Annotated in this window: 87 protein-coding genes and 1 pseudogene (2 of these 88 running past the window's edge); 72 read left to right on the top strand and 16 right to left on the bottom strand. The window is 55.7% G+C overall.

The window, feature by feature from the left end:
• From BCM02_RS10600 to BCM02_RS10555, 10 genes are all read left to right on the top strand, one after another.
• A protein-coding gene (locus BCM02_RS10600; RefSeq protein ID WP_148929241.1) for a carbohydrate ABC transporter permease crosses the window boundary here: on the top strand, positions 1-46 show its 3' portion. 836 nt of this gene lie to the left of the window's left edge; 46 of the gene's 882 nt are visible here — the last part of the coding sequence; its start codon lies beyond the left edge, outside the window; it ends in the stop codon at positions 44-46.
• Between the two features lie 4 nt (positions 47-50).
• The gene (locus tag BCM02_RS10595) at positions 51-917 is read left to right on the top strand and encodes a carbohydrate ABC transporter permease (protein WP_148929042.1); all 867 of its coding nucleotides are present in this window, start codon (positions 51-53) and stop codon (positions 915-917) included.
• 12 nt (positions 918-929) lie between these two features.
• Entirely contained in the window at positions 930-2,390 is a 1,461-nt protein-coding gene (locus tag BCM02_RS10590; RefSeq protein ID WP_148929041.1) for an NHL repeat-containing protein, read from the top strand.
• Complete coding sequence (locus tag BCM02_RS10585; RefSeq protein WP_148929040.1) at positions 2,380-3,000, top strand: Yip1 family protein; 621 nt, start codon at positions 2,380-2,382, stop codon at positions 2,998-3,000. The genes BCM02_RS10590 and BCM02_RS10585 overlap by 11 nt, the downstream gene beginning before the upstream one ends.
• Before the next feature lie 14 nt (positions 3,001-3,014).
• The gene (locus tag BCM02_RS10580; RefSeq protein WP_148929039.1) at positions 3,015-5,582 is read left to right on the top strand and encodes a DUF5696 domain-containing protein; all 2,568 of its coding nucleotides are present in this window, start codon (positions 3,015-3,017) and stop codon (positions 5,580-5,582) included.
• A complete protein-coding gene (locus BCM02_RS10575) occupies positions 5,582-6,481 on the top strand; it encodes a carbohydrate ABC transporter permease (RefSeq protein ID WP_148929240.1) in 900 nt (299 codons plus the stop codon). The genes BCM02_RS10580 and BCM02_RS10575 overlap by 1 nt, the downstream gene beginning before the upstream one ends.
• Before the next feature lie 23 nt (positions 6,482-6,504).
• On the top strand, positions 6,505-7,500 hold the full coding sequence (locus BCM02_RS10570) for a carbohydrate ABC transporter permease (RefSeq protein ID WP_148929038.1): 996 nt from the start codon (positions 6,505-6,507) through the stop codon (positions 7,498-7,500).
• Positions 7,501-7,562: 62 nt separating this feature from the next.
• The gene (locus tag BCM02_RS10565) at positions 7,563-8,630 is read left to right on the top strand and encodes a glycosyl hydrolase (protein ID WP_148929037.1); all 1,068 of its coding nucleotides are present in this window, start codon (positions 7,563-7,565) and stop codon (positions 8,628-8,630) included.
• A gap of 65 nt (positions 8,631-8,695) precedes the next feature.
• Positions 8,696-9,679, top strand: coding sequence for a phytanoyl-CoA dioxygenase family protein (locus BCM02_RS10560; RefSeq protein WP_148929036.1), 984 nt, complete (start codon positions 8,696-8,698; stop codon positions 9,677-9,679).
• 74 nt (positions 9,680-9,753) lie between these two features.
• Positions 9,754-10,725, top strand: a complete 972-nt coding sequence (locus tag BCM02_RS10555; protein WP_187434137.1) for a glycoside hydrolase family 113 — start codon at positions 9,754-9,756, stop codon at positions 10,723-10,725.
• 136 nt (positions 10,726-10,861) lie between these two features.
• On the opposite strand, the gene BCM02_RS10550 is transcribed toward BCM02_RS10555, so the two are convergent.
• Positions 10,862-12,742: a right-handed parallel beta-helix repeat-containing protein gene (locus BCM02_RS10550; RefSeq protein ID WP_148929035.1), complete on the bottom strand. Its 1,881-nt coding sequence runs from the start codon at positions 12,740-12,742 to the stop codon at positions 10,862-10,864.
• 141 nt (positions 12,743-12,883) lie between these two features.
• Positions 12,884-13,771, bottom strand: a complete 888-nt coding sequence (locus BCM02_RS10545; protein WP_148929034.1) for a LysR family transcriptional regulator — start codon at positions 13,769-13,771, stop codon at positions 12,884-12,886.
• A gap of 129 nt (positions 13,772-13,900) precedes the next feature.
• Between BCM02_RS10545 and BCM02_RS10540 the strand changes: the two genes are divergently transcribed.
• The 11 genes from BCM02_RS10540 to BCM02_RS10490 all read left to right on the top strand — a co-directional run bounded on the left by BCM02_RS10540 (position 13,901) and on the right by BCM02_RS10490 (position 30,515).
• The gene (locus BCM02_RS10540; protein WP_148929033.1) at positions 13,901-14,986 is read left to right on the top strand and encodes a polysaccharide deacetylase family protein; all 1,086 of its coding nucleotides are present in this window, start codon (positions 13,901-13,903) and stop codon (positions 14,984-14,986) included.
• Between the two features lie 25 nt (positions 14,987-15,011).
• Positions 15,012-16,232 (top strand): YbfB/YjiJ family MFS transporter, encoded by a 1,221-nt coding sequence (locus BCM02_RS10535; protein ID WP_148929032.1) that lies wholly within the window; start codon positions 15,012-15,014, stop codon positions 16,230-16,232.
• A gap of 204 nt (positions 16,233-16,436) precedes the next feature.
• The gene (locus tag BCM02_RS10530) at positions 16,437-17,354 is read left to right on the top strand and encodes an ABC transporter permease (RefSeq protein ID WP_148929031.1); all 918 of its coding nucleotides are present in this window, start codon (positions 16,437-16,439) and stop codon (positions 17,352-17,354) included.
• Between the two features lie 23 nt (positions 17,355-17,377).
• On the top strand, positions 17,378-18,274 hold the full coding sequence (locus tag BCM02_RS10525; protein ID WP_148929030.1) for a carbohydrate ABC transporter permease: 897 nt from the start codon (positions 17,378-17,380) through the stop codon (positions 18,272-18,274).
• A 158-nt stretch (positions 18,275-18,432) separates the two neighbouring features.
• Positions 18,433-20,028, top strand: a complete 1,596-nt coding sequence (locus BCM02_RS10520; protein ID WP_148929029.1) for an ABC transporter substrate-binding protein — start codon at positions 18,433-18,435, stop codon at positions 20,026-20,028.
• A 274-nt stretch (positions 20,029-20,302) separates the two neighbouring features.
• Complete coding sequence (locus BCM02_RS10515; RefSeq protein ID WP_187434136.1) at positions 20,303-21,889, top strand: ABC transporter substrate-binding protein; 1,587 nt, start codon at positions 20,303-20,305, stop codon at positions 21,887-21,889.
• A gap of 221 nt (positions 21,890-22,110) precedes the next feature.
• Positions 22,111-26,238, top strand: a complete 4,128-nt coding sequence (locus tag BCM02_RS10510; RefSeq protein WP_187434135.1) for a stalk domain-containing protein — start codon at positions 22,111-22,113, stop codon at positions 26,236-26,238.
• Between the two features lie 164 nt (positions 26,239-26,402).
• Complete coding sequence (gene menC / locus BCM02_RS10505; RefSeq protein WP_148929026.1) at positions 26,403-27,515, top strand: o-succinylbenzoate synthase; 1,113 nt, start codon at positions 26,403-26,405, stop codon at positions 27,513-27,515.
• A gap of 18 nt (positions 27,516-27,533) precedes the next feature.
• Entirely contained in the window at positions 27,534-28,490 is a 957-nt protein-coding gene (locus tag BCM02_RS10500) for a carbon-nitrogen hydrolase family protein (RefSeq protein WP_148929025.1), read from the top strand.
• A 28-nt stretch (positions 28,491-28,518) separates the two neighbouring features.
• Positions 28,519-29,349, top strand: coding sequence for a GNAT family N-acetyltransferase (locus BCM02_RS10495; RefSeq protein WP_187434134.1), 831 nt, complete (start codon positions 28,519-28,521; stop codon positions 29,347-29,349).
• Positions 29,346-30,515 carry an amidohydrolase gene (locus tag BCM02_RS10490; protein ID WP_148929023.1) on the top strand — a complete coding sequence of 390 codons (1,170 nt, stop codon included), beginning with the start codon at positions 29,346-29,348 and terminating at the stop codon, positions 30,513-30,515. The genes BCM02_RS10495 and BCM02_RS10490 overlap by 4 nt, the downstream gene beginning before the upstream one ends.
• A gap of 65 nt (positions 30,516-30,580) precedes the next feature.
• Here the strand turns inward: BCM02_RS10490 and BCM02_RS10485 are convergent, their stop codons facing one another.
• The 3 genes from BCM02_RS10485 to BCM02_RS10475 form a co-directional block, all read right to left on the bottom strand.
• A complete protein-coding gene (locus BCM02_RS10485; RefSeq protein WP_148929022.1) occupies positions 30,581-32,371 on the bottom strand; it encodes a sensor histidine kinase in 1,791 nt (596 codons plus the stop codon).
• Positions 32,364-33,920 (bottom strand): response regulator, encoded by a 1,557-nt coding sequence (locus BCM02_RS10480; RefSeq protein WP_148929021.1) that lies wholly within the window; start codon positions 33,918-33,920, stop codon positions 32,364-32,366. The genes BCM02_RS10485 and BCM02_RS10480 overlap by 8 nt, the downstream gene beginning before the upstream one ends.
• A gap of 163 nt (positions 33,921-34,083) precedes the next feature.
• On the bottom strand, positions 34,084-35,496 hold the full coding sequence (locus tag BCM02_RS10475) for an MFS transporter (protein ID WP_148929020.1): 1,413 nt from the start codon (positions 35,494-35,496) through the stop codon (positions 34,084-34,086).
• Between the two features lie 172 nt (positions 35,497-35,668).
• On the opposite strand from BCM02_RS10475, the gene BCM02_RS10470 reads away from it, so the two are divergent.
• Positions 35,669-36,604 carry an AraC family transcriptional regulator gene (locus tag BCM02_RS10470; protein WP_246183307.1) on the top strand — a complete coding sequence of 312 codons (936 nt, stop codon included), beginning with the start codon at positions 35,669-35,671 and terminating at the stop codon, positions 36,602-36,604.
• Between the two features lie 123 nt (positions 36,605-36,727).
• On the opposite strand, the gene BCM02_RS10465 is transcribed toward BCM02_RS10470, so the two are convergent.
• Positions 36,728-37,522 carry a YheC/YheD family protein gene (locus BCM02_RS10465; protein WP_148929018.1) on the bottom strand — a complete coding sequence of 265 codons (795 nt, stop codon included), beginning with the start codon at positions 37,520-37,522 and terminating at the stop codon, positions 36,728-36,730.
• 180 nt (positions 37,523-37,702) lie between these two features.
• Between BCM02_RS10465 and BCM02_RS10460 the strand changes: the two genes are divergently transcribed.
• The 5 genes from BCM02_RS10460 (at position 37,703) to BCM02_RS10440 (ending at position 41,974) form a co-directional block, all read left to right on the top strand.
• The gene (locus tag BCM02_RS10460) at positions 37,703-38,935 is read left to right on the top strand and encodes a phenylacetate--CoA ligase family protein (protein WP_246183306.1); all 1,233 of its coding nucleotides are present in this window, start codon (positions 37,703-37,705) and stop codon (positions 38,933-38,935) included.
• Between the two features lie 12 nt (positions 38,936-38,947).
• The gene (gene sbnA, locus BCM02_RS10455; RefSeq protein ID WP_148929017.1) at positions 38,948-39,943 is read left to right on the top strand and encodes a 2,3-diaminopropionate biosynthesis protein SbnA; all 996 of its coding nucleotides are present in this window, start codon (positions 38,948-38,950) and stop codon (positions 39,941-39,943) included.
• Positions 39,931-40,899, top strand: coding sequence for a 2,3-diaminopropionate biosynthesis protein SbnB (locus BCM02_RS10450; protein ID WP_148929016.1), 969 nt, complete (start codon positions 39,931-39,933; stop codon positions 40,897-40,899). The genes sbnA and BCM02_RS10450 overlap by 13 nt, the downstream gene beginning before the upstream one ends.
• Positions 40,900-41,163: 264 nt before the next feature.
• On the top strand, positions 41,164-41,529 hold the full coding sequence (locus tag BCM02_RS10445) for a DUF2089 domain-containing protein (protein ID WP_148929015.1): 366 nt from the start codon (positions 41,164-41,166) through the stop codon (positions 41,527-41,529).
• A 13-nt stretch (positions 41,530-41,542) separates the two neighbouring features.
• On the top strand, positions 41,543-41,974 hold the full coding sequence (locus BCM02_RS10440; protein WP_148929014.1) for an SHOCT-like domain-containing protein: 432 nt from the start codon (positions 41,543-41,545) through the stop codon (positions 41,972-41,974).
• Between the two features lie 400 nt (positions 41,975-42,374).
• Here the strand turns inward: BCM02_RS10440 and BCM02_RS10435 are convergent, their stop codons facing one another.
• Positions 42,375-43,424: a Gfo/Idh/MocA family protein gene (locus tag BCM02_RS10435; RefSeq protein ID WP_148929013.1), complete on the bottom strand. Its 1,050-nt coding sequence runs from the start codon at positions 43,422-43,424 to the stop codon at positions 42,375-42,377.
• Positions 43,425-43,450: 26 nt separating this feature from the next.
• Entirely contained in the window at positions 43,451-44,338 is an 888-nt protein-coding gene (locus BCM02_RS10430) for a sugar phosphate isomerase/epimerase family protein (protein ID WP_148929012.1), read from the bottom strand.
• A gap of 203 nt (positions 44,339-44,541) precedes the next feature.
• On the opposite strand from BCM02_RS10430, the gene BCM02_RS10425 reads away from it, so the two are divergent.
• The 4 genes from BCM02_RS10425 (at position 44,542) to sstT (ending at position 51,258) form a co-directional block, all read left to right on the top strand.
• Positions 44,542-45,720: a replication initiator protein A gene (locus tag BCM02_RS10425; RefSeq protein ID WP_148929011.1), complete on the top strand. Its 1,179-nt coding sequence runs from the start codon at positions 44,542-44,544 to the stop codon at positions 45,718-45,720.
• A gap of 958 nt (positions 45,721-46,678) precedes the next feature.
• A complete protein-coding gene (locus BCM02_RS10420; protein WP_148929010.1) occupies positions 46,679-47,977 on the top strand; it encodes a hypothetical protein in 1,299 nt (432 codons plus the stop codon).
• A gap of 623 nt (positions 47,978-48,600) precedes the next feature.
• On the top strand, positions 48,601-49,620 hold the full coding sequence (locus BCM02_RS10415; protein ID WP_148929009.1) for a zinc-binding alcohol dehydrogenase family protein: 1,020 nt from the start codon (positions 48,601-48,603) through the stop codon (positions 49,618-49,620).
• Positions 49,621-50,028: 408 nt separating this feature from the next.
• Positions 50,029-51,258 (top strand): serine/threonine transporter SstT, encoded by a 1,230-nt coding sequence (gene sstT / locus BCM02_RS10410; RefSeq protein ID WP_148929008.1) that lies wholly within the window; start codon positions 50,029-50,031, stop codon positions 51,256-51,258.
• 131 nt (positions 51,259-51,389) lie between these two features.
• Here sstT and BCM02_RS10405 read toward each other — a convergent pair whose 3' ends face one another.
• Entirely contained in the window at positions 51,390-51,938 is a 549-nt protein-coding gene (locus tag BCM02_RS10405; protein WP_148929007.1) for a TetR/AcrR family transcriptional regulator, read from the bottom strand.
• 187 nt (positions 51,939-52,125) lie between these two features.
• On the opposite strand from BCM02_RS10405, the gene BCM02_RS10400 reads away from it, so the two are divergent.
• From BCM02_RS10400 to BCM02_RS10340, 13 genes are all read left to right on the top strand, one after another.
• Positions 52,126-53,166: an NAD(P)-dependent alcohol dehydrogenase gene (locus BCM02_RS10400; protein WP_148929006.1), complete on the top strand. Its 1,041-nt coding sequence runs from the start codon at positions 52,126-52,128 to the stop codon at positions 53,164-53,166.
• A 6-nt stretch (positions 53,167-53,172) separates the two neighbouring features.
• Positions 53,173-54,423, top strand: a complete 1,251-nt coding sequence (locus BCM02_RS10395; RefSeq protein ID WP_148929005.1) for a multidrug effflux MFS transporter — start codon at positions 53,173-53,175, stop codon at positions 54,421-54,423.
• A gap of 2 nt (positions 54,424-54,425) precedes the next feature.
• Positions 54,426-54,836 carry a (R)-mandelonitrile lyase gene (locus BCM02_RS10390; RefSeq protein ID WP_148929004.1) on the top strand — a complete coding sequence of 137 codons (411 nt, stop codon included), beginning with the start codon at positions 54,426-54,428 and terminating at the stop codon, positions 54,834-54,836.
• Between the two features lie 112 nt (positions 54,837-54,948).
• Positions 54,949-55,743 carry a MerR family transcriptional regulator gene (locus BCM02_RS10385; RefSeq protein WP_148929003.1) on the top strand — a complete coding sequence of 265 codons (795 nt, stop codon included), beginning with the start codon at positions 54,949-54,951 and terminating at the stop codon, positions 55,741-55,743.
• Positions 55,715-56,650 carry an alpha/beta fold hydrolase gene (locus BCM02_RS10380; RefSeq protein WP_246183305.1) on the top strand — a complete coding sequence of 312 codons (936 nt, stop codon included), beginning with the start codon at positions 55,715-55,717 and terminating at the stop codon, positions 56,648-56,650. Before BCM02_RS10385 ends, BCM02_RS10380 begins: the two co-directional genes overlap by 29 nt.
• A 148-nt stretch (positions 56,651-56,798) precedes the next feature.
• Positions 56,799-57,554 carry an MBL fold metallo-hydrolase gene (locus tag BCM02_RS10375; RefSeq protein WP_148929002.1) on the top strand — a complete coding sequence of 252 codons (756 nt, stop codon included), beginning with the start codon at positions 56,799-56,801 and terminating at the stop codon, positions 57,552-57,554.
• Positions 57,535-58,107: a TetR/AcrR family transcriptional regulator gene (locus BCM02_RS10370; RefSeq protein ID WP_148929001.1), complete on the top strand. Its 573-nt coding sequence runs from the start codon at positions 57,535-57,537 to the stop codon at positions 58,105-58,107. Before BCM02_RS10375 ends, BCM02_RS10370 begins: the two co-directional genes overlap by 20 nt.
• Positions 58,108-58,253: 146 nt before the next feature.
• The gene (locus BCM02_RS10365) at positions 58,254-58,889 is read left to right on the top strand and encodes a TetR/AcrR family transcriptional regulator (RefSeq protein ID WP_187434133.1); all 636 of its coding nucleotides are present in this window, start codon (positions 58,254-58,256) and stop codon (positions 58,887-58,889) included.
• 96 nt (positions 58,890-58,985) lie between these two features.
• The gene (locus BCM02_RS10360; protein ID WP_148928999.1) at positions 58,986-60,194 is read left to right on the top strand and encodes a YhgE/Pip domain-containing protein; all 1,209 of its coding nucleotides are present in this window, start codon (positions 58,986-58,988) and stop codon (positions 60,192-60,194) included.
• A gap of 385 nt (positions 60,195-60,579) precedes the next feature.
• The gene (locus tag BCM02_RS10355; protein ID WP_148929236.1) at positions 60,580-61,809 is read left to right on the top strand and encodes a serine hydrolase domain-containing protein; all 1,230 of its coding nucleotides are present in this window, start codon (positions 60,580-60,582) and stop codon (positions 61,807-61,809) included.
• 154 nt (positions 61,810-61,963) lie between these two features.
• A complete protein-coding gene (lepB, locus tag BCM02_RS10350; RefSeq protein ID WP_148928998.1) occupies positions 61,964-62,605 on the top strand; it encodes a signal peptidase I in 642 nt (213 codons plus the stop codon).
• 26 nt (positions 62,606-62,631) lie between these two features.
• Positions 62,632-63,744 (top strand): DUF418 domain-containing protein, encoded by a 1,113-nt coding sequence (locus BCM02_RS10345; RefSeq protein WP_246183304.1) that lies wholly within the window; start codon positions 62,632-62,634, stop codon positions 63,742-63,744.
• 24 nt (positions 63,745-63,768) lie between these two features.
• Complete coding sequence (locus BCM02_RS10340; protein ID WP_148928996.1) at positions 63,769-64,635, top strand: RCC1 domain-containing protein; 867 nt, start codon at positions 63,769-63,771, stop codon at positions 64,633-64,635.
• Positions 64,636-64,698: 63 nt separating this feature from the next.
• On the opposite strand, the gene BCM02_RS10335 is transcribed toward BCM02_RS10340, so the two are convergent.
• The gene (locus BCM02_RS10335; RefSeq protein WP_148928995.1) at positions 64,699-66,096 is read right to left on the bottom strand and encodes an MFS transporter; all 1,398 of its coding nucleotides are present in this window, start codon (positions 66,094-66,096) and stop codon (positions 64,699-64,701) included.
• 143 nt (positions 66,097-66,239) lie between these two features.
• On the opposite strand from BCM02_RS10335, the gene BCM02_RS10330 reads away from it, so the two are divergent.
• A complete protein-coding gene (locus BCM02_RS10330) occupies positions 66,240-66,614 on the top strand; it encodes an ArsR/SmtB family transcription factor (protein WP_246183303.1) in 375 nt (124 codons plus the stop codon).
• Between the two features lie 137 nt (positions 66,615-66,751).
• Positions 66,752-67,183, top strand: a complete 432-nt coding sequence (locus tag BCM02_RS10325; RefSeq protein WP_148928994.1) for a ferritin-like domain-containing protein — start codon at positions 66,752-66,754, stop codon at positions 67,181-67,183.
• Positions 67,184-67,339: 156 nt separating this feature from the next.
• Here BCM02_RS10325 and BCM02_RS10320 read toward each other — a convergent pair whose 3' ends face one another.
• Positions 67,340-68,245: a helix-turn-helix transcriptional regulator gene (locus tag BCM02_RS10320; protein ID WP_148928993.1), complete on the bottom strand. Its 906-nt coding sequence runs from the start codon at positions 68,243-68,245 to the stop codon at positions 67,340-67,342.
• A 169-nt stretch (positions 68,246-68,414) separates the two neighbouring features.
• Between BCM02_RS10320 and BCM02_RS10315 the strand changes: the two genes are divergently transcribed.
• From BCM02_RS10315 to BCM02_RS10305, 3 genes are all read left to right on the top strand, one after another.
• Entirely contained in the window at positions 68,415-69,257 is an 843-nt protein-coding gene (locus BCM02_RS10315) for a sugar phosphate isomerase/epimerase family protein (RefSeq protein WP_187434131.1), read from the top strand.
• A 13-nt stretch (positions 69,258-69,270) separates the two neighbouring features.
• On the top strand, positions 69,271-70,272 hold the full coding sequence (locus BCM02_RS10310; protein ID WP_148928991.1) for a hydroxyacid dehydrogenase: 1,002 nt from the start codon (positions 69,271-69,273) through the stop codon (positions 70,270-70,272).
• 150 nt (positions 70,273-70,422) lie between these two features.
• Complete coding sequence (locus BCM02_RS10305) at positions 70,423-71,082, top strand: SGNH/GDSL hydrolase family protein (RefSeq protein WP_148928990.1); 660 nt, start codon at positions 70,423-70,425, stop codon at positions 71,080-71,082.
• Positions 71,083-71,173: 91 nt separating this feature from the next.
• On the opposite strand, the gene BCM02_RS10300 is transcribed toward BCM02_RS10305, so the two are convergent.
• Positions 71,174-72,100, bottom strand: coding sequence for an AraC family transcriptional regulator (locus BCM02_RS10300; protein ID WP_187434130.1), 927 nt, complete (start codon positions 72,098-72,100; stop codon positions 71,174-71,176).
• Positions 72,101-72,205: 105 nt separating this feature from the next.
• On the opposite strand from BCM02_RS10300, the gene BCM02_RS10295 reads away from it, so the two are divergent.
• Positions 72,206-74,014 carry a DUF4091 domain-containing protein gene (locus BCM02_RS10295; RefSeq protein ID WP_148928988.1) on the top strand — a complete coding sequence of 603 codons (1,809 nt, stop codon included), beginning with the start codon at positions 72,206-72,208 and terminating at the stop codon, positions 74,012-74,014.
• Positions 74,015-74,153: 139 nt separating this feature from the next.
• Here BCM02_RS10295 and BCM02_RS10290 read toward each other — a convergent pair whose 3' ends face one another.
• Both BCM02_RS10290 and BCM02_RS10285 read right to left on the bottom strand, forming a co-directional pair.
• Entirely contained in the window at positions 74,154-75,173 is a 1,020-nt protein-coding gene (locus BCM02_RS10290) for a Gfo/Idh/MocA family protein (RefSeq protein ID WP_148928987.1), read from the bottom strand.
• A 22-nt stretch (positions 75,174-75,195) separates the two neighbouring features.
• On the bottom strand, positions 75,196-75,969 hold the full coding sequence (locus BCM02_RS10285; protein ID WP_246183302.1) for a sugar phosphate isomerase/epimerase family protein: 774 nt from the start codon (positions 75,967-75,969) through the stop codon (positions 75,196-75,198).
• 115 nt (positions 75,970-76,084) lie between these two features.
• Here BCM02_RS10285 and BCM02_RS10280 point away from each other — a divergent pair, with 115 nt between their 5' ends.
• The 16 genes from BCM02_RS10280 (at position 76,085) to BCM02_RS10205 (ending at position 102,349) form a co-directional block, all read left to right on the top strand.
• The gene (locus tag BCM02_RS10280) at positions 76,085-76,885 is read left to right on the top strand and encodes an AraC family transcriptional regulator (RefSeq protein WP_187434129.1); all 801 of its coding nucleotides are present in this window, start codon (positions 76,085-76,087) and stop codon (positions 76,883-76,885) included.
• A gap of 77 nt (positions 76,886-76,962) precedes the next feature.
• The gene (locus BCM02_RS10275) at positions 76,963-77,910 is read left to right on the top strand and encodes an acetylxylan esterase (RefSeq protein ID WP_148928984.1); all 948 of its coding nucleotides are present in this window, start codon (positions 76,963-76,965) and stop codon (positions 77,908-77,910) included.
• A 223-nt stretch (positions 77,911-78,133) separates the two neighbouring features.
• Positions 78,134-79,387, top strand: a complete 1,254-nt coding sequence (locus tag BCM02_RS10270; RefSeq protein ID WP_148928983.1) for a carbon-nitrogen hydrolase family protein — start codon at positions 78,134-78,136, stop codon at positions 79,385-79,387.
• Between the two features lie 145 nt (positions 79,388-79,532).
• Positions 79,533-80,459 (top strand): ABC transporter permease, encoded by a 927-nt coding sequence (locus BCM02_RS10265; protein ID WP_148928982.1) that lies wholly within the window; start codon positions 79,533-79,535, stop codon positions 80,457-80,459.
• Positions 80,460-80,469: 10 nt separating this feature from the next.
• Positions 80,470-81,360 (top strand): carbohydrate ABC transporter permease, encoded by an 891-nt coding sequence (locus tag BCM02_RS10260; protein WP_342791302.1) that lies wholly within the window; start codon positions 80,470-80,472, stop codon positions 81,358-81,360.
• A gap of 255 nt (positions 81,361-81,615) precedes the next feature.
• Positions 81,616-82,986: a DUF3502 domain-containing protein gene (locus BCM02_RS10255; RefSeq protein ID WP_148928980.1), complete on the top strand. Its 1,371-nt coding sequence runs from the start codon at positions 81,616-81,618 to the stop codon at positions 82,984-82,986.
• Between the two features lie 147 nt (positions 82,987-83,133).
• Positions 83,134-84,699 carry a response regulator gene (locus tag BCM02_RS10250; RefSeq protein WP_148928979.1) on the top strand — a complete coding sequence of 522 codons (1,566 nt, stop codon included), beginning with the start codon at positions 83,134-83,136 and terminating at the stop codon, positions 84,697-84,699.
• Entirely contained in the window at positions 84,696-86,537 is a 1,842-nt protein-coding gene (locus BCM02_RS10245) for a cache domain-containing sensor histidine kinase (protein ID WP_148928978.1), read from the top strand. The genes BCM02_RS10250 and BCM02_RS10245 overlap by 4 nt, the downstream gene beginning before the upstream one ends.
• A gap of 194 nt (positions 86,538-86,731) precedes the next feature.
• Positions 86,732-89,848: an OmpL47-type beta-barrel domain-containing protein gene (locus tag BCM02_RS10240; protein WP_148928977.1), complete on the top strand. Its 3,117-nt coding sequence runs from the start codon at positions 86,732-86,734 to the stop codon at positions 89,846-89,848.
• Positions 89,849-90,127: 279 nt separating this feature from the next.
• The gene (hepB, locus tag BCM02_RS10235; protein ID WP_148928976.1) at positions 90,128-94,330 is read left to right on the top strand and encodes a heparin/heparin-sulfate lyase HepB; all 4,203 of its coding nucleotides are present in this window, start codon (positions 90,128-90,130) and stop codon (positions 94,328-94,330) included.
• 187 nt (positions 94,331-94,517) lie between these two features.
• Positions 94,518-96,155: a type 2 periplasmic-binding domain-containing protein gene (locus BCM02_RS10230; RefSeq protein ID WP_187434128.1), complete on the top strand. Its 1,638-nt coding sequence runs from the start codon at positions 94,518-94,520 to the stop codon at positions 96,153-96,155.
• A 76-nt stretch (positions 96,156-96,231) separates the two neighbouring features.
• Positions 96,232-97,206, top strand: coding sequence for an ABC transporter permease (locus BCM02_RS10225; RefSeq protein ID WP_148928974.1), 975 nt, complete (start codon positions 96,232-96,234; stop codon positions 97,204-97,206).
• On the top strand, positions 97,200-98,072 hold the full coding sequence (locus BCM02_RS10220) for a carbohydrate ABC transporter permease (protein ID WP_148928973.1): 873 nt from the start codon (positions 97,200-97,202) through the stop codon (positions 98,070-98,072). The genes BCM02_RS10225 and BCM02_RS10220 overlap by 7 nt, the downstream gene beginning before the upstream one ends.
• 127 nt (positions 98,073-98,199) lie before the next feature.
• The gene (locus BCM02_RS10215; protein WP_148928972.1) at positions 98,200-100,056 is read left to right on the top strand and encodes a cache domain-containing sensor histidine kinase; all 1,857 of its coding nucleotides are present in this window, start codon (positions 98,200-98,202) and stop codon (positions 100,054-100,056) included.
• A complete protein-coding gene (locus tag BCM02_RS10210; protein WP_148928971.1) occupies positions 100,013-101,641 on the top strand; it encodes a response regulator in 1,629 nt (542 codons plus the stop codon). Before BCM02_RS10215 ends, BCM02_RS10210 begins: the two co-directional genes overlap by 44 nt.
• 12 nt (positions 101,642-101,653) lie before the next feature.
• A complete protein-coding gene (locus BCM02_RS10205; RefSeq protein WP_246183301.1) occupies positions 101,654-102,349 on the top strand; it encodes a GDSL-type esterase/lipase family protein in 696 nt (231 codons plus the stop codon).
• A gap of 177 nt (positions 102,350-102,526) precedes the next feature.
• Here the strand turns inward: BCM02_RS10205 and BCM02_RS36585 are convergent.
• A pseudogene (locus tag BCM02_RS36585) lies at positions 102,527-102,580 on the bottom strand (zinc finger domain-containing protein); the annotation flags it as partial.
• Positions 102,581-102,622: 42 nt separating this feature from the next.
• Here BCM02_RS36585 and BCM02_RS10200 point away from each other — a divergent pair.
• Both BCM02_RS10200 and BCM02_RS10195 read left to right on the top strand, forming a co-directional pair.
• Positions 102,623-103,723: a Gfo/Idh/MocA family protein gene (locus BCM02_RS10200; protein ID WP_246183300.1), complete on the top strand. Its 1,101-nt coding sequence runs from the start codon at positions 102,623-102,625 to the stop codon at positions 103,721-103,723.
• A gap of 6 nt (positions 103,724-103,729) precedes the next feature.
• Positions 103,730-104,728 carry a hydroxyacid dehydrogenase gene (locus BCM02_RS10195; protein ID WP_148928970.1) on the top strand — a complete coding sequence of 333 codons (999 nt, stop codon included), beginning with the start codon at positions 103,730-103,732 and terminating at the stop codon, positions 104,726-104,728.
• On the opposite strand, the gene BCM02_RS10190 is transcribed toward BCM02_RS10195, so the two are convergent.
• Complete coding sequence (locus BCM02_RS10190; RefSeq protein ID WP_148928969.1) at positions 104,725-106,140, bottom strand: extracellular solute-binding protein; 1,416 nt, start codon at positions 106,138-106,140, stop codon at positions 104,725-104,727. The genes BCM02_RS10195 and BCM02_RS10190 overlap by 4 nt on opposite strands.
• A 165-nt stretch (positions 106,141-106,305) precedes the next feature.
• Here BCM02_RS10190 and BCM02_RS10185 point away from each other — a divergent pair, with 165 nt between their 5' ends.
• The 4 genes from BCM02_RS10185 to BCM02_RS10170 form a co-directional block, all read left to right on the top strand.
• Complete coding sequence (locus tag BCM02_RS10185; protein ID WP_148928968.1) at positions 106,306-107,466, top strand: Gfo/Idh/MocA family protein; 1,161 nt, start codon at positions 106,306-106,308, stop codon at positions 107,464-107,466.
• A 201-nt stretch (positions 107,467-107,667) separates the two neighbouring features.
• Positions 107,668-112,089, top strand: coding sequence for a DUF4962 domain-containing protein (locus BCM02_RS10180; RefSeq protein ID WP_148928967.1), 4,422 nt, complete (start codon positions 107,668-107,670; stop codon positions 112,087-112,089).
• Positions 112,090-112,480: 391 nt separating this feature from the next.
• Positions 112,481-114,055 carry an ABC-F family ATP-binding cassette domain-containing protein gene (locus BCM02_RS10175; protein WP_148928966.1) on the top strand — a complete coding sequence of 525 codons (1,575 nt, stop codon included), beginning with the start codon at positions 112,481-112,483 and terminating at the stop codon, positions 114,053-114,055.
• Between the two features lie 733 nt (positions 114,056-114,788).
• Positions 114,789-115,343: the 5' portion of a LytR/AlgR family response regulator transcription factor gene (locus tag BCM02_RS10170; protein ID WP_148928965.1), read on the top strand. Its footprint extends 201 nt past the window's final position; 555 of the gene's 756 nt are visible here — the first part of the coding sequence; its start codon is at positions 114,789-114,791; the stop codon falls past the right edge of the window.

Below are 115,343 nucleotides of genomic sequence, written 5' to 3'. Positions count from 1 at the left end.
CGCGAATCTGGTGATCCAACGACTGCTCAGGAAGGTAGGGGACTAATCGCATGAATTCCATCCTTAAGATGCGCAAGAAGCGGGTCAACCGGTCCTTCATGGGGAGTTTCTCTTTATTCGTGCTGCTGGCGATCGTCGGCGCTTTCATGGCGCTCCCGCTCGTCTATGCGATTAACTCGGCCTTCAAGCCGCTCGATGAAATCTTCCTGTTCCCGCCGACCTTGTTCGTGCGCAATCCGACGCTGACCAACTTCGTGGATCTCATGACGCTGCTCGGCCAATCATGGGTACCGTTCTCCCGCTATATTTTCAATACGTTCTTCATTACCGGGATGGGCGTCGTCGGTCACGTCATCTTGGCTTCGGCAGCCGCTTATCCCCTTGCGAAGCATGTGTTTCCCGGCAAAGCGCTCATGTTCCAGACGGTCGTGCTGTCGCTCATGTTCACCGGCGCCGTGACATCGATTCCGAACTACATGATCATGTCGTGGCTCGGCCTCATCGATACGTATTGGGCGGTGATCGTCCCGGCATTCGCTTATCCGCTCGGACTATATCTCATGAAGCAATTCATGGAACAGCTGCCCGACTCGCTGCTGGAAGCGGCCAAGATCGACGGGGCGAGCGAATACCGCATATTCTGGCAAGTCGTCATGCCCAATGTGAAGCCGGCATGGCTGACGCTCGTCATTCTATTGTTCCAGCTGCTGTGGGGGACGGACGGCAACGGCTTCATCTACAGCGAGCAATTGAAAACGCTTCATTACGCCTCGGGCCAAATCATTCAAGGCGGAATCGCCCGCGCCGGCGTCGGCGCAGCCGTCGCATTGATCTTGATGAGCGTGCCGATTACGCTGTTCGTCCTCTCGCAGAGCCGCATTATCGAGACGATGGCGACATCCGGCATGAAAGATTAGGGGGGACCGTCCGTGAGATTACAAAAAGCGATCGTGCTGGCGGCGATCCTCTCGATGTTCGCCGCCTTAGCGGCGCCGGCCGCCTCGGCCGCCACGCCGTATGAAGCCTATACCTACAACTTTTATGAAGAATCGGTGCCGCTGCCCGCGCCGTACGTGCCGGAGCAAGCCATTACGGGACAAAGTCTGGGCGTCGGCAATTTCAATCAACCAAACGACATTTTCGTCACGGAAGACGGATTCATCTACATTCTGGACAGCGGCAATGCGCGAATTATCGCCCTGGACCGGCAGTGGCGGGTCCTCCGGACGATCGATCATTTCGAGTTGGACGGAGCGGAGAACAAGTTCGCCAATCCATCGGGCATATTCGTATCGGAGGAGAAGGAGATCTACGTCGCCGATACGGATAAGGGGCGAGTCGTCATCCTGACGAACGAAGGCGAACTGATTCGCGTCGTCGACAATCCCCAATCGGAAATTTTGCCGCCCGATTTCAAGTTCGTCCCGGTCAAGGTGACGGCAGACAAGGCGGGCCGGATCTTCGTCGTCGCGCGCGGGATGTATGAAGGCATCATGCAGTTCGACGAGGCCGGCCGGTTCATCGGCTACGTCGGCACGATCAAAGTGACGGCGAATCCGGCCGACCGGCTGTGGCGGGCGCTCGCGACGGATGCCCAGCAAGCTCAGATGCAGCTGTTCATTCCGACGGAATTCGCCAGCGTCGATATCGACCGCAAAGGCTTCGTCTATGCGACGACGATCGATATGAATTCGACCGAAACGATCAAACGGCTGAACCCTTCCGGACAGGACGTGCTGAAACGATTCGGCGAATTCACGCCGCGCGGCGACATTCGTTACCGGATGCTGGGCAACAACTCGGGCCCGTCCAAACTTGTGGACATCAAGGTGCTCGGCGGCGGCATGTATGTCGCGCTCGATTCGCTGCGCGCCCGTCTGTTCGCGTACAACGACGAGGGAGAACTGCTGTATGCGTTCGGCGGACGCGGGACGCAGCTCGGAGTCTTCAATACGCCGGTCGCGGTCGAACGGGTGGCGGATCAACTGGTCGTGCTCGACCGGGGCAAGAACAATATCGTCGTCTTCAAGCCTACGCGATTCGGCGAACTGGTGGCCGCGGCGACAACCGAGCATTACAACGGCAACACCGACCAATCCGTCGGCATCTGGAGAGACGTGCTCCGATTGAATTCGAACTTCGATATCGCCTACCGGGGCATCGGACGTTCGCTGCTCATGCAGAAGAAGAACAAGGAAGCGATGACGTATTTCAAGCTCGGCATGGACCGCAAATATTATTCGACGGCCTTCAAGCGATACCGCCGCGAAGTGATGCAGGAGCAGTTCGGCAATGTGATGACGGCGCTCATGGTGCTTCTATTCGCCTTCATCGCCTATCGGATCGCAAGGAAAGTCAGGGTGAGAAGGAGTGAGAGACGTGAAGCATGATTTCGTGAAGTTTCCCCTCCATGTCATCGTCCACCCGTTCGACGGGTTCTGGGATATGAAGTATGAACGCAAGGGCAAGGTTCGGGTCGCGCTGTCGATCCTCGCGCTGTTCATCCTGACGCTTATCCTGCAGCGGCAATTCTCGGGCTTCCTCGTCAACTTCAACGATCCGCGGTACTTGAACAGCCTGAACGACATGATCTACACCTTGCTGCCCTTCTTCCTGTTCTGCATCGCGAACTGGTCGATCACGACCTTGATGGAAGGCGAGGGCAAATTCAAGGAAATCGTCATGGCGACCGGTTATGCGATGCTGCCGCTCATTCTGATCAATCTCCCGATGACGTTCGTCAGCCGCATCATGGTGCAAGAGGAGACGGCCTTCTATTATTTGATGAACGGCTTCGCCGGCATCTGGTTCCTCTATTTGCTGTTCGCCGGCATTATGACCGTCCACCAGTATACGGCCTCGAAGACCGTCATCACGATGATCCTGACCGTCATGGCCATGGGGATCGTCGTCTTTCTGGGCACGCTTGCGCTTAGCCTCGGCGCTCAGATTTGGTATTTCATCTATGATATCTACCGCGAACTCATTTTCCGAACGTAAGGGGGACAGCACCAGTGAACAAGAGAACGAAACTTTATGCGGTGCTGGCTTGTATCGCGGTAGTCGGAATCGGCGCCTTGCTCTACGTCACGCTGACGAGAGGAGCGCCGGCGGTTCAAGTATCCGCCTATGCGGGAGAGACGCTTGCGCCGGCTGCGGCCACCGAACCCAAGTTCCTGCCCGGCAGCGCCGTTCCCGGCATGAAGCTTGCGGCGGAGACGGATGCGCTGGCCATGTATATCCATGAAGAGACGACCGAGCTTGCCGTGGTGGACAAAAAGAGCGGCAAAGTATGGCGCACCAACCCGGAGACGCGCAGCGAAGACGCCAAAGCGTCCCCCGTCGAGAAAGAACGGCTATCCTCCCAAGTGACCGTCAACTACCGCGACCGTATCGGAACGCTGGGCGCGTTCACCAACTATGCGCATTCCATCCTGAATAAGCAGTTCAAGATCGAGAGTATCGAAGGCGGGCTTCGCCTGACGTACACGATCGGCGACATGTCGCTCGGCATCGACGCGCTTCCGAAGTACATCGGCAAGCAGCGGATGGAAGAGAAAGTGCTCAGCCAACTGGACGACCAGACCAAGGTGACCATCAATCGGGCGTATCTCCCGTCGGAGACGAACCCGGACGTCATGGAGCGGCTGGATACCGCGGTGGAACGACCGCTCGTGTTGCAGCGCGTGCTGGACGCGTTCGCCAAGGCTGGCTACACGGAGGAAGATCTCGCCTTCGACAACGAAGAGAACGGCATCGGCGCGGGCGGCGAGGAGAAGCCGAATTTCACGGTCGTCCTCGAATACCGCCTCGACGGCGACAGCCTCGTCGTGAACATGCCGGCAGATCGGATCGCGGAGAGCCAAGGGTTCAAGATCCGCAACCTCGAGCTGCTGAATTTCTTCGGCGCGGCCGGGTCGGATGAGCAAGGCTATATGCTGGTGCCGGACGGATCCGGCGGCCTGATTCATCTGAATAACGGCAAATCGAATGCCGAAGTCTATGCGCAGCGCGTCTACGGCGACGATTACAACGACAACAGCGGCCGGCGCGGCCAGGTCGCGGAGAGCGTCCGATTGCCGGTATTCGGCCTCAAATCGGGCGACGGCGCGTGGTTCGCGCAAATCGAGAAAGGCGATGCGATCGCGGCCATCACGGCCGATATCGGCGGTCGGCAAAATTCGTTCAACCACATTCATGCCAGCTTCGCGCTTCGCGGGGAAGACGAACTGGAACTGTACAAGGGCAACGAGGTCGACGAAATACAGCTCTTGTCCGAATCGCGTTATACCGGCGATATCCAGGTCCGGTACAGCTTCCTTGACGGTTCGGATGCCACCTATGCCGGCATGGCCAAGATCTATCGCGAGCGGCTTGCCGCGGAAGGCAAGCTGACGGCGCTCGATGGCGAAGGCGCCTTGCCGTTCTTCGTGGATGTGCTCGGCGCGGTCGACAAGCGCAAATCGTTCCTCGGCGTGCCGTACAAGGGGATCGTGCCGATGACGACTTTCCGGCAGGCCGGCGAAATCGCGGATACGCTAGCGGCGAAAGGCATCACCGACGTGCACATGCGATATCTCGGCTGGTTTAACGGCGGCATGAAGCATGCCGTTCCTTCCGAAGTCGACTTGGAAGGAAAGCTCGGAAGCAAGTCGGAGTTCCGTCTGCTGGCGGAGAAGCTTGCGGCGGCCGGAGGCAAGCTGTATCCGGATGCTGCCTTCCAACACGTGCTGCGTGACAGCTTCGCGTTCAAGCCCGCTTCCGACGCGGCCCGGTTCATTACCCGCGAGCAAGCGATGCGGACGCCGTATAACCGCGCGTTCAATACGATGGATTACGATCTGGGCCTCTACTGGCTGCTGTCGCCCGCCAAGCTCCCGTACTTCGTCGATCGCTTCATGGCCGATTACGGCGACTACGGCATCGATGCCATCGCGCTCCGCGATCTCGGCGATCTGCTCCATGCCGATTATCGCGCCAGCCGGGTCGTCTTCCGCGATACGGCGAAGAACATCGTAACGGAGCAGCTCGGCAAGCTGGAGCAGCGATTCCCGAATTTGCTGTTGACCGGCGGGAATGCGTATGCGCTTCCGTACGCCGATAAGCTGATCAACGCGCCGATGGAGGGCAGCAGCTTCAACATCGTCGATGAGACCGTGCCTTTCTACCAAATGGTCATTCACGGTTATATGGACTATTCGGGCTCGCCGATCAACTTAAGCGATGAGCAGGATCTCCAGACTCAACTGCTTCGTTCGGTCGAATACGGCGCGGCGCCGCACTTCCTGTGGACGCACGAGTCGTCTTCCGAGCTGAAATTCACGGCGTACGATTCGTTGTTCTCTACGGCGTACGCCGGCTGGATCGAGGAGGCCGCCAAGATGTACGCGAAGTCGAACGAGGCGCTCGGCGGTCTGCGGTCGCAGCCGATCGTGAACCGGATCGTCCACCAAGAAGGCGTCGTCGAGGTCCGCTACGGCAACGGGGACGCGGTGTACGTCAACTATACCGACCAGCCGGTGACGGTTAACGGCACGACGGTAGAAGCGACGAATTTTACGGTGGGGAGTGAGAGCAATTGATCAAGAGAAGTTTGACACTAACGCGGAAGCGGGCGCTTCTCGGGATCCTCTTCATCCTGCCGTGGCTGCTCGGATTCCTCTTCCTGTACGCATCGCCGTTCATTCAGTCCGTCCGATTTAGCTTCAGCGAGCTGAAGGTGGCGCCTAGCGGCTATGGCCTAAGCTTTATCGGCCTCGATAATTACCATAACGCGCTTCGCGTCGATCCTAACTTTAACCGGATCTTGACGGAGTCCGTGTCCGCAATGGCTTATAACGTACCGATGATTCTGTTCTTCAGTCTGTTCGCGGCAACGCTCCTGAACTCGAAGTTCAGGGGCCGGGCGCTCGCGCGGGCCGTGTTCTTCCTGCCCGTCATTCTCGCCTCGGGAGCGATCGCGGAGGCGCAGTCGGCCGGCCTGATCCAGCTGACCGGCAGCTCTCAGATCGCGCAGGAGCTGGGCGAACAGCAGAACGGCTTCGATCCGATGATTCTCGCGAATATGCTCGGCAACGGCGGTATTCCGGTCTGGTTCATCGAATACATCGTAACGGCCGTTAATCGAATTTACGAGATTATCCGCGGCTCCGGCGTCCAGATTCTCATTTTTCTCGCCGCGCTGCAATCGGTGCCTACCACGATGTACGAAGTCGCGAAGATGGAAGGGGCGACCGCGTACGAGTCGTTCTGGAAAATTACGTTTCCCATGGTCAGTCCGCTCATCTTGACGAACGTCATCTATACGATCATCGATTCGTTCGCCGACAGCCAAGTGACGCAGTATATCTATGAGACGGCGTTCACGTCCCAGAACTTCGGACTAAGCGCGGCGATGGCCTGGATGTATACGCTGGTCGTCAGTCTCATTCTGGTCGTGGTCGGGTTCTTCATTTCCAGAAGGGTGTTCTACTACAACTAATTTCTCGGAGAGGGGGGAAGACCATGTCCGCTAAAATACCGGCAAACGAAGCGGTTCTGCTGCGGTACCGGCGCGCGCGAAACAAAGGCGGCGAGATGCTGTGGTCGATTTTCCGCTACATCTTGATCCTCGGCATTTCGTTCGTCATTCTGCTGCCGATTCTGAAGCAAATCTCCGTCGCGTTCAAAGATCCGCTCGATATTTACGACCCGACGATTTATATGATTCCGGTTCACTATACGATGGCGAACATGAAGCTGGCGATGGACATTCTGGACTACTGGCCGCTTCTTCAGAACACGATGCTGTTCGTCGTGTCGACGACGCTGCTTGCCACCATATCTTGCGCCTTGGCGGGTTACGGCTTCGCGCGGTTTGCCTTTCCGGGCAGCAATATTTTGTTCGCGCTCGTCATTATGACGATTTTGATTCCGTCCAGCACGCTTATGGTCCCGATGTACTTGCATTTTCGAGAGTTTGACGTGCTGGAACTCGTCACGCTATTCACGGGCAAGGCAGGCGTCAATCTGCTGAATACGTATTGGCCTTCTCTCATCACCTCGGGATTGGCCATTGGTTTGAAAGCCGGCCTCTTCATCTATATCTTCCGGCAGTTCTTTAGAGGACTACCGAAGGAAATCGAGGAATCGGCGCTGATCGATGGCGCCGGAGGCATTCGCACCTTCTTCGCGATCATGCTGCCGAACGCGGTTCCGCCGATTATCACGGTGCTGTTGTTCTCGTTCGTCTGGCAGTACAACGACACGTTCTATACGTCGCTGTTCATGAGCGATAGCAATCTCATGGCGGTGAAGATCGCGTCGTTCCCCGCGGACGTCAATCAGTTCCTTCCTCGCCTGCTCGGCATCGAAGGAACGGAAGCTCGGGCGGATCCGAACCATGTCTCGATGATTGTCGACACCGGCATTCTGCTAGCCATTGCGCCGCTCATCGTCTTGTATCTGTTCGTCCAGCGTTACTTCGTCGAGAGCGTGGAGCGCACCGGCGTCGTCGGTTAATCGATCGACACATCGGTCGACACATCGGTCGACACACTTCAATAGGGAAGAGGGCATACGCAATGAAGGAGCATTTGCAAGCGAGATTAGCCGTCGAGCCGAAGCTGATTAATCCGAAGGCAAGCGCCAACGCCAAGCGGCTGATGGCCTATCTGTGCAGCATCTACGGCACGCGGACGCTGACCGGGCAGCAATTCGGCGTCGTCTCGACGCCCGAGATGGACGTCATCCGCCTTGCAACCGGCAAGTACCCGGCGGTCGGCGGCTTCGACTTCATGAACGATTCGCCGTCCCGCGTCGAACGCGGCTCGGTGCCGACCGATACGCCGCTTGCGATCGACTGGTGGAGAAACGGCGGCATCGTCACGTTCTGCTGGCATTGGAACGCGCCCAAAGATTTGATCGACGAGCCGCCGGATAACGGATGGCACCGGGGTTTCTATACGACGGCCACGACATTCGATATCGCGGGCGCCATGAACGACGAGACATCGGAAGACCACGCCCTATTGATGCGCGATATCGACGCGATCGCCAGCCAACTGAAGCGGCTGCGGGACGAAGGAATCCCCGTACTGTGGCGGCCGCTGCACGAGGCGTCCGGCGGGTGGTTCTGGTGGGGGGCGAAGGGGCCCGAGCCATGCGTCAAGCTGTGGAAGATCATGTACGATCGGCTGACGAATCGGCACGGACTGAACAACCTGATCTGGGTATGGAACGGCCAGCATCGCGATTGGTATCCCGGCGACGATTATGTCGACATCATCGGCGAGGACATCTACCCGCCGGAGCGGACGTATGTGTCCAACGTCGAAAGGTTCCGCCAAGCGCTGGGCTATACGGCCGCGAACAAATTGATCGCCTTGTCGGAGAACGGCCCGCTGCCGGATCCCGATAAAATGGTCGGCGAAGGGGCGCCCTGGCTGTGGAACTGTACCTGGTACGGTGGCTTCATATGCGCGCAGGACGCAAGCGGGGCATGGGACGTCGGCGAGCAATACACGGAGCGGGAGATGCTGCTCAAGTATTATGGGCATCCGATTACGTTGACGCGGGACGAATTGCCGGATCTCACCGTGTTTCCGATACCGGATGATACGGAACAGGAACATCGAGCAGCGAATTCTTGAGCGAACGGCTTGGTAGGGAAGCACAGATCACCGACAAATACTTAGCGTAACGGAGGAAACGGTCCATGACGTATAAAGTGTTGACGGAAGAGCAGGTCGAGCATTTCATCGAGAAAGGCTGGGTGAAGCTTGCGGGCGCTTATGCCCGCCAAGACGCGCTGGAGGCGCAAGCATTCCTGTGGACGGAAGTAGAGAAGCGCAGCGGCGTGCGCAAGGACGACCGCGCGACTTGGACGGAGCCTTTGGTGCAAATTAACGAGACGTTCTTGACGCCGGCATTCGCCCGCTGCAACACCGGGCGGCTCGGCGACGCCATCGAGGATCTGATCGGCCATGGACGCTGGGCGAACCGTACCGTATACGGCGAGACGGAGAAACTGAGCGGATTCGGCTGGTGGCCCGTCAACTTCGCCCTGGACGCGGATAAGCCATGGACCGTTCCGCAGCGAGGCTGGCATTGGGACGGCATCCACTTCAAGCATTTCGTCGACAGTCCGGAGCAAGGGTTGTTATGTCTGTGCCTGTTCTCCGACGTCGGGCATCAAGGCGGAGGCACGTTCATCGTGGAGGGCTCGCACAAGGTTGTCGCCCGGTTCCTGGAAGGCTACCCGGAGGGATTGGAGCTCGGCGACGCGATCGGCATGCTTAATCGCCAGCACCCGTATCTACGCGAACTGACCGGCGCGGACGCGAGGAAGGACGAGGCAGTCGACGCGACCCACGCCGACCCGATGCAGGACGAAGGGACGCCGGACGGGATAACCGCGGACAAGATCGCCCAGGCGCGCATTGCTACGTTCATGAACGAAGACTATATCGATGCGGACGGCTTTACGCTGCGCGTGCTGGAGACGATGGGCGAGGCCGGCGACGCGATTCTATGTCATCCCTTTCTCTACCATTCGTCCTCCCAGAATTTGATCGGCGTTCCCAGGTTCATGTGCAACCGTACGACGCCGGTAGTAGAGAGACTGAACCTGAAGCGGGAGAACGAGGCGGAGTATTCGCCGCTCGAGATCAGCATACGCAATGCGCTTGAGCATAAGTAGAACGCAGAACGAAGAACGGTAAACCATCATAAAGCCGATCGCGGCAGCAGCATCAAACCGAAACGAGGGACGGCATGGAACGATTGTTCATCAAAGGCATGACATGGGGCTGGAGCTCGAAGCGCGGCGACTACCGGACGGAAGCCGCGGCGGACTCCATGCGCAAGCTGCGAGAGACCGGAAGCGAATGGATCGCGCTGTCGTTCTGGACGTGGCAGGATGCGGTCCATTCGACGCAGATTCCGTTCGACTACGGCTATACGGTTACGGATCGCGACATCGAAGCCGCCGTGCGCGAGGCGAGGCGCAATGGGCTGAAGATTTGCCTGAAGCCGGTCGTCAATTCGCGGGACGGCCTCTGGCGGGCCCATATCGGGTTTCCGGAGGAGGAGAACGGAAGTCCTTCCTATTGGGATCGCTGGTTCGAATCCTATACGAATTTCCTGGTCCATTACGCGGAGTTGGCGGAGGAGCTGGGCTGCGAGATGTTCTGCGTCGGCTGCGAGATGGTTAAGACCGAGTCGCAGACGGCCAGATGGGCGCAGACGATTGCCCGCGTAAGAGAAGCGTACTCGGGACCGCTGATCTATAACGCCAATCATGGCAGCGAAGAAGGCGTCGCTTGGTTCGATCTGGTCGACGTCATCGGCACGAGCGCTTACTATCCGGTCGGCAGCATGCCGGGCGATACGGAAGCGAACATGATCGCCAACTGGCTCCCGGTTCGAGACAAGATGGAGCGGCTGCATCGTAGATTCAACAAGCCGGTCGTTTTTATGGAAATCGGCTGCCGCAGCGCGCATGGCTGCGCCACGATGCCCTGGGATTTCACGCGACGGGACCTGCCGTTCTCCGAAGAGGAGCAGGCCAACTTCTATAGTTCCGTCATCCAGGTATTCTGGGATCAGCCATGGTTCGGCGGGTTCTTCTGGTGGGATTGGAGCGTGAAGCTGTACCCGCTGTCGGAAGCGAAGTCGAACCGCGGCTTCGACGTGTACGGCAAGCGCGCGGGCGAGATTTTGACGGAATGGTATACAGGCCGGTAATCCGGCGGTGTCCCGGAGCGATATGCCATCTAACCCCGAAGTCCCTAATAGCACAAAAAAATGGCGTTACAGGGTTTTATTCCTGTAGCGCCATTTGCCGTTGTCGGTCTGTTCTTCCTAATGCGGGAGTCGCTGCTTAATACTGGATCGCGCCGATGCTCGGGCTCGTCGGATTCCATGGGTTGCCGTAGTAATCGACGAATCCGCTGCCGAACGCCGCAATATAGACATTCGAGCCGGCCGCTATAAATGGCGAATTGGCGCTCAAATGAAAGTCGCGATTGGCATAGTTGACGAATAGCGGGTCGCCTGCCACGTTATGATCACAAATATCTAACGGATACGTGGTTTCGCACGCATTCAGACCGGATACATTGACCGTAGCGTTCGTGCTGCTTTTGTAGCGAGCCACGGTGGCGCTCGAATCCCAGAACGCGTTATGATTCACGGTGTGCGTACCTGTCACCTCGGACGAAATATTCAAACCCACTGGCAAATACCCCGTATTGTTCACGTATTGCCCAATCAGGTTATTGGCGATCGTAATATTCTTTACATTACCTTTCGTATTATTGTAGTCCCTCACTTCAATCGCATACCCCGCGGTATCGACAATCGTATTGTTGACAATAAACAAGTTTTGAGATTCCAGATCGGTTTTGTTTGTACTGCCTTTTTCAGGCACCGGCCAAGGGGCGACGTCCATCGCATAAGGCTGCTTGGTCGGCCTAGGGGTTTCAGTAACCCCGGCAAAAATATTGCTGTAAAACAGGTTATCGCTTCCTCCGACGTGACTCGTGGCTTGGAAATCATGAAAATAGTTACGCCGAATAATATTATGGGTCGTCTTACCCGGTAATCCGATCACGCCAAAGGCATGCATGTAGTCGGAGTTGCCTGACGAAACGTCATTCAATTCGATAACCACGCGATGAACGCCATGCGTTCGGTTCGTACCCATCCATAAACTTGTATCCAACGAAATACCGCCATGTCCGAAATTACGGATTGTATTTCCGCTAATGAGTCCGCGTTCAACCGCATCCTGGAGAAAGATGCCTTCTCCGCCATAACTTTTATTCGGATTCGTATGGTTCTCTTCTTGCGACCACACCTTGTCGATCACATTGTTCGTTATGGTAATATCGGACACGTACTGATCCCATTGCTGCTGGGTAGGATTAGGATTCCTCACGGTTAGCGCATCCTCGTTTAATACCCGAATCCCGTGCTCATAGGCCTGCCGGATCGTATTATTATCGATCGTGATATGGGAGCTTGGCGCGTCGATATAGACAACGCCCCCTTTAAGATCCAAATTCTCAATCGTGACATAATGGGCGTTTTTCATATAAACAGGTCTTTCGTTACCGATCAGCTCGACGTCTTGCGGCGCGCCGGTCGTTGAGCCGACGTAGACCCAACCGTTGTTAGCGTACCATTCGTAAGACTGGTCGACGTCCGTTTCGTTCGCGCTTGCATTGTTCGTATTCACCTTGAATTTGGATAGGCCATTGACGAACAAGCGATCCGTGCCGATTCCGCTCGCGGGGATGGAATGCTTCCATCGGTTAGCGCCATCGGACACCCAGCCCGCATTACTAATTAAATACGTGACCGAAATAATGGGCTTCGCTTTAGCATTGCTGCCGTACGCCCCGATCGTGATCGGGTTGGCGCTGGTTCCTAGTTTATCTTTTAAATGGATGGTTCCTCCGATAATCGCCCCGGATGCGTTAACGCTGTTTCTATACCAAGCATCTCCACGGTTGAAAAGCACGGTATTGCCAGCTAATAGCAGCGCGTTCGCTGCCGAAATCGATTGTTTCGGCGTTAACGGAGACGTACCGTTATTCCCGTCGTTTCCCGATGTGGAGAAATAATAGGTCGTACCGGTGGCAGAAGCAACCTCCGGCTGCGGCACGACAATAGAGCCTAACGCAAATACCAACAGAAACAAGGCTAGACAGGTCGACTTAAAGCCCACGCTTTTCCGTCTACGGACGATGATCATCATTCATTCCTCCTTTTTTTGAATCGACTTCATTGTAATGGAAACGCTGTCAAAACCGTCCCCGTCAAACTTTCGATTTCATGGAGGAAATTAAGGCGGCATCCGCACCGTACTGTTCATCTTCTTCTCGGGCTTGCAGCGGTGTTATCCGGCAGTGCCGCGGATGCCCCGAACGGCTTCCATCAACAATAAGGCCGCCTTGCCCAGCACGTTTTTATTTTTATATGCGAGGCCTATAGCGACGACTGGATTCAGGTCGGCTAATGGTCGGATAACCAAGGCGCCTTCCTGTTCCAGACCGTTGTACATCGGTACAATCCCGACGCCGAAGGCGGCCTTCACCATTTGTTGAATGACGAAGAAACTGCCAACCTCCATATAGGAGAACTGTCGTGGCCCCGTCGGATCAATTGCCGTTTCCCAAAGCTCTCGATAGATACACGTCGGCTCTTTGACTAGAACGGTTAGCCCCGCAAGGTCGCTTGCCGTAATGCTATCCCGATTAGCTAAGGGGTGGTTAACGTTCAACATGATCCCTAATCGTTCCTCGATCAGCGGCTCGAACGCCAGCATGAACTTCGAAGGCGGAGCCGAGCAGACGCCGAATTCCAGTTCGCCGGCCCGCACCCTCTCCGCGATCGCTCTGCTGCCGCTTACTTCCATCGTTAACTCCACGTTCGGCCGGGCGTTGCAAAAGTCGGCAATCACGATTGCTAGCTGCTGGCTAGCGACGGGCTCGATAGCGGCAATACGCACCGAGCCGTTATCTCCCGCCGCAATATCCGAGACGGTCTGCCTTATCGCGCCGATCGACTTCAGTAATACCGAGGCCTGCTGATGGAGCCATCGACCGGCTTCGGTCACGATGACGCGTTTGCCGTCGCGCACGAATAAAGCAACCCCTAGATCCGTTTCGAGACGTTGAATCTGGAGCGTGACCGTAGAAGGCGCATATTGGAGTTCCTCGGCGGCTTTCAGAAAATGCCCATGACGCACGCACGCCTCGAAGGTTTTTAAAGCGCGAAGATCCATTGTCATCACCTTTGTTTGAGTTATTCGAACCATATGTTCATATTATTCAATTTTACAAAACATTCCCATGATTTTACAATAGGGTCAACGGGATCCGGACGCAAGGATACCCATGAAGGGGGAGTTATGATGACGAGAACGGTGATTGCTCGCGGCAATCCTGCGGTTTCTCACTGTGCCTTTACGTTCGATGACGGTCCGATGCGGATTCCGATTGACGCATGGCTGGACGCGTTGGAGCAAGGCGGCGCGCGAGGGACGTTTTTTCTGACGGGCGAGTGGTTCGATCGGCACCCGGCCAAAGCAAGAGAAATGCTAGCCAGAGGCCATGAACTCGCCACGCATACCTACTATCACCGCCGAATGGCCGATGTGACCAAAGCCGTATTTTTCGAGGAGCTGCAGTTGGCGGAGCTCGCATACCAAGAAGCGACGGGGAGACCTGTTCCGACCTTCCTGCGGTTCCCTTACGCTTCTTATCGGGAGGAGAACTTGGCGTGGCTCCGGGAGTGGAACTACTTGGTCGTCGAGGGGGAGGATACCGTCGACTGGTCGGGGCCGCCTAGCGCGCAGCTGATCGAGCGGGTCAATCCGAAGCTGGTCAACGGATCGATATTGATGTTTCATGCCAATGAAATCGCCAAAGAGACGCCGCAGGCCGTCAAATCGCTCGTACGCCAGGCCCACGCGAAAGGTCTTGCCATGGTTCCCGTCTCCGAGCTGCTTCATGCTGCGGGCGTCTCGCCCGGCGAACGCAGCTGGCAAGTCCGCTTCAAACCGACTCCCCAAGATACCTTCCATCTCGAGCAGTGGAAGGACGTAGACGGCGAAGAAGAACTGCGGAAGCTGGCCGCCGATTCGCTGGAATGGGGGAATCCGAACGCCCCGAGAGGGCCCGGCGCAAATAGCAAATGGCTGCAAGAACTCGCCAATCAGGGTCGGTCCGATGGCGAAACGCGGTTCGTCGCGCGCAGTTTTGCCGATCAGCATTGGGCATACGCGCGCGCTTCGGTCCGCGGCGGCGCGTTGGCGCTAGAAGACTTCGCCACGAAGGAATCCCATGCGGATGCGTTGGTCTATCTGCTGCAATGGGCGGCGCGCGAGGCGGCAGCCTTGGGCTGCGAGTGGGTGACGAGCACGCGGGACATGCGTCGCATTCACAAGCTGTGCGAACAGCTGGGCTTCGAAGCGGAGATTGTATGGCAAGAAGGATAGCGCGATGTTGGAGGAAGAGGGGGATATGGGCACAAAATCCGCATTCAATTGGATTACGCTATGGGCATCGTTATTATTTGTCGTCATACTCGGTTTCTCCCGGCTCTCCTACGGCATGTTCTTGCCCGGGATACAGAGGGTAATCGGGGGGAGCTACGGACAGTTGGGTTTATTGGGCACCGTCAACTTTATCGGTTATTTGGTCGGGACGTTGTGTCTGCCTCCTTTGATCGCGCGTTATCCGGCGCGCAAACCTATCCTGAATGGGATCACGTGCCTTTTGCTCGGATTGACGTTGATCGGCTCGGCGGCAAGCGATCATGTCATCCAACTTGGGCTGTGGCGATTCGCGATCGGATGGTTATCGGCCTTCGCGACCGTGTTGGTTCTGTCCATTGCATTGGATGCCGTTCGACCGGCGGAGCGAGGTGCGGCGTCGGGTCTTATCTGGCTGGGCGGATCCGCGGGCATTCTCGCGACGGGACTGTTCGCTCCCTTGACCATCGATCCTTCACACTTGCAGGGGTGGCGGTATGCTTGGGTGATCATGGGCGTATTCGGTGTATTGGCCGCGTTCGGGTTCGCGTTCGTCACCAGAACAAAGGGAGACGAAATCATACCCTCGCGGATTGAATCGAAGCCGAGCGACAATGAAAGCGAACCCGTGCATCGTCTCCTGTGGAGCCCGAAGAAGCTCTTGTTCCTTGTCTCTTCCTATTTCTTCTTCGGCTCGGGATACATCATCTATTTCACGTATTTGATTCCCTATCTGGTGAGCAAAGGCATTCCGTCCCTCTATGCCGGGTTGATCTGGTCCGGAATCGGATTTGCGGGGTTGTTTAACGGATGGATCGGAGGCAAAGCCATCGACCGATGGCCGAGCGGGTATACGCTTGCATCGGGTTTAACCTTAGGGACGATCGGCGTATGCGGGGTAACAACCAACAATATGTTCCTCACGGTGCTCGGAGCCGCCTTGATTGGACTAGTCTCCTTTATTACCCCGCCGCTGATGACGACCGCGCTGCTTCGGCGCCATGTCCCTCCTCGCGCGTATGCGGCATGTCTTAGTCTAGCCACCGCCGTGTTTGCCGCTGGACAAATGCTCGGTCCGCTCGTTGGCGGCTTGGTGGTCGAACGGTACGGCCTGCAATCAGGCGTGGCCTCCAGCGCGATCTTTATGGCGATTGCCGCCGCGTTGGCCGGTTTGTTCGGACATCGGCAGCGCAAGCTGGTTGAACGGTAGAAACATGAAGACAACGGAAGCCCGTCGCGACGACGTAAGATCGCGGCGGGCATATTTGCCGTTGTTTCCCGGGCACGATCCGCTTTCCCTCGCATCTTAATTCCGGACATGAAGTCGAAAGATTGGCGGGGACCCAATTGATAACGGTTCCATTATAATGACGGATATAGGGCGGCGAGATCGAGAAGGAGGAGGGAAAGTAGAATGAAAACACCGTTTTTACGCGATTTGCACCGATACAAAACTTTGCTGCTCATGCTCTTGCCGGCTTTGCTGTTCGTGCTGCTATTCCAATATACGCCGATGCTCGGGCTGGTTCTGGCCTTTAAGGAATACACGTACGCCAAAGGCATTCTGGGGAGCGATTGGGCAGGAATCGACAATTTCCGGTTTTTCTTCATCTCCGGCGATGTTTGGAGGGTTACGCGCAACACGGTTCTCTACAACGCCGCTTTTATCGTCATCAACCTGGTGCTGCAAGTCGGAATCGCCGTCATGCTGTCGGAGATCCGGAGCCGATGGTTTAAGAAGATCAGCCAATCGCTGATGTTCTTGCCGTTCTTCATCTCCTGGGTCGTGGTCGGTACGATCGCTTACAATCTGCTGAACTACGAGCACGGCACCGTGAATACGCTCTTCGGCGCGGCTGGCATAGACCCCGTCAATTTCTACAGCACGCCGGGCGTGTGGCCATTCCTGTTGGTCTTCTTCAACGCCTGGAAAGCGGTCGGTTACGGCGCCGTCTTCTATCTGGCGGCCATCATGAGCATCGACCAGGAGATGTTCGAAGCGGCAGAGACCGACGGGGCGAATGCGTTCCAGCGGATTTGGTATATCACGATTCCGTGTTTGAAACCAACGATGATGATCTTGACGCTTCTGGCCGTCGGCCAGATTTTCCGCGGCGATTTCGGCCTCTTCTTCAATATGGTCGGCGGCAACGGATTGCTGTTCTCCGCCACCGACGTCATCGATACGTTCGTCTATCGCTCGCTGGTGGAGAACAATGAAATCGGCATGTCGGCGGCGATCGATTTCTATCAATCGGTCCTGTGCTTCGTCACCATCCTGCTCGTGAACGGGATCGTCCGCAGAACGGACAAAGACTCGGCTTTATTCTAATCGGGAAAGGAGTTTGCAGCCTGATGAACGCGAACAACAAAAAGATCCGGATGGATCAGTTGGTTCTAGCCGTGGTGTCATACAGCTGGGTAACGCTTGTCGCCGTCATATGCGTCTTGCCGTTCCTGCTTATCCTCGGCGGTTCTTTCACGAAAGAAAGCGAGATCGTTCTGGAAGGCTTCAAGCTGATTCCGAAGCAGTTCTCGCTGGACGCGTATCGGTTCATATTCGAGTATCCGGAAGATATCATTCGCGCTTATGGCCTGACCGTTTCCTTAACGGCGATCGGCACGAGTTTATCCCTGTTTTTCATCTCGATGAGCGGTTACGTCATTCAACGAACGGATTTCAAGTGGCGGAATATCTTCTCGTTCATCTTCTACTTCACGACGTTGTTCAGCGGGGGGCTCGTGCCCTTGTACATTCTTGTCGTCAACTATTTGAAGCTGAACAATACGTTCTGGGTGCTGCTGCTGCTTCCGATGATCAACGTGTTCTACATTCTCGTTATGAAGAGCTTCATGCGAAGCATTCCCGCCGCGATCACGGAATCGGCCAAGATCGACGGCGCCGGCGATTTCACGATCTTCATTCGACTGATTTTGCCCTTGTGCAAGCCCGCGCTTGCGACGATCGGTTTGTTCGTGGCGCTGGCCTATTGGAACGACTGGTATTATTCGCTGCTGTTCATTAGCGACCAGAAGCTTTACCCGCTTCAATACTACCTGTATAAAATCATCGGCAACGTGGACGCGCTCAAGATCGTCGCGGAGAAAAGCGGGAACAAGGTTCCGGATTTGCCCGGCGAAGGGCTGAAGATGGCGCTGACCATGGTCGTCACGGGCCCGATCATCTTCTTGTATCCGTTCATTCAACGCTATTTCGTCAAAGGTCTTACGATCGGGGCCGTCAAAGGATAATGCCGGCAAACCCCGGTTTATCATCGAAATATAGGAATTTATAAGTTTCACGCTTATAAATTATCCTCTATTTCACCGGAATGTAACGCGCTACGCCATCAAAGACGGCGATAGCCGTTTCACCTTGCATCTCATTATGATTCGTAGGGGGAAAGAGGATGAAGGACAGAACGAGATTGAAGAAAAAGGCTTGGCTCGGCGTCATGCTGCTCCTCCTGATCAGCATGCTCGTCAGCGCGTGCAGCGGCAATAGCGGCAACGGCAATCAGGAAGAGAGCGCATCGCCGCCAGCCGCGGAAACGACGGAGCCTTCCGCCAACGCATCGCCGGAGGGCATCGATACGTCCGAGCCGGTCACGCTCAAGATGGTCCTGCTCGGCTCGAAACCGACGGACACGGACGACGTGTACGCGGAAGTGAACAAGATTCTGAAGGAGAAGATCAACGCCACGATCGAGCTCCGCTACCTCGACTGGAACGAATACAACCAGAAGTATCCGCTTCTGTTCGCGGCCAATGAAGATTTCGACCTGATTTTTGCCAGCAGCTGGGCGTTCTATCAGCCGACGGCGCGCAAGGACGGCTTTCTGGAATTGACGGAAGACATGCTCAAGACGTATGCGCCCGCAACTTGGGCGCAGCAGGATCCGCTTGGCTGGGAACAAGCGAAAGTAGACGGCAAGATCTATATGGTGCCGTCGGATTATTTCGAATCCGGCCATGGCATGGTGATCCTACGCGGCGACTTGAGGGAGAAATACAACCTGCCGGAAGTGAAATCGCAAGCCGACTTCGTGAAATTCCTGTCCACGGTCGCCAAGAACGAGAAAGGCATGACCGCTTTCGGAGGGCCGAGCACGAGTTTGAACGGCGTTGCCTTGCCGATCATGTTCAACGATCTGGAACGCGTCTTCGTCCATGGCAGCGCTCCGCTAGTCTATGATATGAAGAGCGAACACCCGAAGCTCTATAACTACTTGGACGATTCGAAATATATCGAGAAATTGAATACGCTCTATGATATGGCCCAGCAAGGCATATGGCCGAAGGATGCCATCGTGTCCAAAACGGACTGGGCGGCGGCGTTCAAAGAAGGCAAAACCGCGGCCCATCACGGCAACCTATTGACGTTGGCCGCCACGATGGAAGCCATTACGCTGGCCCATCCGGAGTGGAAGCCCGAAGTGATCGATCTCGTGCCGGACGCCAAACGCATTCGCGCGCCCTTTCACAGCAACGGAATCGGCATTCACGCCACCTCCAAGCATCCCGAGCGGGCATTGATGGCGCTTGATCTTCTTCGCCATGACAAGGAACTGTTCGATCTCACGACCTATGGGATCAAGGGCAAACATTGGGAGCCCGTCGGCGACGGCAAGTACCGAAGCCTGCCGGGTTCGACCGGATATCCGCCGGACGGCGCTTGTCCGTGGGGCTGGAGAACGCAAGGGATGTACCGTCAGCTTGAAGGAGCCGCGGGCGATCTCCTCGCCTCCACGTACGACAAATGGAAAAAGAATAATATCGTCGACCTGAAGCTGGCGACGTTCGTGCTCGATGACGCGAACATCAAGAACGAGCTAGCCGCGCTTGCCAACGTGCAGAAGACGTATTTGCTGCCGATTTATCATGGCCTCGTGAAGCCGGAAGACGGCATCCCCGAGGTACAAGAGAAGCTGAAGCAGGCGGGCATCGACAAGGTTCAGGCCGAGATGCAGAAGCAGATCGACGCGTTCGTCCAGAGCAATCCGTAAGACGCAAGGCGAATGAGCACGGTTAAACCACATGCGGGGTGCCTCGGCTCTTATCCAAGAAGTCGCGGCATCCCGTCTTTCGTTCAAATACAAGAATTTATATGTTGCACGGCTATAATCACCTTGTATTTCTCCGGAACGTAACGCGTCTCGCCCCAAAAGACGGAGATAGCCGTTTCGCCTTGGGTGATTAGCGCCCAAACGGACAACGTTTCTATTATAATAATGGTAGATGAATGCAGCCTTTTCACCATTATCCGCAGGAGGAAGGACGATGAAGGGTAGGATCAAGCTCAATAACGCAGCTTGGCTCAGCGTCATGCTGCTCCTCATGCTTAGCCTTCTGGCGAGCGCGTGCAGCGACAACGGCAACCGTTCAGCAATCGTTGCGCCCTCGGATTCGGGCATGTCGGAACCATACGCCGGCGGGCCGCCGGGGACGATCGATACGTCCGAGCCGGTGACGCTCAAGATGGTGCTGCTGGGCCCGAAACCGTCGGATACGGACGAAGTGTATGCGGAAGTGAACAAGATTCTGAAGGAGAAGATCAACGCCACGATTGAGCTCCGCTTCCTCGATTGGAACGAGTTTAACCAGAAATACCCGCTCCTGTTCGCGGCCAACGAAGACTTCGACTTGATCTTCACCGGCAGCTGGGCATTCTACCAGCCGACGGCCCGCAAGGACGGCTTCCTTGAATTGACGGAAGACCTGATCAAGACGTATGCGCCCACGACGTGGGCGAAGCAGGACCCGCTTGGTTGGGAGCAGGCGAGAGTGGACGGCAAACTGTACATGGTCCCGCACGATCATTTTGACTCGGGCTATAACATGGCGATCGTTCGCGGCGATTTGAGGGAGAAATACAACCTGCCGGAAGTGAAGTCGCAAGCCGATTTCGTGAACTACCTCTCGACGGTCGCCAAGAACGAGAAGGGCATGACCGCATTCGGCGGACCGAGCACCAATTTGAACGGCCTCGCGCTGCCGATCCTGTTCACGGATCTGGAACGTCTCTTCGTGCATGGCGGCGTGCCGCTCGTCTACGACATGCGGAGCGAGCATCCGAAGCTCTCCAACTACTTGGAAGATCCGCAGTACATCGAGAAATTGAATTTGCTCTATGACATGGCACGGCAAGGCATTTGGCCGAAGGATGCCATCGTGGCCAAGACGGATTGGCTCGCGGCGTTCAAAGAAGGTCAAACCGCGGCCCATTCCGGCAACCTCTTGACGATGACGGGCGCGATGGACGCGATCATGCTGGCCCATCCCGAGTGGAAGCCGGAGATCGTCGATCTCGCGCCGGATGCCAAGCGTTACCGGTTTCCTCTAATCGGCAACGGAATCGGCATCCACGCCACCTCCAAACATCCCGAGCTTGCCTTAATGGCGCTGGATCTTCTGCGGTACGACAAAGAGCTGTTCGATCTTACGACCTACGGCATCCAGGGCAAACATTGGGAGCCCGTCGGCGACGACAAGTACAGGAGTCTGCCGGGCTCGACCGGATATCCGCCGGACGGCGCTTGCCCGTGGGGCTGGAGAACGCCCGAACTGTACCGGCAGCTCGAAGGGCCGGCCGGCGAAATGATTCAGTCCTACTATGCCAAATGGAAGGCAGACACTATCGTGGATATCAAGCTGGCGACGTTCGTGCTCGACGATACGAACATCAAGAACGAACTGGCCGCGCTCGCGAATGTTCAGAATACCTATCTGCTGCCGATTTACCACGGTCTGGTGAAACCGGAGGAGGGGATTCCCGTGGCGCTAGAGAAGTTGAAGCAGGCGGGCATCGATAAAGTTCAGGCCGAAATGCAGAAACAAATCGACGCGTACGTGCAAAACAATCCATAATCCGATCGGGGTATCGCGGAAGCCGCGGTATCCCGATTTTTTGTTATTCATGGCGAAAATGAACGCTGGCGTAATTCCGGACATGAAATCGAAAGATTGCCAGGGTCCAAAATGAGAGCGTTTCCATTAGAATGATCCTTGAAGAGACGCACCAATATCTTGGCTAATGAGAAAGGGTGAACCAAATGACCGGTATAAGTACAGGGTTAAGCAGAAAATGGATGTCCATGCTGTTATGTTTTGCCATGATGGGAGGATTCGTTCTCGGTGTCGCGCCGCAACGAGCGTTGGCGGACAGCGACGTTCGCGTGCAATTGATCGACAGCAACGGAAATCCGCTCGCCGGCGCAACCGTCGATTATTACGACGCGGGCTGGAAGAACTTCGGCACGACCGATGCGGCGGGAATCGCCAGCAAGTCTCTGCCGGATAAGACGTACACGTTTCATGCCGCTTACGAGGGAACGAGAATGAGCAAGGAGCAGCACACCGGCAACAATCCGGCGGTCGTCTTTCAGACGGTGAACGTGAAGGCGCAGCTGAAGGATAGTCAGGGGAACCCGCTGGAAGGCGGAGAGGTCTCGTACTACGCTTCAGGCTGGAAGACTTTCGGGAACGTGACCGGAGGCGAGGTGAGCAAAGAGCTGCTGCCCGGCTCCTATACGTTCAACATGACTTATGAAGGAACGAGACTGAGTAAGGAGCAGCATATCGGCCATGATCCGGTCGTCGCGTTTCAGACGGCGAACGTGAAAATTCGGCTGAAGGATAGTCAGGAGAACCCTTTAGACGGCGGGGAGGTCTCCTATTATGCGACAGGCTGGAAGACTTTCGGCAGCCTAACCGGCGGCGAAGCGAGCAAGGAACTGCTGCCCGGCCCCTATACCTTCAACGTGACCTATGAAGGTACTCGGGCCAACAAGGAGCAGCATACCGGCAACGATCCGGTCGTGGAATTCCGGACGGTCAACGCCGTCGTGCAGCTGAAGAACAGCCAGAATCAGCCGCTGGACGGCGGCGCCGCGTCCTATTACGCGGATGGGTGGCGGACATTCGGCACCACCGCCGGCGGCCAGGCGAGCAAGGAGCTGCTGCCCGGCTCCTATACGTTCGCGATGACTTACGAAGGAAAGATAACCGAGAAGGTCAGCGATATCGCGGCTAATCCGACCGTTCTGTTCCAGGAACGAACGACAGGCGTCATCGCGCCCAAACAATCCGACCAGTACGATCCGATACCGCTGCCGCCGCTGGATCGTCCGCGCGTGCTGGTGAACAAAGATACGCTGCCGGCGCTGAGAGAACGATTGAACCATGAGGCTTTCGACGAAGTATGGGAGCGGATCAACACGAAGACGCAGCGCAGCGTCACAGGCAACTTCCCTCCCCGGTCAGGCGCCGCCTACACCAATATCGATCCGAGAACGGTCGATGTCATGAAAGCCCACGCGGTTCTTTATCTGATCAACGGAGATCGGGAAGCAGGACGGAAAGCGGTCGATCTTGCCGTCAATATGGCGAATTCGGCGCAATGGAACGAAGACCGGACGAATTCCACCACGGTATTCAACGTCGGCCGGGAGATCGGCAACCTGATCTTCTTGGAATCCCTTGTCTATGACTGGTGTTATGATCTCATGACCGACGCGCAGAGGGAGGCCATCCGGGGCAAGCTGGAAGTTTGGGTCAAGACCGCCCTGGAGTATCCATACCCGATAAGGGATCAAGACAAATTTATTCTTGCCGGGCATGTCAACGGCGACGTGCATCATCAGTTCAAGCTTGCCATGGGGATCGCGCTGTACGATACGAATCCCGAGTACTACAACGACATCGCGGACTTTATCTTGAATAAGGGCATGCCCGGATTCAATGTCATGCTCGACGCCGAGATGCCGTTCGAAGGCCCTGCTTACGGGGACAACCGGCTGAAATATATCATGATGGGCAACCAGCTGTGGAAGGCGATCGGCGTCGAGCCGCTCTCGGACAAAGTCGGATTGGCGCTCGACCGTCAGGTTTTCACCCGAAGACCGGACGGTTACATCATGACGGAGGGCGATGACTTCAACACGGATTATCAATCGCCATGGAAACGATTCGTACATGGCAACGTGACGAATATGATCGCCGGCAGCATTTACGGCAATCCGAGAGCGCAGAACGAGTTTTTGAAGCAGGATACGTTCCAAGACGAGTTGTATTATCTCCTGTTCTTTAATCCGGACGCGCCGACGCAGTCCGTATACGATACGCCGCTGTCCCGATACTTCCCCGCGCCGTACGGATCCATCGTGGCCAGGACGGGCTGGGATGAAGGACCGGATTCCCGGGCGGTCGTGGCGGTCATGAATATCGGCGAGCGACTCCAGACGAACCACCAGCACTTCGACGCCGGCGCATTCTCGATGTATTACAAAGGCTATCTGGCGATCGACTCCGGAATCTATCAGGGCAAAGATCCCGTAACCGGCAAAGCGATCGAATACGGTTCGACGCACGACTTGCACTATCATAAGCAATCCGTTGCGCATAACGTGGTGGAAATTAACGATCCGACTGCTTCCGAGAAGGGACATTACTCCCCGTCCAATCAGCTCTATGAGACGCAAATTCCAAGAACGGTCGAGCAGTGGAATACCGATCCTAATTACCAAAGAGGGACGATGATTTCCCATTCGATCGGCGACGACGAGATGCATCCCGACTATTCCTACATCAAAGGCGAACTCAGTCAAGCCTACGGGAAGTCCAGAACCGAACAGTATACGAGAAGCATGGCATTCCTGAATTTCAAGAATGAGGAGCACCCGGCCGCGATGATCGTGTACGACAATATCGACACGCCGAACGCAAGCGCCGAGAAAAGATGGCTGCTGCATTCCGTTAACGAGCCGGCGGTGGACGGCAGCCGGTACACCAGCGTCGTGACGGAGCGGGGCTATGACGGCAAGCTGGTCACCGATACGCTGCTGCCGAAGAGCGACGATCTGCTGGTCGAGAAAATCGGCGGCACGGGACGCGAGTTCGAGGTGGATGGCGTGAATAAGGGGATTCTGCCTACCAATTCAACGAACATCTCCAGTCTGGACGCGGGTAAATGGAGAATCGAGCTCTCCAATGAAGCGCCGGCCAAGCAAACCAGGTTCCTGAACGTCATGCAGGTCATGGACGCCGTGGACGGCCCCGCGCCGCAAGAGGTTGCGTATTCCGAGACGGACGATTATGCGGGGGCCAGGATTCATGACCGCGTCGTCCTTTTCGCCAAAGACTTCGGCCTGACTGACGATGAAGCGACGATTACGTTCTCGGGTGAGGCGAATCAAACGTACAAGGTGTTGGTCGCCGACCTTGCCGGCGGCTATTGGACGGCCGCGAAGGAAGGCGAGAGCGCATCCGTAAAGTATCAAGCCGTTCAAGAAGGCAACACGATTTACTTCGAAGGCACGCCGGGCACCTACGTGCTGCGGAAAGCAGATGCCAGCGCGCTTCCGCTCGCCGACAAGGTTCAATCCGAACCGGTCGAAAGAAAGATTCGCGTCCGGATCGACGCGAAAGGGCTGGATCTTGAAGTTCCCCCTCGGCTGATTAATGGCATTCCGATGGTGCCGATGCAAGAGACGCTGGAAGCAATGGGCATGGAAGTCGTCTGGGATGCCGAGGCCGGGACGGCGACGGCGACCAAAGGAAGCATGTCCGTCGCGTTCGCGGAAGGAAGCGAGGTGGCGAAGGTTAACGGCGAGAGCAGCGCCATGGACGCTCCGGCAACGGGCAGCCAGGAACAGATGTTGATTCCGCTAACTTTCCTGCGGGAAGGCATGAACATCGAGGTTGCCTGGGATGCCGATAATCTGATCGCCGAGATTTTCACCTTGCCTCCGGTCAAGCAACTGCAATTCGAGCGAACGCCGCTGACGCCCGTTACGCCGATTCCGATCACGGAATTGAAAGAAGTCGCTTACGACAGCTTTACGGCAACGTATGGCTCGGAGAACGTTCCGAAATTGTTCGATAACGACAAAGGCAGCGCGTCGCGCTGGGCAGGCGAGATCGGAGCCCAGATCATCTTCGATTTCGGGGAGACGATTCAACTTGAGCGATTGGACGCGGCGGTTTATAACGGTCATACGAGATCGAGCCGGCTCATGTTCTCCGTCTCGGACGACGGCGTCAATTGGACGCATATGTACGGAGGCGATACCTTAGGCGACACGAGCGACTTTATCCCCTATAACTTCCCGTCGCCGCAATTCCGATACTTTCGGGTGGCCGTGTTCGGATCGACCGATGCGATTGCCTTACCGGAATGGGTATCGCTATCCGAGTTGAAGTTCTTTGTGAAGCAGTAGGCGTTGCCGAATCGAAATTAGCCGTACCGGGGTTTGTTGCCTTGGTACGGCTTTTATCTTAATTCCGAACATGTAATCGAAAGATTGCCGGGGACCCAAACACGAGCCCTTCCGATACAATGATTACTAGAGAGCGGAGTAAGTTGGAAAGGAACGATTCGCAGATGAAAATCGATCGCATTACGTTAAGACAGGTTCGAGTGCCCTTGAAAGCTCCCTTCGAGACAAGCTTCGGGCGAATGTCGAGGAAGGATTGCGTGATCGTCAGCGTCTATAGCGACGGGATCGCAGGCTATGGCGAAAGCGTGGCGTTCTCGCATCCGTACTACAACGAGGAGACGACGGACACGATCTGGTATATGCTGGAGCATTTTCTCGTCCCCGCTTTAGTCGGCAAGGAAGTGACGAGTCCCGAGGAGGTTGCGGTATTATTCGCTCCCATTCGCCGCAACCATATGGCGATATCCGCGATCGAGACGGCCGTGTGGGATCTCTATGCGAAACGGAGCGGCCTTTCGTTGGCGCATGCGCTAGGCGGCGGCAAACAAGAGATCGAGGTTGGGGTAAGCATCGGGATCGAACCTACGGTCGATCTGGTCGTTCGGAACGTCGAACGATTCGCGGAACAAGGCTATAAACGAATGAAGGTGAAGATTAAACCGGGCTTCGATATCCAAGTGGTCGAGGCGATTCGCAAGCGATTCGGCGACGAGCTGCCATTGATGGTCGATGCGAATTCCGCCTACACGCTTCGGGATATCCCGATCCTGAAGGAGCTGGACCACTATAATTTATTGATGATCGAGCAGCCGCTTGCGCATGATGACATCATCGAACATGCCGCCTTGCAGCTAGAGATGCGCACGCCCGTTTGTCTGGATGAGAGTATCCATACTTTGGCCGATGCTCGCCATGCTATCGACCTTGGGAGCTGCCGGATCATGAATATCAAGATCGGCCGGGTTGGCGGCCTGGCGAACGCGAAGCAAATTCACGATCTTTGCCTGCAGCGGGGGATACCGGTCTGGTGCGGGGGCATGCTGGAACTCGGGATCGGCCGGCTCCATAACGTCGCTTTGTCCTCCTTGTCCAATTTCTCGATCCCCGGCGACGTATCCGCCTCCGACCGTTATTGGGAGCAGGACATCGTTATACCGGGCATTCAGATGGTGCGCCCGGGCGTATTGGCGGTTCCGACGCATGCCGGCATCGGTCATGAAGTATGCGAGCAGACGATAGAGCGATTGACCGTAAGGAAGCTGCAGGGGATCACCTAAGCGCGGAGGAGTGGTCGCATGTCCAAGTATGTGAAAATAAGCTGTCTGGCGCCACCGCTGAAAGAGGTAGATGGCGGACAGGGATTCGAAGCGGTCGTGGAACAAATGATACGCAAATGGGAAGAGCATCTGCTCCATGTGCTGCCGGATCGGCCCGATCTCGTCGTATTGCCGGAATGCTGCGATGATCCCGCCTTTCGGGGCATGAGCACGGAATGGCTGTACGCATACTATCGCCATCGGGGGAACCGGATCCGCGACTTCTTCGCCGGGGTTGCCAGAGACCACAGCTGTTATATCGCGTATTCCGCCAACGTCGAGATGCCGGACGGCAGCTTCCGCAATGCGACGCAGTTACTGGATCGCGCCGGTGACGTCTGCGGCGCGTATAACAAGAATTATATTACGATTCGCCAGAAATCGACGTCCGACACGTTATACGGGAATGGAGCGAACGTCGTTCAGACCGACTTCGGCCGAGTCGCGTTCATCATTTGCTTCGATATCAATTTCAATGAATTGTTGGAACACTATGCGAAGCAAAAACCGGATTTGATCGTATTCTCTTCCGCATACCACGGAGGGTTGATGCAAGCTTATTGGGCGTACGCGTGCCGGGCTCATTTCGCGAGCGCGATCTGGCGACCCGAATATTCCTCGATCGTGACCCCCGTCGGCGAAGTCGTAGGCGAGAGCACGCTTTTCTATCCCTACGTGACCCGAACGATCAATTTGGATAGCGTGGTCGTTCATTATGATTACAACTGGGAGAAGCTTGAGAAGGCGAAACGGAAATACGGCGCCGATGTTCTGATCAGCGATCCGACCCGGCTGAACGCGTTCCTGATCTCGAGCGAATCCGAGGCGTTCACGATCTGGGATATCGTCGACGAATTCGACTTGGAGCTGTTGGATGATTATTGGAGCCGATGCAGAGCCGATCGCGGCAAGCCCGGTCACCTTGAGCCTTCATGAGAGGAGCCGGGAAGAGGAGGGGAACAAGATGACTTCCGTAAAGGCGGACGAAAACATTCGGTATGATGTCGTGACAGACGTCGGCGAGCTTCGCGAGATCGTCGGTCTGCAACATATGGTGTGGGGACCTGATCCGGTCACCTCCATGCAGCAGATGCGCGCGGCGATTCTTCACGGAGGATCGGTCATCGGGGCATTTTGCGAAGAGGCGATCGTCGGTTTCTGTTACGGATTCGTTGGTTATGACGGCAAGGAGCCTTACGTAGGTTCGCATATGATGGGAATCCACCCCGATTATCGCGACCGGGGGGTCGGGATGCGGTTGAAGCTGGAGCAGCGACGATGGGCGATGCAGGCCGGGTACGGCAAAATCGTATGGACGTTCGATCCTTTCGAATCGCGAAACGGTTACCTGAACGTATGCAAGCTTGGCGGGACCGTGTCCGCCTATATCCCCGAGTTTTATGGACTCGATGCCGCAGGCAGTCCCACGGATCGCTTCCTTATGGAGTGGGTATTGTCTTCGGATCGCGTCGTTCGCGCAATTAGCGGACAGACGAAAAAAACGGACGACGCGGCCAACTATCCGAGTTTGTTGTCCGTAGCATACGCGGGAGAGTCGGTGACCGACATGCGGGATTCGGCGTTACCGACTCTAGTAAGCAAGCCTCATGGGCTCAGGCTTCCCGTGCCCCGGAATGCAGCCAAGCTCAAGCGGCTGCAGCCTGAGATATTCCGGGCATGGCAGCGGCGATTCCGCGAGCTCGCGACGGATTGTTTCGCCAATGGTTATCGCGTCGTATCTTGCCATCGATCGATTCCGGAGGTTCAAGACTACGTGCTTGAATGGGAAGGATGAAAGACGCGATCGTGGCATGGCTGCGCGCGCATCGGCATGAGCTGAAGAGGACCTATGCGGAATTGCACGCGTTAGCGGAAGTAAGCTGGCAGGAATACAAGACGACGGCGTATTTGCAGCAGGTATTGGACGAGATCGGGATCGAGTACGAGCGCTTTCCTACTCATACGGGGCTTGTCGCTCATTGGCATGGAAGTATGAAATCCGCCTATGATGCGCGAGAGAATGGCACGGTCATCGCCCTTCGTACGGATATCGATGCGCTATGGCAACAAGTGGACGGGGCGCTCAGAGCGAATCATTCCTGCGGTCATGATGCCCATATGACAATGGTATTGTATGCGCTTCAAGCATTGCGGGCAATCGGGTTCCAGCCTGCCGGAGAGCTGCGAATCCTGTTCCAGCCCGCGGAGGAAACGGGGGAAGGGGCGCTCAAGCTGCTCGAAGCGGGCTGCTTGAATGACGTGGACTATGTACTCGGCATCCATCTGCGTCCGGACCAGGAGCTTGTTTACGGCCAAGCCTCCGGCGCCATCTATCATGGGGCATGCGCCGTATTGGAAGGGATCGTGACGGGACGACAAGCTCATGCCGCCCGGCCGAAGGACGGGTTGAATGCCATCGAGATGTTGGCTGACATCGTACAGGCGGTGAAGGCCGTCTCTTCGGGCGAATCGACCGGCCAGGCTTCCTGCAAAGTGACGAAGCTGCATGTTCCCAACGAAAGCAGCAACATTATCCCTGATTACGGGGCGTTCACGATCGATGTACGGGCGCAGACGAATGAAGCGATGGATGCGCTGCTCCCTAAATTATCGGCTGCCGTTCATGCCGTCGGCAAGGCTTACGGCAGCGCGGTGGAGCTGCAATCGAAGAACCGCATGGTTGCCGCGCGTCCCAACCCCTATCTTGAAGCTTTAGTTGGCGGCGTCATTACCGAGCTCCTTGGCGATGCCGGACTGGCCCGGCCTCCCGTGACGCCCGGCGGGGAAGATTTTCACTTCTATCCGTTACGCTTGCCGGAGCTGCGCGCCACCATGATCGGACTTGGCTGCGGTTTGCACCCCGGTCTGCATCATCCCCAGATGCGTTTCCAATCGGATGCCTTGGAGACTGGAGCGGCGATTCTGGCCTTATCGGTCGTTCGTCTGCATGGTCCCGGTTAACAAAGCTCGCTCGCCGCGTTTGGCTTCATGCAAACGGAGGAGCGGGCTTTTAACATGGTTTCGCATCATAAGGCGTCCGAATCCTCTATATACGCAATATGCGCTTCCACGATCAATCCGTCTCCGGGCGAACTGTAGAATTTGAGTCCGAACGCTTCTCCGTAAAACAGTTTGATGCGCTCCTGAACGTTGCGGATTCCGTAGCCGCCGCCGCTAGGATTGATCGTCCTGCCACCGGATCGCAGTGCTTGTAGCTGCGACTCGTCCATTCCCACCCCGTCATCCGCGACGGACAGCACGAGACGGTCCTCCTGTCGTTCGCAGGCGATCGTAATGATTCCCTCCCGATTCTCCGTCTTCAATATGCCGTGCAGAATGGCATTCTCGACGATAGGCTGCAGGGATAGCTTTGGAATGAGTCCCTCGAGAACGTCGTCGTCGACTTGCACATTAAACTCGATTTTTTGTTGGAAGCGGATATTTTGAATGGAAACATAAAACTCGACCAGCTTCAGTTCTTGCCCGATCGTGATAATATCCTGTCCGTTGCTTAAGGCAAGCTTGTAATAGCCGGCCAGCGAATGGACGAGGGAAGGAATGTGGCCGTTCATCCCGAATTGAGCCATCCAATTGATCTGATCCAGGGTGTTGTACAAGAAGTGGGGATTGATTTGGGATTGCAGGGCTTTCAATTCCGATCGAACGGCTCTCACTTCGTAATCTTTGAGCAGCGCCAATTGCCGCGTCATATAGTTGTAACTCTGGATGAGCTCTCCGACTTCGTCATCCCCCGACGGCCTCGCGATCGGTTCAAGCGATCCGGCCTCCACGGCTTTCATTCTTCGGCTCAAATGCGTAATCCGCCTTGTCATATGGAGGGAGATCACGTGGGCCAACCCAAAGGCCAGCAAGCCGACGGCTAGCAAACCGACGAGGAGCTCTTGCTGAAGACGTTCGCTTCTGGACACGATCTCCTGATGGGGGATAACGGTAATCATCGTCAGGTCGGTTTGCGGGATCGGCAGTTGGAGGAATTCAAGTTTTCTCCCGTTGACGATTTGCGTATTGCTGCCGTTCGCCTGCCGGAACAAATTCGGCGCCGTCCTCCCGGCCGGCAGGTATTGCCGCATAAGGTCGTCGTCCGATGCAAGGAGAACGAGGCCGTCTCCGCTCTGCACGTACGTCAGACTATTTTTCACGGTATTCGCGCGCGATACGATTTCTTTCAGATTTCGTTCCTCGATGTCGATGCGAAGAAGGCCGATCGCGTCATTATAGCGGTCGGGATGACGGATGAGACGGACAAGCGATATGACCGGAACGCCGTCGACGGTTTCGGCCGGATAATCGCGCGAAGAGAACCACATGAGCTTCACCTTTGTCGCGTCGAGTTTCTCGTACCATGGCGTGCGCGAGATTTCTTCCAATCGGGACGTGTTCCGGCCTTCATCGGCGAACAGGTAACCTTGGGGCATATAAAGCCGCACCGTGCTTATATCCGTGCCGTCTTGATAAGAATCGAGGAACTGAATCAGCCTGTTCCCGTCCTCTAACTGTTCATACAGCGTGTATTCGTCCGTATTTCGAGTCAAGATACGGGTGATCTGAACCTCATCCAATGCGATAAGATCCGAAATGTCGGTCACCCGCGTCAGTTTGTAAGCGAGGAAGGAATGCGTCTGGTTAAAGCTTTGATTCAGCGAGAAGCTGACCATCTCCTGGATAATGCCGGCCACTTTGCCGGATGCGTAAAATTGAAGATAGAGAATTGGGAAGAGGATGAGCAGCAAGAACGACAACAGCAGCTTTTGCTTCAATCTCAGTTTAAGCAGAAGACGATTGACGGCCTTAAACATCGGCAACCCGCTTCCTGAACTCCGAAGGCTGCAACCCGGTTACTTTTTTGAATATTTTGCTGAAATATTCCCCATCGCCATATCCGACTTGCAAAGCGATATCGAACAGCTTGAGGTCTTTGTTGGCCAGCAGCTCTTTCGCCCGGTCAATCCGGTATTCCGAAAGGTAATGTTTGATCGTCATGCCGGTCCCTTCCTTGAACACGAAGCACAAATGGGGGATCGTCACGCCGACATACTCGCTGATCTCGGTAAGCGACAGCTGGCGATTCCGATAATTTCGCTCGATGTATTGCGTGACGTGCCGGATGATCGCGTTGCCCTTGCGCGCCTCCAGGTAATCGAATAGCGCGTCGAGTTCATCGCTTAGCATCCGATGCAAGTCGCCTAACGTCTGGCAGGCATACAAGCGAGACGCAAAGACGCCTACCGCCGTTTCCTGCTTGAATGCGGGAATGCCGTTTTCTTTGCCGACGAGTTGAACCGTTTGATAGAGCTGCAAATAAATGCCCTTCGTATAGGCAACCTGCGTGTCCGGATAGTTCCGAAGGGTGCGCGTCAGGTCCGCCAGCCAGAGCCTGGCTTGATCGGGGCTTTCTTGTTGAAGCAAGAGGGCGAATGCCCGGGAACGCTCGTCATCCAATACGAACGCATCGGTAGCGAAAGGACGTTGTTTTCGCCATACGACCGTATTTGGCGGCTCGTAAAAGCCGTGTTGAAGCTGGATCACCGCGGACAGATAGGAGGCATATAGTTGCTCCAAACCTTGTACGGTCTGACCGATGGCCAAGTGGAAGCCCGGGCCTTGGGGCAACCGAGGCGTTATCGCATCGATCCAGCGCGCCAGCCGGTCTTCCAAGCGAACATCCCCTTCCGAAAGGGAGATCAAATGGAGCACGATATGAACGTCGTCTTTCAACATGCCGAAAGCATGGAATTCCGCCGCTCGCGCAGCCGATTCGAGCATCTTCAGCAGGCCCGCGGGCTGTTCGATCGTCTGATGCCATTTGAGAATAGCGGACGCGCAGCCGTCGGAGCCGCCGGGCAGCGGAAGTCCGGTCAAGGGGAACAAACGCGCCAGCTTGCCCGCCTGAAATTCCGGAGCGCATAGCAGCGCCGCTATTTCCCGTTTAATTAGCGGGAGGCTCTCTGCTTCGCCCATGTCGAGCTGCCGTTCTTTCCGAATCATATCGGAAGCGATGCGGATCGCTTCGCTTAGTTCGATCGGATGGATCGGCTTCTCCACATAATGAACCGCTTGCAGCGTAATGGCGGCTTTCAAATATTCTTTGTCCGAATAACCGCTCATGAAGATGATGCGCACCTTGGGGCAGATCGTGCGAATGCGGCGCGCCGCTTCAATGCCGTCCATTCGCGGCATTCGAATATCGGTGAGCAGGATGTCCGGGCGGAACCGTTCGGCAATCCGAACGGCATCCAGACCATCCTCCGCCTGCATCACTTCATTGATGCCGTATGGCTGCCAGTCGGTCTTCATCACAATCCCTTGGCGAATCAATTGCTCGTCTTCCGCAAGCAACAGTTTCATGAAGCTCCCCCTTTTCGGAACGTGTCCTTCCTCATTTCATTATAATAGGTTTGCCGGGGAGGCATCGCGAAATCTTAATTCTAGACAGGAAATCGAAGGATCGACGGGGGAAGCGCCGGGCGTTGTCCTGCGTTATGCGAACTGGCGGGCATATCCGTCCTGTTCAACAATCCGTAAGCGCTCGTTCGCGAGCGCGAACGGTCCGGCGTGATGGCAGATAGCAGAGAAGCGTTACGGCAAGGGCGGCGATGATAAAGACGACGGAGCCCAAGACGGAGCTCGATAGGGCATGGGCGAGCTGCCTCGTTGAAGGCTGACCCGAACCGACGGCGGCATCGAATACGGTGATAAGGACGGCTAGACCAAACGAGGAGCCGCTTTGATGCGCGACATTGATCAGACCCGAAGCCGCTCCGGCGTCGCGAGCGTCCACGTCGGCGAGCCCCAGCGCGGTGAGAGGCTGGAACACCATGCCGGAACCAATGCCCATTAGCGCCAGCAGGATGAACATGGACGGGAAGAACGGCGCCTGGGCGAGAATGATGCCGCTCAGTCCGAGCGTACCGAGGGAAGCGAGCAGCAAACCGGCGGTCAATACTTTAAGCATGCCGAACCGGTGCACGAATCTCTGGATCAGGTACATCATCCCGAACTGCGCGCCCGTGAACGGGAGGAAAGCCAGGCCGGCTTCGAAGGAGCTGAACCCGAGAACGTTCTGCAAGTATTGCGGGACGAAGAAGAAGAGCGAGAAATTCCCGCATACGATAAGGAACCTCCCCAAGTAAGCACCGGTCCGACGGCGGCTCGCAAACAGACGAAGCGGGACGATGGGCTCTGCCGCCCGAGCTTCCAGAAGAACGAAGGCCGCTAACGATAGCATGCCGGCTGCAAGCGGAATCCATGTTGAAGGCGAGTCCCACCCAGCCTCCGCCGCTTGAACGAAGCCATAGACCAACGAAGTCATGCCCAATACGGATGTCATGGCACCCCAAAGATCAAACCGCCCCTTCCTCGTATCGGTCTCGTTGATAAAACGCCGAACCAAGTACAGCAGCGCAATCCCAATGGGAACATTGATAAACATCCCGAGCCGCCATGAAATAAAATCGGTGAAAAATCCGCCAAGCATGAGACCGATACTGCCGCCCGCGGCCGAAACCGCGCTGTACATCGCGATCGCTCTCGTACGCTCCTTGGTTTCTACAAAGTTCGCCGACAGCAAGGCCAGCGCGGCCGGCGTTGCCAATGCGGCGGCCAATCCTTGGCATGCGCGGGAGGCGAGCAGAAATTCGGCTGTCGGCGCCAAACCGGCCAGCAGCGAGGTAAGCGAGAACAGTCCGATGCCAGCGCTAAGCATACGTCTTCGTCCCCATAGATCCCCTGCCCGGGCGCCGAGCAGCAAGAAACCGCCAAAGGCCAAAATGTAGCTGTTATGGACCCAGGTCAAGCCGGTGGTCGTCATATGAAGGGCGCGGCCGATTTGAGGCACGGCCGTGACCATGATCGAAGCGTCAAGCACGACGATAAGCTGACAGACGATGATAATGGCTAGCAAGATCCGTTTGGAATGAAGCATATTCACGTTCCTTCCTTTGTATCAAGATGCTGTTTCTGAACTTTATTATGAATGGAATCCACGGAGGGAAGTAGACCGTTCCTGCCTGAAAATTGCCTAAAACTACAATTCCGTTCATAATAAGGTTCGGAGAAGGGAAAGAATGCCGGAACGAAGGAGAGATGGCTGCGCGATGATTGGAACGAGTGAATCTACTCATAAGCAAGCGCTGGATCAGCTTATAGCCATGACGGATCGGATTCCCCTGACGGATGGACGGACGCCGACTAAGGTGCCGTTTCTCTCCATTATTAAACATAGTCGGGATACGCCGCGAAGCCCGGGCGTGCTGACTCCGTCATTTTGTCTGATCCTACAAGGGATGAAGAGGCTCTACCTGGGCCAAGAAATCTATCGCTATGGCGCAGGCGATTATTTGGCAGCGTTGATCGATATGCCGGCTTCCGCCCAAGTCGTCGGAGCCGAGGAACAATCGCCGTATTTAGGGCTGCGCATCGATTTGACGACGGACGACATCGCGTCGGTAGTCATGGAGGCCGGCATCGCCACGGAATCAAGAGGGAAAGGGCCGAGGGCCGGAGCTTTCATCGGGAGATCGGATGCCGAGCTGCTGGACATCTTTTTCCGGTTATTGAAGATCATCGATAAGCCGCAAGACGCGCGGTTTTTGTCCGAGTTGCTTAAGAAGGAAATGATATACAACTTGCTGTCGGGCGAGTACGGACACTTGTTTGTCCAGAAGGCGCTCTTCGATCAACGAGCGGACGGAATCGGCAAGGCGATCCAATGGATCAAAGAAAACTATGCGCGATCGTTTGCCGTCGAGGAACTCGCCAAGTCCTGCAGCATGAGCACCTCCGGGCTGCATCATAAATTCAAGGCGATCACGACCATGGGGCCGCTGCAGTATCAGAAGCAGCTTCGTCTTCAGGAAGCGAGGCGCCTGATGTTGAGCGGTCCGATCGGCGTCACGACGGCCGCGCTGACCGTCGGATATGAAAGCCCCTCGCAATTCAATCGGGAATACCGAAGATTATTCGGCCTGCCGCCGCTGCAAGATAGGAAGGCGATGCGAAAGGCTTCCGGCGCCCTGGAATTCGAGGTTTGAAGGTCAGGTTGGTCCAGTCGAGGCTCTGTTCCTTGTTGACATACCCACAAAAACGAAAGCCCATCGCGATGATGAACGGTCGCGGTGGGCTTATTTGCAGTTGTTTCCCTACCCTTTCTCAATCTATGTCGCCGGAGCCTTACGGGCTTTGATGCAATGCAAGGTGTACGTCTGTCCGTGGGCTTTGGCATAACGCAAAATTTTCCGGAGCATGGAGGCGTCTTGTACCTTCGTGAACGGGCAAGGATCCGGATTGGTGTTGACCTCCAGCATCCACGGCCGAAGCTGCCGGTCTATCGCGATATCAAGTCCGAACACGTGCAGGGTAGGATCGGATTTGCTGAGCAGCCGCGCGGTCTGGAGAGAGATGGACTCCATCCTCCGGATGACCTGGGCTGCCTTCTTGGTGCCCGCCGCGTACCGAAGCAGCTGCGCGGACGGATAGATCGTTCCGCCTTGACTGCCGTTCGTGACAATCTTCTTGGGGTGGGCAAGCCTCGCGACGGTGCCGGTGCACTCCCATTGGCCCCGCGGATTCCGCTGTACCATTACGCGAAAATCAAACGGACGGTCGAGGTGCTTCAGCAAATAGATGCCTCTTTGCACCAGATACGGTTTGGCTCCGACCCGGCGGCGGATAGAGGCGTACATGGATGCGAAGGAAGAGAAGGCATACTTCGCCTTGCCGCTCTGATACCGGTAGCCCTCGTTACCGAACCGCTCGACCCGCATGACCCCAATGCCTAGCGCGCCAATGGTCGGCTTGATATAGACCATGCCGTATTGGGTGAGCATACTGGCGAGCCCTTTGCTCGACATCGGTACCGTCTTGGGGACGTATTGGGCCAGCTCGCGGTCTTTCAATATGATTGTGGTTTTTACGAGCTTGCTGATAAGCTTCGTTCGTCTAGGCTTCATCGCCACCGCTCCTCTTGTCGTTAATGACTTCTTCCGCCGACTCCAATAGTTTACGAGCGCGGAGCATCTACGGTGAGTCGTTGTCCGCCCAGTCCCGGTCACGTTGCGGATGCCCGTTTCTTGAACCGTCTACGCCAGATGCTCATAGAGTGAATGAACGACTGAAAGCGGGGTCTTGCTATGAACCCAGATCATGCATTGGTAGAAAAGCTTCGTCAAACCAAGCTTCTGTTTCCCTGGTACGAATCGCTGATCTCCTCGTCCGCGGGAACCGGCGTATTACCCCATTCGGCCAGGCTGGCGGAGCTGCCGCTGATGACGGCGGAGGTGCTGGAGAAGCATTATTACGCCGCGGATGAGCCGTTCGCCGGACGAACGGATATCTATTGCTATAAGACGAGCGGCACGAGCTCGGGACGAAGGAAGAGCATCTACTATTCCGCCGAGGATGAAGCGCGATACTTGGCGATCAAATTAAACGTCGTTAGCGCGATTCTCTCGGATGCGCGCCTGACCAGAGCGATGGCCGATATGGGTACGGGCCATGCGGCCGCAACGGCAGAGGCGGTGTTCAGACAGCTTGGCATGGAGACCGAGTCGATCCCGTTCCAACTGCCGATCGAGCGTCATGTGGAGCGGCTTGCCGCCTTCCGGCCCGAGGTGCTGTATACGATGCCTTCCATCCTGGACCGGATATTGATGGCTTCTCCGGACCCCATCCAATATGGGATTCGCAAAATCATTCTCGTTGGCGAAGCGGCGCCGCCAGCCTGGCAGCAGCGCGCGGCCGAGCGTCTAGGCATCCGTCCGGGCGACATCACGGATACGTACGGCTCTATCGAGATAGGCACCATTGCGAGCTATGATCATGCGCTTGGCAGATATGTGTTGACGGAAGGGCTGATCGCGGAAGGCTTGCGAGCGGAGGAAGCGGGAGTGGGGGAGGCTGAGCTCGGACCCGACGAGCGGATCCTTGTCCTCACCTCGACCGTGCGCGACTTGTTTCCGGCCATTCGTTTCGTCACCTATGACGTCGTCCGCGATTTCGAATCGATCGTCGTGAACGGGGAGACAAGGGCTAGCTTCAAGAGCCTCGTGAAGAGAGTCGGCAACGAGCTGAAGCACGGGGAGAAAATAAGCGTTTACGACATTGAAGATGCCGTGTACCGTCACATTCGCGATGCCGCCATCCGGGTCGTGGCGAAGGACAATGCGCTTACGGTGCATATCCTGGGCGAAACGGTTGCACCGGATGCGCTGGATGCGATAAAGCAAGAGATCGCGGGCCGTATTCCCGAGATCGGCGTCATGATTCAAGGCGGAATGCTGCAGGAAATCCGGGTAATCGCCGGCGCCTTCGATGATACGGTACACCGTCAGGCGATCAAAGGGAAGAAGATCCATAAGGCATAGGGGAGTGTCGGGATGAATACAGAGGAGGGCATCTTTCAATTCGTAGGCGAAACTCCATTAATACCGCTTCGCCGGTTGTACGGCGGACTGCCTTTTCAGGTTTACGCCAAGCTTGAGTTTATGAATCCGGGAGGGAGCGTGAAAGCCAGACCGGCTCTCTACATGATTCGAGAGGCCATCCGGAGGGGCGATATCCATGAGAAGTCGGTGGTGATTGAGTCGAGCTCCGGCAATCTGGGCATTAGCTTGGCGCAAATTTGCGGTTATCTCGGTTTGCGATTCATCTGCGTCGTCGATCCGCGAACGACCGATCAGCATAAGGCGATTATTCGCGGTTATAACGGCGAAATCGATCTCGTCGCGGAACCCGATCCGGATACGGGAGAGTTCCTGCCGGCACGCATTCGAAGAGTGAACGAGCTGCTCGCGCAAATTCCCGGCAGCTACTGGACGAATCAGTACGCGAACCCGGACAACTATTTGGCTCATGCCAACACGACGATGAAGGAAATCGCGGCATCGCTTGCGCAGCTTGATTATTTATTCTGCGGGGTCAGCTCATGCGGTACGGTTCGAGGCTGCATGGAATATGTGCGGGAGCAGGGGCTGAAGACGAAGATCGTCGCGGTGGATGCGGTTGGAAGCGTTATATTCGGCGGGGAGAAAGGGAAAAGACGGCTGCCGGGACTTGGAGCGGGCATCGTCCCGGGTCAATACAGGCCGGATATGGCCGATCATGTCGTGACGGTCACGGATATGGAATGCGTGCAGGGCTGCAGAGACCTCGTCCGCGCCGAAGCGATCCTGGCCGGCGGCTCCTCCGGCGGCATCGTGGCGGCCATTCGCAAGCTATCCGACTCGATTCCGGCCGGCTCGGTCTGCGCGGCGATTCTGCCGGATAGCGGCGAGCGCTATTTATCGACCGTCTTCGATGACGAATGGGTGGAGAAGGAATTATTAACGGGACAATCCGATCTAACTACAGGTGATCGCCCATGCGATATTTGAACGATGCGCATATTCGGGAGATGGGGATCGATTGGAACGAATTGATATCCGTTGTGGAGCAGGTCGTTCGAACGATCGACGAGGGGGATTATGCGCAGCCGATCAAGCCTTACTTGCGGTTTGGCGATCCGGCAAACCGGATCATCGCGATGCCGGCCTTCGTCGGCGGCGGGGTCGTCATGTCGGGCATCAAATGGATTGCGAGTTTCCCCGGAAACCATCGGCATGGGCTGCCCCGGGCGCACTGCGTCGTCATCTTGAACGATCCGGTTACGGGCAAGCCGGCAGCCTGCTTCGAAGGCGGCCTGATCAGCGGGTTGCGTACGGCTGCGGTCAGCGGGCTGATGATGCGGCATGGCCAGGCGGCACGCGGGTTAGCGGCTCGCAAGGTCGGCATTGTCGGCTGGGGTCCGATCGGAAGGCTGCATGCGGCCATGGCCAAGAACGTGCTTGGGGAGGGGCTCGATCGTATAACGGTGTTCGACTTGAACGGTGTCGACCCGGATTCGATCAAACCCGATTTGCTGCCGTTCATCGAAATCGCCGACGGCTGGCGAGCGCCATTCCGGGAGTCGAACGTATTCATCACCAGCACGGTGGCGAAGCAGCGCTATATCGATGAAGCTCCATCCGCAGGGAAGCTGCTGCTGAATATCTCGCTGCGGGATTATATGCCGGAGAGCGTACGTGATATTGGCGCCGTCGTCGTCGATGATTGGCAGGAGGTATGCCGGGAGAATACCGATATCGAACGGCTTCATCTCGAGCATGGCCTTAGGCAGTCGGATGCGATGACGATCGCCGACGTCGTATGCCGGGGCAAACTCGCGGACTACGGGCCGGGAGATGCCGTATTTTTTAATCCGATGGGGCTCGCGGCCTTCGATATCGGCATTGCCGCCTACTTCCTGCGCAAGGCGGAGATAAGCGGTATTGGCATTGATCTGCCATCGTAAGCGAGAGCGCAACAGGCGTCTCGGCCAATGGGTGCCCTTGCCGAACACTTCGGACAAAGTGTTTGGCAGAGGTGCCTTTTTGTATGCCGGCAACTTCTTCGACCCTTTCGTCGAGTTCCCCTTAATAAAGCGATAATTTCATATGATCAAATCACTCGATGTCAAAAATCAATTTATTTAAAGTGATAATTGAATTTATTAATTATATGCCATTTACATATTGAATGTATTGATTTATAATTCAGAAAAAGAAAGGAGTAGAGTATGAAATATCCTATCCTCACGCAGTGTCCGGTATGCGACCATCAGCTGCACGCGGTCAAGCTGGAATGCGGACATTGCCGGACGACGATCGAGAATACGTTCGAATTATCGAAGCTGGCTCTACTCTCGCCCGAACAGCTCCATTTTGTCATCACCTTTCTCGTGAACAGAGGCAACATCAAGGAAGTAGAGAAAGAGCTCGGCATCTCTTATCCGACGGTTCGCGGCAAGCTTAACGATATCATTACGGCCCTCGGATACGATACGCGGAAGAAGACGGAGGTTGACGAGAAGAAGGTCATCGCCATGTTGGAGAATGGCGAGATCACGCCGGATGAAGCGGTCAAAATGTTAAAAAACGAATAGGGAGGAAGGCACGATGAAAGAAGAAATCAGCAAAGTGCTGGCCATGATGCAGGAAGGTAAAATCGATTCCGACCAGGCTTCGAAGTTGATCGATGCCCTAAAGGAGAAGGAAACGGCACCAGCGTCGCAAGCCGTGCAGGTCATGGGGAAACCCGGCTATCCGAGTAAACCGTCATCTTCATCAGCCGGCGGTTATTTAAATAAAACGCTGAAAATACGGATTTCACAGGATAACGATAACGTGAACATCAATCTGCCCATTAAACTGGTGAAAGCCGTACTCGGAGCGGGACACAGCATTGCGTCCAATATTCCGCAGGCCGCGCAATATGTGAAGGACATCGATATCAACCTGCTGATCGATGCCATCGAGAACGAGCTTGACGGGCAAATCATTGACATCCGCTCCGGTGAACAAGATATCGTCACCGTAGTGATCGAGTAATGAGGCATGATGATTGTGAAGATGAAGAGCAGGGAGCACGCTTTTACGATTCCGGTCCCCTATCTTGTATTACGCATGGGGAGCGGCTTCCTGACATCCAATTTCGTCCAGCGCATAGTCGGCGGGCACTTGAGCCGACATGATAACTTGGATTCGGAGAGCGGCCGGTTCGGGATTGCGCTGGCGATGTCGATCCTCGAGAATCGCGACACGAAGCAAGCCATCAGGCAGTTCATTAGGGAGCTGCAACATTGTAGAGGGACCGTTCTGCTCGATGTTCGGACTCAGGACGGTACGGAACTATGGGTTAGATTGTAGGCCAAGCCAAGAAAACCGCGCAGGTGCGCGGTTTTCTTAATCCAAAGCCAAACTCCCGTTGATAAAGAAGGGGGGACTCGCGTCATCCTAGCTCCATAAATTGCGCAATGCTTACTTTCCTTCCCGTACTCGCGCTCTCGAGCGAAGCCAGCACCATCGCCATGCTGTACCGGTTATCCCGGCTGTCCGTCTCGGCCAGACGGCCTTCTTCCAACGAGGCGAACATCTCGTCCAGGCAGCCCGGATGACCGTAACGCAGCTGCTGCGAACCTTCGGCGCTTCCATCGACGCGGATCGATTCCTTGATGAATTTGCCGGATTGGTCGCTTGCCGCGACAACTTCGGCGTAAGGAGCGCCATGGCCGTCCCAGATCGCCGTTCCTTTCTCTCCGGTAATGCGCCACTGGGCTTCCCACGACGTCGGCGATCCTTCCGCGCACCATGAACCGCGATAATTGAAGATCGAACCGTCGGACATTTCGAAAATGCAGACGGCTGCCGCGTTGCCCGCATACCAAGAGCCGGGAGGGTTATATTCCTGGCAATAGACGGTTACCGGATCCGCATTCAGAATCAGCCGCGCCTGGTCGAACGTATGAATCGCCATGTCGAGCAGCAGGGGGCTTGCCATGGCGTCGCGGAAACCGCCGAAATGGGCCCCGATGAAGAAATCTGCCCCCGCGAATCCCGGCTTGCCGATCGTACCGGATGCGATCAGCTCGCGCAAGGAACGGATGCGCGGGTCGTATCGGCGATTCTGCATGACGACATGGGCTCTGCCCGTCTGCTCCGAGATCCGCACGATCTCGTTGCATTCCGCCATCGACTCCGCCAGCGGCTTCTCCCCGAATACATGGCAGCCCATTCGGAGCGCCGTGCTGCTAATCTGATAGTGGCTGGCCGGAATCGTCACGTCGAACACCAAGTTCGCGCCGGTCTGCTCGATCGCTTGCGCTAGATCGGTGAAGACGGGGCAGGAGAGACCTTTGCTCTCTCTCTTCGCGATCGCGAACTCTTCCTTGATATCCACCAGCGCGACGATCTCGGTATCCGGGCGCTCCTTCGCATAGTCGATCCAGATATTCGACATCCCGCCGCAGCCGGCTACCACTACGTTATATTTTGCGCTCATCGTTGTTCGTTCTCCTCTCACATCCGTTAGACCGGATTCGGTACGAAGCTCCCGCCTCGGCATTGCTTCAGATAGTTGAGCGCATGCACTTGGCCCGTCATCTCCAGTTCGCCGCGATACACGGGGTCATGCCAGCCTTCGATATCGATCGTCCCTTGGTAATTCGCCTGACGGAGAATCGTAATAATGTCGGCCCAGTTCGTGTCGCCGAAGCCGGGCGTCCGATGCCAGACGAAAGGTTTAGGCCCATGAATGCCGTACTCCTTCACGATATCCCAAGCGATCGTCGCGTCCTTGCCATGAACGTGGAATACTTTATGTACCCATTTGCGAAGCTGCGGGATCGGATCGATCAAGGACACCATCTGATGGCAAGGCTCCCATTGCAAGCCGATATTATCCGACGGGATGGCGCTGAACATCATCTCCCACGCGGTCGGGTTGTGGGCGATATTCCAATCGCCGGATTCCCACGTTCCGCCCATGTCGCAGTTCTCGAATGCGATGCGAACGCCTTTGTCCGCCGCTCTTCTCGATAGTTCGCCGAACACCTTCGCATATTGCGGGATCGAGGCCTCGATCGACTCGCCCGTCAGCCGTCCCGTGAACCCGGAGACGATATCGGTGCCGAACAGATGCGCATGGTCGATCAGACGTTCCCAGCTCGCAAGCGTATCCTTATTATCGCCTGCGCCCGTCAGGGGATTGCCGAAGATGCCTACCGTCGATATGATGAAACCGTATTCATCTTGGAGCTCGCGAACCCGCTTGGCGGTCTCGGCCAGATCGGTCGTGCCGGTCGTCTGCCAGAAGGTCAGGCTGAATGATTCGAAGCCGTGAGACGCGATCTGGGGAATGACGCGAACGGCGTCGCCGCCGCCTACCAGCGTACCGATGCGCAATTGATTTGTCATCTTAATTACCACTCCTATTTTGGTATATGGCATACCTAAGCAACTTCAGTATAGCGAGGTTCCTGCCTGTTTTTCTCGTATGATTTTGTGTAATACTAGCACGATTTTGCGGGAGATGGTTGCCGTGAGCTTAAAGCCTGCAAAAGAATGCCGTTCCAATTGTCATGTGCTAGAATAGCGACTACAATAAAGGAAGAACGACCATGAAAGCGGGTGGCAGCAAATTGAGCAAGTCCATTCTTAACAACCTCGAGAAGAATGCTCAAATTCTCGTTAAAAGCCGCAAGGATTTAGCGAAATACTCGAAAGACGAAGTCATGATTAAAGGGCAGATCGAACTAGAAGCGGAAGGGTTCACCAAGCCTCTATTATATAAAAGCATCTCGGAACTCAAACGCATCTCGGTTCCGCTCATTACGCGGTATACGGAAATCGCGCTGAAGGACAATCAGAACGAAGAAGTGACCGAAGAAATCCAGCTGCTGCAGCATCAAATCCTAATCCTCGAGAAGGCCATTCAAATCAAGCAAAAACAAAACCGGCAGCTCAGCCACAATATGGAACGGAACTTTATCGACCACCCGTTCATCTCGTCGAGCAGCCCGAACGAGGAGACTTTGCAGAAACAGCGGAAGAAAGACGGCAGCTTAGAAGTCAATAAGACGGGTTTTCGCAACATGCACTATAACAACAGCAACGGCAAGCTGCTGCTTCCGACGGACGCGCGCAACATGCTGGGCATTTTCAAGCTATGGGAGCAAAAGGGGAAAAGCCAAAGCTTTGAATTTACGTTCAACGAACTGCTGAAATGCGTCCAGGTGGAAGCGATCGGCGGCGAATATAATAACCTGTTCGACAGCTTGTCGAACCTGGGCCAGACATCCATCGTTATGGAAGAATTTTTCGATGCGGAAGCCAAAAAACGGATGAGAACGAAGATTCATAACCCGTTTCAGGACATGGAAATCGACCGTACCACGAATACGGTGTCCGTGATGCTTAGCAACAATCTCCATAAGAACTTATTAATCGGGAACGTCGTGCCGATCAGCATCTCGTTGTTTAATGATTTGGCTTCGCCGACGTCGCGCGCGCTGTACCTGATATTGGTCAACAAAGCGAAGGATGGCGATCTGATGCTCGACGTGGAGCAGCTGCTTCCGCACCTGGGTCTTCATTCGAGCGAGAAGTCGAAAGCCTACTCGCATATGCAGCGAGCGTTCGAAGAGCTGCAATCGTTCGACGTTATTCAAAGTTTCGACATTGTGCGGAAAGAACGACGCGTTCCGGTGCAAGTGAGATTTATCCCAAGCGATTGGTTATTGCAAGCGGATTCGATGGACAATCAGCTCCAATTCAACACGCCTACCTTACTCGGGTAGCGCGTGTTTTTTGTTTTCCTGCCAAACTCCCCTAAAGTACGTCGTAAACCTCCCCTGAAGTACGTCATTTAATCGGTTTTAAAAAATTTTCTTTTAAAACGAGACTCCCCTGTAGTACGTCGCAAAACTCCCCTGTAGTACGAAGCTCCTCTGTAGTACGTCGAAAACCTTCCCTGAAGTACGAAACTCCTCTGTAGTACGTCGCAAAACTCCTCTGAAGTACGTAAGTATACTCCCCTGAAGTACGAAAACCCTCTGTAGTACGTCCGAAAACTCCCCTGTAGTACGAAACTCCTCTGTAGTACGTCCGAAAACTCCCCTAAAATTACGTTCCAAAACTCCCCTGTAGTACGTTTGACCATATCCTAACCCCAGTGGTATTGTCGAAACTAGGAGATTTATGTAATAAGGCTGATTGGTTTGCGTTCACGGTCGGAAGACCGAGAATGCAGCATTCAGCCAAGAAGCTGATTGGTTTGCGTGCACAATCCAAAGATTGGGAATGCAGCATTCAGCGAACATATAGCTGATTGGTTTGCGTGCACAATCCAAAGATTGGGAATGCAGCATTCAGCCAAGAAGCTGAATGGTTTGCGTTCATTCTTGTATGTCAATAAAAGGATAGAAAAAAACCCCCGCTGGTAACGGGGGTTAGGGGAAGTAAGGTCTGGTAAACTTTACTTCTTGCGTTCGATGGTAGGTTCACGATGGAATTCCGTACGTCAACGAATCGATGGGGATCGAGTCGGTGACGAATGGTTGCTGATCACCTGCTGGTAACAGGGAATCGGCTGATAAATCCTGCAAAGTCCTTTTTCGCGAAAAAATTGCGCTGAAAAGGTCTGCTTTAGTTTTGCCTTTTTATCGGCTGTTCCCTTATTATAACGCTCTCGGGACCGGGAGTAAATACGCTGCGCATGACATTCCTATGAATAGACGAGGAAGGAGGCCGATCTGGATGACGAAGCCGTATAAAGGAGCACATGCATTCCAATATATGAAATTGAACAATCGAAACTTCGATGCGACGTATCCGGTATCGGTCGATTACTCCTTCCTCCATGATCTGCTCCAGATTGAACGTTCGTACGATCAGGACGAAGTCTTGCTGTTCCGCCGCAACAGCCACCCGATGCGAAAATACCATGTGACGGAGATGTCGATCCGCCTCATGATGACCATTTCCCGGCGCTTCAATACGGAAGGCTCGCTAAGCGGCGTGTCGACGCATCAGTTGTATCAACTCATGAACGAAGAATATGAGGATGCCGGCTCCAAAGAACAATTCTATGCCGAGATCCGAAAGTTCATCGATCTGGGTCTGCTTTCGACCAACCAGAACGGCATCATCTCCGAATGGCGATTGGAATCGTTCAAGCGCCGGTCAGGTCGTTTCGTGCTGTTCAACCCGGTCGTCTTTACGAAAGCATTCACGGATCTGCCCGTGTCCGCGCAAAAGCTGTATCTCTACATCATCAGCCGCAACGGCGACAAAATGAATGCCGAATTCAAGGAATTCCTCGGCGAAGCATCCTGGATCTATACGCTGACGCACAAGAACCGCCCAGCCCAGATTCGCGAGTCGCTTCAATCGCTGGCAACCTTAGAGCCGCAGCCGGGACATCCTCTATTTACGAAGGCAGCCGTATCCAAGGACGCGACGGGACGGTGGTCTTTGTGCTGCGTGCCGAATCCGGCGTATCAGGTTCGTCACGAGGCGAATCGGCAATATCGGGCCATCCCGAAGGCGAAAGTCCCTTATAGCAAAACGGTCGGCCGGCTTCGCATGCTGCTCCGACAATTCCGGATCGGCGACCTCGAGCAGCTCGACAATGGACAAACCTTCCTCAAGCTTGCGCAATTACTGCATAACCGAGGGTTGAAGGTGCTCCGGTTCGCGGCCAAACGCCTTCGCGACATGTTCGATAGCCGAGAACTGTTTAGCGTGGATCCCGTGCTGGTACTGGAGAAGGAATTGGAAGATCGCACGTACCAGCGCTTCATCGAGATTACGCAAAGCACGGGCATTTACGCCTTTATCGTCGGCGAAGAGACGGACTATGCGCTGGCGCGACCTTATCAGTTCTATAGGGCGGTCAAAGGATGCTTCTCGCTCCGACAATTTAAGACGGCATGCCAGCTCGCAGTCCAGCTGCTTCGGACCGAGAATGTTGTTCTCGGGGCGGGAGCGGAGTTTTATGTGGAAGAGTATCTGATCTCCCGCTTCGCTCGAGCCGACAAGCAGGTTCACGCTTAGCCCCCAATGAAAGGGGCTTTTTTGGCGTTGGGCCCTACTCGATGATTCATCTCGTTCACGGGACTTGCCTCTGTACGGAAAGGAGATAAGCAGTCTATTTTCACGACAGCAGCCAGATCTGCTGTTATTTTTATCGGTTCGATGTGATAAAAGCAGAAAGTTAGGACAGATTCTGGACGCGTTAATTTCGCTTTTGTAAATATTGTAGACATGACGCTGTGGATTGGGGATGAATGTTGGGGGTAAGCGCCGACGTAGAGGAGGGCTGGATGAGGTGGTTTCCGATCGGCTTTCTTTTTCTTTTTTTTGAACCGCTTTATCGCTTTGGTCTGGAAAAATGACGATAGTTTGCGATACAGTCTGAAAAAATAATGCAGCCCTGCTTGGACGCCTTGTACCATGCGGGGTTTAGCCATTATTCGGCACGCTAGAAGATAGTATTCTTTAATAGATACTTTAGTTTAGAAGATATATTTCATCTTCATAGGCGTAGTGATGGATTGGACTCCAATCCATCCGAAAGCGATATCGGAATCGGACATAAAATTGCGGGAATCCGCTATTACGTTTTCCTATTTCGGGTGCAACAATGGAATCAGCCCGAATAGAAAGGAAGAGCGTGTATGAAAGGAATTATTTGCGATGGCGTTGACGCGCTGCGTTACGCGGAAGATTTGCCTGAACCGGCGTGGACTGACGGGCATGCGATCGTGCGCATTCGAAGAATCGGCATATGCGGCACGGATTATCATGCGTTCAAAGGAAACCAGCCCTTCTTCCACTATCCGAGAATATTAGGTCACGAGTTATCCGGCGTCGTCGATCAGATCGGCGACAATGCGAAGGGGCTGGCAGTAGGCGATACGGTGGCGATCATTCCTTACATGCACTGCGGCCGCTGCCTCGCTTGCCGCCGGGGCACGACGAACTGCTGCACGGATATGCAGGTGCTCGGCGTGCATCGGGACGGAGGCATGCGGGAGCGAATCTCCGTGCCGGCGTCTCATCTGCTGAGAGCCGAAGGACTATCGTTCGACGAGGCGGCCATGCTCGAGCCGCTCGCGATCGGCGCGCACGCGGTGCGGCGATCGGCGGTTGAAGCGGGCGATACCGTGCTCGTGATCGGTTCAGGGCCGATCGGTCTCGGCGTCATGGCGTTCGCCAAATACGCGGGCGCCCATGTTATCGCGATGGACATGAACGAGGAACGGCTAGCCTTTTGCAAGACATGGGCTAAGGTGGATCAGACCATTAATACGCAAGAGGGCGATGCGCGCCATCGGCTATCCGAATTAACCGGAGGCGACTACCCGATCGCGGTGTTCGATGCCACCGGCAACGCTGCTTCGATGACGAGATCGTTCGAACTGGTCGCGCATGGCGGCAAGCTGATTTTCGTCGGTCTCGTGAAAGGAGACATCGCGTTCTCGGATCCGGAGTTTCATAAGCGGGAGCTGACGCTCATGGGCAGCCGGAACGCGACAGAGGCCGATTTCCGTCATGTGATGGACGTCCTGAGCAGCGGAGCGATCGATATAAGCGCCTATATTACGCATCGCGCCACGTTGGAGGAGATGATCGAGACGTTCGGATCTTGGCTGGACCCGGCGTCCAAAGTCATGAAAGCGATCGTGGAATTGTAGAGAGGATCGGGCGGGTGAACGGGGGCACCGCTGTTCATACATCTTGCAGAAGCTGCGCGGAATTGCGCAGCTTCTGCGTGTTAAGTTAGGATCGACCGTATTCCGGAAGCGCCGCTTTGTGGAGTATAACATCATACGATTATTCAAATTCAAGCAACAATTTTGAAGTCATATCTTCTGAAGTTCTATAGTAGGTCTTCCCTGGATCCCTTTTAATATCTACATCATTACCGCCGTGGTTTGCCGCAGACGGAGGCCGTCCCCGAGCTTATTACTGCAGACGAGCAATTGTTGTACCTGATACACAACTATCCGCATTCATGATAAACTAGCATTTATACAACACGGAAATATTCCATATATAGTATGGTCGTGTGTATAATTCCAAATATTTGCTGGAGGGACTTCATGAAAGCATTCGTACTCAAATGGAACCAAATCAGCCTCGTCAAGCGAATACTCGCTGGCATGCTCGCAGGTATTCTCTTGGCAATAGCGCTCCCTCAAGCAACCGGCATCAGCCTGCTCGGCTCCCTGTTCGTATCCGCCCTGAAGGCGGTTGCGCCGGTGCTCGTCCTGCTGATCGTCATGGCGGCCATCTCGCAGCACAAGAAGGGCCAACAGACGAATATGGGCTCCATCCTCGTTCTGTATGGGATCAGTACGTTTCTTGCAGGCTTGATCGCCGTCATCGCGAGCTTTATTTTCCCGGTTACCTTGTCGCTGGTTACAGGATCGAATGATCTCTCGCCGCCGGAAGGCATCGTCGACGTGCTCAAGGCACTGTTGCTGAACGTCGTCGACAATCCGGTTCATGCGCTTATGAACGGCAATTATATCGGCATTCTGGCATGGGCAATTCTGCTCGGCGTTGCGCTGAAGAACGCCCAAGATAGCACGAAGACGATGCTTGTCAACTTCTCGGATGCTGTGTCTCAAATCGTCAAATGGGTGATCAATCTGGCGCCGATCGGCATCATGGGCCTCGTGTACGATTCGATTACGGCGAACGGCTTGTCTTCCTTGCTGGATTACGGGAAGCTGCTTCTCGTCTTGATCGGCTGTATGCTGTTCATCGCCCTTGTCGTCAACCCGCTGATCGTGTACGCGAATATTCGCCGAAATCCGTATCCGCTCGTGTTCAGCTGTCTCAGGGAGAGTGGCATCACGGCGTTCTTCACGCGCAGCTCGGCAGCCAATATTCCGATCAATATGCGGTTGTGCGAGAAGCTCGGCTTGAACTCGGATACGTATTCGGTCTCCATCCCGCTCGGCGCGACGATCAACATGGCGGGTGCGGCGGTTACGATATCCGTCCTGACCTTGGCGACGGTGCATACACTCGGCATCGAGGTCGACTTCGGCATGGCGCTATTGCTCAGCGTCGTCTCCGCCGTTGCGGCGGCGGGCGCCTCCGGAGTAGCCGGCGGATCGCTGCTGCTCATTCCGCTGGCGTGCAGCTTGTTCGGCATCCCGAACGAAATCGCCGTCCAGGTGGTCGGCGTCGGGTTCATCATCGGCGTGCTGCAGGACTCGTTCGAGACCGCGTTGAACTCCTCCTCCGACGTACTGTTCACGGCAACCGCGGAGTATGCGAAGGAGCGCAAGGCAGGCAATGAAATGTTGAGTAATGCGTAATTCGGCGGCATTTGCACAACGTTCTCGCAGCAAAAACAGCGGCATCCCTGTGGGATGACCGCTGTTTTTTGTGTTACGAGAATGAAGTGGCTACCTAAACGCAGATACGTGAGGCTTGCGCGTTCTATTCTTTATAAGCTCCTCCCCAACAAGATGCCCGCCTGCTTCGCCATATCGCGAGGAGGGTAGGGCATGCCGTTGCGGATCCACCATTCAATGAGCCCGACATAAGCCGTCCCGGCAAATTGCAGCATAACGTCATCGCGTAACTCCGCATTACGTCCGCTTTCCCGGTCGATCTCGCCTTGGAAGCCTTCCATGAACGATGCCAGCAGCCGGGTTCGGAACGAATCCGGGGCTTCTTTGCTCGCCAGCATGGTCGAATAGAACAAGTAGTTCTTCTCGAAGTATTCGAAATAAGGCACAAGCGCCTCGGCCCACTCCAGCTCGCATGCCCAGCTATCCATTTCGCCCATTTCGTTCAGGTGCGATTCGATTAGTTTATCCAGCAGATCGTATTTGTCTTGATAGTGCAAATAGATGGTCCCGCGATTGACGTTGGCCCGGTCCGCGATGTCTTGAATGGTGATGTCATCGAAATTTTTTTCGGTCATCAGTTCGATGACCGCTTTTTTTAACGCTTCCTGCGTTTTGATTATTCGCCGATCGACTTTAGCCATCGTATAGCCACCAAACTTTCTACGTTACTTAACACTTTCGCGCGTTCTGTTGAGATATGAACAGATCGCGATTTTTTAACCATTGAAGAGGCGTCCTTGGTTATATAATAATGAACACGAGTTGAATAATCAAACTAATTCGATTAAGCGCAACGAATTCATTATCTAGTCAAAGGAGACAACGCCCATGTGTCAAACTCACGTTCTGCGCGTCACGGCCGCCAAAGCGCCGTTCGAGAAAGCTTCGATAGAAAGAAGAGCGCTGCGTCCGGATGACGTCGCGATCGACATTAAGTTCAGCGGCATTTGCCATTCCGATATCCATAGCGCGCACGGCGACTGGGCAGGTGGAATATTCCCGATGGTGCCCGGTCACGAGATTACCGGAATCGTCACGGCGGTCGGGGAGCGCGTCAAGACATTCGCGGTCGGCGACCGGGTCGGCGTCGGCTGCTACGTAGACTCTTGCGGAGCGTGCGAATACTGCCTCCGGGGAGAAGAGCAGCATTGCGCCAAAGGGTTCGTCGCCACCTACAATTCATTGGACTATGACGGCAATCCGACCTACGGCGGATACAGCCAGCATATTGTCGTCACCGAAAGATTCGTGGTGCGAATCCCGGACCGTCTCGCCTTGGACGCGGCCAGTCCGTTGTTGTGCGCAGGCATTACGACGTACGCCCCGTTGAAACGCTGGAAGGCCGGTCCCGGCAAAAGGATCGCGATTCTGGGCATGGGCGGGCTTGGCCACGTCGCGATCCAATTCGCGCATGCGATGGGGGCCGAAGTGACCGTCTTGAGCCGTGCGAAAGACAAAGCAAGCGAAGCGCTCCGCTTCGGCGCGGATCATTACTATTCGACGGTGGATCCCGAGACGTTCAACGACTTAGCCGGTCGATTCGACCTGATTCTCAACACCGTGTCCGCCAACATTGACGTCGACCTGTATTTATCGCTGCTGCGCGTAGACGGAACGCTGGTCAATGTCGGCGCCCCCGCCGAGCCGAGTCAATATAACGTGTTCTCCTTGATCATGAGCCGCCGCAGCATCGCGGGTTCCTTGGTCGGCGGACTTCCGGAAACGCAGGAGATGCTCGATTTTGCCGCCGCGCACGACATCGTGCCGCAGATCGAGGTCATCCGAGCCGAGCAAGTCGACGAAGCCTACGATCGCATTCTGCGCAGCGACGTGCGATACCGGTTCGTGATCGACATCTCTTCGTTATAGAACGTCATGAACGATAAACGCACGGATCGTACGCTCCGGTTAGCCTTGATTCTGGCCGCGTTCGCCGCGTTAGGCCCGTTCACGGTCGATATGTATCTCGCCTCGCTGCCGCAGATTATGGATGCGTTCGATACCAACGCATCCATGATCCAAGCGAGCTTGACCGCCTGTCTACTCGGACTCGGCTTGGGCCAATTGGTCATGGGACCGCTTAGCGATCGATACGGACGACGCACGCCATTGCTGATTGCCATGCTGCTGTATATTGCGGCATCCGTCGGCTGTGCTTTCGCGCCCGCGATTGAATGGTTCATCGCCTTGCGGTTGTTGCAGGGGATCGCCGCCTCGGCCGGACTCGTCATCTCCCGCGCGATCGCCCGCGACAGGTATAGCGGCGTGGCCATGACGAAGTTCATCGCGCTGCTGACGACGATTAGCAATGTCGCGCCTCTCATATCTCCGAATGCCGGAAGCGCCGTGGCTTCGTACAGCTCTTGGGCGGGCGTGTTTATTAGTTTGGGCTTGCTAGGCATACTATTAACGGCCGTCGCCAGCTGGTGCGTAGAGGAAAGCTTGCCTGCCGCGCGGCGCGTCACAGGCAGCTTGTCGGCAGTCGTGAGCAATTACGGTCTTTTGTTTCGCGATCGCGCGTTCATGGGCTATGCCCTGGTGAACGGCATCCTGTTCGCCGGCGTGTTTGCTTTCGTCGCGGGAACGCCTTTTATCTATCAGAATATGTTCGGCGCGTCGCCGCAGCACTTCTCGATCCTATTCGCCTTGAACGGGCTAGCCATCATGATCGGATCGCAGTTGGTCAAACGTATGGTCGGCAAGCTGACGGAACGCTTTATCATTCAGGTGGGCTTATCGCTATCTCTCGTGTCGACTTCGGCGATCCTGATCACGGTTGTTGCGGGGGGATCGCTGCCGGCCATTGTCGCCGCGACTTTCTTGTTCGCGGTATCGGTCGGCATCATCGGACCGGTGTCGGTTACGTTGGCGATGGCATCGCAAGGACGGATCGCGGGCAGCGCTTCGGCCGTGCTGGGCACCTTGCAATACGCGCTCGGCGCGGTTTCTTCCCCGCTCGTGGGCATGGCGGGGGAACGTTCGGCTATCCCGTTCGGCATCGTAATATTCACGACCAGCATATTGGCCGTCGCCGCCTATTTCGCACTCGTCCGGAAAGCGGAATACGCCGACGATGACCGCAACGACGCAGGATCACAAATTCGCAATGTAAGCGGAGGGATATGACTATGGATATTAAACGAATCGGGTCCACGCCTTCAGGCAAAGGACCGTCGGATTATTTTACAGGCACGGTGCGCATCGATCCGCTGTTCGAAGCCGCCGACCCGGCACGCGCGGCAGGCGCAAGCGTGACGTTCGAGCCGGGCGCGCGGACAGCCTGGCATACGCATCCGCTCGGTCAGACGCTGATCGTAACGGCAGGCCTGGGACGGGTGCAACGCTGGGGAGGCGCGATCGAGGAGATTCGTCCCGGCGACGTCGTCTGGTTCCCGCCGGGAGAGAAACACTGGCATGGCGCTTCGCCCGCCACGGCGATGACGCATATTGCCATTCAAGAACGACTGGATGGCAAAGCGGTCGAATGGTTGGAGCATGTGAGCGACGAACAATACGCGTTTAGAGAAGATTGGGAATAAGAACAGCGATCGAAAAGCCTCAGACCCATTCAGTCTGAGGCTTCTTTTCATGAAAAGAAGCGATTGCATATGACGTTACGTCGTGTGGTTTAATGAACGTAGAGGTGAGTTCATGGAGCAAACCAAGTACACGGCCGGTCAATTGGCGGACGTCGCCGGCACGACCGTCAGAACCGTTCAGTATTATGATCAAATCGGTCTGCTGAACGCCGAGCGCAGCGGGGGCAAACGAATCAGAACTTACGACGACGCCGATTTGGTGAAACTGCAGCAAATTCTATTTTACAAAAAACTAGGCTTGTCGCTGAAGGAAATCCAGCATAGCTGTTTGCGTTATGAGCAGGCGGAGGACTTGAAACGTATATTGGCGCGGCAAAACGAGCTGCTGTTCCGAAAGGAAACCGAAATCAGATCGAACCGGGCTATTATCGAGGCGATCCTATCCGCGATCGAGGCAGGACATCACTGCGATTTGGAGCAGATGGTGAAGTTAACGCTCGGTTTGAATCGCGACACGATTTTCGAGTATGAGCGATTGCGGCTTGATCCCGACACGGTAACGGTTTTCGGACAATACGAAATCGACGGAGAGAAAGCCGCGGCTATCTATTGGCAGTGGAAAAAACTGCTCGTAGAGGCGGTATTGCTGAAATTCGTCGGCATTCAACCGGACAGCGATGCAGGCTATCAGCTCGGCAAAAAGTGGGGTGTCTTCGTGCGGAATGCGACGAATGGCAATGAGGAGCTGGCTGACGCGTATTATGCGGCGCGCAGGCAGAGTCATTTATGGCCCGAGGAAGACCGCTTGTTAATGGACGCCTGCGAAGGCTATCTGGAACAATCCTATCGCTATTTTCTAATCCGAGAGGGGGACGGACATGATGAAGTCGAACAGAGCTGCTTATAGAAGCGAGGCTTTAGAAGTCGGTCGTTTTATGACCGAAGCGGGCCAGGCGGCTTTCCGATCCGCGTATGATAAAGCGATGGCGCTTCTACCGTTCCCGGTTACGGTGCAGGATGTCGACACGGGGTTTGGCGCGGTGCGCGTCTATCAATTCGGCCACGAGGCTAACCTGCGGAAAGAACCACTTCTATTATTGCCGGGACGTTCATCCTCGACGCCGATGTGGGAACCGAATCTGCAAGGATTGATGCGCGAGAGGCCGGTGTACGCGCTCGACTTGCTGGGGGAAGCGGGGATGAGCGTGCAGACGAAGCCGATCGCGGATCGACGCGATCAAGCGAGATGGCTGGATGAAACGCTATCCGGATTGAAACTCGAACGCGTGCATCTGCTGGGCGTCTCCATCGGCGGTTGGACGGCCATGAATATCGCGCGCTTTTATCCGGAGCGGGTCGCTTCGGTTAGTTTGCTGGACCCGGTGTTTGTTTTTGCGCCGATATCGTTGAAAATGGCAGCTGCATCCATACCGGCCTCCGTCCCGTTCGTGCCTAAATGTATTCGCCAGCAGATGCTGAGCTACATCTCCGGCGGAGCGAAAACGGATGACGGCGAGCCGATTGCCCAACTAATTGAAACGGCGATGCGTGTCTTCAAGCTGAAGCTGCCTACGCCGGATCGGTTCAGCGCCGCGGATTTACAGCAAATTAACATTCCGGTTCTGGCCTTGATGGCGGAGAAGAGCACCATGCATGATTCGGCCAAGGCAGTGAAAAACGGAAGGGAAAATGTTCCGAGTATCGAGATCATCAATTGGCCCAACGCCTCGCACGCGATAAACGGAGAATTTCCCAACGAGGTTAATGCGGCAATAACCACATTCGTGAAGAAGCACGCCAACGATTCCCCATGAGGCCGTCGAGTTCGACGAAGAGCGCGTCCAAGTTTCGAGGCGTCCCCCGTTCGAGCAGCGTATGACCAAACGTCCCCTTGCCAAAACTAATGGTATTAGTTATTATAAAACTAACGACATTAGTTTTCGAAAATAAGGAGTGATCCGATTGAGAATCATTCATAAACTTTCCGTCTATCAACTGACGTTTTTGCCGCGCTTCTTCCCGGTGAACGCTTATTTGGTCGAGGAAGAAGACGGCTTGACCGTCATCGACGCCGCTTTGCCCTACAGCGCGAAGGGCATTCTTCAAGCCGCGGCGCGGATCGGAAAGCCGATTACGCGGATCGCGTTGACGCATGCGCATGGCGACCATATTGGCGCGCTCGATGCGCTCAAGGCCGCGCTGCCGCGCGTGCCCGTATTCATTTCGGCACGCGATGCCCGGCTGCTGGACGGCGACCGGTCGCTCGACGCGCACGAGCCGCAAGGTTCGATACGAGGGGATGTGCCGAAGGCCGGCAAGATCAAGACGAAGCCGGATGTGCTGCTGCAAGACGGCGATCGGGTGGGCTCCTTGCTTGCCGTCGCCGCCCCTGGCCATACGCCCGGGCATATGGCGTTTCTGGATACGCGCAGCCGGGCTTTGCTTGCAGGCGATGCGCTTCAGACGCGCGGCGGCATGGCGGTAGCCGGCCAACTGCGTCCGTTGTTCCCCTTCCCGGCCATGGCGACGTGGAACAAGGAAGCGTCGTTCGCGACCGCGCGCCAATTGCGCGAGTTGAATCCTTCGCTTCTTGGCGTGGGACACGGCCTAATGGTCGATAATCCGCTGGCCGAGATGGCCCGCGCGATCGAAACGGCCGACCGACAACTGCATGCCAACCCGGAAGGGAGCAACCGAGATGCCTCGCATCGGTCTTGATCTGCCGGCGGTCATTCGTGCCGCAACCGAAATCGCGGACGCGCAAGGGCTTGAAGCCGTCACGCTGGCTTCGCTCGCGCAGAAGCTGCAGATCCGTTCTCCGTCGCTCTATAATCACGTCAACGGGCTGCCGGAATTGAGACGCCAGCTTGCGCTGTCCGGGTTGACGCAGATGTCGGAACTGTTCGCGAGCGCGCTGGCCGGCAAGACGGGCGACGAGGCTATACGGGCGTTCAGCTATGCGTATCTCGACTTCGCCCGCGCTCATCCCGGCCTCTATGAAGCGGTGCAGCGAGCCGTCGACCCGGACGACAATCGGCTGCAGGAAGCAGCCGGAAGCGTGGTGGGTATGGCCGTGAATGCGTTGGAAGTGTACGGACTTCGGGGAGAAGCGGCCATTCACGCCGTGCGCGGGCTGCGCAGCTTCCTGCACGGGTTTGCCAACCTGGAGAAGCAGGGAGGCTTCGGCATTCCGCTCGACCTGGACGTCACGTTCCGATTAATTATCGATACGTTTCTTGCGGGGGTTAAGGCGATGCAAGCCGAGGAGTAGGACGTCGGAACGCATGAGGCAGTTTTTCGGATTTTTGGAGACGGGATCGCGATGAGTACGTGCTACCGGCGCCTGACGCTTGACAGTAATCCTACGTCAAGCATATATTATATTCACCGATCGTTCAATGAATGGAGGTGATGATCATGAGCGGAGGTCGACGAACCGATCGCAATCTGCGCCAGGAACAAGCCGCCGAGACGAGGGAGAAGCTGCTGCGTACCGCCAAGGCGTTATTCGCCCAGAACGGCTACCACGGCACGCCCGTGCGCGCGATTAACCGGGAGATCGGCATGGCTGACGGCATTCTGTACCATTACTTCCCCGGCGGGAAGCGGGAGATGCTCGGGGTGTTGCTGCAGGAGATCTTCATCGAGAAGGGGAAGCTGATTGAGGCATCCAGCGAGGAGCTCGACAACTTGCCGTTGAAGGAAGCGCTGGAGCTGATCTCGAGCAGGCTTACGAAACTTTTCCTGGAGGACAAAGACTTCATGCGCATTCTGTTCCGGGAGCATGAGGTGCTCGATATCGAAGGCGCCGTGCTGCTATCGAAGCTGATCGTAGAGAGACATACATGGTTCGCCTCCATGCTGGAGAGCAGGCATGAGCGCGGCGAGATCCGCAAGATGGACTTTCTGTTCGCCGCGAAGCAATTCATCTCCATGAATCTGCTGTACGTGGTCAGCTCGATTATCGGCATCAATTTCACCGGTACCGAGGATTTAACCGAATACCGTCTTCGCGCCATTGCCCACACCGTGGATCTATGGCTCGTTCCCTGACATCGTTCAGGGAACTTTTTTGCTCATTAATTCACCGTACGTTCAATCAATTAAATGCGAAGAGACGGATGATCCGTCCAGAAGGAGAGAGGAATCATGGCATTCTTCAAGCAAAAAAACATCTTATTGGCGCCTGTGCTGGTCATCGTCGTTGCATTGATCTTCGGACTCGCGACGTTGGGGTCGACCGTCAATCCGGTTCCCCGGCAGCTTCCCGTCCTATTGGCTCAAATGGATGAAGGTTCGACGCTGCCCGGCCAAGGCGATGTCAATTATGGCAAGACGATCGCGGACAATCTGACCGCCGCATCGACCGGAGAGCAAAGCGCGTCGTCGCCGTTCGAGTGGGAGATCGTGTCGGACTCGGAAGAAGGCCTCGACCGGCTTGACCGGCAGGAAGCCTACGCGCTCGTCGTCATTCCGCAGTCGCTGAGCGCGGATGTGGCGGGTCTGATGAAGGGATCGTCCGACGCGGCCGACATTCAGATTTACGTGAACCAAGGCAAGAACATGAGCGCCGCCGGCGCCGTGTCTCAAGCAATGACTCAAGTATTCCAAGGCATCAACGCCAAATTCAGCGAGCAGCTAACCGGCGCGCTCGCGGCGCAAGGGATGCAAGTCAATCCGGCCCAAATCGCGGGCTTGGCCAATCCCGTACAAGCGAAGATTCAACTCGTCCATCCCGTCGGCACGCATAGCGCGAACGGCAATGCGCCCGGCTCGCTCGTCCAGATCGGTTGGATGGCGGCGCTCGTCGCGTCCATGCTCGTGTTCTTCGCGAAGCGGAACGTCAGGACGGAAGGCCGGAAGCAGCAGGCGAGCCTGATCAGCATGCAAGTTGTCGCGGGCGCGGTCTTGTCGATAATCGCGGGCTTCGGCATTCTGGGGAGCGCGGACTACGTGTTCAACATGCATGTGCCGTCGTTTCTCGACTCGGCGCTGTTCCTGTCGCTCGCGGTATTCAGCTTCTTCCTGATGATGTCGGCGCTTCTCTCCTGGCTTGGATTCGCGGGTATTCCCATCTTTATGCTGCTCTTCTTCTTCACCGGTCCGGTGCTGACGCTGGCGCCCGAGATGCTGCCGCAGGCGACGAGAGACCTTCTCTACAGCTGGGTGCCGCTCCGTTTCGCCGTCGAAGGGCTGCGCGATCTGTTCTACTTCGGTCAAGGGTTGAACATCGGGGAACCGCTCGCCGTTATCGCGTCCATTGCCGGCGGATCGCTGGTCGTGCTTCTCGGCTCCGCGTTCAAACCCGCGAACGCTGCGAAGGCGCTTCCGGCGAATACCGAAGCCGTTCGCGGTTAATATGCAATCCGTCGTTGCCAGCCAGCGTTGATTCATGACGTTGGTCTATAACTCTCGAGGAAACCGCGCGCTGCGCGGTTTTTTGCTATGGATATACCGATTTATTAACACCAGCCTACGGCGGCTTTTTGCTTACGGGTGTAAACAAGTGGTAGTGAACCATGAATACCAGCCGGAATGGCGCAATATTTCTAGAGATAGGTACGAAAGGGGCAAGGGGAGGTTCACCCCGTAACGAACGCGCCACGCCGCAAAAGACGGCGATAGCTGTTTAGCTTGAAGAGCTCGACCCTGAAGAATGCATCGTTCCAAAGCAATTTACAAAACGAAGCCGATGTGTCCAATGTAACGGTTAAATAAGGAGGGTAATCAAATGGAAAAGACGATGGGACAACGCAACAACGGCTTCTCCGATGCAGGGCTGCTCAAATTGCGCGACGTGCTGGCACGGCATGTCGAGTCCGGGAAAATTCCCGGGCTGGTCGCCTTGATCAGCCGGCATGGGGAGACGCACTGCGAAGCGCTCGGCACGATGCGCCATGACGGAGGCGCGCCGATGCGCCGGGACACGATCTTCCGAATGGCATCGACGTCCAAGCCGGTATCGGTCGCGGCGGCGATGATTCTGCTCGATGAGTGCAAGCTGCGTCTGGATGATCCGGTCGACCATTGGCTTCCAGAACTCGCCGATCGGCAGGTGCTGAGACGGCCCGACGGTCCGCTGGACGATACCGTGCCGGCGCGGCGGCCGATCATCGTACGGGACTTGTTGACTTCCACGTTCGGGCTTGGCATCGATCGAACTTTGCTGGACGCGCCGATCATGAACGCCATCTTCGGGCAGGGGCTCACGCCCGATCTGCCGGAGCCGATGCCCGAGCCGGATGAGTGGATGCGCCGCCTTGGCACGCTTCCGCTGATGCACCAGCCCGGAGAACAGTGGCAGTATCACATCAGCAACGATCTGCTCGGCGTGCTCGTCGCCCGGGTCGCGGGTCAGTCGTTCGAGACGTTCTTGCGCGAACGCCTTTTCAACCCCCTCGGCATGAAGGACACCGGTTTCTACGTGTCCGCCGACAAGATCGACCGGCTGCCACCCCTCTACGCGCCTAATCCGCAGACCGGCGAGTTCCTCGTGTGGGACGAATCCGAGGGGGGACGCCACAGCAAGCCGCCGGCGTTCGAAGGCGGCGGAGGCGGACTGTCCTCCACCGTCGACGACTTCCACGTCTACTACCGGATGCTGCTCAATGACGGGATGCATGGCAACGAGCGGATCCTGTCCCGGCCCGCCGTCCAGCTGATGACGACCAACCGTCTTACGTCCGAGCAGCAAGCCGCCCGTCACGCCATGGCCACCAATAACGTCCATGTGTCGTTCGGTCAAGGGCAGCACGGCGGTTGGGGGTTCGGGATGGCGGTACGCACATACCGCGGCGACTACGCGCCCATCGGCCAGTTCGGCTGGGACGGCGGCAGCGGCACCACGACTTACGCCGACCCGGGTAACCAGCTCGTCGGCATGCTGCTCACCCAGGTCGGCATGTCGACCCCGAATTCGGCGCGGCTGATCCACGATTTCTGGACCACGGTCTATCAGGCTATCGAAGACTGACTTCATAATCGTTATATACGGCAGCCGGTCAGAACGACCGGCTGTCCTTTCATTTCGGAAGGGAGCGAGAAACATCTGCGCCCTCATCTGTCTTTATGTGGTAAAATGTGGATGAGTTTTGGGGAGGGAGCGCACGTTATGAAAAAAGGAATGGGTGCGGTTTGGGCGTTGGTATTGGTCACGGCGGCCGCAACCATCGGCTGCGGTTAGCGCGAACCGGCATCGTCGAAGTCGGGCGTTCCGGACGACCTGGATTCGAACACGGGGTGGACGGTTTTCGAACCGTGGCCGTCACGAATATGACTCCACCGTGGTGGGCGACTTGGCGGTCGATCCGGGCTACTATGCAGATCGTCCTTTTTCCCGGGGCGACGTTATCTATTTCCGCACGCCTGCCATACCGGACGCCGCTAATCCGAGTTTGAAACCGGCTGCTCGCCAAATCGCGCGTGTCATTGGGCTGCCCGGCGAGAAGGTGAAGATCGAACACGGCCAAATTTATATTGACGACAAGCGGCTGGATTCGTTCTATGGCCATGCGCAATCCCGAGGCTTGGATCAAGAAGCTTATGCGAATGCGGTCGGAGAGGCGGACGTTACGCATGACATGGAGGCGTATTTCGATCCGACAATAGAGGAGCTGGCCATTCCCGGCGATCACGTCTATGTATTGGGCGATATGTGGTGGCGAAGCGTGGACAGTCGGTTGTTTGGTCCGCTATCCACACCTGAAATTAGAGGGAAAGTGGTCGGCTATGTGGGGGGGAGCTACGTTAACGGGAAGCAGTCGGAATAATATGGGATGAAAGGATGGGCCTTATCGTGTCTAATTTCAGCGGGCGCAAGCTTGCGCCGGATCTGGCTAGAGGCTTTATGCTGCTGCTTATTGCATTGGCTCACGCGAATCAGAATCTGATCCACCTCGAAGCAACCGCTATAAATCGCGTAATCGTCTTGTTGCGGCAAATCGTTGTCGACGGACGGGCGTTTCCCGTATTTTTTCTGCTGTTTGGTTATGGGATGGTGCAATTATTACGCCGACAAGAAGAGAAGGGCCAAGAGTGGCCGGCTATACGCAACCTGTTTCTCCGGCGCGGCTGGTGGCTTCTTTTGTTTGGATTCGTTCATACCATCTCGCTCTATGACATGACGATCGGACTGTACGGCTTGGCCACGATCTTCTTTTTTTGGTTCCTCCGTTTGTCAGACAGAACCTTGATTTGGATCGCGGCCATCACCCTCTTGCTGGCGACCGTGCTTGGCGCCGTGATTACCCGCGGCGAATATGATTGGGGTCATGTTGTTCCGACTGCAGAGGCAGCCGCTTCCGGCGGGATCGGGACGATCATGCTCACGCGAGCGTTCAACTGGGTGCTGTACAGCCTCATTCTCTTGCATCAAGTTATACCGGCCATGGCGCTGGGCATTTGGGCGGCCCGCAAGAAGCTGCTGGACGATCCGGCGCGGCATCGGGTTCTCCTCTTGCGGACGGCAATCGTTGGTCTTGCGCTGTCTATTTTAGGCGGCTTGCCGCTAGCGCTTATGTCCTCGCTGTACTGGAATGACCCTTCGGAGGCAGAACAAGCGATTGCGGGTTCCTTCCATACCTTGACCGGCTATGCTGGCGGAATCGGCTGGGCTGCGCTTATCGGATTGATCGCGGGGAACTCGAGAGCGATACGCGGCAAGCTGATCATGGCGCTTGCGGCGCTTGGCCAGCGGTCGTTAACGTTTTACATTTTTCAATCCATCGCGTTCTATATCGTTTTTGCGGAAGGACTTGGCGGTTTAGGCGCGACCGGCAATCAACTTAGCAGCGATATTGTCGCCTGGCTGACATGGATCGCTTCTCTCATCATGGCCGGGTTCATGCAGCGCGCTAACGTCGCCGGTCCTGCCGAGAAGCTGCTGCGTCGATTGACTTATCGGAAATAACTTATATTCGAAGGAGCGATATTCATGAACGTTGCGAAACCCATGCCTTCCCTTGCGGCGGGTTATCGTCATACCGTCGGTCTTCAATCGGACGGCATGGTGGTCGCTGCGGGGGATAACAAATACGGCCAATGCGATGTAGGCGAATGGCGCGATATCGTGGCGATTGCGGCGGGTAATGCGCATACCGGCAATGCGCATACCGTCGGACTGAAATCGGATGGCACGGTGGCGGCCGTAGGTTGGAACAAGCATGACCAATGCGGGGTAAGCGGCTGGCGGGATATCGTGGCGGTAGCGGCGGGGTGGCGTCGAACCGTCGGGCTGAAATCGGATGGCACGGTGGTGGCCGTAGGTCGCAATCAGGAAGGCGAATGCCATGTAAGCGGCTGGCACGACATCGTGGCGGTAGCGGCAGGCGACTGGCATACCGTCGGGCTGAAATCGGACGGCACGGTGATATTGACCGGAAATAATCGGTATGGCCAATGCCATGCAAGCGACTGGCGCGACATCGTGGCGATCGCGGCGGGTTATCTTCATACCGTCGGTCTTCAATCGGACGGCACGATGGTGGCTGTGGGTCGAAACCAGGAAAGTCAATGCGAGGTAAGCGAATGGCGGAGGATTACGGCGATCGCGGCGGGCAGCAAGCATACCGTCGGCCTTAAGTCGGATGGTACGGTGGCGGCAGTAGGCTCCAATAAGCATGGCCAATGCAATGTGAGCGATTGGTGCGATATCGTGGCGGTAGCGGCGGGGTGCGCGCATACCGTCGGTCTTCAATCGGACGGCACGGTGGTGGCCGTAGGTGATCGCGACTATGGGCAGTGCGAGGTAAGCGGCTGGCGCGGCATCGGTCTTGAGAAGCGAACATATAGGAGGAAATAGTCGAAGAGGTGTCCCATCGTCATCTAGGATGACGATGGGACACCTCTGTTCGTGCTGCTGCCGTTACCTCGTTGAGGGTAGTGGCGATGAAGCGGACGGGTTGTTCGATCTGTTTTGCCGGGTATAGAAGAAGCCGCACACGATAGCCAACAGGACGATCAGCACCATTCCCCAGAAAATGCTGCTATAGGCGGAAGCAAGGGCGCGGGCATGCTGCCATTCGAGCGCCGTCGCCGTCGCCGCGATGCCGAATGCGCCGCTGAAAAATTGCAGCAGCTGGAACAATCCCAGTCCCGAGCCGACTTGCGATCCGGGCAGCAGACGCGACAGCTCGTTCGAGACGCTGCTGGACAGGAACGTGAACCCGACGCTCATGATCATGTAGATGAACAGGACCGCCCAATACGAGCGTGCGGCGAAGAGCGCGAACAGCACGACGGATGCCAGCATAAGCCATGGCACGTATTGGATGATGAAGCGATTGCCGTGCCGATCGATAATTCTCCCGACCGAGCGCGACAGAATCATCGCCAGCATGGAACCGGGGAAAATAATAAAGCCGGATTGACTGGCCGATAATCCGAATTGATGGACCAGAACCTGCGGCAAAATGAACAAGGTGGCAAAGCTGCACAGATAGGCGCCTATTCCGACGGCGCTAACGGTCAAATAACGCGCATTACGGAATAGAGCCGGCTGTACGAAGGGATCTTGGGCGATGCGAATGCGCACGACGAACAAGATGATGGCCGCCAACCCGGCCGCCAGCCAATACCAAGCTTGACTGGTCAGGAACAGCAGAAGTCCCGTCGTGCCGATGCCCGCGAACAAGGCGCCAAGCAGATCGAAGCTTCCTTTCGCCGGCATCTCTTTGGGAAGCAGCCGGATGTAGAACGGAATGAGCAGCAGCGTAAGAGCGGTTATGGCGAATAGGTAATGCCAACCCATATATTCGACGATGACCCCTCCGATGACGGGGCCCAGACCTAACCCGAGCGACGCGGCCGACATAATGGCGGCCATGGCTTTGCCCCTTCTCTCCACGGGCACGTACCTTGTGATCAGGACCATGGACAGCGCGGGAATCGCGCCAGCGCCGGAAGCCTGAATCAGTCGCGCGATTAAGAGCGGGAGGAAGCCATTGCTGAATAAGCCGAGGATGGCCGCCCCGCCGAACGACAACAGTCCGATGACATATAGACGTTTGATCGGCACGAAGTCGGAGAGCCGGCTGTACGTGATGGACGAGATGGCGAACAGAATGGAGTAACCGGTCACGATCCACGATACCGAGGTGGATGATAGCGCGAAATCAATCGCGACATCGGGCAAGGCGAGGTTGAACATCATCGTATTCATAATGACGAGCACGATCGTAAATCCGAGCAGCAGCGTGAAGACGCCTTCGTGAATGGGCGCCTTTTCTTCGCTTGCGCGATGGGCAATATCCGTTCCCGGCATAATATCCCTCTTTTCCATGTTCTAATGTTCGATTATAATCGAACATTAGAAATATAGCATGGAATATGATACGATGCAATTATTACTTTCCAAATTATTCACGCACGGCGATTACACGTTATCGGCGGAAGGGGCTGCTCCACTTGAAAGCATTACATCATCCCGATCGATCTGATCTTCAACTCACTTCCGTGTTATATGCGCTAAGCGATCCGATTCGCATCCGCTTGGTGGCCACGCTGGTCAAGATGGGTGAAGGATCCTGCGGTTGTCTCGAATTGCCCATTGTCAAATCAACCTTGTCCCACCATATGCGCACGCTACGCGAATCGGGCATTACCCGTACCCGGATTCAAGGTACGCAGCGGCTGCAGAGCATCCGGCATGAAGATCTGGAAGCTCGGTTCCCGGGTCTGCTCCAGACGATACTGCAAGCCTACGAAACCTCGACCGGAGAGGCGGCTGCTTATCCGCTTCCGGAAGGATGGGCCGAGCCCGGACAGCAGGAGAAGGCGTAGTAGTCGTGACGAATAATAGATTCTAGCAATGAGGAGAAGACGATCCGCGATCGCAGCTTGCGAGCCGCCGCGGATCGTCTTTTTGTCGTTTCGGATCCAACGAGGGATGCGCCGTCTGGGGTATACGTCAAACGGAGATGCCGCTGCCCTATACCGCGATGCGGGAGTCGCTCCAGCTTATTCAGACGACGGCGAATGCGGAGAGCAACACGGAATCGTTTTATCGCAAGCTTATCGAACTGGCGCCATCCGAGGAGGCGCGAACCATCATTGCCTCTATCCGGGATGATGAACGCAAGCATTTGAACATATTGCGCGAGATCTACGCGGCCTTCACGGGAAGGGCTGTTCAGCTGACCGCGCCGATTACGATGTATAAGGACGCCGCTTCCTATGAGGAAGGCTTAAAGGAAGCCTTATTTAACAAATGGACGATGGTACAGCGCGCAGGGAGTATTCTTGCCGCCATGCCAACAGGCTATTATCAGAATTTAATCGCCAAAATCGCCATCGATAACGTGGCGATCGTATCGAAATGGAACTATTTGCTTGCGCCGCTTCGTCGGTAATGGCGACCATGGACCGCATCCTCGCCGAGAAGCAGAAACAACCCGGTGCTCGGCTCGCCGCGAACAACAAGCAATCACCGCAATTCATAACGATCGCGCATCCGTTTGGGTGCGCGGTCGTTTTGCTTTATTGGATCAGCCAAGAACCAACCGGGTTTAAGCCTGATGTTTGCGATAATCGCCTGGCGTGATTCCGGTGTGCCTCTTGAAGGTTCGGTTGAAGTGACTGATATGGTTGTAGCCGACGCGCGTCGCGATTTCGGTAATCGTGAGATCGGTATCGGCCAGCAGCTCCATGGAAGCCTGCACGCGGATCGCGGACAGCAGCTCGATATAGGACTTGCCCTTAACCAGCTTCAGCATATTGCTGAAGTAGGAAGGGGCCATCAAGGCTCTGGCGGCGACCTCGTCCAAGTGAAGATCCTCGTCGTAGTGCGACTGCATGTAGTCGATCGCCTCATAGAACGCTTCCCGGTGGAGCGCGACCTTTTGTCGTTCGTTCTGGCTTTGCGTTTGCGTAAATCGTTTGTACTGCCGGCCAGCAATGACGAGGAGCTTGAGCAGCTCCGCTTTAATGGCCAGACGATAGCCTTCTTCGCGTTCCCGCCATTCGGCCAGGAGCGATTCCAATACGGTCTCCACGATTGATTGGGTGGCGGCGGGCAAGGTCATTTTGGGCATGAGGTCGGCTTCCGATAGGAGGGGGCGGATATATGCAAAGTCGAGGAACGTTTGCATGTGCGCGATATCGCGAAAGTTCTCATTCACCGCCTGGGGCATGAAATCGACCTGAATCATCACGAAGTCCATGTCCTCGCGGGGTTCGAGCCGATGTTCCTGGAACGGCGGAATGGAGAACAGATCCCCTTTGGTCAGCACGAACTGCCGGCCGACCGCCCAATGCAGACAACTGCCGGACATCAGATAGCAAAGCTGCAAATGCTCGTGCGCATGCAGGACGCGATTCATCGCGGACGGCGTGCGAATTTCGATTTTGAACGGGAATTCCTCGTTCAGCATCTCGTTGGAGCGATAAATCGGGTACTCCGGGTGGTTGGGCATGCGAACCTCCGAGATCGGAATCGTTACATAACGGCTTCATCAACATCGTACACGGAATCGCGGAATTGTTCAAAAAAATCGCGGAAAAGGTAAAGCGGCCGAGCATCCGCGACTGCCATAATGCTTACTAGAAGGGTTATTCGATCTTAGAGAGGAGATGGAGGACATCTTGAAAACGGCGTTTAGCACCTTGCCATGCGAGGGCTGGTCGTTGGACGACATGATCGGAATTGCCAAGTCGTGCGGATTTCATGGGATGGAGCTGAGGGAAGGCGCGAATTGGGGGATATCCGCGGATATGTCCGCTTCCGCTCGGCAGACGGCGCTGCACAAACTGGAGGCGGCTGGCCTGCGAATTACCAATATCGGTTCAAACGTATGCTTCACCGGGAACGAGGGGGATGCCGCGCAGCTGACACACTTTATGGGCGTGGCTGCATTGGCGAGAGATCTGCAGGCGGACGGCGTGCGAATTTTCCTCGGCTATTTCAATGAACGCAAGGATAGTCCGGTTCCGGCTATCGATTATCCCGCCATCGTAAGCCGCGTTCAAGAAGCTTGCGATGTGGCCGCCATCTACGGGGTGCAGGTCTGGATCGAAACGCATAACGAGTTCGCGACCGGCCGTTCGCTTCGACAGCTGCTGGATGACGTGAATCGTCCGAATTGCGCGGTCATCTATGACATCATTCATCCACTGGAGGAGGGGGAGCCGCCGGAGGAGACGATCGCGCTGTTAGGTCCGCAGCTGGCCCACGTCCATATGAAGGACGGCGTTCCGTTCGACGATCCGATGGCGCTGAGCTGGAAATATACCAAGCTAGGCGAAGGCCAGGTTCCGATCATGGCGATCGTGAAGCTGCTGGAACAGTCCGGATACTGCGGGTACTACTCCTTGGAGTGGGAGACCAAATGGCGCAAAGAACTGCAAGTACCCGGCATGGAGCCGGAGACCGTATTCCCGGACTATGTCGCGTTGATGAAAAGCGCTTCCCAGTCGCCGAACAAATAAGGAGGATGACCTCATGAAAACATTAGTCGCCATTGCGGACCCGGGCTTGCGGGACATGTTCTGGCAGGAGTCCACGATCGATAAGCTGTCGCGCTTCGCGGACGTAGATTTTGTCCCGCTTGCCGAGCCGTTCGACAGCGAAAAGTTAGCGAATCGAATCGAGATGTACGATGCGGTCATCACGTCATGGGGATCGCCTAGATTCACCTCGCAGGTGCTGGCGCAGGCTCGCAGCTTGAAGTTCATCGGACATGGAGCGGGGAGCGTCGCCGGCATCGTCGACGAGGATGTATTCGATCTCCCGATCGCGGTAACTTCGGCCAACAAAGTGCTGGCGCTCTCGACCGCGGAGTGCGCGGTATCTCTCATACTCGCGGGTGCTTGGGACCATGCGGGCTATAGCGGTAGACTGAAACAAGGACGATGGAGCGTCAACAACCGCGAAACCGTTCTAGGCGTTACGCGCAGAGTGATCGGACTGGTCGGCTATGGCGAAATCTCCAAGCAAGTCATTCGCATGCTGCAGCCGTTCCACGCCAAGCTTTTGCTGCATTCGAGCTATTGCACGCAAGCGGAAGCGGATGCGCTCGGGGTGGAGTTGTGCGGGCTGAACGAATTGTTCGAACGATGCGACATCGTCTCGCTTCACAATACGTGGACGCCTCGCACGGAAGGCATGATCGGCGCGGAACAGCTGAATCGGCTGCGCGACGGCGGACTGTTGGTGAATACGGCCCGCGGGCCGATCGTGCAAGAGAACGCTTTGCTCGACGCGCTGCGCGGCGGACGTATATTCGCGGCGCTTGACGTCTACGACCGGGAGCCGTTGGGGGTCGACCATGAATTGCTGGCGCTCCCGAATGTGCTGTGTCTGCCGCATATCGGCGGCTATCATGGTCTCCTGAAGCGCGAGCTATGCGATTTCGTCGTCGACGAGCTGGCTCGCTTCGCCAATGGGGAGGCGCTTCTCGGCCAAGTCTCGCTGGCGCATTACCGCAGATTGACCCCTTGGTAAGAAGGTCGCCGATTGAAGCGAGTTGAACGACCAGGCAAGGTGAAATAAAGCAATTGCGAAGCGCTTCTATTGGCTGGTGGAACATGTTATGGTAGAAATTGTTCGGGAAGAAATGCAAATACATGTAACGAAAAAGGAGGCTCACCAACCATGCGCTTGGCGCCAAAATCGAAACTGGTCATGATCGGCGATTCCATCACGGATTGCGAACGGGCGAGACCCTATGGGGAAGGGCTGTTCGGGGCGATCGGCAAAGGATACGTGTCCCTCGTGGATGCGCTGCTGACGGCTGCTTATCCAGAGCTCGGCATCCGAGTGGTCAATATGGGTATAGGCGGCAACACCGTTCGGGATTTGAAGGCGCGCTGGCAAACGGACGTCGCGGATTTGAATCCCGATTGGCTGTCGATCATGATCGGCATTAACGATGTCTGGCGGCAGTACGACATGCCGGGACAGACGGAGAAGCACGTCTACATCGAAGAATATGAAGAAACGTTGGAGGAATTGGTCGCGCGCACGAGACCGCGGCTGCAAGGGCTTGTGCTGATGACGCCGTTCTATATCGAATCGAACGCGGCTGATCCGATGCGCCGCACGATGGATCGGTACGGCGAAGTCGTCAAGCGAATCGCGGCCAAGCACGATGCCTTGTTCGTCGATACCCAGGCGGCCTTCAACCAGGTGCTGAATCATCTCTATTCGGCAACGCTCGCGTGGGACCGCGTACATCCGACCATGGCTGGACACGCCGTAATTGCACGGGCATTTCTTCAATCGATCGGCTTCGAATATGGCAGGGGGTTATAAGCGCAATCCTACTTTTAGGTAACTTATCCGAATGAAGGAAGCCGACGCGTCCGAACGCGTCGGCTGTTTTTGTTCAATCGAGCCATGGCCGCTACAAGTCTCCTCCTTCTCCCTCATCGAACCTCGACCGATATTCGGACGGCGTCTGAAGGTAGGCTTTCTTGAACATGCGGCTGAAATACAGCTGGTCTTCAAATCCGGTGACGCTTGCAATCTGCTGGATATTCAAGCTGGTGCGCTTCAACAGCTCGCTGGCTCGTTGCAGACGGAACCGGAGAATATACTGCTGCGGCGTGGCGGCGGTCATGCGTTTGAACAACGTGGTAAACCGATCCGCGCTGAGATGAGCGAGGTCTGCGAGCTGTTTGACATAAATGTCTTCCGCGTAGTGCGTGTGGATATATTGCAGGGACGTATAGATATCGCTATGAATCATGCCGTCCCCGGCGTGGGACGACCGTTCCAGCTGCCGCGAGATCATCGCGAACAAATAGGAGAGATGCGACGCGGATGCCAGCTCGTAGCCCGGTTTCTTATCGCGCAATTCATCCATCATCGCTTCGAACTGCGAGGCAATCGGATCGGAAGCTCCTATGCGGAGCGCATTGTTCTCCGTCAGCCCCGTTCGGTACAGCAGCTCTTCCGCCCCATACCCGGTAAAGTGCACCCAATACGCGAGAAACTCCTGCTCCAAGTAGTGCCCGTAGTGCTGCTCCTCAGACGGTCGATACAAGAAGAAGCTTCCCGGCTCAAGAACGCGTTTCTCGCCCTTCAGGTAGATCGTCATCGGGCCGTCATGATTATAAGAGAGGTAAAAATCCTTACGCCCCCTCCGGCGGTGGGTCATCCGAAAGTAGGATTCGAACTTATAATAACCTGCCGAATTGAGAAGCAAATGCCAGCTCGTATCGCTGCAGCCCTGATCATCATCATCCGGTATCCGATAGAAACTTACGTAATCCATCTCGTCCTCCGCTTCCCTTTTGCCTGTCGCGACATTCTGATTAAACTTTATCATAGATACGTGAAAAATCCATATAAACACGGTTATTGTGTATACGGCTTCCTGCTCCTTGAAGGCTATACTCAGATTGTAGAGATAGCCAAATAGGAGGCATTCGCGATGAACATTACGTTGGGTTTGGAGCACGACAGCTACAAATATGTATTCGGCGCCTATCAGAAATTCGCCATCCCATTCGACGAGCATAAAACGATTTCGCTCATCTGCGGGAAGAACGACCGGGCCGCGGTACAGCTTCTGATCTATTCGGAAGAGGAAATGTTAGTCGGGGTGAATGGGGAAGCCGCATTCTACGAGCGTGGTCCCATTGACATCGTTCGCGTAGGCGTGAAGGTGCCCGGGCTTGCGAATGGGCGCGTCACCGCGAATCTGATCGGGCTGGTGGAAGACGATGACCGGCAGCTGAAATCGGATATGATTCTGGGGCAGTCCTATCTGCATGTGGAGAAGAGGCGCGTGCAGCCCGTGTGGATCGAAGTTCAAATCGACGCGGATGCGGATCCTGGCGTTTATCATCCTCAAATTACGGTGTACGGGCATCGCATGTTCGAGGACGAGATCGTCCTCCGCACGTTGAGCTTCGAGGTCAACGTGGTGGACGTCGCGTTAAAGCAGCCAGCCGACCATTCGTTTTACTTAGATTTGTGGCAGCACAATGCCAATATCGCCCGCAAATACGATGTGGCGTTGTGGAGCGAGCAGCATTTTGAGATATTGGAACCTTATGTGGCCTCCTTGGCCGATCTCGGGCAGAAAGCGATCTCCGTCGTCGTCTCCGAAATTCCGTGGTCCGGGCAAGCTTCCTGCTATGATCGGATCGACCCTGCGAATATGTTCGAATATAGTATCGTCCGCGTCGTGCGGCGGGAGGATCACAGCTGGGTATACGACTTTAGCTCTCTCGACCGGTACGTGGCGTTATGTATGAAGCATGGGATTCGCGAGGAGATCGAGGTTTTCGGACTGCTCAATATATGGGTGTTGGAGGATGCGGGGTATGGCCGCGTCATCCCGGAATTTAGCGACGCGATCCGGGTCCGTTACTATGACGCAAGCAGCGGGTCGTATCAATACATGCGGGAACAAGGGCAGCTTGAGTTGTATGTCGCCGCGCTGGAGAAGCATTTTATCGAGCGGGGCTGGATCGAGAAGGTGCGCATATTGGCGGATGAACCGGCCGACCTGGAACTCTTCCGGAGCCGCCTGCAAACGCTGCGGGCGATGGCGCCCTCGTTCCAGTACAAGGTTGCGATCAACCATGCGGAGTTTATCAAGGAGGAAGGATTGCTCGATCATGTGCCGTACCTGGGCTGCGTGGCGGTCGAGCATGACCAGATTATGGCGCTCAAGCAGGGGCAATCGGGGAAAACGCTCTTCTATGTCGCTTGCGATAAAATCCATCCCAATACGTTCATCTCCTCGCACTTGCTCGAGAGCAGGGTGATTCCGTGGCTGGCCTGGCATTTCCGTCTGGATGGCTTTCTGCGCTGGAATTATACGGTATGGCCGAACGATCCATTGGACCGCATTGCTTATCACTACCCGCTCTTCCCAGCCGGCGATACGAATTTCGTCTACCCGGGGCGGGACGGGAAGCCGATGCTGACGCTCCGCTATAAGCTGCTCCAGAAAGGGATTCGCGATTACGAAATCATGAACACCTATATCGAGCAAGGCGGGAGCAGGGGGGCGCTGGCGGAGCGCATGCGCAGCGTCTTCTTATGGAGCGATGCGCAGGAGCTTCGAATGGATGCCAGGAAGAAAGCGGATGAGCTGTTCTCGCTTCGGAATGAAGACTACGAGAGCTTGATTGGCGGTATCTTGGAAGAGATGGCGAGCGGACGGAAGTCTACGGGAGAGAGCGTGCTGCAAGCCGTTGAAGATGAAGGTGGAGTCGCCGCGGAGTAAACTCGCCGAATCTACACCCTTCACTGTTCCGGTAAATAGGAAGACCTCAATCCATGTTGGTTCACAACCTGGATCGAGGTCTTATTTGGAGGGAGAGCGTCAAATTTGCAGCAAGAATAACGGAGAGTGGCGAGCTCGATCAGGGTGTTACGGCTTTGCCGGTCAAGGCGGATACGAAGGCGGCAAGAATGACCTTCAGCGATCGCAAGCCTTCCTCTCCGGATATGAATGGAGCGTTTCCCTTCCTGATTCCATCGACGAATGAGTCGACGACGCCGCTCCTGAGCTGATTATCGTTCGTCGCAATGCCCCCGACGCCATATTTCTCTACGGTGCCGTCCTTCAACTGCACGATAACCGGGAAATCCGGTTCGAATCCGATCTTAAGCGTTCCGTGTTCGCACCAGAAGATCGAGGTATTGTCTTCGCCTTGGTAATACGTCCAGCTGGCGACCAGCGTACCCAAGGCGCCGCTGTTCATGCGCAAGCTTGCGACCAGATTATCGTCGACGTCTGAGCCAGCCTTATCCAGATTAGAGATGTAGGCCGATACCTCGGCCACTTCATCGTCTAGCAGCCACCGAATCAGATCCGCCTTGTGAATGCCGAGATCGCCGGCTGCGCCCATCGCGGCCTCGTTCTTGCGGAAGAACCAGCTGTCGCGGCCGTCCACGCTCCACGTTTCCGGACCCTTGTGGCCAGCGGAGCAGCGGAAAGTGAGCACGCTGCCCAATCGGCCGGACGAGAGCAGCTCCTTTGCCTTCAGATGCGGGGGCATTAGCCGCTGGCTTTGCCCGACCATCAGCTGCACGCCGTTTCGGCGCGCTGCCGCGATCATCGCTTCGGCTTCTTCGGCGTTGGTCGCCATCGGTTTCTCGACCAAGACGTGCGCGCCGGCATTGGCCGCCGCAATCGTCATCTCGGCGTGAAAGACATTCGGCGTACAGACGGTGACGAGATCGGGCTTGATTTCCTCCAACATTGCCCGATAATCGGTGAAGGCGCGGCCGCCGTATTGCTGGACATATCCGTCAGCCCGATCGCCGATGACGTCGCAGAACGCCGCGATCTCCACCTCTGGATGGGAGGCATATTCGGGTGCATAGCGATAATACGTAATTGCGCCACAGCCTATAATAGCAACTCGAAGTTTGGTCATTGGGCATGCTCTCCTCTACTTGTTAGGTTCGGTGCCGATTGGCGATCAGCCATTGCATGCTGCGTTCCACGCATGCCAACGGAGTGTCAGAGCCCGCGTCGTCCTGTTCGACGATCAGCCAACGTACGCCTGCATCGCTCGCCGTCTCGATGATCGCATCAAGCGGGGCTTCGCCTTCCCCTAGGGGCAGGGTGTCGAGTTCATTCCCTTCCGTGATGCGATAATCCTTCAGATGCAGGAGCGGGACGTGCCCGGAGAGACGTCGAATCATGGCTAACGGGTCGCGTCCGGCATGCGCAGCCCAGCACGTATCGAGTTCGGACCGGAACGCGGGGTCAACGGCATCATAAGGGAACAACCGATCGAAGACAGGCATTCCGTCCAATTCGAGTTGGAACTCATAGGCATGGTTGTGATAGGCGAATTGCAAGCCGGCTTGCGCGGCCTGATCTGCGGCTTGCCGCAGCAACGGGATATTACGCCGCCAGCTCTCGGCATCATGTTCATCCCCCGGAACGCCAGGGCAGACCAAGTAGGAGCAGGAGATATCCAACAGGTAGCGAATTTCCTGTGATAGTCGCTCCCGAAGGGCGGGAAGCCCAATATGGCTTGCGATTGCCGTTAGACCGAGCTCTTCCATGACCCCGTGAAGCTCGTCTGCGGGAACGCCGAAATAGCCGGCAAACTCCACGCCTTCGTAGCCGAGCTCGGCTACCCGGCGCAGCGTACCCAACAGATCTGCGGCGCATTCGTCGCGCAGGGTGTAGAGCTGAAGACCGATTCGAGGTGCAGGCAAGGTGAAACCCCCTTTTGACATCGTGATGAGCCTATTGTAACGATCGATGCCGGATTTTCACATTGTCCATACCGATGAAACATATCTTTTTTCGGCGGAAAGTAGGGGAGCGAACGTGAGAACGGAAGTTTTATACTGCGGCTACGCCTACCATGACAAGCCGCTGCTTGCAGAAGATTGGATCAGCAAGGAACATTACCTGATCCGTCTGCAAACAGAGGGCGAGTGCCGGATCCGGCATCAAGGCCGCGAGGAGCGTCTCGTCCCGGGTGACCTGCTTATTCTTCGTCCGGGCGAGTCGTACCGCTTGATTGTGGAGGAGGGTGAATCGGGCAAGGCGGGCAGCGGCGACTATTATGTCATCTGCCGCGGCGAATGGTTGGACCGTTGGTGGGCAGAAGGTCCAAGGCAGCGGCGGTACCGGATCTATGTCGATGAAGATCTGCTCGCGATATGGAGGCTGATCATTCTGCAGCGTCGGCGGATTGGCGAGGAGAACGGGGAGCTGGTCGATTATCTGCTTCGTTCGCTGTGTCTAGCCCTAGCGCTTGCGATACGCAATGCCGCCGAGGGCAACGGCATAGGGAAACAAGTCGCCGCTTACCAGATGAAGCGCTACATTGAGCGCCATGCGACCGGCATGCTGTCCATCGAAGAGGTGGCGGACCATGCCCAGCTTAGCATCTCCCAGGCGACGCGTCTGTTCAAGGCCGCTTTCGGCGAAACGCCGGTCCGCTATGCGCTGAATGTTCGTCTATCCATCGCGCTCGAGCGCATGGCGTACAGCGGGCTGACGTTGGAGCAAGTTGCCGCGAGCTGCGGCTTTGGCAGCTATCCGTACTTCTATCGCTGCTTCATGAAGAAATTCGGCATTTCTCCGAGGCAGTACCGGGAGCGTAATGAGGGCACGGAGTAATAGGATAAACTGCCCATCGTGGTCTAAAGCAAGACATGATAAGGTAGGGGATAAAAAACGGGGAGATGATCGACGCGATGAACGCAATCGAATCACGAATCCGAAGTTTGGAGCATTATCAGCCACCGCTGACGGCACCTGGCGATCTTGATGTATTCTGGGAGCGAGCGCGGCGGGAAGCGGCAGAACCTATACGTTATACCCAAGAGCCCATCCAGTCTCCGTTCCAGCATGCGGAGGTTTACAAAGTCGTGTTGGAAGGCGCGGCGAACACGCCGCTTCACGCTTGGTATCTGCTGCCCCCCAAGCCTTTGCGCAACCCGATCCCCTGCATCGTCATCTTTCACGGCTACTCCGCTTCCAAGGGACGGCCGGAGGACTATGCGGCATGGCTCCTGATGGGATATGCCGTGTTTGCCATCGACGTCCGGGGGCAAGGCGGAGAGACCGGCAACGGACTTCCGCAGCAATTCGGGATGACCAAAGGGTGGATCACCCAAGGGATTCTCGATCCGGAGCATTCCTATTTTCGGGCTGCCGCAATCGACGCCATGCGAGCCGTACGGTGCGCCATGGCATTGCCGGAGATCGACGCCGACCGGGTGGTTGCGTTCGGCGGCAGTCAGGGAGGCGGTCTGGCCCTTCTTGCATCGGCCCTGGAGCCTAACCTTCGCGCGGCGATCGCGCATGTGCCGAATATGTGCCACATGGATTTTGGCATGCTTCATTCGGTCGGTTCGATCTCGGAGGCCTCGGAGTTCGCGGCGCGCTTCCCGGACCGGCTTGGCCAGGTGCTGACCACGCTTAGCTATTTCGATATTATGAACGTGGCGCATTGGATTTCGCTTCCCGTGCATGTATCCGTCGGGCTGAAGGACACCACTTGCCTGCCCGAGACGGTATTTGCCGCCTTTAACCGGATTGCCTCTACGAACAAATCCATAGAAGCGCATCCGTTCATGGGACACGCGATGCCTCCGGGATTCCACGCCGCGGGTCATGCCTTTTTCTCGCGATGGATGTAAGAGATGGATGCGTTTGGACAAAACGGAAGGAGTAGCATAAGAAGAGGTCTGTGCGCATCGCTGCATAGGCCTCTTCTTGTGCGATTGGCGGGCGACGAACGGAATGGTCAAAAGTGCAAGATTCCGCTCAAAACGATAGTTTATCGTTGTCGTTCGTCGCGGTTCGCCGATGCTACAATGACGAATGTAGAGACAAAGCAGAACAAGCCGAGGGGAGAGCGATATGATTAATCTGGTACCGGCGTTCGACGCCGAAGCTTGGCGCAGTTGGACGCCTCACGAAGCGCTTGCTCCGGAATTCCGCAAGGAAGTTTGGGAGGGAGAGCCGGTTGCGATCATCCAGGCATGCGCGAGGAACCAATTCGGAAAATGGCTCTGCGCCGTGGACGGGGTGAACGGCGGCCAGAACTACGCGCTCGACGTTCAATATTTGGTGACGGACAGGATGACGAATCGATTCAACGGTTATGCGATGCTTACCTGGTCCGATGCAGCGGGTTCCTTGTTGAGCAGGGACTACGTCGATCGAACACGGGTGCTTGATGAGCGCTGGATAGGCTTGCATCGAACGATGACGGCGCCCGAAGGAGCGGCAAGCGTCCTGGTGGAGCTGGCCTTCCGATGGTCGGCGGGCGGAACGATCGTCTGGAGAAGGCCGTCTCTTACCGGCAAGCAACCGCTTGGCCCAAGAACAATACGGGCCGCTACCACGTTAATTAACACGTACTCGGGCAAGCAAGCGGATAATCTGGCAGACATCGGTACCGTGCTGGAGCAAGCGGGGGCGGAGCGGGCCGACCTGGTATGTCTGAGCGAATGCGTTAATGAACAAGGCTGCGGCAGGAGAGGCTATGGTCTGTCCGGCGAGCAGATTCCCGGTGGTTATACTAACTTTCTGTCCAGCTATGCCAGGCAATATGGCTATTACATCATCGCCAGCCTCTTCGAAACGGAAGAAGACGTGCTGTACAACACGGCGGTTCTGATCGATCGTGCAGGTCGGATTGCGGGGAAATACCGCAAAACGCATATCCCCCTTGACGAAGCCGAGCTGGGCGTGACGCCTGGGGATGACTATCCGGTCTTCGACACCGATCTCGGCAGGATCGGCATCCTGATTTGCTGGGATTGCTACTTTCCTGAAGTCGCGAGGCTGTTAACGCTGAAAGGCGCGGAGCTGCTAGTTGTGCCGACACAGGGGAATACCTTGATTCAGTCCTTAGCCCGGGCGGTGGACAACGGAATTCACGTCGTCGTCGCGGGGATGTGGGGCGAGAACCCGAGCCGGATCATCGATCCCGAAGGGAATATCCTCGCGGAGATCTCCGAGCAGGCGCATGGCGTTGCGATCGCGGAAATTGACCTTGACCGACCGTACTATAAGCGCTACCTGTCCGTTGGGGATGCGGATGGCGAAGCGCGGGTTCTCTTTCGTCAGGAGCGGCGTCCGCATACGTATGAAACCTTGCTGGAATAGCCGGCGGCTGCTCGCGGCAGACGATGAACAACAGGATAAGATATCGCCCAACAGGATAGGTTTGCATGCTATCAACGAGAAAAGGGTCTTGTTATAGTAAAGACAAGAAATGGAATTCCAATCTACTAACCAATGGGAGAGTGACATGCATAGAACGAATAGCCTGTTAACGGAGCTCAAGAAAAATAAAATGCTGTTTCTGATGCTGATCCCGGCCGTCCTGTATTTCATCATTTTCAGTTATCTTCCGATGGGCGGGATTATCGTGGCTTTCAAATATTTCGAGTTCGACAAAGGCATCTTCGGCAGTCCATGGGTCGGATTCAAAAATTTCGCCTTTTTCTTTCAGTCCGGGCAAGCGTGGCTGCTTACCAAGAACACGATCCTGTACAATCTAGCCTTCATTGCGGCCGGTATGGCCGTTCAAGTAGGGGTGGCCATCCTGTTCTCCGAATTGAAGGGAAGGCACATCAAAAAAATGATGCAATCCTCGCTGCTGCTGCCGTATTTTATCTCCTGGGTTGTGGTCGGTTCCTTTGTATTCGGCATCTTCAACTACGAGTTCGGGAGTCTGAATACGCTTCTGAAAGGATGGGGGATGAGTCCGGTCGATGTCTACGGCAATCCTTCGATCTGGTTCTTCATCATTGTCGGATTTTATCTATGGAAGCTGGTTGGCTATGGGAGCATCGTCTATTTGGCGGCCATCATGGGCATTAACCCGGAGCTGTACGAATCGGCGGATTTGGACGGTGCCAACATCTTTCAGAAAATCCGTCATATCACGCTGCCGCTCTTGAAGACCACGATCATCATTATGATCTTGTTGCAGGTCGGCGGAATCTTAAGAGGGAATTTCGACATGTTCTATCAGCTCGTCGGAAATAACAGCCTGCTCTTTAATCAAACGGATGTGATCGATACGTTCGTATTCCGAGCGCTGAACCAGCAGGGACTCGATCTCGGGATGCCGGCCGCGGTCGGTCTGTACCAATCGGCGGTAGGCTTCATCATCATTGTTTCGCTCAATGCCCTCATTAAGAAGATCAACCCGGATTATGCGTTATTTTAGGAGTGGTTCCGTGGCGAAGAACAAGATTCGTCGAATCGATATGCTCATATTTACGATCATCGGCTATATCGTGCTTGGCTGTATTTCCATCCTGTGTCTGATTCCATTCCTGTTGACGGTATCGGGTTCGTTCACGGACGATTCCTCTCTCTTCGAATATGGATACAGACTTATTCCCCAAGAATTTTCATTGGAAGCCTACAAGCTCATCTTTCAAGCGCCGGAAGTCATCGCAAAAGCCTACGGGGTCACCATCGTACTCGTCTTTACCGGTACCTTACTCGGGCTGTTCTTCATCTCGATGACCTCGTACGTGCTTCATCGCAAGGACTTTAAGTACAGGAACAAATTCTCTTTCTTCTTCTTCTTCACGACCCTGTTCAGCGGAGGCTTGGTGCCGTGGTATCTGGTCATGATCGGCCTGGGGATGAAAAACAACTATCTCGCCTTGCTGCTGCCTCATCTGTTCAGCGTCTTTCACATCATCATCATGCGCACGTTTTTTACGTCGATTCCCGAAAGCATCGGAGAGTCCGCCAAGCTTGACGGAGCCGGGGACTTTACCATTTTCGCCAGGCTGTACCTTCCGATGTCCATTCCCGCCTTATCGACGATCGGCTTGTTTATTGCGCTTACCTATTGGAACGATTGGTATCCCGCGATGCTGTTCATCACGAACCCGGATATGATGCCGCTGCAATATCATCTCTACAAAGTGTTCAACTCGATGCAAGCCGCGCAGATCGTCGCGCAGAAGACCGGCATTCCGGTCGCGCAGATGCCTGCGGAGACATTCAAAATGGCGATGACGGTTATCGTTACGGGCCCGGTCATTTTGGTCTATCCGTTCATCCAGAAATATTTCGTGAAGGGCATGACGGTTGGCGCAGTGAAAGGATAACCCTGGGCGATTCCTGCCGGTTATCAATAGAAGGATGAGGGGGAACTGAAGTTGCAAAGAAGAATACGGTCAAGAATAGTCGTCCTATTTATCGCTTGTCTAGCGTGTGCAGTGCTGGCCGGCGGATGCGCGAACAATTCAGGCGGGGAGGCGAATTCTTCACCGAATACATCCTCTGAAGGCGAGCAAACGGCGAGTCCTTCGCCGACGACTTCCACCGATGGAATCGATATCTCCAAGCGGGTGGAGCTAAGCATGTATTTGCCGTCGGACGGAGCGCCTGACGCTAAGCGGATTCATGAAGAGCTGAACAAACTGACGTTAAAGGACATCAACGCAACGGTTAACATCACCTTCTTATCGAACGATGCCTATAATTTGATGCTGTCCTCCGGCGAGAAGTTCGATCTGATTTTTGCGGCCAACTACATGAATTACGCGGATAATGCCAGAAGAGGCGCTTTCAAGGAAATCACGCCGGAACTGTTGAACACCTACGCTCCGCTTTCGGCGAAGGAATCGAAGGATAAGCTAGCAGGCGGTTACGTGAACGGCAAAATGTATGCGCTGCCAACCTTGTCGGCCAGCTTTAACTACAGCACGTATGTCGTTCGCGGCGATCTGATGAAGAAATATAACGTGCCCGACATCAAGTCGATCGATGATTTCGGCGTCTATCTGGATGCCGTCGCCAAGAACGAGAAGAACATGATCCCCTTTAATATCGGCAAGAACGACGCCTGGATGCTGTGCTCGCTCTATTTCGGGAATTACAACCTGATGGCGCCCGGCCTGCCGAACTGCACAAGTCCCATCGCGATCCAGAAGGATGACCCGGCGTTAAAGCTTCAATATACGTTCGACTTCCCGGAGACCGAGCAGTTCCTGAAGAAAATGAAGCAATGGAAAGATAACGGCTACTGGTCGAAGAATGCATTATCCAATACCGTCGGGCTTAACGATTCGTTCAAGAACGGCAAGAATGCAGCGGTGCTCGCCAGTATTCCCGGCGCGAATAACGTCTACAACGAAGTGAGCAAGTCGCATCCGGAATGGGACGTGCGGATATATCCCGCCTTTACGCAAGGGTCGATCGATCGTTATTCCTATATGGCCGGCGGAATGGCGCTGGGCGCCAAATCCGAGCATCCCGAACGAGCGCTCATGCTGTTGGATCTGCTGCGGTATAACGAAGCGTACAACATGCTGACGCAATATGGGATAGAGGGGACGCACTATACCCTCAATGACAAGGGCGACATCGTTTTCCCTGCCGATAGCAAATATCCGCCGAACGCCGCCGGGACATGGGGTTGGACGAACGAAACGTATACGAAAGTGTTCGACGGATCGTTCCCCAACTATGCCGCGCTTACCGAGGATGCCAAGAAGCGGTATCAGCCGAACCCGCTGGTCGACTTTACGATCGACGCGAAGGAAATTAGCGATATCACCACCAACCTTTCTAATTTATTCGCTCAATATGCCGCGCCGATGTATATGGGCTTCATTGACGATGTGGACACCGGAATACAGGAATACAAAGATAAGATTAAGCAAGCCGGAGTCGATAAGTATATGGAAACCGCGCAAGCGCAAATCAAAGCTTACTTGAACACCAAGTAGACTCGGTTCAAGTCCCTTTCTCTCTGAATGGCTTCGTTGCTAGATTGGCGGCTAGAAGCCTTTCGGAGGGCTATGGTATACTTTCCCAGACGGCGTCCTGCCGAATGAACCAATCTCACAACCAAGCCCGGGGGAGAGTAGGCGCGAATGGTGAACCTGATCATCGTGGACGATGAGAGAGCGACGAGAGACGGGCTCGTCCAGTATATTCCCTGGGGCAGCCTCGGGGTTAGTCATGTGGAGAGCGCCGGCTCCGGCGCGGAAGCGCTGCAAGTCGCGAAGGAACTGAAGCCTGATATTCTCGTGTCCGATATTAAGATGCCGGGCATGAACGGAATCGAATTCGCGACCAGGCTCAAGGAATTGCTCCCGGATTGCAAAATCATCTTCTTAAGCGGCTATGCGGATAAGGAGTATCTGAAATCTGCTATTCAACTGCGGGCGGTCCATTATTTGGAGAAGCCGATTAACCGGGAGGAATTCAAGCGCATTATTCGGGAGACCGCGTTGACCGTCTCCCAGGAACGAACGATCAGAGAAGAACAGGACGTCATTCTTAAGGAAAGGATCGTCTTGGATATGATCGGCGGACGATTAACGAACGCCGACCCCGTGCAGCCATACAAGCATCTGCTTCGAAATCTGACTTCTTCCTGCAGCTTTGTAACGGCTATGATCCAAATTGACTTGTACCCTGATCAAGCCGAAGAGAGCGTTCATCAGCATCGATCCGCGATACGGCAAGCCGTCGATCTCGTATTCAAAAGTCCGCTTTATCATCACCTGGCAGGGTTTAAGGATGACCGCCATCTTGTCGTTCTTTTATATGGCAAAGGCATTACGAATCACATTCTATCTCCCATGCTTGTGACGCTATTGAAAGAAAAGATCGAAGAGTTCGCACGCGTCAAAGCGGATCTGTTCATGGGAATCGGCAAGCTGGCGGAAAGCGTGAGTCACGTGAAGGATTCTTATCAGACCGCTGAACTTGCCTTGCAGAAACGTTTTTTTGCGGGGGCCAACCAGATGGCGGTCTACGATGATAAGACAAGTAACGAGAACGGCTTCCGTCTGGACAGAGGAGTAACGTCGCCATTTATCGCAAGGTTGAATGAAGGCGACAAAGAGCACCTCCTTCGCTTCATCCACGAGTTGCACGACGAAATCCGAAGGCATCCCGATTTGCCGGTAGAATCGGTCAAAGACTTCTTCTATGGCATGCTGCTGGAGCTGAACGCATTCGCGGCCGCGTATAATATCGATCCGGCTGAGGCCCATGCGCGCGCATATGACTGGGATGTCTTCTCGAAGTTATCGAGTCTGACCGAAATCCGAGATTATATGCAAGCGCGGATTGACTATGTCATGAACAACATTCAGGCCAAGCATCTTGGCGGTCAGCATGTATTTACGATCATGCACTATATCCAAGAGCATTATCATGACGAGCATTTATCCATAAGTAAGCTTGCCCAGCATACGTTTCTGACCCCGAATTATTTGTGCCGCATTTTCAAAGAGAAAACAGGCAAAACCATTAACCAGTACCTCACCGAAATTCGAATGGAAAAAGCGAAAGAGCATCTCAGGGAAGGCCGAGTGAAGCTGTCGGACATCTCGATTCGGGTAGGCTACCAAAGCGCCAATCATTTCGCCAAAATATTTAAAAAGATGACGGGCATGAATCCATCCGAATTTAGGGAGAGGCAATGACGATGATCGGGGCGGCGATCCGAGCGCTATGGTCGTTCATCCAGGATCTCAAAATCAAACAAAAGCTCGTTCTCATTTTCTTTTTCCTCATGATCGTGCCGCTCGCAAGCTTTACGCTGCTCGCCTACAAGCAGGCCTCGCAGGTGATTGAGGATAACACCATCTATTCAGCCCGGCAGTCGCTTGAACAGGCTGCTTCTTCGATCGCATCCAAGATTAACAGCGCTTCCTTAATTTCGGACTATATTATCCTGGATGAAGAGGCGACGAGAGTGTTCGGAAGAATGGGCGCTCCATCATACGGCGTCCCCATGCAAGTGAAAGACAGCGCCTATTTGCTGCGGTTGTTTCATTATTTGCTGCGCAATCAAGATATTTTTCTCATTCGTTTGTTCGTTCCGGATGAATTGGTGTACTCGGGAGACGGCCAATCGATCTACAGCATGAAAGGCATTCGCCAAGAGCCCTGGTATGACCAGCTCGCCAGCAGCAGCGTGACGACCCTATTGTCCCCTACAACGACCCACTACACCGATACGTCGGGAAGCATGATCGAGAATGACGTGTTATCCACCATACGTTTCGTCAAAAATCCGAATGATTTTTCGATGAATATGGCTGTGCTCAGCGTCGATATTCTCCAAAGCGACGTACAGGAATTGATGACAAAGGCAGCTCGCATGACGAATACCGGCATGATGTATATGGCCAGCAGCGATGGCGTCGTCTTATCGACGGCAACAAGTGAGCAAACCGATGACTGGCGGGTAACGGATTTCACGATAGAGCAGTGGAAGAGAACGAGTGTTCAGGGCAAACAGGCGATTGTCGGCTACCAGGCGATCGATAATACGGATTGGACGCTGGTCAGCGTCGTCCCGCTTGACGATATCCTGACGGCCAGCTCCCATCAACGGAATGTATGGATTCTCATCATGCTTGCGATGGCCGTCATTGCTTTTTTGTTGGCCTATATCAGCTCCGTGTCCAGCACCAAGCGAATCTACCGTTTAATCTTCAAGATGCGTCAAGTCCAGGAAGGGCATTTATCCGTCATTAAGCAAAATTTCGGCAGAGACGAAATCGGAGAATTGGCGGAAAACTACAATTTCATGATTAAGCGAATCGAGATCTTGATCGAGGAGCAGTTCAAAACCGGCCAAGAGAGGAAGAATACGGAGCTGAAGCTGGTCCAAGCAGAGCTTAAAGCGCTGCAATCGCAAATCAATCCGCACTTCCTGTACAACACGCTTGACCTGATTAATTGGATGGCGATCAAGCATGATGTGCCGGAGATCGAATCGTTGATCGGCTCGATGTCCAACTTCTACAAACTTAGTTTAAGGAAGGGTAGGGCTATCGTCACGATCGGCGATGAAATGCTGCACCTCCAGACGTATATCGAAATTCAGAATCATCGCTTCGAGAACAGCATCACTCTGATCTGGAACATAGACGAAGAGGTCATGCCTTATGAAATACCGAAAATCACGCTGCAGCCCTTAGTCGAAAACAGCATCGTCCATGGGATACAGATGAAGCCGGATAAGATCGGAACCATCGCGATCAGCGGCGGACTGAAAGACGGCGTCATTACGCTCCGCATTCAGGACGATGGGATCGGAATGTCGGCCAAGGATCTCGCGAGCATGCCGCAGCAGCACTCGAAGGATGAATGGCATGGGTATGGCGTCTATAACATTCACGAGCGAATCAAGCTTTATTTTGGCGCACAGTATGGATTGAGCTTCGCCAGTATTCCGGGAGCCGGCACGACCGTGGAAATCCGCTTCCCGCCCGTGCTGGATAGACAGAACGAGAACGAGGGCGGCTTTTAGCCGATTACGGGTGAAAAGGGCAAGCATCCGCTTCTTAAGAGGCGTGCCTTTTTCACACCGTTCGAGAGCAATATATTTGAAAACGCTTACAAACTGGAAAGGAGGGGATTCATAAACAAATCTTGGCGCGTGGTAATGGTTGATGGTCGGGCAGGCGCGGAAAGTGATCCAACCGAAAAGGAGATGAATGTGCATTGAAAAGGTTCAAAACGTACTCGTTCGTGGCAGTCGTAATGATGATGCTCATTAGTATGCTGGAATTAGGGACGTTGCTTCCTGTCTCGGTTGTCCATGCAACAGGGACGACGTATTATGTCAGTCCGACGGGCAGCGCGTCTCATGACGGCTTATCGACGGCTGCGCCATGGACGTTAACCAAAGCAGCGGCGACAGCGGCAGCCGGCGATACCGTACTGTTCATGGATGGCGTGTACAGCGAGCAGTTCATACCGCAGAATAGCGGAACGGCAGGTAACCCGATCACCTTCAAGGCCATGAATGCGGGGCAGACAACGCTTACTTATGCGGCTTCCGACAATTTTGTCATCAAAATCTTAGGGAAATCGCACCTCGCGCTTAGCGGCTTTAAGGTCACGTCTCATCTGAATAAAGGGAAATGGATTATGCTGGACAGCAGCAACGGTACAGCCGGCGGAACGAAGAACAGCAACATTACGATCTCGGATTGCGTGTTCAATTACGCCACGGCCGGCTGGGGGCCGCGCGCTCCTTTCTCCATCAACTACACCGAGCAGCTGAAGCTGCTGCGCAACAGCGTCACGGAAGCCTATGACGGCGACGATCTCATCACGGTCGCCAACAGCTCCAAGCTGTTAATCGAAGGCAATAACTTCAATAAAGCTAGGCACACCGTGTTCGCTTTCGGTTACGCAGGCGCATACCATTCCGTGCGTGACGTCGTCGTGCGGAACAATGTGTTCAACAGCCAGTGGAGCCGCAATTTCGAGATAGCCCCGAATAGCCGGATTCTTCTGGAAGGCAACGTCTTCGCCGAGCAGCGGTTAGGCTCCGGGAATGCAGCCTCCAGAAATTCGATCCACGCGAATCAAGTTATTTTCCGCTATAACCGTTTTATTCGCAATTATGGCTCTGGCACCCTAGGCAGCTCCCCGTATGAAACCGGTTTATTATTCAAGGATTCCGTTTTCTACAACAACGTGTTTGCCGAGAATGACACGTGGGTTCATTATATCGGAGATAATTACGCATTAAGGACAATTCAAAACAACTTTTATAAAAATAACATTTTCTACAATAATGACAACAACGCATCTAACAAAAATCTGCGGTACAACGAACCGGCGATCAATCCTGACGGAACCCGGACGATCAGCTTCATTCGGAACAATTTCTGGCATGGACCCGGCGTTACCCCCATGATTCTCGGAACGGATAACAACGTATCTAACTATAATCTTCGGACGCTGGCAGCGGTGGAGGCCATGTCCCAAATTTCGGGCAGCCAAGTGCCTTTATTCGATGAGAATACGAATGTGAATCCGCTCTTCACGGACCCGGGTAACTACAACTTTACGCTGCAAGCGGGAAGCCCGATGATCGACGGGGGCGCGAATCTAACGAAGGCAGTAGGCGCGGGTCATGCAACCGCGACGATTACCGTTGAGAATCCGAACTACTTCTATGACGGCTTCGGGATCGGCGGAGAGCAGGGCGACTTGATCTCCGTCGGTTCTTCCGGCAATCGTGCCCGGATCATCAATATCGCCTATACGACGGACCCGGCTACGGGCGTCGTGACAAGCGGCGTGCTCACGCTCGATACCCCGTTGACCTGGGCCGACGGCGCCTCCGTCAACTTGGCTTATGCCGGCAGCGCGCCGGACCTCGGCATTGCGGAGACCGGGGCTGCCGCGCGCGAATCGCTGCAGGTCGCAACGGGGCAATTCAAGTCGGTAACGGGTACCGCGGTTCCATTCTCGGCTTCCGTATACGGCAGCTTCGCGCCCGTATCGTATTCCTGGAAATTCGGGGACGGTTCGACGGGGACGGGAGCAACGCCTTCTCATGCTTATGCGCAGCCGGGTCAGTACATGGTCTATTGCACCGCGACGGATGCTGCCGGCAAGACGATCTCGGGTACGACTTACGTGATCATCCATGCGGTCGACTATCTCAGTCAGCCGTTGGTGTACAATTCCTTCGACGCGGATGACCGCCTCTATGCCCAGTTATACCGGCATGGCGCCCGCGGCAATGAAGCGAAGAACATCGAGCAGCAGTTCGAGAACGGAACGAATGGCGTTATCCATGTCTTCTTTCACGCCAACGATAAGGAGACGAGGGAGCTCCGGTTCGGGTACAATCCACCGGACTGGAACATCGATCAATTTCCGATTGTCAGCGCGAAGTATAAGGTGAACAAGGGAACGCCGCTCGTGCTTGCATTGGAAGCTTACCAGATCCGGTGGGACGATGATCGGACGTATCCCATCGCGGCGACTGAATCGGCGAATCAGCCTACTGCTGTCCAAGAACTAATCGATGATGGGCAATGGCACACGATCGAGGTGGACGTAAGGGAAATCCGCAATCTGGGTGGCACTTACGCGGGATTGAGCTCCTTGCGTTCCGCCGGCTTCCGATTGATGGCGCCGGACAATACGGGTAAGGAATATTGGGTGGACGACTTCAGCATCAAGCCGGAGACGCCGCCGCCGGTCACGGCTGCAACCGTAAGTCCTGAAACGCCTGACGGCAGCAATGGCTGGTATACATCGGATGTGACGATCAGTTTGGCAACCAACAATGCGATATCGAAAGTCGCAAGAACGGAATACCGGGTTAACGATGGACCATGGGTGCCGTATACGGGATCTATTCCTCCTTTCAGTGACGGGGAATACACGTTTCATTATCGCAGCGTAGATCAAGCCGGCCGAACGGAATCAAGCCAAGCGATCGCGTTCAAAGTGGATACGACGGCTCCCGAATTAACCGTACGATTAGATAAAACGTCCATATGGCCGGCGAATCATAAAATGGTGACGGTGAATGCCGCGCTGACTACAAACGATGACGTTTCGGGTGTAGCATCGGTGAATTTAACCTCGATCACGAGCGATGAACAAGACAGCGGCCAAGGCGACATTCAAGCCGCGATAGGAACGCCGGCCAGCTCATTCGCCTTACGGGCCGAACGATCGGGGAATGGGGATGGTCGCACGTATACCGTCACCTATACCGCAACCGATCAGGCCGGCAATCAGACCGTTACGGCTGTACCTGTTATCGTTCCTCATGATCAATCGCACTCCATCAACGAAGGTTAAACAAAAAGCGGTCGCGCAGGTGTAAGACCTGCGCGACCGCTTTTTCTGTTTGTTGGCGAACGCGACGATAGTCATAAAAGTGCCATTCGAATGTCAAAGCACTCCTCTATGAAAGGGAGAGCATCTACACAATAATTGAAGACAAATAAATGACTTTCCAGTACGCACTTATGAAATTCTCCGTAAGCGCAGCGGTGAACAGTCATTCAGGCGTGGAGACGAATCAAAGAGCGGGTCTACGGATAGACCAATACAATCCTCTGAGAAAGGTGTGAATGAATGAAAAAGCTTGTAAACATGTTATTGGTGTTGGCGCTGTGCATTGGCTGTATCCCCATCCTCGCAAGGACGTCATCGGCTGCTCCGATCGCGCTGAACGGCGGGTTTGAATCCGGGCTGACCGGGTGGACGCAGACCGCCGGCTCCGGCGGCGTCACGGTAACGGGGGAGCAGAAAGCATCGGGGACCAGCAGTCTCAAGATCGTGGACGCAAGCGCGGGTACGACAGTGGCGGCGGAGAGCGTGAAGCAGGATGCCGCGTCCGGCCATCTGTATACGGTGAATGGCCAGGTTTATTTGGCCTCCGGAACGGCCACCATTCTGCTCCGTTTCTATGATGGCGCCAATCAGGTGATCGGCACGCCTCGATTCGCACATGTGTCTTCCCCGATCGGCGCATGGACGGGTTTCCAGGTGGTGTCGGAAGCGCCGGCGAATGCCGTGAAGTGGAGCGTATATTTGAACACGGGCAACTCGAATACGGGCACCAGCTATTACGACGATATCCAAGCTTTCTCCAGTGCTCCGGCCGTTCTTCCGCTCCACGATACGTTCGATAGCGAGCCGGTCGGGACGACGCCCAATGCTTATTCGGCTTATGGTTCTGGGACCGTCATGGTCTCGAATACGCCTGGCGGAGGCAACCGCAGCCTTTCCTTACACGATCAGAGCGCTTCGACCTCGGGCGTGGTTGCCCTGCGTCAGCTGGAGCCGCTAACTGTAGGGAGATACGAATTCGAGACGAAGTTTCGTTATGTGCCCGATTCGACGGCGGCCAATATGTTCCCGGCCGTTAGCTTGAAGCTCTTGGGCAAGAACAGCAGCGGCGTGCTGCAGCCAGCCGCTCAATTCCGGATTCTCAAGGACGGCTTGGCAAGAGCCGTGAATGCAACGGCCAACAATTTCCTTCCTAACACGGAACCGCTTGCCTCGGACCAATGGTATACGATCCGGATTGTTATGGATTGGGATACGAAGAAGTACGATGTCTATCTGACAAGCGATGCCATTCAGGCAGGCACGTATATCAAGACGCCAGCTGAACGGATCGATGCGCATACCGCCGCTTTGCTCGATCAGTCCTTTATGACGGGCGGACTTACAAGCTTGAATGCCGTCACATGGGAAACTTCCGACAATACAGGAACGCTCCATGTCGATTATATGAAGATGATTCGCAGCAAATATACAGTCGGCGGCAAAGTCGTCCAAGTGGGCTCGGGGCTTCCTATAGCCGACGCCACAGTGAAATTATACGGCGATGCGGACCTGAATTTCGCCACCGTCTTAGGGACGGGAACGACCGCGGCAGATGGCTCGTTTACGATTAGTCCCAAGGTGGAGAACGGCCGATATCGATTGAAAGCGGAACGCGCCGGATTCCTGCCGACGACGACGCCGGTAACGGTGTGGAAATCGGATCAGACCGATGAGACGATCGCCATGCCGCTGAAGGGAACCGATGTGACGCTCGAAACGATGATCAAACCGCCGGACGAGCATCCGCGATTATATCTCAGAGAGACGGACATCCCGCAACTGCAAACCAAAATGACGGATCCAGCCACCGCGGCAATCTGGAATAAAGTGCTTCGAAAGAGCGAGGAGGGCTCCTTCACGGCCAAGAGCAGCGGTACGACGACCGCGCTGGAAACCTATACGCTGCCAAGCGTACAGCATGCTCGCTATGTGCGAATTGTCGGCAAAGGCAACAATAGCGCAAGCAGCAGCAAATGGAACTCCATCACGGAGGTGAAAGTATACGGGCAGACTCAGGCAGGGGGGAACGTCGTTCTGCCTGCGCATGACGTTCAGTGGAGCATCGCGACAGGCAGCGCCAATGATGGGTGGAAAACGATCGATGGGAATTTGTCCACGTTTTGGGCGGCGGAGGGTGCCGGCGAATGGGTTTCGTTCGATCTCGGCGGAAGCAAGGACATCCATGCCGTAGCTATAGCCTGGTACAATGGTAATCAACGCAGAGCATTCTTCGATATCGACGTATCCGTAGACGGCCAGAATTGGACGCGCGTCGATCTGGGAATGGGCGAGCCCGAAGGTATACTGCCTCCGGTAGTAGCGCCTGCCAAGACGAATTATAACGCAGGCGTTCGCGAGGCAATCGAGGCGAGGGCGCTCAGATATCTCTTGCAAGAGGACCCGGAGCAGGGAGAGCGCGCAATTACCATGCTCATGAATTTCCTGAATACCGTAAAGTTTGAGAATAGCGATCATACTCAGAATCACGTTATCGGCGATACGATTAATGCGGCCGCCATCGTGTACGATTGGTGTTATGACCATGAGCTCTTCCAACAAGATAAAAGCCTACGCGGTGCGATAATCGGGAAAATGAAGGATCTTGCCAAACAAATGGAAATGGGCTATCCGGTATCCAATGTGATCAACGCCATCCAAGGCCATGACAGCGAGGATATGCTGATGAAAAACTTACTCGCGGCTGGCGTTGCCGTCTATGATCAAGATCCCGAGATTTATAATGTTGCCGCGCTCCCGCTATTCAACAAATATGTGCCCGCGCGCAATTTCTGGTACGAATCCGGGATGCATCACCAAGGCGATTCTTATGGCATGACGGCCAGATATGTACCGGAGCTATGGGCGCAGCTGATTATGCGGCGCATGGGACAAGGCGATATCTTCTCCTCCAAACAAGGCGACGTCTTGATGCGGGCGATCTATACCCGCCGTCCGGATGGCCAGCTGCTGCGCGACGGGGATTCGTATCAGGACATTTATACGCCTGTGAACACGACATGGAAATATGAGACGGCATCCATGCTAGCCGCCTACTTGTATGACAATCCTTATGTACAGGATATGTTCATGCGAGAGTATAGAATTGGAACACTTGATCCTACGATGGAAATGTTGTTCGTGCAGCCGACGAAGGCGGCTTCCTCCGTGAACAATCTGCCGCTTACCCGTTATTTCGGATCGCCGATGGGATCGATGGTGGCGAGGACGGATTGGGACACGCCGGAGACGGTCAACAAGAATTCGCCATCCGTCGTCGCGGAAATGAAAATCGGCGGGTATTGGTTCGGCAATCATCAGCATTTGGACGCGGGCGCCTTCCAGCTGTATTACCAGGGCGCGCTTGCCATCGACAGCGGGATGGGATCGGGACTTTTGCAGCCTAAGACGGGTGATCCCAATATCGATAAACCTGTAGCTTACGGCAGCGCTCATGACCGAAACTATTATAAAAGAACGATCGCACACAATTCGATGCTCATCTTCGATCCGTCCGAGGTCACGACCTATCGGGGCGTCGTAGGGAACGATGGCGGTCAGCACTGGGCCAATACGGCCTATTACGAAGCCCAGACGCTCGATCAATTGGTTGGCAAGGACTATTCGAGGGCCAAAGTAACAGCCCATCAGTTCGGAACCGATCCGCAAGCGCCCGAATACAGCTACATCAAGGGGGACTTGACCCAAGCCTACTCCGCAAAAGCGAAGCAGTTCGAACGCTCGATGATGTTCATGAATCTGAATACCGGCACACATCCGGCCGCGATGGTCGTCTTCGATAAGGTCGTATCGGCCGACAGCGGCTTCGAGAAATATTGGCTGCTTCATACGATGGAGAAGCCTACCGTGAGCGGATCGGTCACGTCCGTCACGAGGAGCGCGGACGGCTATTCCGGCAAACTGGTCAATCAAACGCTGCTGCCGCTTGCCAACAATCTCGATATTACGATGAAAGGCGAAGGCACGCCTAACGAGAAGTTCGACGTCTTCGGCACGAATTACATGCTCCACAACTTCCAAGATCCGGGCAAGCACACCGTCGAAGAAGGCTCGTGGCGCGTGCAAGTTTCACCGCATACAGAAGCCGAAACCGATTATTTCCTGAATGTGATGCAAGTGATGGATAACGGCGAGACGGCGACGCTTCCAAGCCAGCTGCTCGACACGAATCTAATGACGGGCGCGCAGATCGCGGACAGAGCCGTCTGGTTCAGCAAGAGCGGCGATCGGTTGACGGGTTCCATAACGCTGTCCACTAATGGCATACTAGCGGATATGCTGCTGACGGTGGCGGATTTGGAATCGGGCACATGGCGAATTTCGATGTCCGGGCAGCCGGACCAATATGGCGAAGTAACCGTAGAAGGCGGCGTATTGGCATTCCGCGCGCCGGCAGGCAGCTATACGCTCGCCAAAGTAGACTGAATGACGAGGACGGCTCCAGGCGACTGGGGCCGTTCTTTTATTTCGCGCATATGCATCCATACCATGTAACGTTCTAGTAAAAAAAGTACCACTCGAATGTCATCGCGCTCATCTATGAATCCGCTTGCGCTTCACGGATAATAAACGTAAGCAGATGAACGATATAGACATGGGAGGGCGATGTAGGGTGAAAAAATCTTTACTTACGGTTCTAGCGGCTCTAAGCGTCGTGACGGCAGCCTGTTCGAACAATGGCAATACGGCGGAAACGAACGAGCCTCCGGCGAACGCCGAACCGGCTGCAAGCAGCGATCCGGTCAAGGAGCCCGAGACCGACGAGAAGCCGAAGCTCAGCCTGCGATTCATGACGCCGGTCGGATCTGCATCCGCCAATGCCACGTTGCCGGCGGCCGACAAGGACTTCGTCAAGCAGGCGATCGAGGAGAAGTTCAACGTCGATCTGAAGCTCGATTATATGGTTGGCGGCGAGGACTACAAGAATAAGATGAACGTGCAGCTGGCTGGCGGAGATATACCGGATATTTTCATCGGGGACGGGGCAGCTTCGCAGAAGTACGCGACGGACGGATTGCTGGCCGACTTGACGCCGTACTTGAACGAACAGACGACGCCGAATTATTTCAAGTGGGTCAGGCAGCAGGAGCTGGACTCGTATCAATTGAAAGGCATGAACTTCAACCGGGGCATCCTGCCGTTCATGCGCAATCAATACCCGGCCTGGTACGTGCGCCAGGACTGGTTAGATAAACTGAATTTGAAAGCGCCGACGTCCTACGACGAGATGATCGAGGTCATGCGCCAATTCACGAATAACGATCCTGACGGCAACGGCAAGAAGGACACGTACGGCTTCTCTACCTCCGGCAACGGAGCAAGCGTCCCGTTGGAATTTCCGCAATGGCTGGCGAATGGCTTCGTAGCCGATTTCCAAATCGTCGACAACAAGTTCGTGGATAACCGGACGGATCTGGGCGTGCAAAAGGTTATTCAAGACATTATCGATATCAACAACGAAGGCATCATCGATCCCGACTGGTTCTTGAGCAAAACGCCGGGACATCTGGATAAAGCCGCGCAGGGCAAAATCGGCATCTTCTTCAGCGGGGATCAGAACGTGGCGCTCGAAGGAGCTCCCAACAGCATGCAAGCCCGCACGAAAGCGTTGATTCCCGAGGCGAATTGGCAGCCGTTCAATCCGTTCCCGGACAAACCGGCCATCTGGAAATACGGCGTTCCGGAAACGTCCATCATGGTCGGCGCCGCCGTAGCGGAGAAGAAGCCGGAGAACATCCAGCGTTCCTTCGAAATCTTGAACTGGCTCGCCGGCGAGGAAGGCTATCTGCTGACCCACTACGGGCAAGAAGGCAAGCACTACACCAAAGAAGGCAACACCATTACGCTCATCCCGGAAGCCTACGATGCGGACATCGCCAATGCGGGGAATTGGCTCGGCATCTACCGGTTCTTCACGCCGGAAGAGCCGTCCGTGCTCGGGCTCGACGTGATCGACCCGCGCGTATCGCCGCGCGACCAGGCGATCTTGAAGACGGTGGCGTCCTTCCCGAAACACGACGCGCTTCCGCCGATCACGCTTGCGCCGCCGGAAGGCATGAACATCGGCGACCTGCGCAAGGAGATGAACAAGCTGCACATCAAGATGATCTTCGAAGACAAGAGCGCCGACAAGTGGCCGCAGTACCGCGAGGAACTCATGACGAAGTTCAAAGGTAGAGAGATCTTCCAAGGCTATACCGATCAGATCAATTCGGCGCTGAAAGACAATCCATTAGACGCTTTCCAATAAGAACGGGATAGGAAGAAAACCCTGGATGCAGGGTTTTCTTCCTATCGGCAAGCACGCCAGAAAGGAGGGAACAGGCATGAACGAAGCTATAACGCCAATCAAGCAGCCGGCGAATGCCGTTGAAACCAGCGCGACAGCGACGGGATTTCGCAAATCGCTTCGAAGGCTGTACCGCAGCAAATGGATGATGATCATGATGATTCCCGGCTTGCTCTATTATTTGTTGTTCCACTATGTGCCTATGGTTGGGATCTTGATCGCGTTTCAAGATTACAACCTATTGAAAGGCATTTGGGGAAGTCCGTGGGTGGGATGGGATAATTTCCGAACGGTCTTTAACTCGCCCGACTTTCCGCTCATTCTGCGAAATACGCTCATCATCAGCGTCTATCGGATCGTGTTCAATATGCTGCCGGACGTGATCTTGGCGCTCATGCTGAACGAGATCCGATCGCGATGGTTCAAGCGCGTCGTGCAGACGATCACCTATGGACCGCATTTTCTATCCTGGATCATCGTGTACGGGATTGTCTTCTCCTTGTTCGCGCCGGGGTCGGGGTTGTTCACGACGTTCGTCCGCGACATGGGGTGGGGCGATCTGAATCTGCTGACCGACGCGAACTACTTCCGTCCGCTCTTGATCGCCTCGGATCTGTGGAAAAACGTCGGTTTCGGCGCCATTATTTATCTAGCCGCGCTTGCCAGCATCAATCAGGAGCTGTATGAAGCGGCCGTCGTGGACGGAGCGGGAAGGTGGCGCCAGATGTGGCATATTACGCTGCCCGGCATCCGTTCGGTGTTCGTGCTGCTGCTCATCCTGCGAATGGGCAGCATTCTCGATGCGGGCTTCGACCAGGTGTACATCTTCCTGAATGCAAGGGTCTATGACGTCGGCGATATTATCGACACCTGGGTGTTCCGGCAAGGTCTGGAACAGTTGAACTTCAGTATCGCGGCGGCGACCGGGGTGTTCAAATCGGTCATCGGCTTGGTCTTTATTCTAGGCGCCAACAAACTGGCCAAGAAGGTTGGAGGTTCGGGCATATGGTAACGAAATCGGACCGACTCGTAAACGGGGTGCTGTATGCCGTTCTGGCGCTGTTCGCGCTGTCGACCTTGTTCCCGCTCTACTTCGTGTTCGTCATGTCGGTCACGCCTTACACCGAGGTGCTGCGCAACGGCGGCTTCATCCTGTGGCCGAGTTCGTTCACGCTTCAAGCCTATAAGGAGATTTTCGGGAGCAGCCGCATTCCGGACGCGCTGCAAATCACGGTATTCATCACCGTGGTCGGCACGTTCCTCAATCTGCTCGTTACCGCGCTGCTCGCCTATCCGTTATCCAAGAAATCGACGCCTTGGCGGAACGGGATTTTGCTGGCGATCATTTTCACCTTGCTGTTCAACGGCGGGCTTATTCCTACCTATCTGGTCGTCCGGGAGCTTGGTCTGTACAACACCGTCTGGGCGATGATTGTCCCCGGCATGGTATCGACCTTTAATTTCCTCATTATGAAAACGTACTTCGAGAGTCTTCCGCAGGAGGTGGAGGAGGCCGCTCGCGTGGACGGCTGCGGCGATATCGCGACGCTCGTGCGGATCGTGCTGCCGCTGTCGGCTCCGATTCTGGCAACGGTCGGCCTATTCTACGGCATCGGCCATTGGAACGAATATTTCAAGGGGATTATGTACGTCACGGATCGGAGTCTCGCGCCGATCCAGATCGTCTTGCGGAATATGATCCAGACGCCGAGCATCAGCCAGGAGCTGGCGGTCAACTCGACGGATTTGGCGCAGCTGCCGCCGGAGACGGTCAAGATGGCGACGGTTGCCGTGGCTATTCTGCCGATCATCATCGTCTATCCGTTTCTGCAGAAGTATTTCATTAAAGGCGTCATGATCGGCGCGATCAAGGGGTAGGGAGATAGGGGAGCGGCATGGCGGATCTTTCCGTCGCCGCGCCTCTTCTTCCATTTTCTATGTTAAGATAAGCGTAAGTACATAGAATTGTTCGTCCCATTCACCGTTCCAACCGGAGGTGTAACGAATGCCCCCTATACTCCCCAGCTTAACGAGCGCTTATAAACGGTCGGTTCAATTTCGCCTAACGAGCTATTTTCTGATCATTCTCATCCCGCTTGTCGCCGTTAGCTTATTCGCCAGTCTCCGTTCCGAACGGATACTGGAACGCAAGGTGAACGAACAAACGACGATCGCGCTCTCGTCGGCCATGGAAGCGATCGATATGACGATGGATAACCTCGAGAATATGTCCATGGCACTGGCGACGGATGCGAATCTGAATGAACTGCTCCGCCGCGATGATCCGCATTTGACGGCCGAGATGACCTTGGATTTCAACAAAGTGTTGAACCACCTGTCCAATATGAATTCGGTCAACAATTACTTAACGCAATTATCCATCTATCATGCGTATTCCGAGACCGTCCTGTCCTCTAAATACGGAGGCAGAAGGATGGATGAGCTGCTGGATCAGCCTTGGTATCGCGATTTGTTGCAATCGGGCGGGAAACGTCTGCTGCTGATACCGAGCACGGACGAGTTCAGTTCCTATCAGCAGCTGGACCCTACGTTCAAGGCCGGTTACGTGTCGCTGCTGCGGGCGATGGATCCGTTCAAACCCGGCGAACGGAAACATGTGCTGTTCATTACGTTGTCGGCCAACCATCTGAGGAAACATCTCGACACGCTCGTGCATGCCGATAACGAGCGCGTATATCTCCTGACCCCGGATAACCGACTGATTGCGGGAACGAACCCGAATGAAGCACCTCCGCCTTGGACGGCCGGCACGGACGACATGTTGATTCGCCAATCCGGACCGAGCGGCGAACCGGAAATGCTGGTGCGTTACCGGTCTCAAGCGTCGGGATGGTCGATCATGATGGTCAAGCCGGCTTCCGCGATGTATGCCGAGACGAGTCAGCTGCGATCGTTCATGTACGTCATTATCAGCATGAGCTTCTTGTTGTCGATTGCCATCTCGTGGGTCGTCTATCAAGGCATCGCTTCGCCGCTGCGAACGCTGGCTTACGGGATGAAGCAGGTGCGAATCGGGCGGTTGGATACGACATTGCCCCATAAGCGCGAGGATGAGTTCGGCTATCTCATGCAGGCGTTCAACGAGATGGCCTCCGAGCAGAAACATTTGATCAAGCACAATTACGAGCAGCAGCTGCTGCGGCTGAAGGCGGAACTTCGCGTCATGCAATCGCAGATCAACCCGCATTTTCTCTATAATACGCTCGATTCGATCTATAGCATGGCCGAGAATTACGAAGCGGAAGAGATCACGGAGATGGTGTTGAATTTATCGAAATTTTTCAGATTGAGCTTGAGCAAGGGGCAGGACGAGTTTACGGTCGAGGAGACGATCGAACATCTTCAATATTACTTGCGCGTCCAGCAGATTCGGTTCGTCGATCGGCTGTCCGTGTCCATCCGGATGGAAGAAGCGTGCAAGCAGCATCACGTCTTGAAGCTGCTGCTGCAGCCGATCGTCGAGAACGCGATCCTGCACGGGTTGGAGCAGAAGAGGAAGGACGGGCAAGTCGCGATCGACTGCCGCGAAGAACGGGGGAAACTGCGGCTGGAAGTGTCCGACAACGGCAAAGGCATCGGCGCGGATCGGCTTGATTATATACGAAGCGAGCTAGCGAAGCTCTCCGTGCAAGCCGACAAGGTATGGGAACATGAAATTCGAAGACATGATCTGTACGGCTTATGGAACGTCAAAGCAAGGCTCAAGCTGTATTACGGCGATTCGGCCGATATGACCATCGATAGCGTCGAGAACAAGGGAACGAGCGTCGTATTATGGATCCCCATCGGAGGTGCCTATGAATCTCATGATCGTGGAAGACGAGCCTCGGCTGCTGAATAATCTCGCCCGCAACATCCCTTGGGATGAACAGGGCATCGAGGTGGTCGCGACGGCGTCCAGCGGCACGGAAGCGTTACGGTTGTTCGAACAGATGAAGCCGAATATCGTGCTGCTGGACATCAACATTCCCGAACTGGATGGGCTTGCCGTCGCCCGGCGCATCGCGGAGCGCGACCCGCTCGCGAAGATCATCGTGCTCAGCGGACACGACGATTTCAAGTATGCCCAAATCGCCATCGAACTGCATGTCATGAAATACTTGCTTAAGCCCTCCGGCAACGCGGAAGTGCTGCAGGCGGTATTGGAGGCGCGCGAGAGCATCCGCCGCGATCTCGAGGCTAAGTATAGCCACGAGTTAATGCAGCGGAAATGGGCGGAGCATCTGCCTCGGCTGCAGGACATTTTCTATCAAAGCTGGATGGAAGGCAGCTACGCGGATTGGGAGATTCGGAATCGCAGCCGCGAACTAATGATCTCGCTGCCGGATGACGCGATATGGGCGGTAACGGTCGTCGATCCGGACCCGTTGACGAACGCGAATGGCAGATTCGCCGCGGAAGACGGCACGCTCGTGAGAATTTCGCTGCTCGGGCTGGCGAAGGAATTTTTGGATCGAGTGCCTTGTTTTATTTTCGCCAATCATGCCGGCGCGACGGTGCTCGTCTTCTTCGATGGCGCGCGCGATGGGCGCGATTCGTCATCGGCGAATGACTTCATGGCGGAGGTTCATCTCCATACGACGAGGCTGCTCGGCGTATTCAAGGAATATCTGAAGATAACCGCCAGCGCCGGTATCGGTCGTCTGTGCGATCGACCTGGTACCGTGAGCGATTCGTATCGGGAAGCCTGTCAAGCGCTGGAAGAGCGTGTGGTGCATGGGCACGATATCGTCGTCCCTTATCGCGACAAACGCGAGCCGCGCAGCGTTATTGCCGCGGATATCCAACGGGAGAAGTCGCTTGCCCACGCGCTGGAAACCGGGCAACGAGAGAACGCGCTCGTCATGATCGACGAATGGGTCCATGCGTATTTGGATTCGGCCATGACTAGCGATGAAGTGCATGAGAATATGCTGTACTTGAGCTCGCTGATCGTGCGCGTCGTTCAATTGCAAGGTTGGTCGCTCAACGAAATCGTCGGCAGCCACCTGGCGTACTTTTACAATCTGCGCGCCTTAACCACCAAAGAACAGACGGTACAGTGGCTCTACGGCGTCGTCGATCGCATCTGTCTGTATGTCAATGAACGCAAGCATACGAGCCGTCACGAATTGATCGGCAAAATGATCGAACTGGTAGATGCGAGCATCCACGAAGATATCGGTCTCCATGAGGTGGCTGGAAAACTGTACATTAATGCCTCGTATTTGTCCCGTTTGTTCAAGCAGCAGATGGGGCAACCGTTCACGTCTTATATCGTCGAGCGCAAAATGAAGCTGGCGATGCAATGGTTGACGGAAGGCATGAAAGTGTCCGAAACCGCGAATATGCTGGGCTACCGCGATTTCAGCTATTTCACCAAAGTATTCCGCAAGACGTGGGGCATGACGCCCGCCGATGTCAAGAACGGGAAAACGATGACGTAAGGAGGCATGGAGATGAAGATGGCGCATGAATCCGTCAATACGGCGGTGATCCCGGTATCCAAGCTCGAGGAAGATAACTATGACTGGTGGGAGAGGCACGAGCGCATTCTTCAAGAACAGGCGAGGATCAATCCGGAAATCGTCCTAATCGGGGATTCCATTACCCATTTCTGGCCGCAGACGATAGGCGTAGAGGGATCGGAATCGTCATGGGATGCCGCGTTCGCGCCTTATCGGGTGCTGAACATGGGCTTCGGCTGGGATCGCACGCAGAACGTGCTGTGGCGGCTGGATCACGGCGAGATGAGCGGACTTGCGCCCAAGACGATCGTGATCTTGATCGGGACGAACAATACGAGCGAGACGGCGAACGCGCGCGCGAACCGGCCGGATGAGATTGCCGAAGGGTTGCGGGCGATCTGCGACCGCGTCGAATCTCTGGTTCCCGGCGTGAAGATCATCATTATGGCCGTATTCCCGCGGGAACAGCATCCGGACCATCCGAGACGTCGGCTCATCGCGGACATCAACGTCCGTTATGCAGCGCTGGCGCTCGAACGCGGCTATGAATTCGTGGACATCGGCCCGCGGCTTCTTGAGCCGGATGGGACCCTATCGGCCGAGACGGCGCCCGACTTCTGCCATCTGACGGAACGGGGGTACCGCTTCTGGGCGGACGCGCTGCGTCCGCTGCTGCCTTCTCGCTAAGATGGATGAACGCGGATACGGCGACGCCGGTCCGATGCGATAGTAAAGCCCGCATTCTATATTCGGTTGCGGGCTTTTAGGGCTTGCTATAAGAAGGTGAACAAAGGTCGTTCTGCAAAGGAAGGCCTCTTCAATCTGCCCGAATACGAGGATGGCCTCTCTTGTTGAATCTGGTATCTATCTGGGGCACAAATATGTTGACCTTTCTTGAATTCTGGAGATATAATTTCCTTGTAAGAATCCAGATTATACCGATAACGAGAGGATGGAAGCATGATGTCCCAAATCCTGAACGTCGGCCTTGTCGGCGTGGGCGAAGTCGCCCAGGTTATTCACCTGCCCGTGCTAGAGGCCATGCCCGACCGATACCGCATCGCGGCGATGTGCGACGTTTCGCCGAAACTGCTTGCCGCGATGGGCAACAAATACGGCGTAGATCGCCTCTATATGGACGCGGGCGAGCTTGCGAACGATCCTGAAGTCGACGTCGTGTTCGTGTTGAACAGCAACGAATACCACGCGGAATGCGCGATCGCGGCCGCCAACGCAGGGAAGCACGTCCTGATCGAGAAACCGATGTGCCTGACGTTCGCGGAAGCGGACGCCATCATCGAAGCGAAGAACCGAAGCGGCGTAAAGGTCATGGTAGGCTATATGAGGCGCTATGCGGCGTCTTTCGTGGAGGCGGTCGAGCAGATCCGCGGAATAGAGCGCATCCATTACGCGCGAGTAAGGGACATCATCGGCCCGAACGGCTTCTTCATCAAGCCGACCAGTCATACGGTCGCGTTCGGGGATATTCCGGAGGCGCTTAAGGAGGATCGCAACCGCAGAACCGTGGCGCTCGTGAGCGAAGCGACCGGACTTCCGGCCGGATCTCCGCTCCACGACGTATACGGCTTGCTTGGCGGACTGTCCAGTCACGACTTATCCGTCATGCGGGAGGCGCTCGGCATGCCGCAAGGAGTCGTCGGCGCCAAGTATACGGAGACCGACGGCTGGCCGTTCCTGACGGTAATCTTCGACTACGGCAGCTTCTCCGTCGTGTTCGAGACCGGCGTTGACTTGCAGGGGCGCTTCGATGCGCATATCGAGGTGTACGGGATGGGCAAGTCCGTCAAGGTTCAATACGATACCCCGTATATCCGCCATCTGCCGACCAAGCTGATCGTAGGCGAGACCGACGGCGAAGTCTATACCGAATCCGTCGTGAGGCCGACGTTCACCGATCCGTATACGCTGGAATTGAAGCATCTGCACGAGGCGATCACGCAGGATCGGGAGCCGAAGACGACGGCGGAGGATTACAAGGACGATCTCGTGCTGTTCAAAATGATCGTCGACGCCTTGGCATCAGCCGAGAAAGGGAGTTAAAGGGAGATGAAACCGTTGAAAATCGCCATGCTGCAGAGCAAACATTTTACCGATCGCATCTTTACGCCGGCGCATAGGGAACGTATCGGGCGATTCGGCACGTTGACGATCAACGAGATCGAGGGTAATCCGTCCCCGTCGCTGGCCGCCGAATTGGCGGAAGACGCGGACGTCGTCATAACGTCCTGGGGCTGCCCTCCGCTGGATGCCGCGATTCTCGACCGCTGTCCGAAGCTGGGGCTCGTCCTGCACGCGGCCGGCACGGTGAAGCCGATTCTGAGCCCCGAGATTCCGGCGCGCGGCATTCGGATCGGAACGGCGAACGAGGCGCTGGCGCGCGGCGTGGCCGAGACGGCGCTCGGACTAGCGATCGTATCGCTCAAGAACATGTGGCAGCTCTCCCGCAATACGCGGGAAGGAGAGTGGGATAAGCAGCGCGAGCGCGTGCGCGAGCTATACGAGGTGACCGTGGGGATTATCGGCGCGGGGTTGTCCGGCCGTCATCTGATCCGATTGCTGCGGCAATTCGAGGTAAGGGTGCTCGTCAGCGATCCGTTCGTATCCGACGAGGAGATCGGCGCCATGGGGGCCGTCAAAGCCGATCTGGATACGCTGCTCCTCTCGTCCGACGTCGTATCGATCCATGCGCCGTCGATACCGGAGACGGACCGCATGATGAATGCGCGCACGCTCGGATTGATGAAGGACGACGCCATTCTCATCAATACGGCGCGCGGCTCGCTGATCGACGAGAATGCGCTCGTGGCGGAGCTTCGGAAGGGACGCCTCTGGGCTTGCCTGGACGTCACGCATCCCGAGCCGCCGGACGCCGGCCATCCGTTCCGCTCGCTGCCGAACGTGACGCTGCTGCCGCATATCGCGGGAGCCGAGAACAACGGGCTGCAGCGCATCGGGGCGTATATCGCGGACGAAGTCGAGCGTTACGCCGGCGGAACGCCGCTTCAAGGGGAGGTAGACGTCTCCCAGCTGTACAGATTGGCCTAGCGGCCGGCGGCCGGTTCTTCGAGATTGGGGTCGGCACGCAATGACGAATCGGCCTCTTCCGCTCTCCTCAAGATCTCATCCGCATCCTCCATCTTCGTCCAATAAAGCAACAGTTCGTTATTCAACCTGATTAGACTGCGGAAGGGGAGACCTAAGTCGCCGTGATACCGGAACGTCGGGATAATATCCCGGTACATCGAATAGCGGAGCGGCCGGGTTTCCTTGCGCGGACGGTACTCCGCCGCCGAACGCACACTCGGAATGCTGAGCGTATGCTTCCGGATCGCGAGCTGCGATTCGGGCGACAGCAGAAATTCCATCAGCGTCCGGGCAGCCTGCTTGGCGGCGCTGTTCTTGTTGAGCGCCAAGCCGATGACGAGCAATAACGTCCGGGCTTCCTTCGAATAGGGGAGCGGCGAGATATCGAAGTCGAGTCCCGACTCCCGCAGCGCGTTCATATGGAAGTAACTCGTGACGATCATCGACGCTTTCTCGCGAACGAACAGCCGTTCCGACACTTCCTCCTCCGTCAGGAACAGCGAGATCGACGAGTCGTCCGCGAAGCCGCGGCAGCTCTCGAGACATTCCCGAAGCTTGGCGTCTCGATAGACCGTTCTCCCCGCCTCGTCAGTCCGAAATGTATAGTCGTTCTGCAGCAGAAACAGCGGCCAGCGATTGGTCGACAGCAGATTGAACAGCACGCCCAACCGGTCGTTGCCGCGGGATAACGCCTCGCTCGCGAGGCGAACGTCGCGCCAGGACCAACCGCTGTCCGGCTCGGGCACCCCCGCTTCCTCGAAATGCCGCCTATTGTAGCACAAAACGATGGGCGAAAAGACGAACGGCTGAACGTACAGCGTGCCGTCTGCCGTGAACGGCTTCGTCAGGAAGGGGTAGATACCATCGCTGGGCTCCAGCGGTTCGAGCGATTCGGGATGGGAGCCCTCGTCCAGGAACAGCTCGTAATTCTGCGTATTGACCGTGATAAGGTCGATCGATTCCCGTTCCATGCTCTCCCGCATCGTCGGCGATGCCTGACCGGCCGGCAGCGGGATCATCTGTACGCTGATCTGCGGATAGCGCTTGCGGAACGCGTCGATCAAGGACATCAAGTTCGCTTCCTGCACCAGAGAAGGGTAGTAGCCGAACTTCACGATGACCCGGTTCCCGGGATTGGCGCTGCGGACGCGGGCGCCGATGCGCGGCAGCTTCTCGATATACCCTTCGTCTACGAGCGTATCGAGCGCCTTGCGGACGGATTTCTTGCTAAGTTGGAACTGTTCGCCAAGCGAGATCTCGGAGGGCAGCAGATCGCCTTCCTGATATTTGCCCGTCATGATGTCATTCGTAAGCACCTCGATCATCTCGTCCAGCCGGGCTTTAAATGTGGTGCGTTTCGGTCGTTCGGTCATGGTGGCGCTCCTCTTATCACTTTTGGAATTATACGGGATGGGCGACGAGCAGATATAGCCCAGATATACCCCTATTGTAAGCGATTGTGCAGCTTGTCACAATTACCGAATCTCGGCTGGAATCAGTCGTATCGACTAGGAGTTTGACTGTTATCGGAGGGGGTCCTGTTGTCAATCAGGATGGGAATCATCGGCGCCGGCTTTATCGGACCGGCGCATATAGACGCAATTCGAAGACTCGGCTTCGTCGAAGCGGCGGCGCTGGCCGGATCGAACCCGGATAACGCGAAGAAGACGGCGGCCGAGCTGGGCATTCCGAAAGCTTACGGAAGCTACCTGGAGTTACTTCAAGATCCGGACATTCAGGTCGTGCATAACTGCACGCCGAATCATCTTCACTACGAGATCAATAAAGCGATTATTCTGTCCGGCAAACATGTGCTGTCCGAGAAGCCGCTCGCCATATCGAGCCGGGAGTCGGCTGAACTGCTGCATTTGGCCAAGGCGCGCGGCGTCGTTCATGCGGTGAACTTCAACTACCGGCAGTTCCCCATGATGAAACAACTCTCCGCGATGATCAAGCAAGACGTGCTGGGCAGGATCAACTTAATCCGGGGGAGCTACCTGCAGGATTGGCTTCTCTATGAGACCGACTACAACTGGCGGCTCGCGCCCGAAGCCGGCGGTCCGTCGAGAGCCATTGCCGATATCGGCTCCCATTGGTGCGATACGGTCCAGTACGTGACCGGACTTCGGATCGTCGAAGTGTTCGCCGATCTTGCCACCGTCATGCCGGTTCGCCGGAAGGCGAAGCAGCAGACGGCAACGTATGCGCATCGTTCGATGGGGGAAGCCGAATACGAGGATATTCCGATTCGGACCGAGGATTGCGCCAACGTCCTGATCCGCTTCGAAGACGGAACAAGAGGGGCGTTTACCGTGTCGCAGGTCAGCGCCGGTCGGAAGAATCGTCTCAGCTTCGAGCTCAGCGGCAGCAAGCGCTCGGCGTATTGGAATCAAGAGGAGCCTCAGAAGCTGTGGATCGGTCACCGGGAGAAGGCGAACGAGGTGCTCCTGGCCGATCCGTCCTTGTTCGTTCCGGAGGCGCGCGCGGCCATCCATCACCCGGCGGGTCATAACGAGGGTTGGCCGGATGCGATGAAGAACATGATGCGCGGCTTCTACGATTTCATTCGGGAGGGCAAAAACCCGCTCCAGGACCGAGCTGATTTTTCAACCTTCGCCGACGGGCACGTCTCGATGCGCATCACGGACGCGATTCTGGCAAGCCATGCAGCCGGGCGTTGGGTGCGGGTCCAGTCATGATAGGCGGCGGATGAGCGCGCCTATCTGATTTTTTAATAGACAGAATATTGAGATATTACGGCGGAGCAATAATCCATAAGGGGGGTGAGAACAAAGACGGAAGTAATCATCGGTATTTCGGGCTGCACCAAGCGGAGTAGATCCGTGGAGTCGAACCGAAAAAAGGCTTTCTCACGCTTCTCTATGAACGGAGGATGAAGGATGAGGGTAAGACGTATCGCAAAGCAGTTGTTAGCTGTGCTTCTTATGGTCGCGTTGTGCGCGCCCGCGTGGTTTCCGAAAGAGGCGGCAGCTGAAGAACCGGTTAATCTGGTGACGAATCCGGGCTTCGAACAGGTGACGAACGGTCAGCCGACAGGATGGATAAAAGTGCCGCGATCAGGCGCTCCCGCCGTAGGCGCGGTGAATGACGGCGAAGCCTATGAAGGGGATTATTCGCTGAAGCTAACTTCCGCGTCGCCTTTCCGGCATTACTACGCGCAGGTGGTCAATGACATCACCCCCGGATCCGCTTACGAATTCTCGGCCTTTATCAAGACGGACAACGCGTTGACCGGAGGCGAGACGCCGGTAAGACTGTATTTCCTCGGTCCCGACGGCGAGTGGTATCTCAAGCTGGAAGGCACCGAATTCGTCACGCTGAACGCCAACCTCACCGGTACGAACGGCTGGACGAAAATAGAGAAGCGGTTCATTGCGCCGGCTGGCGCGACGAGGCTCGTTATCGAGTTGCTGCCGCTTACCGCGCAAGGGGCGTTCTGGTTCGATGCGCAGAAGCTCACGCTATGGGAGCCGGGGGCGCTGGAGCCGGTGAACATGCTTGACAATGCAAGCTTCGACGTAGCTTCCGAAGGCAAAGCGGTCGGATGGAACGAAGTGTCGCGCGTGGCGGGCCCGATCGCGGCCAGCGTCGACGATGCGACCAAACGAAGCGGCGCGCACGCGCTGAAGATCGTCGCGCAGGCGGCAGATCCGGATCCGCGGCTCTCCGTCTATCAGGTCGTCGAAGGGATCGAACCGGGTACGACGTACCGGTTCTCGGCATGGGTGAAGACGGAGAACGCGGCGACAGGCGGTTTCATGCCGGCCCGGCTCTATTTCCTCGATGCCACGGGTCCTTGGTACTTGGCGATGGCGGGCACCTCGCTTACGCCGGTCATCGCCTACTTGGACGGGACGCACGACTGGACGCGTATCGACGCGACCGTCACCGCTCCGCCAGGCTCGGCTCGGCTCGTCGTGGAGAACTTGCCGCATGCGTCCGAAGGCACGTTCTGGTTCGACGACGAGGAGGTCGTCGCGCTGTCTCCGACGGCCAAGGCGTTGGAGCCGTATCGCGACGTTCATCCTCGTCTGCTCCTCGACGACGGCAAGGTCGCGGCGCTGAAGAACGCGATTAAGCCGAGCGGCAAGCATGCGGCGTTATGGAACGAATTTATCGCCTCGGTGAATGCGAGGATGAACGAGAATCCTAGGGAGTATTATGTCGATTCGAGCCCGGAAGAGAATTGGCAGCGGGAGACGGGAAACCGCGCCGTCAATCTAGCCTTTGCTTACCTGATGACCCGAGATACGCGCTACCTGGATGAAGCTGTCCAATGGGTGAACGCCTCGATCAGTTATCCGTCGTGGGGCAGAGGTAATTTTAAAAATAGCGATTTGGCTGCCGGCCATCAGCTGTTCGCGCTCGCCGTCGTCTACGATTGGCTGTACGACGAATTGGATCAAGCTACCAAGGCGTCCATCGTGGAAACGCTGCGGGAGCGGGGCACGGAAATGTATATGCGCGCCGCCGGCCTGCCGTACAAGGGTGAAGTAAGAACGATATTCTGGTCGAACTACTACTTGCAGAATCATATGTGGATCAGCCTGGCCGGTCTGACCGCCGCGTCGATCGCGGTCTTCGACGAAGTTCCGTCGTCGGTGCCCTGGTTCGAATTCAGCCAGGAGAAATTCGCCAAAGTGACGGAAGTGCTCGGCGACGACGGCGCCAGCCATGAAGGATACGGTTACTGGCATTACGGGACGGTATGGGCGGCGAAGTATGCCAAGATGGCGGAGAAGTTCGTCGGCGGTAATATGCTGAAGACCGACTGGTTCAGCAATAATAGCAAGTACGCGGCCTACCTGATGCTGGGACGCGATTATTGGACCCCGCAGAGCGGCCACATCGATTATGGGGATGCCTCGAAGACCAGCTGGTCAGGTCCGGACGCGCTGCTGCGGACGCTCGCCGCGGAGAACGACGACGGATTGGCGCAATGGCTCGCAGCCGAGATAGACGACCGCAATGTATCCACGGTCGATGAGGATTGGCTCGGCATCCTGTACTACGATCCGGACGTGCCCGCGACGCCGCCGGCGGCGCTGCCGACGCTTCATCATTTCACCGACATGGATATGGTCATGTCCCGCACCGGATGGGCAGGCGACGAGAGCGTTCTTTATTTCCGCAGCGGTCCGCCACTCGGGCATGAAGAGAGGGAAACCAATACTTCGCTGCCCGCGATGGATTGGGGTGCGGGGCATGTACATCCAGACGTGAACCATTTCGTGCTGCACGCCAATGGCGAGTACCTGGTTCGGGATGACGGGTACGCGGATAAGCGAACATTCAATCATAATACGCTGCTCATTGGCGGCGCGGGGCAGCTCGGCGGGGATGGCGACTGGTTCAACTACGTGAATGACCGTAAGCGGCTTGAGGTACCGCGTGTCGTCGATACGCAGACCAATCCCGTCTTCGACTATATGGCGGGCGAGGGAGCGGGCGCCTACGATATGGCCGGGACCGGTCTTACGAAGTACCGCAGACATCTGCTCTTCATTAAGCCGAGCACGCTCATCGTCGTCGATGATATCGAGCTGAGCAAGGCGCAGAATCTCGAACTGCGCTTCCATCCGCAGTCGCAGCAGATCGTCGAAAGCGATCCGAACACCTTTCTCGCCGTTGGCGAGACAACCACGATGAAGATGGAGGAGCTGACGCCGAGCGGGACGGGAGCGGCGGTGGAGAAAGTACCATATATTAGCGATGAAGTCATCGGGGGCGAGCGGAAAGCGCTGCGGTTAACGAAGCAAGGCGCTACCAGTTGGCGCAACGCCGTCGCATTCACTTGGGGCGAGGGAAGCGTAGTGCCGAGTGATGTCTCGTTCTCGCAGAATGGCGACGTCTGGACATTCGATACGGGGACGAAGGCGGTCTCGATCAATCTGGCAAACGGGTCGGCCGCGGAAGCGGCAAGCACCTACCAGCCGCAGCCTTCCGATAAGGCGAAGCTGGAAGCTTTATTCGTGGGCGGAGAGCTCGTACCGGGATTCAACCGCGACGAATTCTCGTATACGTATACGTACAATAAGAAGAACCCGACGCCGGCGGTCAAATTTATTAAGAGCAGCGCGGGCAGCGCCGTTACCGTAAGCGGCGACTTAGCGTCCGGTGCGATCACGGCGACGGTCGTTTCGGCGGACGGGATGCAGACGAACACGTATACGGTGACGTTGAACAAGACCGATCTGCTACAAATTTATGGATCCACCGGCAGCGACCATATACCGCCGTACGGTCCGTGGAACGCGTACGACGACGATCCGGTGACGTATTGGGCCGGGAAACGGGATCCGGCACGCGCGACGCCGGACAATCCGAACGGCGACCCGTGGGGCGTGTTCGACCTCGGCGCGGTCAAGCAATTCAACCGGATGTCATACGCCTGGTACGACGGAACGAAGCGGCAGGCCTACTTCGACCTTGAGATCTCCCAGGACGGCGCCGCATGGAGTCCGCTCGGCTCGTTCAATGCGAGCGGCACGACGGAAGGATTGGAGGAGCATGCGTTTGCAACTCCGGTCACGGCGCGTTACGTGAAGCTGTGGGGCCGAGGGACGTCGACAGGCATCATCAACAGCTTACGCGAGATTAATTTCTTCGCGGCTAATCAGACCGTCAACGCCGATAAAACCGTCCTCGCGGCCCAAATTACCTTGGCTCAGTCGCTCGACGAGGAAGCATACACCGAGGCATCGTGGTTGGCGCTGCAAACGGCCTTGACGCAAGCGATCGCGGTGAACAATAACGCCGCGGCGACGCAAGCGCAGGTTGACGCGGCCGCGGCAGCCCTGCAAACCGCCCAAACCGCGCTTGTGCCGTCAGCGACGACAGTCCAGGTTCAGCTTAAAGACAGCAACGGGAATCCGCTCGTTGGCGCGACCATTGGTTACAAGGATGGGGGAGAATGGAAGCCGTTCGGCACCACCGACGCCGCGGGGAACGCTAGCAAGCCTCTGCCGGCGAACGCCTATGAGTTTCAAATCACGTATGAAGGCACCGCCGGGTTCAAAACCCAGCATACGGGCGACGATCCGCTCGTGACCTTCCAGACGGTGAACGTGACGGTGAAGCTCAAGGACGCCCAAGGCAATCCGCTCAGCGGCGGCACGGCCTCCTACTATTCCTCGCAAGGATGGAAAACTCTAGGGGAGTTGAACGGCGGAGAGGCCAGCAAACAATTGCTGCCGAACTACTACAATTTCCTCGTCGCGCACGAGGGGACTCAGCTGAATAAAGAGCAAAATGTCGGCATTTCTCCGATCGTTGAATTCCAGATGGCAAGCGAAAACTGAAGAATGGTGAGCAAGAGTCAGCGGCAGCCCGGGATGGAACGTCCCAGGCTGTCGCTTTTTGATAGATAGGATACGTAAAGCGTGTCCGTAAAGCGGACGAAAGCGAAGGTCAGCTCGGAGCCGCATCAAGCGCGTAACCTTGCAGGATACCACCCCAAAGGCAACCCGTAACGAACGAAGCTCGAACGACAGCCTGTCCGTTGGACAAGCGGGCTCCCCCCGAAAGGACACATCGAAGACGGCCGCGTTACGAGTCACGCTGATTAGCAGAGTCCAGAGGGTGCTAACCTTCTGGTTCCCCTCGGCGGAGGGGGAAGGGGAGCGAGAGGCCGAAAGGGGGAGCGAATATGCTATAATCTCCTTATCCATATGCAAGCAAAAGGAGAATCGCATGAGCGTCATTCGATTAGAGAACGTCACGAAGAAATACGAAGAGTCCCTCATTTTCCGCAATATTTATTTTCGCTTAAGTCAAGGAGAGCGGGTTGGCCTGATCGGGCGCAACGGCGCGGGCAAGTCGACGGTATTTCGGCTGATCCTGGGCCAAGAAGAGCCGACGGAGGGCAACGTGGAGGTCGATCCGCAAGTCAAGATCGGCTACTTCTCGCAGTTCTCGGAGCTGCAGAGCGGTCTGTCCGTTCAGCAAGAGCTGGAGCTGTGCTTCGAGCAGGTGGCGCAGATCGAACGGGAGCTGCAGCAGATCGCCGAGCAGCTCGGCGTCGTCGCAGGCGACGGCGAGATGGATCGTCTGCTCGGCAGGCAGGCGGAGCTGTTCGAGCACATGGAGCATCTGGACGGGTGGAACGTCGGAGTCGAGATCGATACGGTGTTGACGAAGCTGGGCTTCGACGACCGTTCGCGCCATCAGCCGGTGGGCGAGCTGTCCGGCGGCTGGCGCAACCGCGCCGCGCTCGCCAAGATGCTCATCCAGCAGCCGGATGTCGTCCTGCTCGACGAGCCAACGAATTACTTGGACATCGAGGGCATCGCCTGGCTCGAGCAGTGGCTGTACCGGTTCAAAGGCGCGATGATTCTGGTGTCGCATGACCGCCAGTTCATCGACAAGGTCGTGACGCGCACGATCGAGATCGAGAATTATCATTTTCAGGAATACGAAGGGAACTACACCGACTACGTCCGCAAGAAGAAGCTGCGCAAGAAGGAGCTGGACCGCCAGTTCGAGTGGGAGGAAGAGCTGCTGGCGTTGGAAGCGGAGGCGATCGACAGCCGCGCGAGCCGCAAAGGCTCCGCCAAGGACAGGCTCTCCCGGCGATTGGCGGAGAACAAGAAGCGGATCGAGCCGCATCCGGTGAACGTGCTCATCACCGACATCTACGAGAAGCTGCGCTTCCCGGACAAGCTGTGCGAGGTGAAGAAGATCGGGCAAACCTTCGGCGAGCGCGAGATTTTCCGCGACGTCAGCTTCGATATTCAGAAGGAAGACCGCCTCGTCATCGTCGGGCCCAACGGAAGCGGAAAGTCGACGCTGATCAAGGTGCTGACCGGAGAGGCGAAGCCGGAATCCGGCGAAGTGACGTGGGAGAAGGGCGTCGGCTATGCGTATTTCAACCGGATGTGGGAGGAGCTCGATCCGAAGGATACGGTGACCCATGCGGTGAACACGTATGGCTTGGGGCTGGACGCGCCGCGCAAGAAGGTGCATAAGTTCCTCTCCATGCTGCAATTCTCGGAAGCGGACTTGAGCAGGACGATCGGCAATCTCTCCGGCGGTCAGAAGGCGCGCGTCGCGCTGGCCAAGTGCTTGCTCTCGGGGGCGGCCGTCATTATTTTGGATGAACCGACGAATCATTTGGACCTCGCGAGCATCCAGGTCATGGAGCAGGCGCTCATTCATTTCCCCGGCGCGGTGGTCACGGTCAGCCACGACCGGTTCTTCATCGACAAGATCGGGACGAAGATGCTGCAGTTCGATCCCGGGCAGGGCGTCAGCGAGCAGAGCTTGTAGAAGCGCAGGCGCCTCGTAGCCCGGATTGGCTGAATGCTTACCGTTGGCTTCAATGGTAAGCATTTTTTTTGTGCACCTCGAAGGACGCATCGAAGACGGCCGCGTAACGAGCGACGGTACTTCCGGGTGTGCAGATGGCAATGCTGTCAGGTCAAGGAAAAACGGCTGGTGAAACCAGCCGTGGCCCATAATTGACAGTCTTATGTCTTAGGATTGCCTTCAAAACCCACTGAAGCATTGTCCGACAGGACAAAAGCGTGCCCCGCTCAAGCCAACCCGCCGACCGCGAGCAATGGTGGCTTCACGAAGAAGGGAGTCCTGAGCGTTTTCAAAGGAAAACGCACTTCGGGAGCATAGGCTTTGGTTCCCCTCAGCGGTGGGGGCAATGCTGTCAGGTTAAGGAAAAATCGTCCGATGAAGCCAACTAGGGCCTATAGTTAACAGGCTTAAGTCTTAGGACGGACTTCAAAACCCACTGAAGCATTGTCCGACAGGACAAAAGCGTGCCTTGCTCAAGCCAACCCGCCGACCGCGAACAAGTGCGCCCGCACGAAAAAGGGAATCCAGAGGGCGAAGCCCTATGGTTCCCCTCAGCGGAGGGGGAAGGGGGAGGGTGCAACTCAGGGATCGAAATTCGCGTTTCATCCGGAACCTGATTTCCTTGCGATCGGAAGGTTGTATGATGATACATAGCGTCCAAAAAAAGCTGTCGGAAATAAGGAGTGTTCCATTCGTGTATAGAGTGGCGATTTGCGATGACGAGGTCAACCAAAGAGAGTGGATCAAAAGCGTCATGATTGCCTTGTCGGTCAAGGCGGATCTTGATTTTGAAATCGAAATGTTCGGTTCGGGCGAGCAGCTGGTCTCCCATTATGAGCGCCACGAGACGCCGTTCCATCTGTTGATCCTGGACATCGAGATGGGTGGCATGAACGGGATTCAAGCGGCTCGTAGAATAAGAGGGCTGAACAACCTGGATGAACAAATCATCTTTCTGACCAGCTACCCGGACTATATGCTGGAAAGCTTCGACGTCGTGACCTTTCATTATTTGATCAAACCCGTTCCCACCGCCGTCCTGGAGGAGAAAATCCTCAAACTTTGCCAATACGTTCAAGCGCATGACAAGAAGTTCTTGATCATCAAGTCGGGCTATGAAGACATTGTCCTCAAATACGACGACCTGATCAGCATCGAAGCGGCCAAAAGTTTGACCATCAAAAGCAAGCTGCGTTTTACGACGGTTCATCAAACGTATGACAGCAAAGGGATTATTGCGGATTTCGCA

The sequence above is a fragment of the Paenibacillus methanolicus genome, from assembly GCF_008124765.1.
In the GTDB taxonomy this organism is placed as follows: domain Bacteria; phylum Bacillota; class Bacilli; order Paenibacillales; family Paenibacillaceae; genus Paenibacillus_Z; species Paenibacillus_Z methanolicus.
This window is presented reverse-complemented; position numbering and strand designations above follow the sequence as displayed.

Coding starts and splice junctions, on each gene's coding strand:
- BCM02_RS10445 (WP_148929015.1), top strand. CDS start 41,164: ATGAAATATCCTATCCTCACGCAGTGTCCGGTATGCGACCATCAGCTG.
- BCM02_RS10535 (WP_148929032.1), top strand. CDS start 15,012: ATGGGCACAAAATCCGCATTCAATTGGATTACGCTATGGGCATCGTTA.
- BCM02_RS10175 (WP_148928966.1), top strand. CDS start 112,481: ATGAGCGTCATTCGATTAGAGAACGTCACGAAGAAATACGAAGAGTCC.
- BCM02_RS10475 (WP_148929020.1), bottom strand. CDS start 35,496: ATGCTTCATTCCAAACGGATCTTGCTAGCCATTATCATCGTCTGTCAG.
- BCM02_RS10490 (WP_148929023.1), top strand. CDS start 29,346: ATGAAAGACGCGATCGTGGCATGGCTGCGCGCGCATCGGCATGAGCTG.
- BCM02_RS10305 (WP_148928990.1), top strand. CDS start 70,423: ATGCGCTTGGCGCCAAAATCGAAACTGGTCATGATCGGCGATTCCATC.
- BCM02_RS10270 (WP_148928983.1), top strand. CDS start 78,134: ATGATTAATCTGGTACCGGCGTTCGACGCCGAAGCTTGGCGCAGTTGG.
- BCM02_RS10570 (WP_148929038.1), top strand. CDS start 6,505: ATGTCCGCTAAAATACCGGCAAACGAAGCGGTTCTGCTGCGGTACCGG.
- BCM02_RS10360 (WP_148928999.1), top strand. CDS start 58,986: ATGGCATTCTTCAAGCAAAAAAACATCTTATTGGCGCCTGTGCTGGTC.
- BCM02_RS10545 (WP_148929034.1), bottom strand. CDS start 13,771: ATGGATCTTCGCGCTTTAAAAACCTTCGAGGCGTGCGTGCGTCATGGG.
- sstT (WP_148929008.1), top strand. CDS start 50,029: ATGAAAGCATTCGTACTCAAATGGAACCAAATCAGCCTCGTCAAGCGA.
- BCM02_RS10310 (WP_148928991.1), top strand. CDS start 69,271: ATGAAAACATTAGTCGCCATTGCGGACCCGGGCTTGCGGGACATGTTC.
- BCM02_RS10210 (WP_148928971.1), top strand. CDS start 100,013: ATGAATCTCATGATCGTGGAAGACGAGCCTCGGCTGCTGAATAATCTC.
- BCM02_RS10355 (WP_148929236.1), top strand. CDS start 60,580: ATGGGACAACGCAACAACGGCTTCTCCGATGCAGGGCTGCTCAAATTG.
- BCM02_RS10340 (WP_148928996.1), top strand. CDS start 63,769: ATGAACGTTGCGAAACCCATGCCTTCCCTTGCGGCGGGTTATCGTCAT.
- BCM02_RS10560 (WP_148929036.1), top strand. CDS start 8,696: ATGACGTATAAAGTGTTGACGGAAGAGCAGGTCGAGCATTTCATCGAG.
- BCM02_RS10550 (WP_148929035.1), bottom strand. CDS start 12,742: ATGATGATCATCGTCCGTAGACGGAAAAGCGTGGGCTTTAAGTCGACC.
- BCM02_RS10215 (WP_148928972.1), top strand. CDS start 98,200: ATGCCCCCTATACTCCCCAGCTTAACGAGCGCTTATAAACGGTCGGTT.
- BCM02_RS10300 (WP_187434130.1), bottom strand. CDS start 72,100: ATGATAAAGTTTAATCAGAATGTCGCGACAGGCAAAAGGGAAGCGGAG.
- BCM02_RS10440 (WP_148929014.1), top strand. CDS start 41,543: ATGAAAGAAGAAATCAGCAAAGTGCTGGCCATGATGCAGGAAGGTAAA.
- BCM02_RS10220 (WP_148928973.1), top strand. CDS start 97,200: ATGGTAACGAAATCGGACCGACTCGTAAACGGGGTGCTGTATGCCGTT.
- BCM02_RS10425 (WP_148929011.1), top strand. CDS start 44,542: ATGAAAGCGGGTGGCAGCAAATTGAGCAAGTCCATTCTTAACAACCTC.
- BCM02_RS10395 (WP_148929005.1), top strand. CDS start 53,173: ATGAACGATAAACGCACGGATCGTACGCTCCGGTTAGCCTTGATTCTG.
- BCM02_RS10245 (WP_148928978.1), top strand. CDS start 84,696: ATGACGATGATCGGGGCGGCGATCCGAGCGCTATGGTCGTTCATCCAG.
- BCM02_RS10525 (WP_148929030.1), top strand. CDS start 17,378: ATGAACGCGAACAACAAAAAGATCCGGATGGATCAGTTGGTTCTAGCC.
- BCM02_RS10400 (WP_148929006.1), top strand. CDS start 52,126: ATGTGTCAAACTCACGTTCTGCGCGTCACGGCCGCCAAAGCGCCGTTC.
- BCM02_RS10485 (WP_148929022.1), bottom strand. CDS start 32,371: ATGTTTAAGGCCGTCAATCGTCTTCTGCTTAAACTGAGATTGAAGCAA.
- BCM02_RS10225 (WP_148928974.1), top strand. CDS start 96,232: ATGAACGAAGCTATAACGCCAATCAAGCAGCCGGCGAATGCCGTTGAA.
- BCM02_RS10275 (WP_148928984.1), top strand. CDS start 76,963: ATGAACGCAATCGAATCACGAATCCGAAGTTTGGAGCATTATCAGCCA.
- BCM02_RS10520 (WP_148929029.1), top strand. CDS start 18,433: ATGAAGGACAGAACGAGATTGAAGAAAAAGGCTTGGCTCGGCGTCATG.
- BCM02_RS10510 (WP_187434135.1), top strand. CDS start 22,111: ATGTCCATGCTGTTATGTTTTGCCATGATGGGAGGATTCGTTCTCGGT.
- BCM02_RS10290 (WP_148928987.1), bottom strand. CDS start 75,173: ATGACCAAACTTCGAGTTGCTATTATAGGCTGTGGCGCAATTACGTAT.
- BCM02_RS10515 (WP_187434136.1), top strand. CDS start 20,303: ATGAAGGGTAGGATCAAGCTCAATAACGCAGCTTGGCTCAGCGTCATG.
- BCM02_RS10255 (WP_148928980.1), top strand. CDS start 81,616: ATGTATTTGCCGTCGGACGGAGCGCCTGACGCTAAGCGGATTCATGAA.
- BCM02_RS10415 (WP_148929009.1), top strand. CDS start 48,601: ATGAAAGGAATTATTTGCGATGGCGTTGACGCGCTGCGTTACGCGGAA.
- BCM02_RS10265 (WP_148928982.1), top strand. CDS start 79,533: ATGCATAGAACGAATAGCCTGTTAACGGAGCTCAAGAAAAATAAAATG.
- BCM02_RS10405 (WP_148929007.1), bottom strand. CDS start 51,938: ATGGCTAAAGTCGATCGGCGAATAATCAAAACGCAGGAAGCGTTAAAA.
- BCM02_RS10380 (WP_246183305.1), top strand. CDS start 55,715: ATGATGAAGTCGAACAGAGCTGCTTATAGAAGCGAGGCTTTAGAAGTC.
- BCM02_RS10420 (WP_148929010.1), top strand. CDS start 46,679: ATGACGAAGCCGTATAAAGGAGCACATGCATTCCAATATATGAAATTG.
- BCM02_RS10460 (WP_246183306.1), top strand. CDS start 37,703: ATGAACCCAGATCATGCATTGGTAGAAAAGCTTCGTCAAACCAAGCTT.
- BCM02_RS10335 (WP_148928995.1), bottom strand. CDS start 66,096: ATGCCGGGAACGGATATTGCCCATCGCGCAAGCGAAGAAAAGGCGCCC.
- BCM02_RS10295 (WP_148928988.1), top strand. CDS start 72,206: ATGAACATTACGTTGGGTTTGGAGCACGACAGCTACAAATATGTATTC.
- BCM02_RS10205 (WP_246183301.1), top strand. CDS start 101,654: ATGAAGATGGCGCATGAATCCGTCAATACGGCGGTGATCCCGGTATCC.
- sbnA (WP_148929017.1), top strand. CDS start 38,948: ATGAATACAGAGGAGGGCATCTTTCAATTCGTAGGCGAAACTCCATTA.
- BCM02_RS10470 (WP_246183307.1), top strand. CDS start 35,669: ATGATTGGAACGAGTGAATCTACTCATAAGCAAGCGCTGGATCAGCTT.
- BCM02_RS10530 (WP_148929031.1), top strand. CDS start 16,437: ATGAAAACACCGTTTTTACGCGATTTGCACCGATACAAAACTTTGCTG.
- BCM02_RS10195 (WP_148928970.1), top strand. CDS start 103,730: ATGAAACCGTTGAAAATCGCCATGCTGCAGAGCAAACATTTTACCGAT.
- BCM02_RS10450 (WP_148929016.1), top strand. CDS start 39,931: ATGCGATATTTGAACGATGCGCATATTCGGGAGATGGGGATCGATTGG.
- BCM02_RS10435 (WP_148929013.1), bottom strand. CDS start 43,424: ATGAGCGCAAAATATAACGTAGTGGTAGCCGGCTGCGGCGGGATGTCG.
- BCM02_RS10365 (WP_187434133.1), top strand. CDS start 58,254: ATGAGCGGAGGTCGACGAACCGATCGCAATCTGCGCCAGGAACAAGCC.
- BCM02_RS10250 (WP_148928979.1), top strand. CDS start 83,134: ATGGTGAACCTGATCATCGTGGACGATGAGAGAGCGACGAGAGACGGG.
- BCM02_RS10200 (WP_246183300.1), top strand. CDS start 102,623: ATGATGTCCCAAATCCTGAACGTCGGCCTTGTCGGCGTGGGCGAAGTC.
- BCM02_RS10480 (WP_148929021.1), bottom strand. CDS start 33,920: ATGAAACTGTTGCTTGCGGAAGACGAGCAATTGATTCGCCAAGGGATT.
- BCM02_RS10465 (WP_148929018.1), bottom strand. CDS start 37,522: ATGAAGCCTAGACGAACGAAGCTTATCAGCAAGCTCGTAAAAACCACA.
- BCM02_RS10385 (WP_148929003.1), top strand. CDS start 54,949: ATGGAGCAAACCAAGTACACGGCCGGTCAATTGGCGGACGTCGCCGGC.
- BCM02_RS10500 (WP_148929025.1), top strand. CDS start 27,534: ATGTCCAAGTATGTGAAAATAAGCTGTCTGGCGCCACCGCTGAAAGAG.
- BCM02_RS10390 (WP_148929004.1), top strand. CDS start 54,426: ATGGATATTAAACGAATCGGGTCCACGCCTTCAGGCAAAGGACCGTCG.
- menC (WP_148929026.1), top strand. CDS start 26,403: ATGAAAATCGATCGCATTACGTTAAGACAGGTTCGAGTGCCCTTGAAA.
- hepB (WP_148928976.1), top strand. CDS start 90,128: ATGAAAAAGCTTGTAAACATGTTATTGGTGTTGGCGCTGTGCATTGGC.
- BCM02_RS10540 (WP_148929033.1), top strand. CDS start 13,901: ATGACGAGAACGGTGATTGCTCGCGGCAATCCTGCGGTTTCTCACTGT.
- BCM02_RS10555 (WP_187434137.1), top strand. CDS start 9,754: ATGGAACGATTGTTCATCAAAGGCATGACATGGGGCTGGAGCTCGAAG.
- BCM02_RS10180 (WP_148928967.1), top strand. CDS start 107,668: ATGAGGGTAAGACGTATCGCAAAGCAGTTGTTAGCTGTGCTTCTTATG.
- BCM02_RS10325 (WP_148928994.1), top strand. CDS start 66,752: ATGCCGCTGCCCTATACCGCGATGCGGGAGTCGCTCCAGCTTATTCAG.
- BCM02_RS10495 (WP_187434134.1), top strand. CDS start 28,519: ATGACTTCCGTAAAGGCGGACGAAAACATTCGGTATGATGTCGTGACA.
- BCM02_RS10320 (WP_148928993.1), bottom strand. CDS start 68,245: ATGCCCAACCACCCGGAGTACCCGATTTATCGCTCCAACGAGATGCTG.
- BCM02_RS10565 (WP_148929037.1), top strand. CDS start 7,563: ATGAAGGAGCATTTGCAAGCGAGATTAGCCGTCGAGCCGAAGCTGATT.
- BCM02_RS10430 (WP_148929012.1), bottom strand. CDS start 44,338: ATGACAAATCAATTGCGCATCGGTACGCTGGTAGGCGGCGGCGACGCC.
- BCM02_RS10370 (WP_148929001.1), top strand. CDS start 57,535: ATGCCTCGCATCGGTCTTGATCTGCCGGCGGTCATTCGTGCCGCAACC.
- BCM02_RS10595 (WP_148929042.1), top strand. CDS start 51: ATGAATTCCATCCTTAAGATGCGCAAGAAGCGGGTCAACCGGTCCTTC.
- BCM02_RS10190 (WP_148928969.1), bottom strand. CDS start 106,140: ATGACCGAACGACCGAAACGCACCACATTTAAAGCCCGGCTGGACGAG.